The sequence below is a fragment of the Citrobacter sedlakii genome, from assembly GCF_018128425.1.
GTDB lineage: Bacteria > Pseudomonadota > Gammaproteobacteria > Enterobacterales > Enterobacteriaceae > Citrobacter_A > Citrobacter_A sedlakii.
In genome coordinates, this window is the sequence record NZ_CP071070.1 from 3,849,055 (window position 1) to 3,964,397 (window position 115,343).

A 115,343-nucleotide genomic window follows, 5' to 3' on the forward strand; every position below is an offset into this window, starting at 1 on the left:
CAACCTGGTGATCATGGATATCAACCTGCCAGGGAAAAACGGCCTTCTGCTGGCGCGTGAACTGCGCGAACAGGCGAACGTTGCGCTGATGTTCCTGACGGGCCGCGATAACGAAGTCGACAAAATCCTCGGCCTCGAAATCGGTGCGGACGATTACATCACCAAACCGTTTAACCCGCGCGAACTGACTATCCGTGCCCGTAACCTGCTGTCCCGTACCATGAACCTGGGTACTGTCAGCGAAGAACGTCGTAGCGTTGAAAGCTATAAGTTCAACGGTTGGGAACTGGACATCAACAGCCGTTCTCTGATCGGCCCTGATGGCGAGCAGTACAAACTGCCGCGCAGCGAGTTCCGCGCGATGCTGCACTTCTGTGAGAATCCAGGCAAGATCCAGTCTCGCGCAGAACTGCTGAAAAAAATGACCGGTCGCGAGCTGAAGCCGCATGACCGTACCGTTGACGTGACTATCCGCCGTATTCGTAAGCATTTCGAATCCACGCCGGACACCCCTGAAATCATCGCCACCATTCACGGTGAAGGTTACCGTTTCTGCGGCGATCTGCAGGACTAAACGGGTTACCACCGTCATTGAAAAACGGCGCTTTGTGCGCCGTTTTTTATAGCGGGAAGAAAAACTCTTTATTTCCAGAGACGCAATGCGTCGTCCTGATTATCTGGCGTCACCGGCGGCACAGGCTTTGCACGGGAAAACGTATACCAGTCCAGATGGCGTGTCAGGAACATCACCCCGCCCAGCGCCAAAAGCAGTACCGCCGTCCCCAACAGCAGCGCGCTATCCTCGGAGCGCAGCAGCACCCACATCACCCCATCAAGCAACAGTAAAGCCAGCGTGAAAACGATACTGATACGCCAGCCTTTCAACACCGCCTGCAAATAGACGCCATTCATCATCGCCCCGACCAGACTCGCCGCTATCCACGCTGGCGTAAAGCCAATGTGTTCGGACAGCGCCAACAGCAGCAGGTAAAACATGACCAACGAAAGCCCCACCAGCAGATACTGCATGGGATGAAGCCGTTTTCCGGTCAGCGTTTCGAAGACAAAGAACGCCATGAACGTGAGACTGATCAGCAAAAGCGCATATTTTGTCGCTCTGTCCGTTAACTGATATTGATCGGCGGGTGTCGCAACGGCGACGCTGAACGAAGGCAAACTGTACCAACCGTCTTTTTGCGTAGCGACAAACTCTTCGCCGAGATTGTTGGCAAACCAGCTGCTTTGCCACTGGGCCTGAAACCCGGACGGGCTGATTTCACGTTTACCCGGCAGGAAATCACCGAGGAAATTCGGATGCGGCCAGTTGCTGGTGAGCGTCATTTCACTGCTGCGCCCGATGGGCACCACTGAAAAAGAGCCGGTTCCGCTTAAGTTTAGCGACATCGCCAGGTTCAGGTCGCGCGTCGCCCACTGTTCATCCGGCAGGGGAATGTGGATCCCCGCCCCACTCCCGGTTAACCCCGTCCCCGGCTCGACGGCGAGTGGGATGCCATTGACCGTCGGCGCTTTCACTGCACCAATCCCCCGCGCGTCGCCGACGCCCATCACAATAAACGGTTTCCCCAGGCTAATCGAGGGCTTGTTCAGCGCATTCAGGCGCGCAACGTCAAACTTCGCGTTGATCGCCAGGTCGGTATGCCAGACCTGCCCCTGGTAAATGCCTACCTTGCGTGCTTCGACATTCTGATTGCCTTCCACCATCAGCGACTCCGGTAGCCAGAAGTGGATAAAACTGCGGGTGCGCTCTACTTTTTTGTCATCTTCCATCACCGTGTACAGTTCGCTGACGGGTACTGCAATCAATGGCCCCACCACTTTTTGCGGGCCACTGGTGCTCTGCCGAATGGCATCCTCCACCGTATCGCGATAATCAGCGCGTTCAACAATAATCTGCCGGACCATCATCAGCGGGATCAGCAGTAACACGATCGCGCCACCTAAGGTGACGACTTTCCAGAACAGGGGGGATTTCAACATAGCGTTCTCCTTTTGCAATACCCGCAAGAGTAAGTCCGCTATGTGGGGAGATGTTGAAGTTATGTGAAGTGACGGTGAAGTGTGAGCGAGGCCTCCACACCGCCTTGCGGACGGTTACGCAGTTCAACATTCCCTTTTAACAAACGCGCGACCTCGCTGACGAACGCCAGCCCCAGGCCACTGCTTTTATGCCCGTTTTCGCGCGGCAGCGAATAAAACCGCTCGAAGATACGCGGCAGCGCAAAGTCCGGGATCCCCGTCCCGGTATCGGTAACCGTCAGCGTGACCCGATCAGCCTGCGCCCGCGCGCTCAGGGTAATGGTTCCCCCCTCGGGAGTAAAATCAATGGCGTTATCGAGCAAATTGCCCAGCGCCTGCTCCAGCAAAGCGGGCTCCGCCGCAACGGTCAATGTCGATGGCATCATCTCCAGTGCGATCTTCTTTGTGGCGAGCTGGATGGCGCGCGCCTCGCTGACGTGCGCAAACAGCGCGTCAACCGCCACCGGCGAGAGTGTAATTTCCTGACGGTTCTCCAGCCGCGCCTGGCGCAGCAGCGTTTCAACCAGCACCTGCATCCGCGCATTCTGGCTGAGAATGTTGTCGGTGAAACGCTGCACGATGTCCGGAGGCGGGCCTTCGCGCAGGATTTCCGCCGCGCCGCGGATCGCCGCCAGCGGACTTTTTAGCTCATGGGTCAACGCGTAGACATACTGTTCGATGTAATTCTTCCCTTCCAGCTTCAGACGCATACTCTCCAGCGCCTGCGCCAGCTTGCGCAACTCACTGCTTCCCAACGCCGGCAGCGGCATTGGCTGATTTTCCGTCACCGAATCCGCATAGCGTGTCAGGCGGGCGATCGAGCGGTTAATCCACCAGACCATACCCGCGCCAATCACCAACGCAATACCGAGCAGGATCGCGCTCGCCCAGAGGATCCGCCGTTCACTGCGTTTAATGACCGGCGCCATCGCCGCATTTGGCTTACCCACGCTCAGTACGCCAATGATTTTACCGTCGTCCAGCACCGGCGCCGCGACATACATAACCGAACTTTCCGGGTCCGCGGGATCCTGTGGGGTACTGCGCGCGCCGTATTGTCCGCGCAGGGTTAACCAGACGTCGTTCCAGCGCGAATAGTCCTGCCCAACGGCCTTATTCGCAGAGTCGAACACCACTTTGCCCTGCGCATCGGTCATGTAGACGTGGTACTCGTTACGCACTTTATAGATACCGCTGATATTGGCGCGAAAGGGGCGATCGTGCAGCAGCGTGAACGCCTGCGCCAGCTGGCCGCGCGCCGGATCGCCAGACAGAAGATCGTCGCGCGCCAGCGCCGCCAACAGCGTCGCGGTGTCAATCAACGTTCCCTCGGTTGCGCGTCGGACGCCCGGTTTGATTTCCTGCACGAAAATCGACAGTACAAACCAGGCGGCAACGGCGACAATCAGGAAGTAACCGAGCAGCAGACGCATGCCAATGCGCATCAGAGGCTCCTCAGGCTGTAGCCCATCCCGCGATGCGTATTGATAGGCGAAAGATCCGGATTAATCGCGCGTAATTTAGCGCGCAGCGTTTTGATATGCGTATCGACCGTGCGGTCAAAAGTATCCTGCGCATCGGCCCAAACGATATCCATCAGTTGCTGGCGCGAGTAAACCCGTCCGGGTGACTGTAGCAACGTTTTCAGCAGTAAAAACTCATAGCGCGTGAGCGTCAGCGGCGTGCCAAACCAGGCAATCCCGGCGGCCAGTTCATTCAGTTCAAAATGACCAATAGTGACGACGGGAGATGGCGTGGAGAATTTTTTCACCCGGCGTAGCAGCGTTCGCACCCGGGCGCACACTTCCCGCGGCGAGAAAGGTTTCGCCACATAGTCATCCGCGCCGATTTCCAGGCCTAACAGGCGATCGACTTCATCACTGCGCGCCGTCAGAAAGAGAACCGGTAAGGCCGGATACCGTTCCAGCAGGCGTCGGCACAGTTCAAAGCCGCTGATATCCGGTAGGCCGACGTCAAGAATCGCGACATCCGGACAACGCTGCCGCGATTTTTCCAGCGCGGGCAAGCCGCGCTCAAAGGCTTCAACGCGAAAACCTTCCTGCTGGAGCATGTAAATCAGGGTATCCGCAATGCCCTGTTCATCTTCCACCAGCCAGACCGAAACCTGCTGCATAATGCTTCCTTGTTACTGTCGCCACGGCATGATCGGCACCGCGCTAATGGCGTTTTTTGGCGACCCCTCGACCACCTTGTCCGAGTAGGCCAGATACGCCAACGCGTTGCGTTTGGCGTCATAAAAGCGCACAACCTGTAAAGACTTGAAGACCAGAGAAGTGCGTTTTTTAAATACCACTTCGCCCTGCGCTTTGCCGTTTTTGATTCTTTCGCCAAGCTCAATCGGCCCCACCTGCTGACAGGATATCGCCGCGTCGGAGGTATCTTCGGCCAGCCCTAACCCGCCTTTAATTCCCCCGGTTTTGGCGCGACTGACGTAGCAGGTCACATTTTTCACGTCGGGATCGTCAAAGGCCTCCACGACAATTTTATGATCCGGGCCAAATATTTTGAATACCGTATCGACAGAACCAATCTGCTCGGCCTGCGCCGTTTGCCCCAACAGCAGCAGAAGTGAGGAAAGTACTAAGCTCTTATATTTCATATTGTTACCATTATTAAACATTACGCTGCGTAATTATTCGGCATTGTAGAATAAACTGTTTGTAGATCACAGGATTACAATAATCCCGCGTTAATAAGTCCGGAAAAAGCATTTATACGCAAAAAAAACACTGAATGCTAAAACAGCAAAAAATGCTATTATCCAGGTACCTGATGTCAGGTGCTCGTAGTTGAAAGGATGAGGAAATTTTATGGATCAGGCCGGCATTATTCGCGACCTTTTAGTCTGGCTGGAAGGTCACCTGGACCAACCTCTGTCGCTTGACAATGTGGCGGCAAAAGCAGGGTATTCCAAGTGGCATCTGCAAAGAATGTTTAAGGACGTCACGGGCCACGCCATTGGCGCGTACATCCGCGCGCGGCGTTTGTCGAAATCCGCTGTGGCCCTTCGCCTGACGGCGCGCCCGATCCTGGATATTGCCCTGCAATACCGCTTCGACTCTCAACAAACGTTCACCCGCGCCTTTAAAAAACAATTTTCCCAGACGCCTGCGCTGTACCGCCGTTCGCCGGAATGGAGCGCGTTCGGTATTCGCCCGCCTTTGCGCCTGGGCGAGTTTGCCCTACCTGAGCATAAGTTCGTCACTCTGGAAGAGACGCAGCTGGTTGGCGTCACCCAGAGTTATTCCTGCTCGCTTGAACAAATTTCTGACTTCCGCCATGAAATGCGCGTCCAGTTCTGGCGCGATTTCCTCGGCCACGCCCCAGCGATTCCCCCGGTGCTGTACGGCCTGAACGAAACGCGTCCGAGCCTGGAAAAAGACGACGAGCAGGAGGTGTTTTATACCACCGCGCTCACGCCTGAGCAGGCGAACGGCTACGTGCAGTCGGCGCAGCCAGTGCAGTTACACGGCGGCGAATATGTGATGTTTACCTATGAAGGTCTGGGCACTGGCGTTCAGGAATTTATTCTGACAGTTTACGGCACCTGTATGCCGATGCTGAATCTGACGCGCCGCAAAGGTCAGGATATCGAGCGGTACTACCCGGCCGAAGATGCCAAAGCCGGTGACCGCCCCATCAATCTGCGCTGCGAATTCCTGATTCCGATTCGCCGTTAACGCTGCAGTTCATCCAGCGCAGGGGCGTCCAGATGTGACACGTCCCCTGCCGTTTCCACGACCCAGCCCGGCGCCAGCCACAGGCTTTCCTGATAATCCACCCGCGAAATCGAACAGTTGCGCAGGCGCAGACGACGCTCCGCCCAGGCGGGCAGACCGAGAATGGTGCTCACCAGGCAACCCAGCGCGATACCGTGACTCACCAGCAGTGGACGGCTCCCCTGCGGCAGCTCAAGGCACGATGCGAGCGCGGCATTCACCCGGACGCCCAGTTCCTGCATCGATTCGCCATCGGGGATACGTCCATCCACCGTCCCGTTGACCAACTGGCGACGCCAGTTTTCTTCTTCTTCGGTCAGGGAATCAATATGACGTTTTTCCAGCACGCCCATGTCCAGTTCGCGCAGCCGGGCGTCAAAGCGGATATCGCAGCCACATGCCTGGGCGATAATTTCTGCGGTGCGGCGGGTGCGCCCTAAATCGCTACTGATAATGTGGGTGATGCCGAGGGTTTTCGCGCGCTCACCGACCTGCATGGCCTGCTGTTCACCTTTAGCGGTCAGTGGACTGTCTGACTGGCCTTGAATGCGTCGCTCGGCGTTCCACTGCGTTTCACCGTGGCGAACAAGGTATACCTGTAACATGCTTTTTTTCCGTTATATACTCAAAATAATTTGAGCAGACTGCGATAAATTTTTTAAACCGAGCTTAATTATGCACCATGTCGTCTCAGCAACAACCAATCCTGCCAAAATTCAGGCAATTCTAAAGGCATTTGAGGAGATCTTCGGCGAAGGATCCTGCCATATCGAGTCCGTTGCCGTCGAGAGCGGCGTGCCGGAACAACCCTTCGGAAGTGCTGAAACGCGTGCTGGCGCACGAAATCGAGTAGACAATGCGCGTCGCGCGCGGCCAGACGCCGACTTCTGGGTGGCGATTGAAGCGGGTATTGATGACGACGCCACCTTTAGCTGGGTCGTGATTGATAACGGCAGCCAGCGCGGTGAAGCGCGTTCCGCTACGCTGCCCCTGCCTGCCGCGATCCTCGAAAAAGTGCGTCAGGGAGAAGCGCTCGGTCCGGTGATGTCGCTTTATACCGGCATCGATGAAATAGGCCGAAAAGAAGGCGCAATTGGTGTGTTTACCGCCGGCAAACTGACCCGCGCCAGCGTCTATCATCAGGCGGTGATTCTGGCGCTCAGCCCGTTTCACAACGCAGTGTATTGATAGTCTCTGGGCCGGTTCAGGCGTCTTTCAGCAGCACCTGCTCCAGCCACTGGCGCAGTTCGACCGGAGCGGATTTCAGGCTGTTTGAGCCGCGGGTGATCGTCGCAATGCCCGCTCCCAGCTCGTTTTTCAGTTCACGCTGGCTCATCTCGCCGCGTAAAAGTTCTTCAATAATTCGCACGCGGGTGCCCAGCGCTTCGCGCTCGTCCGGCGTCAGCATCAGCTGCAGCAGCGGCAGATGCAAATCTTCTGTATAAGACTGGCGGAGCAACTCCACAAAACGAAGCCACTCCTGATGACGTTGTTCGGCCATCGCCGATGAATAAGGGGAATGCTGGGTCATGTTATGCCGCCATTTGTACTCTTACACGAGTACAAATCATAACATAACCCGGCTGATTAATAACGTCTCTGCCACTCAGAATCGCTCATCAGCGTCTCTTTCTGCCCCATGAAATGGCGGTAGTACGCGTCGTAAGCCAGCACGTTCTTCACGTAACCGCGGGTTTCCGAAAACGGAATGCTTTCGACAAACGCCACGGCATCAATACGTCCGGCGCTGTTGCCAAGCCAGGTCCGCACGCGGCCCGGTCCGGCATTGTAAGCTGCCGAAGCGAAGATGCGGTTATTGCCAAACTGCTCGTACACATACTGGAGATAGTGCGTGCCGATATTGATATTGGTTTCCGGTTCGAGCAACTGGCTCTGGCTGTTGTAGCCGGGAATCGAGAACATCTTCACCGTATGCGTCGCCGTGCCCGGCATGATCTGCATCAGGCCACTAGCGCCCACCGGCGATTTCACCTTCGGGTTCCAGGCGCTCTCCTGGCGCGCTATCGCCATCGCATAGCTCTGCGGGATGTCTTTACCACGGGTATAGCGGGCAAACAGATCGTTGTAAGCCAGCGGGAAACGTTCTTCCAGATGATCCCACAGCTTGCCGGCGATCGTCGCCTGCACGCTCAGATCCCACCAGTGATTGTTAAAGGCGTAGCGTGCCAGCTGCGCCTGTTCGGTTTTGCTCCGACTGGTTACCAGATTCGCCCACTCGCTGCGCGCCGTGTTATCCAGATTCCAGTACATCAGCTCGCGCACCCGCGCCATTTCGGGTCCACGGGTCAGGTCGTTGTCGACATTCGCCGGGGCTTTGTCGATTTTCAGAACATACTCTTCCCCCAGACGTTGGGCGGCCACCATCGGGTAGAAGCCACGCTGCTGCATCAGCGCATGGAGGATCTCTTTGGCTTCAGCTTCACGCCCACGCTCCAGCAGTAAATCCGCCTGCCAGTAGCGCCACTCATCTTTCTCTTTCGCGTCCATCGGCAGCCGCGCAAGCCAGGTATTCAGCCCGCGACGATCGCCGGTTCCCAGCGCCATCCGCACACGCCGCTCCACAAGCGTAGTGGACTGCGAGCGCATGATCGCATCGTCGCGCCATTTTGCCTGCTCGTCAGTGACGTCATTCCCCATCAGTCGCCAGGCGACGATGTCACGCAGTTCCTGGGTTTGTTCTTCATTAAGCTGCTGCGCCTGCGCCAGCGACGGGATCATCAGCCGCGCGTTCTCGGCGTCCTGGCGAGCGACGCTGGCAAAGGCGACGGCAGCCATCTGACGGGTGAAATCCGTCGCGCCGGTGGTACGGGCGAAGGTCAGTACAGTATTGGGATCGTTAGCCAGCGAGATAATGGATGAGGCGATAGTCTGGTAGTCAGCGGGCATCTGCCCCGCCAGTACCGTCACCAGCCCGGTATTGCCCGCTTTCATCGCCAGGCGGATCCGCTCCAGGTAAGCCAGCGGATCCTGGGTTCCCGATGCGCGCCAGACGCTGAACAATTTATCGCAGGCGTTCGGCTGGCTTTTTCCCGTCAGCCAGAGTTCTTTCGCCCCCTGCCAGGCCTCTTCCGTTTGCCCGGTGCTCCACCTGGCGTAATAGTAATTACACTGAGCTTCAGTGGTTCTCGGTTTATCAGGGCTGAAGGCTAACAGCCCGCGCCAGTCTTCACGTCGCGCCAGTTCATTGACAAAGCGCGACTGCAGCGTGCGGGCCGGGGGCAGCGTTGGGTTGGCGCGCACAAAACGGGTCACCGTGATGGTCGGCTGGTTCATGAGATCGTCTGTAATCTGGCGGTATTCCAGGTAGGGGTACAGCGGATAATTCTTCAGGCCCGGCATCATCTGTTCCACCACGTCCATTTGCCGGTTATCCCAGGCCTGCTTAATCTGCGCATAAAGGATACGCTGTTCGTCCAGGGAGTCGGCTCGCGCCGCCTGGCTTACCGCAAGCAGGCATACGCTGGCGGCAATAAAACGCCAGGTGAATGATTTGGCTTTGTCCACAAGCTCGTCCTCTGTTTGTCATTATTTCTGTGCAGCATCATGCCGCCTGATGGTTTTATGCTAACCAGTCATTGCCGTTTACGCCACGTCACGAACACTTTTTTACTTTTACTGAGAGTACGATCTGCTGGCTGGGCTTAGGGAGGGAAAAAGGCTACACTTCGCCTTTAACTACGATTACTCATCACGACAGAGAAAGAGGCGAGTCCAAAGTGGCCCAATTCGTTTATACCATGCATCGTGTCGGCAAAGTTGTTCCGCCGAAACGTCACATTCTTAAGAACATCTCTCTGAGCTTCTTCCCCGGAGCAAAAATCGGCGTGCTGGGTCTTAATGGCGCCGGTAAGTCCACTCTGCTACGCATCATGGCGGGCATTGATACCGACATTGAGGGTGAAGCACGCCCGCAGCCGGGCATTAAAATCGGCTATCTGCCGCAGGAACCGCAGTTGAATCCTGAGCATACCGTCCGTGAATCCATCGAAGAAGCCGTGGCCGAAGTGGTCGGCGCGCTGAAACGTCTGGACGAAGTGTATGCGCTGTATGCCGATCCGGATGCCGACTTTGACAAACTGGCCGCTGAACAGGGCAAGCTGGAAGAGATTATCCAGGCGCATGACGGGCATAACCTGAACGTCCAACTTGAACGCGCCGCAGACGCCCTGCGCCTGCCGGACTGGGACGCCAAAGTCGCGAACCTTTCCGGTGGTGAACGCCGCCGCGTCGCGCTGTGCCGCCTGCTGCTGGAAAAACCAGACATGCTGCTGCTCGACGAACCGACGAACCACCTGGACGCCGAGTCCGTAGCCTGGCTGGAGCGCTTCCTGCACGACTTTGAAGGCACCGTGGTGGCGATTACCCACGACCGTTACTTCCTCGATAACGTCGCGGGCTGGATCCTTGAGCTGGACCGCGGTGAAGGTATTCCGTGGGAAGGCAACTACTCCTCCTGGCTGGAGCAGAAAGATCAGCGTCTGGCGCAGGAAGCCTCTCAGGAAGCGGCCCGTCGCAAGTCAATTGAGAAAGAGCTGGAGTGGGTGCGTCAGGGCGCGAAAGGCCGTCAGTCTAAAGGCAAAGCCCGTCTTGCGCGCTTTGAAGAGCTGAACAATACCGAATACCAGAAACGTAACGAAACCAACGAACTGTTCATTCCACCGGGACCGCGCCTGGGCGATAAGGTCGTGGAAGTGAGCAACCTGCGTAAATCCTACGGCGATCGCGTCCTGATCGACGATCTGAGCTTCTCCGTACCGAAAGGCGCTATTGTCGGGATCATCGGTCCGAACGGCGCGGGGAAATCCACCCTGTTCCGCATGATGTCCGGTCAGGAACAGCCTGACAGCGGCACCATCACGCTGGGTGAAACCGTCAAGCTGGCGTCCGTTGACCAGTTCCGTGACGCAATGGATAACAGCAAAACCGTGTGGGAAGAAGTGTCCGGCGGACTGGATATCATGCGTATCGGCAACACCGAGATGCCAAGCCGCGCCTACGTAGGTCGCTTTAACTTCAAGGGCGTCGATCAGGGCAAACGCGTGGGCGAACTGTCCGGCGGTGAGCGCGGTCGTCTGCACCTGGCGAAGCTGCTGCAGGTTGGCGGCAACATGCTGCTGCTCGATGAACCGACCAACGACCTGGACATCGAAACCCTGCGTGCATTAGAAAACGCCCTGCTGGAGTTCCCGGGCTGCGCCATGGTTATCTCGCACGACCGTTGGTTCCTGGACCGTATCGCGACCCATATTCTGGATTATCAGGATGAAGGGAAAGTGGAGTTCTTCGAAGGGAACTTCACCGAATACGAAGAGTACAAGAAACGCACGCTGGGCGCCGATGCGCTGGAGCCGAAGCGTATCAAGTATAAACGTATTGCGAAGTAATCAGTCAGTGTGCCGGATAAGACGCCGCAAGGCCTTATCCGGCTACAGGGATTAGTGCGCTTTCGCCGCCGTTGCCTGCTGTTGTCCTGCCGCAGGTTCCAGTTGGAACACCACATCAACCTGATCGTCAAACTGAATGGTCGCCTGCTCGTAGGTCTCCTGCGCGGAAGCCGGCGCCGCATCGGCTTTCATCATCCGTACCATCGGGCTTGGCTGATAGTTTGATACATGGTAACGCACGCTGTAAACCGGCCCCAGCTTGCTGTTAAAGCCTGCCGCCAGCGCCTGCGCCTGATGGATCGCATCGTCAATCGCCGCTTTACGCGCTTTATCTTTATATGCATTCGGCTGCGCCACGCCTAACGACACGGAGCGAATTTCGTTCAGTCCCGCTTTCAACGCGCCATCCAGCAGCGAGTTAAGTTTGTCTAACTGACGCAAAGTGACTTCCACGGTACGCACCGCGCGGTAGCCTTTCAGAATGCTTTTGCCGTTCTGATAGTCGTAGTCGGGCTGGGTACGCAGATTGGCGGAACTGATGTCTTTTTTCGCAATCTGGTTTTGCTCCAGGAAAGAGAGATACTGCGCAACACGCTCATCGGCCTGCTTCTTCGCCGTCGCCGCGTCTTTCGCCGCCACGTTAACCTCGATGGCCAGAGTGGCGATATCAGGCACTGCATCCACGCTTGCCGTTCCGGAAGTCACGATGTGCGGTCCGTCAGGCAATTCGCTCGCCTGCGCCGACAGTGCACTTAAACCAACTAATGCCGCCAGGGCCATCACTTTGAACTTCACAGTCGTTCCTCCTTGTTACGTAGGTTGCCCTGGGTTTCAGGGCGCATGCAGGCAAGCTTAGCGCGAAACGCCCCAATGTCCATCAGACAACGCTTAGATGAACAAAGCGTGCACGTGTGCGACCCCTTCCTTTGCTAACTGGAAAGCGATAAACCACATTATCAGGCCGACCAACGTGTTGATAATTCGCTGCGCTTTCGCCGTACGCAGACGCGGCGCGAGCCACGCCGCCAGCAATGCGAGACCAAAGAACCATAAGAAGGAAGCGCTAACGGTGCCAAGCGCGAACCAACGTTTTGGCTCTACCGCCAGCTGCCCGCCGAGGCTGCCCAACACCACAAAGGTATCCAGATACACATGCGGATTCAGCCAGGTTACCGCCAGCATTGTGGCGATGATTTTCCAGCGCCCCTGTTTCATCACCTCCGCGCTGGCCAGCGCCAGATTGCTGCTCATGGCCGTCCTTAAGGCGCCAAAGCCATACCACAGCAGGAAGGCCACACCGCCCCAGGTCACCAGCGCCAGCAGCCATGGCGACTGCATCAGCAGCGCGCTTCCGCCGAAGATCCCGGCACAAATCAGCAGCAGATCGCTCACCGCGCACAGGAACGCAATCATGATGTGATACTGGCGGCGAATCCCCTGATTCATGACAAAAGCATTTTGCGGGCCCAGGGGTAAGATCATGGCCGCGCCCAGAGCAAGCCCTTGAAAATAATACGATATCACGTCAAATATTCCTGAAGAAAGTCGCTATGGCAAAACTATAGCGCGGGAAGATTATTAGCGATAATTGAAAATTTTAATCGGGTATAAGAAAGGGTAATAGCAAGAGGGGAAATTGCCGAATGGCGGCTAACGCCTGCGCCGGCCTGGAGACTGACAGGCCCGGTAAGCGTTAGCGCCACCGGGCACGTTTTACTCTGCCGTATGTTCTTTTACACGTTTAAAATTAACGTCCATTTGCGGATACGGGAAGCTGATACCCGCGGCGTCAAACTCGCGCTTAATCCGCTCCAGTACGTCCCAGTAGACATTTTGCAGGTCGCCGCTTTTACTCCACACGCGCACCACAAAATTAATCGAGGACGCGCCCAGTTCGTTCAGTCGCACCGTCATTTCGCGGTCTTTCAGAATACGCTCATCGGATTCGATAATCCCGGTCAGGATTTTCTTCACCTGATCGATATCCGAATCGTAAGCCACGCCAATAATAAATTCATTCCGGCGGACCGGCTCGCGGGAGAAGTTAATAATATTGCCCGCGATGATTTTGCCGTTCGGGATCACCACGATTTTGCCGTCGATGGTGCGCATAGTGGTAGAGAAAATCTGCACGTTCAGCACTGTCCCCGCCACGCCGCCAAGATCGACATATTCACCCGCACGGAATGGACGGAACATCACCAGCAGCACGCCTGCGGCAAGGTTTGACAACGAGCCCTGCAGCGCCAGACCGACAGCTAAACCGGCGGCGCCGAGAACGGCGATAACCGAGGCGGTTTGTACGCCAACGCGCCCCAGCGCAGCAATCAGCGTGAAGGCGATAATGCCATAACGCACCAGCGCAGAGAGGAAGTCGGCAACGGTGGCGTCAATATGGCGCGCCAGCATCAGACGGTTTACCGTGTTCGAGACGATACGCGCCACAATCATCCCGATGATGATAATGGCGATAGCCGCAACGATGTTGACGGCATAGCTCAGCAGCAACGCCTGATTACGGACCAGCCAGGTCCCCGCGCCGTTAATGCTGTCGACAACATTCAAATCTTCCATTCGATGTTCCTTGGTCATGACAAAAAAGAGCAAATGAGATCAATCTCACGAAATAACCTCTTAAAGGTAAACAAAAACAAGTCAATATTCCATTTTCGTTACGTTCTGGTTTGAGGTAAGGCTATTTCTGGCGCTCTGCGGGGCGATCGACCATACGTAAATAGCCCCCAACCAGGGGCTGACGCTGTTTAAAAATATTGGCGATTTCGCTGACCACCTTTCCACTACCCGCATTTTTCCACGCCAGAGAAAGCGGAGAGGGCTGGCGAGGATTTGCGACGGATCGCGCCACCAGCGCTCCGGACTCCACGTACGGGCGGCATAAACGTTCAGGCAGAAAACCGACGCCCAGTCCGCTTAAATGACAGGCCAGCTTGGTGCTGAGATCCGGCACTTTGATCTCTTTTTGCCCGCTTAACAGCCAGGCCACGCGCCGGGTGAGCGTCCGCGAGGTGTCTTCAATATTGATAGCCGGGTAGCGCCGCAGCACATCATCCGATAATACCGCCGTCGGATGGCTGGCTAACGGATGTTGCTGCGCCACCACAAACTGCCAGGTGATATCCCCCAGCGGCAACAGCGAAATGTTGTTCGACAACGACTCAGAGCCAGTGACGCCAATCGCCAGTTGATAGTCGTCATACAGCAGCGAGTCCCAGACGCCCATATAGACCTGACGGGAAATCTGGAAGCGGGTAAAAGGAAAGTGTTGATGCAGCCAGGTCAGCAAATCGGCGGTGGTTTGCGGTTGATAAAGGAGATTATTGATGACGATATTGACCTGCCGCTCTACGCCCGCGTTAATTTGCTGCAACTCATCGGGCATCGCGTCAAGCCAGTTAAGCCACTGGCGACAATGTTCCAGCAAATGCTGACCCGCCAGCGTCAGGCTGACAGAACGCGTGGTGCGCAAAAACAACTGTGTTCCCACCTGCTCTTCCAGCGTTTTAATGCGATAGCTGATCGCTGCTGGCGTTTTATGCAGCGAGCTGGCCGCACGGGAAAAACTCTCCGTTTCAGCAACGCGAATAAAGGTGCGAATGGTTTCCTGATCGAGCATGTTTTCCCCTTAAATCAACGGCCTGTAACCAGCGCTGCGCAATGGCTATCCCTAACATCATGTCGGCGCCAGAGGTGTGTCCCGTCGCCAGCAACCGACCAATCGCACGCTGTGGCGAACGCCCGGACTGTAAACGGCGCATAACCCGCAGTACGGGGGTAGAAAATTCCCCTACCCTGGCGCTGTTCAGATAGCTACAGCTTACCGAAGTTGTCAGCGAAGCGAGTTGATCGTTCGGGGGTAAAAAAAGCCGAACCGGCAGCGCGACGGCGTGAAAAACCGCCAACATGCCGGTTAACATATCATCTCCGCTGGGCGTTAACCCCGGCCCACAGCCAATCAGCCAGCGCCAGTCAGGCGCAACACCGGCCTGCCAGCGCGACAGCTGCGCGGCTATTTGCGGGAAAACAGACAGTGACGCGACGGCGCGATTAAGCGGGCCGCCAAGACCGGTTGGCGAGGTAAAAGGTGAGAGATCCGCTGGCTGTAAGCTCCCGGGCGTCAGGCGCAGCGTCAGTTGCCGCAGTGGTCGTAGGGTCAGTCTCCGTCCATAAAGCTGTGCGTCCCGCTTGATCATTGTTGCATGCTGCGCGCACCGGGAGAAGACATCATCAGCCAGCAAGACGCCCGACGGCCCCATGCCTTTACCGTAGCGATACAATGTCAGCAGTTCGCCTCCGGCATGGATGAAATTGATCGCCTGCGAAAAACGGCTATGCAGCAGCCATTCGCCGTCAGGAAGTCGATTAAGCCCGGCACTGGCCAGCGCATTGAAGGTGACCATAACTTTACTCCGCTATGCCGGATGGCGGCTACGCCTTGTCCGGCCTCCAACAGCATTGCCATGCAGGCCCGGTAAGCACTGCGCCACCGGGCCATGACACTACGCGGTGATGTGATGTGCTTCCGCCAGCGCTTCCAGCGCTTTTTCAAAACAGAGCAGCGGCGCACGTACAGTGCCCGCGCCGACCTGACCAATCCCCGCCTCACGGTGCGCAATCCCGGTATTGATCAGCGGCGTAATCCCCGTTTCCACCACCCGACGAATATCCAACCCCAGACACGCGCCTTTGAAATCCCAGGATGGGATCTGGAACAGCGGGTTGTGATCCAGATAAATTTCCGCCATCTCTTCAGAGGTTTCCAGCGCCGCGCCCATACCGCCCGCGCCGACAAAGCGCGTCACGCCGGGGGCGGCAATCATCGCCGCGCCGCCAATGCCCAGCGTTTCGGTAATGGCGCTGTCGCCGATATCCGGGTTGGCGTCAGCCTGGCTGTAGCCGGTAAAAAACAAGCCCTGCGGCGTGTTCACCGGCGCAGTAAACCACCGGTCACCCGTGCCGCTAACGCGAATGCCAAATTCGCGACCATTACGCGTCATCGCCGTGACAACGGAACCGGCCTTAATCTCTGCTGCCGCGTCCATGACCGCTTTGCTGTAAGCCATCGCCAGATTAAGGAAGAACTGATCGGTGACGCTGAGGAACTGCATCACGTCGACAATCCCGGCCTTTGGTCGGTCCAGTCCGGCGATCGCCGGTGACAACGTGCGAAGCAGCAGCGAAGAAGCGGCGATATTGCGCTGATGGAATTCGTCGCCCATGGTGATCGCCTGAGCCATCAACGCGGTCAGATCAACGCCGTTTTCCATGCGTGATAACGCCTCCTGCAGCACTGGCGCCAGCGTATCGCGCATCCAGCGAAGGCGGGTCTGGACGTCGTCGCCGTAAGCGCCAAAGCGCATCACTTTACCGATCCCTTCGTTCAGATTGCAGTACGACTGATTGCCGTGTACCGTGTCGCGCACCACCAGGACGGGCATATTTGCAGAGGTGATCCCTCCCATCGGCCCGACCGCGCCAACGTGATGACAGGGAATGAATGCCACTTCGCCCTTGTTTAACAGCGCCAGCGCCTCTGCTTCACTGGCCGCCCATCCTTCAAACAGCGACGCGCCAATACACGCGCCACGCATCGGGCCGGTCATCTCTTCCCAGGCGATCGGTGGCCCCGCGTGAAGCAGTTTTCGGCCTGTCGCCAGCGTCTCTATGACCTCTTTCGCCGGACGGACGGCAATCCAGTGCGGACGAGCAGCTTTAATGCGTTCAATAATGGCGTCGTTGGCCTGAGCAATAGATGAATACATATCGGTACCTCTGAAATTAATGTAACTGCTTGAGTAAACTGGCGAGACGGGCGTTGCCACCGGCAACGGGCGCCCACTGATAATGCACAACCGGCGTGCCGCTGCTTTGCAGATCCAGCGCGAAGCTGCGTAGCCCGGCGTTAATCACCTGAATGCCGTCCAGCAGAGCGCTATGACGGGTTGCAGAACCGACGTCCTGATGGCGCGTCAGGCTAACGGCAAGCAGAACGGCTTCTTCGAGGGTTTCCACCACCGCGATACCGGCAGCGCGCAAGATGTCGGTTTGAGCACTACGTCCCTGCGGATCGCCGTCGGTACCGGTCAGGGTGGCAATGGTGACCAAAGGCGCGTCGCGTTTCGCGCGGACTTGCTCAACGGCCTCAACAACCGCGCCAGCCGGGTCAGCACAGGCGCCATAGCCCAACACCACGTCCAGTAGCAGCACGCCGACCTCTGGCATTGCGGCCAGTTTTTCGATCTCAATACTGCGGGTGGTCGGGTCGATCATGGGATGTGGCCGGCCCAGGGTGTAGCTGTCATCGCCAAGATCGACAATGCGATGCCCTTCGGCTTCCAGCATGACGCCGTCGGCGTGCGTTTCGCTCACCGGGACGCCAAGCCCGGCAGACAGCAACATTGCGGCCTCTGCGGCAAGGGTGCCGCCGGCATACAGACCATAAATGGTTTTGCCCACCACCGCGGGCTGGCTGACGCGCTGTTGCGCAACGCGCATCAACAGCACCGCCAACTGCGCGGCATCTGACAGCGAATTTGCCAACCAGACGTTTCCTTCCCTGCGCCGTTCCGGCTTACTGCCGAGAAACAGCGCAACCACCGGTTTTCCAACCTTTTGCATCGCAGTAATAATGCGTGTTCTGACCTGCGGCGACGGCGGCTTGGAGACAAAAGCGATGACTCGTGTGGCGTCGTCACCAGCCAGCATCTCAAGAGCGGTTAAGGCGCTGATCCCGCCGACTTCCGCGCTGAGATCGCGCCCCCCCAGACCAATGGCGTGGCTGATCCCCTGATGGCGCAGCGCAATCTGCGACGTCACTTCCTGAATACCGGTGCCTGACGCGCCAATAACCCCGATTCCGCCTTCCGGCAGGACGTTGGCAAACGCCAGCGGACTACCGGCAATCATCGCCGTCCCGCAGTCCGGTCCCATCACGATCAGCCCACGCTCGCGCGCCAGCGTTTTCAGTTCGACCTCCTGCGCCAACGGCACGTTGTCCGAAAACAGCATAACGTTCTTACCTGCCAGCAGCCCTTCTCTGGCAACTGACGCCGCGTACTCGCCGGCGACTGAAACCAGCAGCAGATTGGCCTGCGGCAGCTTCTGACAGGCGCTTTCCCAACGGCGCGCTTTCAGCAATTGTTGCGAACTGCCTGACGCGTTAACGATCGCGCTGAGTTCTTTTTCCAGTTGCTCACGAACGAGGTCAAGGATCCCCGGACGCGCCTCCTGAGTTCGCACCGCCACGCAAATATCGTTCGGCGTGGCGTCGGCAAAATCGTCGTGCCAGAAACCGGTGGAGTCCAGCATGGCTTTATTGGCTGGCGTTCCCATCATGACCGATACCTGATCCACTTCCGGCCGTTCGCTCAATTTGCGGGAAATAATCATCAGGCTGACCGAGTCCTGAAAACTTCCCTTTTTAATAAAGGCGTAAATCATTACCGCTACCTCTTATGTGCGTTTTTCTTTCAAAAACAGCATGGCAATCAGACCAATGCCCAACAGAATGGCTGAAACATAAAAACTGGAGGCCAGGCTCCCGGTAATATCGCGCGCGGCCCCGGCAATAATCGGTGCAAGGATCGATGAACTCATGCCGATAAAATTAAATAAGCCAAACGCGGTGCTGTAATTATTTTCATCGACGCTGTCAGCAACCAGTGCCACCAGTACCGGATCCAGCGCCAGTTTGCCGACAAGGCCGTAAACGCACAGCGCGATCACTACCCCGGTCATATTGGGCATCCAGATAATTGACAGCATGCTGATAATCGCAACCGGCACGAGGAACATAATTAACGGTTTGCGCTTACCTAATTTGTCAGACAGGCTGGAGAATAACAGCGCGCCAGGAATTGAAATCCACGCCACCAGCGACGAAATAAAACCCGTTTCGCTACCGGCGATACCACGTTCACTTTGCAGATAATACGGAAGCCAGGTCAGGATAACGAAGAATCCAAACAGGCTGCAAAACACCATAATATACGTCAACAGCAGATTACGGTTTTTCAGCAGGTCGCTGAATTTGCCTTTTTTAGCCTGTGTGCCATCGGTATCGGCGGTGCGTTTTTTCTCTTTGACCAAAAACCAGATCGCCAGGCCCACCAACACCGAGGGGATTGCCATCGCATAAAACGGCATCCGCCATGAATATCCCTGATCGTACACCAGCCAGCTCGACGTCATCAGCCCCAGCGCAATACCAAACGCCATGCCGCTGTTGATAATGGCGCTCCCCAGTGAGCGGTATTTTTTCGGGATCTGCTCGGAAGATAAGCCATACTGCGGACCATAATAAGTGCCTTCTCCGGCGCCTGTTACCACGCGGGCAAACAGCAAGGTGTACCAGCTTTTCGCCCAGCCGGTAACGGCCGTAAAAACGCCAAACAGAATAAATCCGGGCACCAGCACTTTTTTCTTGCCGATTTTGTCACCGAGAATACCGGCCGGAACCTGTAATAACGCATAAGAAAAATAGAACACCGAGTTGAGAATACCTAATTGCGTTCCGCTCAGGCCAAACTCTTTTTCCAGCTCGCCCATAACCGGATTCAATATTGTCCGGTCGGCATACATAAAAATCCATCCCAGCCAGAACAGGAAAATAGTGACCCACCAGGCCGGTATTCCTTTTTTATTTGTGACATCAGTCACTTCACATGAACCAGACATAAACTGTCTCCCGGTATTAAATTCCCCAAACGATGAGGATTGATGTTTAAACTGTCATTACCTTATCGGGCAAATCCCCCTTTTCTTTTGAACAAAGTCACACAAAACTCATTGTTATAAATTACTGGGGACTGGCGTCTTAATTATTAAAAAATATCTAATAATCATTTTTAAAGGATTTTAAATAAACACGTGATGCATTAATCAGATATTTTTTGGGGTAACAGCTTTGTCGACGCAATCACAATATCCGTTCTCAATACCGCTATTTTTGCCGCGAGATAATTTATTTATTGAGGCTAAAATGAAAAAGAAACTGGTTATTGCTCTGGGCGGCAATGCGCTTTTGCAGCGCGGAGAGGTTTTGAGCGCGGAGAATCAGCAGCGGAGCATTGAGCTTTTTGCACAAACCGTGACAAGCCTGGCGCGTGACTATCAGCTGGTGATTGTTCATGGCAACGGACCGCAGGTGGGTTTACTGGCGCTGCAAAATGCGGCGTACACCGGCTCTCCCGCCTGGCCGCTGGATATTCTGGTGGCTGAAAGCCAGGGCATGATCGGCGTCGCTATTGCCCAGGCATTAACGCAATGTGCAGGCGGAACGCCCGTAACGACGCTGATGACGCGCGTGGAAGTCGATCCTGATGACGCGGCGTTCGCCACGCCCGGCAAATACATTGGGCCGGTATATCCTCCCGAACAGCAGACCGAACTGGAGAAGCGTTATGGCTGGACGATAAAAGCCGACGGTCAGCACATTCGTCGGGTTGTACCTTCCCCAGCGCCAAAAAACATTGTCGACGGTGATGCTATTCAAACGCTGCTGGCGGCAGGCCATACGGTAATCTGCTGCGGCGGAGGCGGCGTCCCGGTTGTGGCGCAGGGGGATAGCTATCGGGGAACCGAAGCGGTGATCGACAAAGATTTAACGGCAGCGGTGCTGGCATGTACTCTCGACGCCGATCATTTGCTGATCCTCACCGATGCCGACGCGGTGTATGAGCACTGGGGCACGCCGCAAGCGCGGGCATTGCGTCACGTCACGCCAGAGGAACTGGCTCCCTTCGCTGCGCCGGACGGCGCGATGGGCCCGAAAGCCGCCGCCGTGATCCAGTTTGTCAAGCAGAGCGGGAATGCGGCCTTTATTGGCGCGCTCAAAGATGCGCCGCAGATCCTGGCTGGCGAAAAAGGAACCTGCGTGACGCGATAATGTCTGTGTGCAGGATGCACGCTATCACCTCACGGGACGGATGAGGTGATAGCCCCCTCCGGCTGACGGACAAAAAAATGGCTTCCCGAAGGAAGCCATTTCAACAATCTGCGAGGCTGAAATTACAGAACGTCTACCGCGTTCAGTTCTTTGAAAGCCTGTTCCAGACGGGTGATCATGGAAGTCTGGCCTGCACGCAGCCATACGCGCGGATCGTAGTATTTCTTGTTCGGCTGATCTTCGCCTTTCGGGTTACCCAGCTGACCCTGCAGATACGCTTCGTTATCTTTGTAGTACTTCAGAACACCTTCCCAGGTTGCCCATTGGGTATCGGTATCGATGTTCATTTTGATAACACCGTAGCTTACGGAATCTTTGATTTCCTGAGCAGTAGAACCGGAACCGCCGTGGAAAACGAAGTTCAGGCTGTTGTGCGGCAGGTTGTGTTTCTTAGAAACGTATTCCTGAGAGTCGCGCAGGATGGTCGGGGTCAGAACCACGTTACCCGGCTTGTAAACGCCGTGTACGTTACCGAAGGAAGCCGCGATGGTGAAACGCGGGCTGATTTTGCTCAGTTCGGTGTACGCGTAATCAACGTCTTCCGGCTGGGTATACAGAGCGGAAGCGTCCATGTGGCTGTTATCCACGCCGTCTTCTTCGCCGCCGGTGCAGCCCAGTTCGATTTCCAGGGTCATGCCGATTTTGGACATGCGCGCCAGGTATTTGGAGCAGATTTCGATGTTCTCTTCCAGAGACTCTTCAGACAGGTCGATCATGTGAGACGAGAACAGCGGTTTACCGGTCTCCGCGAAGTGTTTCTCACCCGCGTCCAGCAGACCGTCGATCCACGGCAGCAGTTTCTTCGCGCAGTGGTCGGTGTGCAGAATAACCGGAACACCGTAGTGTTCAGCCATCTGGTGAACGTGATGCGCACCGGAGATCGCACCCAGGATAGCAGCGCCCTGAGGAACGTCAGTTTTTACGCCTTTGCCCGCGATGAAAGAAGCGCCACCGTTGGAGAACTGAACGATAACCGGCGCTTTCACTTTTGCAGCGGTTTCCAGAACGGCGTTGATGGAGTCGGTGCCGACGCAGTTTACTGCTGGCAGAGCAAAGTTGTTTTCTTTAGCTACCTGGAAAACTTTCTGTACGTCATCGCCAGTGATAACGCCAGGTTTTACGAAATCAAAAATTTTAGACATGTTGCGAGTCCTGTTTCTGTATCTTCGACCGTTAAAACGGGGGAGCGGGCCTTTCAGCGCGCTGAAAAACAGGCGGGTTTCCCCGCCTGAACAAATTTACTGCTTCGCGCGCTCCTCGAGCATCGCTACGGCTGGCAGAACTTTGCCTTCCACGAATTCGAGGAATGCGCCGCCGCCAGTGGAGATGTAGGAGATTTTGTCTGCAATACCGAACAGATCGATAGCCGCCAGAGTGTCACCGCCGCCAGCGATAGAGAACGCTTCGCTGTCTGCAATAGCGTTAGCCACGATTTCAGTCCCTTTACGGAAGTTCGGGAATTCAAATACGCCGACCGGACCGTTCCACAGAATGGTTTTCGCATTCTTCAGGATCTCAGCCAGTTGCTGTGCAGACGCGTCGCCGATGTCCAGGATCTGCTCGTCTTCTTTCACGTCAGAGACAGATTTCAGCGTAGCCGCGGCGGTTTCAGAGAACTCGGTGGCAACGCGAACGTCAGTCGGCACCGGGATATCACAGGTGGTCAGCAGACGTTTTGCTTCGTCAACCAGGTCAGCTTCGTACAGGGATTTCCCTACGCTGTGGCCCTGAGCGGCAACGAAGGTGTTGGCGATACCGCCGCCCACGATCAGCTGGTCAGCGATTTTGGACAGGGAGTCCAGTACCGTCAGTTTGGTAGAGACTTTAGAACCGCCGACGATAGCGACCATCGGACGAGCCGGTTCTTTCAACGCTTTACCCAGCGCGTCCAGTTCAGCCGCCAGCAGCGGGCCGGCACAGGCTACGTCAGCAAATTTGCCGATACCGTGAGTAGACGCCTGCGCACGGTGAGCCGTACCAAATGCGTCCATGACGAACACGTCGCACAGCGCCGCGTATTTTTTGGACAGCGCTTCGTCGTCTTTCTTCTCGCCCTTGTTAAAGCGAACGTTTTCCAGAACCACCAGCTCACCGGCCGCCACTTCAACGCCGTCCAGGTAATCTTTAACCAGACGAACCGGGTTGGACAGTTTGTCTTTCAGGTAGTTAACAACCGGCAGCAGAGAGAATTCTTCGTTGTACTCGCCTTCGGTAGGACGACCCAGGTGGGAAGTGACCATCACTTTCGCACCCTGTTTCAGCGCCAGTTCGATAGTCGGCAGGGAAGCACGGATACGCGCGTCGCTGGTTACTTTCCCTTCTTTAACTGGCACGTTCAGATCCGCACGGATGAAAACGCGTTTACCAGCAAGATCCAGATCGGTCATCTTGATTACAGACATGGTGAATCCTCTCGTTGATTCTTAAAGTTTTGCAAGCGCTTACGCGCTTTACCTGAAACCAATAGCGGCCATGGCTAACGTGGTGTCGAGCATTCTGTTAGCAAAGCCCCATTCATTATCGCACCAGACCAGCGTCTTTATCAGGTGCCCACCACTGACTCGCGTTTGTGTGCCATCGACGATGGCGCTGTGCGGGTCATGGTTAAAATCTACTGAGACCAACGGTAATTCCGTATAGTCAACTATATCATGAAATGCACCTTGTGCCGCTTTTTGCAGCAACTGGTTGACTTCATTGGCTTTTACCGGTTTCTTCACCGTGACGCTTAAGTCGATTGCCGTGACGTTTATCGTGGGAACACGCACCGCAATGGCCTCAAAACGATCGTTAAACTGCGGAAAAATACGGGTAATGCCTGCCGCCAGTTTGGTATCGACCGGAATGATCGACTGACTCGCCGCACGCGTACGCCGCAGGTCAGGATGGTATGCATCGATAACCTGCTGATCGTGCATGGCGGAGTGTATTGTGGTCACCGTACCAGACTCGATGCCATAGGCATCATCTAATAATTTGATGACGGGAATGATGCAGTTCGTCGTGCAGGACGCGTTTGACACAATGCGGTCTTGTGCCCGCAGGCGATCCTGATTGACGCCAAACACAACGGTGGCGTCGAGATCGTGGCTGCCAGGATGTGAAAAGAGCACTTTCTTCGCGCCTGCGGCGATATGCGCTTCGCCGTGTTCGCGGCTGCCGTATACGCCCGTGCAGTCGAGGACAATATCAACGCCCAGTTCACGCCAGGGCAACGCGGCAAGCGAAGGCTGATGCAGGATGCGGATCGAATCGTCGCCGACAATGAGCTGCTCGCGCTCATGGCGAACGTCCCATGCAAAACGTCCATGGCTGGTGTCATATTTCAACAAATGCGCCATGCCTGCGGCATCCGCCAGTTCGTTGATGGCCACCACGGTGATTTCCGCCCGACGTCCGGATTCGTATAAAGCGCGAACCACGTTACGTCCGATGCGACCGAAGCCATTAATCGCTACGCGTACGGTCATAGATCTCCTGCAAGGCTATCCTGATTCAGATGTGGCTGACAGAGTAATCCAGCGCATCGTTCAGGGAAACCTTACCTGTCGCAAACTGCGACTGATTGATTATTTGTCGAACATTTAATCGACTGAAACGCTTCAGCTAGAATAAGCGAAACGAGGAATAAAAGGAATGATTGTCCAGTTGATTAAGCCAGCTATATGACTTACATCACATTTCACGCCCCTGGTTCGCAGAAATTATTCCACCCAGGAGTAATAGCGGTTGCCCCGGCGCCGATTCCAGGAATCGTACGCCAGGCGGCCCTCTTAGCAGAGCCGATACTCACCTGTCGGCGTCATGACTAACGTAAGGTCGGCCGATCGACTGTTTTGCAGAACCCGACGCACGTTCGGCCCATCAGTGCGTTCATAGAATGCTTCGGCATCACCCTGAGACGATCCTCCCGCCAGTTTACGGGCGATCAGGCGCGATCGAAGCGCCTCTTCCGGTGCGCGTATAAAGATCGAATAATCGCAAAACTCCGCCAGTGCCTGCCAACGCGGTTCCTTCAGCAAAAGCCAGTTTCCTTCAACAATCACCAACGGCGCGGTTACCGGGATGGCATTTTCAACCGGCTCATGGGTTTGCCGATCGTACTGCGGCCAGGCGCCTTCCGCTTCCCTGATCTGACGCAGATTGCGCGCCAGTTTATCCACGTCAAAGGTGTCCGGCGCGCCTTTACTGGCTCGCAAGTTATGCGCCTCCAGCCACGCGTTGTAATGATGAAAGCCATCCATCGGCAGAGTCTGGATCGTTGGCAGACTGGCGTCCTGTTGACAGAGATACTCCCAAAATGTGGTTAGCGTGGATTTGCCGGTCCCGGGAGGGGCGCAGAGAAAAATAAGGGTTCGTTGTCCAGTATGCGCAGCGTTTATTTTCGCCAGCTGTCGCAACAGGGGTTTATGGACGATTTCAATTTCATCGTCGTGGTAATGCGCGGTAACGTCCAGCCCATTAACCGTCAGTCCGATTTTCACGGCATTAATTCCTTTAAAATTGTCGTTACCGCCAGCGTCATCGCCGTCTTGATCATGCCGGTAAAGCGAACCTCGGACCAGGTGGCGAAGTCGGCAAACTTCATCGACTCAAGCGCGCCATATAAGGTTGCATTACGGGTAATACTGTTTACGTTACTGACGAAATCCCAGGTGATGTCATCCGTAAAGCCCGGGATCGTGTCCTGTTCCTTAAGGTAGCGATAAAACTGGGAAAAATGGGTGATGTCGGCATACAGCCATTTTTCCATTTTTCCCAACGCATAAATCAGGCGTAACGCAACGTCGATATCATCAAGCGGCCCACTCTGCGCGAGTAACGGCTTCACTGCATACTCCACGATCTCTTCATCATTATCGACAAACAGCGACGGCAGAAAGCGTTTAATGCCCTGAAGCAAAATGTCATGTGCCGTCGTCATAAACGAAAGTAAATTGGTCTGAGCGTCCAGTTGCTCAAGCACATCGTCTTCTGTCAGCGTCGTCATTTGTGTCCCGATAAATCACCATGAATGCAGAGAGTCTATTATATTACACGTTCGATCCGCGCCGCCGATCAGTAAAGTTTGCGTGCGCACACCCTTCGCAACCTGTTGGATCCCCTTCAGAAGGTCGCCCCCCGTCACGCCCGTTGCACTAAAGAGAATGTCATTTCCCTTTACTAACGTGTCGATCGCATAGACGCGGTTAATCTCGACGCCCATCTCCGCACAGCGTTGTCGTTCACGGACAGCAATCACGCGATTATCTGCGGTATCGCCTTTCGCTTCACAAAAGTCGATCAGCTCTGCCTGCATATCGCCCCCGAGCGCTTTGACCGCACAAGCGGAAATCACCCCTTCCGGCGCACCGCCGAGCGTATACATCAGGTCATACGGATTGTCCTGCAGACAGGTCAGAACGCTGGCCGCCACATCGCCATCGGGCAGGGCAAAAACCTTTACGCCGAGCTGTGTTGCCTCGGCAATCGCCGGATGAAGCCGGGGTTTGTCCAGCGTGACCATGCGTAAGCGATCCAGCGGTTTTCCCAGCGCCGCCGCCACATTGCGTAAATTGTCGGCTAACGGAAGCGCCAGATCGATCGCGCCTTTTGCCTGGGCATTAACAACCAGCTTTTTCATATACATGTCAGGTGCGTGAAGCAAACTGCCGCGCGGGGCGAAAGCCATGACCGCCAGCGCATTGCTCTGCCCCATTGCGACCATACGGGTTCCTTCAATAGGATCGACAGCGATATCCACCTCCGGCCCGCTGCCTGTTCCGACCTCCTCACCGATCCATAACATCGGCGCACAATCGATTTCCCCCTCGCCAATGACAATTCTCCCACGGATAGCCACCTCGTTCAGAGCCTGTCGCATCGCGCTGACCGCGAGACCATCGATCCGGTTTTTGTCGCCGCATCCGGTTTGCGGCCAGGCTGCCAGCGCCGCCCGTTCCGTTGTGCGAAATAGCGGCCATGTCAGAGAGATCATGCAGCAGCCTCCCCTACGTCCACGCCAAATTGCGCCAGCAGGAATCTCTCAGCCTTTTCGTTCCAGATACCGTGCGTCTCTTCAACCAGACGCGCCAGTTCACGAAACAACGGATCGGTTTTGCCTTTTTCCGCGAAATCAGCGATCGCCGTCAGCGGCATCGTGACGCCGTTATAAATCAGCTTCTTGCCGCCCGGAATATCGGGAAGATTGAGGACCGTATCCGGCACCGCATCCAGCCCGCCGATATGGGTGACCATAAAAGACGGTTGCAGTTGTCCCGTAGCGCTTAATGCAATCGCCTCTTTCATATCGTCGGTGGAACCGCCGGATGTTCCGACCACATGTGTACTGTTGTAATGCACGTTGTAAAAGTTGAACGGCACCCTGAAGCGACTGTCCGTCGGCCCGGCAAAAAAGTTCAGGCAACCGTCTTCCGCGAGAAGCTCATCCGCCAGTTCGACAAGGGCCGGAACAGCGGCATAGACAAATACGTCATCAAAACCGCTACCGTCCGTAAGATCGCGAAGCATGGCTGCGGGCTCTTTTATTCCGGCGGTATTCACATAAATAAGCTCGATGCCTTTACTGGCCGCGTGCTCAACCGTTAGCAAGCGGCTGGCCTGGGCCAGTCGCGTTTCATCGATATCCACCACCACGACCCGCGACGGCTGGATCCCGCCATTAATGGCATAGTCAATGGCGCCTATCCCCATCGGCCCGGCACAGGCTAATAGCGCGATATTGCCGCCAGGTTTAATGCCCATCCGGTGATCGTAAACGTAAGGCGTAGTGTGATAATTGGCGTTATAAGCGCCAATTATGCAGCACATCGGTTCCGCCAGCGATGCGGCGGCGAAATAAGAGCCGTGATAGGGTAAAACGCAGCCCAACTTAATCGCGATCTCCGGGATAATCATATACGTCGCATTACCGCCAAAATATTCATAGCTGTATCCGGCAGAATAACCACTCGGCAAGCCCATTGCGGGTTGTAAAACGAAGCGCTCGCCCTTTTTATATTTATCGGTTAGATTTTTCCCGACTTCGACAATGATCCCGGCACATTCATGACCGGTAATCACCGGATGATTCTCCAGATCATCTGGCACACGTTTATGTTCGCTGCCTAATGTTGCCGCTTTCCAGGTAGACAAACAGACGCTGTCAGAAATAACGCTGACTAATAATTCATTATCCGTAATGTCAGGTAGTTCAAATTCACGGATACGGACATCCCGCTTGCCATAGATGGCTGCCACTTTCGTTTTCATATTTACTCCAGAAACCAGAAATATTACTTCGTCGTAAGGTGATGAAATAAATCGTCGAGCAACGGGTCGCCAATATAGTTTTTAATCAGAACGACGGGTTTGTCGCTAACCCGTTTAACGCGCCCCTCCAGGCTGGCATGCGTCACGATAATATCGGCATCCTCGGGGACATTTTCGATTGCATAATGTTTGACATCGACCGTTAATCCCGCTTTTTCCAGGCGTTTACGAAACGTCGTTGCTCCCATCGCGCTCGACCCCATTCCCGCATCGCAAACAAATGCTATTCGTTTCACATCACGGTAAGAGAATTTACCCTCCTGCTTCATTGCCTTGACGGCTTTCGTGGAATCACTGAAGGTATCTTCACTTTCGCCAGCGCTATTTTTTTCCATTTTTAATATGAAAGAGGTCACCACAAAGGTCACCAGCGTTCCCGCCGTAACACCGGCAATCGTCGCCAGGAAAGCCCCCTTCGGCGTCAGCGCCAGGTAAGCAAAAATCGACCCAGGGCTCGGCCCGGCGACCAGCCCGCCGCCTAATACATTAAAGACCCACGTTCCGCTCATCCCGCCCGCAATCATGCCGATCAGCGTCAACGGTTTCATCAGCACATACGGGAAATACAGTTCATGGATACCGCCCAGGAAATGGATGATCATGGCGCCGGGTGCAGACTTCTTCGCCATCCCTTTACCAAACAAGGTGAACGCAAGCAGTAAACCCAGACCCGGACCCGGGTTAGACGCCACCATAAAGAAAATGGATTTTCCTGTCTCCGAGGCTTGCTGCATACCCAGTGGATAATAAACGCCCTGGTCAATCGCATTGTTTAAAAAAAGGATTTTTGCTGGTTCATTAATTAACGACAGTAGCGGCAGGTAGCCCGCATGTACCAACGATTCAATACACTCCTTCACAAAGTTATTGGCAACCAGTACCGCCGGGCCAATGACCTCAAACCCCAGCAGACACAAGATCATCCCGGCGATACCCAGGGAGAAGTTATTAATCACCATTTCAAAACCGGCAGGAATGCGCCTGTCCAGCAGTCGGTCAATATATTTAATCACCAGCCCGCCTAGCGGTCCCATGATCATTGAACCGAGGAACATTGGGATATCCGCGCCAATAATGACGCCAATCGTACCAATGCCTCCCATCACCGCTCCCCGTTTGCCCCCCACCAGATGTCCACCGGTCGAACCAATCATCACCGGCAGTAAATAGGTAATCATCGGGCCGACAATTTTGGCGAAATGTTCATTCGGCAACCATCCGGTTGGAATAAATAATGCGGTAATAAAGCCCCAGGCAATAAAGGCGCCGATATTCGGGATGACCATTGCAGTCAAAAACCCGCCAAAAGCCTGGACCTTAGCACGAGCAGACTTGTGTTCCATATTAATATCCTGTCAAGGAGAGAATAATTATGCGTGAGCGATAATATCCGCTAACTGTTTTTCTGACTTTGCCGCTAACAGCGCGTTTATCGTTTGTTCTTCACATAACAGCTCGCTTAATGCCTGGATAGCTTCAATATGTGAATCGGCATTTGCTGCCGATAAACCTATTAATAACCTGATACCTTCTTCACCTTCACTGAACTGCACTTCCTGTTTGAGTAACGTTAACGACATTCCTGTTTTTAACGCTCCACACTCTGGTCGCGCATGAGGCATAGCCACGCCGGGAGCCAGAATATAATAAGGGCCGTTGCTGAGAGTCGAATCTTTAATAGCCTGAATATAATTTGAATTAATATAATGATGAGTCAGCAGGGAAGACATGCAAAAATCAATGGCCTGCTGCCAGTTTTCTACCGATGACTTTATCGAGATAGATGCTTCAGGAAAATAATCAATCAACCGCATACGTAATCCTTATTTTATTTTTAGGGTACAATTTTGCGCTGAAAATAAAATACGCGCGCGATAAAATGAAAGCAACAGGGGTCAACGTCAGGGCGAGAAAGAAGCGTGTTTTATAAAAGCAAATAAAAACAATGATATAAAAACAAAAAATTAAAAAGCAACTGTAATTACGTGACATGAACTGCATTTTTTGAATATGAATTAATGTTCATTTTGCAATGGTGATCACAAATACGCTATTGCCATCATTAAAAATTATCACCTCCCCCTGAAGCCGTTACGCATTAATCGCGTAAAAAAAAGGCCATCTGTGAATACAGACGGCCTAAGGGGGTAATGTGTAAATTCCCGCCAGACGATATGGCGGGGAAAGGGACGACTTAGCTCAAGAGCGAGTTATCAAATTGAATGATGACAGTTGCGTAGGCGTCGATGGTGGTTTCACGCATCAGAGGTACCCAGTGCGGCATGTCGCTATGGCGCGTGACGCCGGACATGCTCATGTCGCCATTCCACTGCTTGTGTTCCGGCGTTTTCGGCATGTCCATACCCGTCTGACCGGTTGCAGACCCAGGAGAAAGCTTCACGTCACTGCCATCACCGGAAGACGGCGCCACGCCGTTGGTCATGTCACCGTTCGCCTGCTTGTGCTCCGGTGTTTTCGGCATGTCCATACCGGTCTGACCGGTAGACGATCCCGGTGATAGCTTCGCGCTGTCGCCGTTGCCGGAAGACGGCGCCACGCCGTTGGTCATGTCACCGTTCCACTGCTTGTGCTCCGGTGTTTTCGGCATGTCCATCCCGGTCTGACCGGTAGACGATCCCGGTGATAGCTTCGCGCTGTCGCCGTTGCCGGAAGACGGCGCCACGCCGTTGGTCATGTCACCGTTCCACTGCTTGTGCTCCGGCGTTTTCGGCATATCCATTCCGGTCTGACCGGTAGACGATCCTGGGGACAGCTTGGCACTGTCGCCGTTGCCGGAAGATGGCGCCACGCCGTTGGTCATGTCACCGTTCCACTGCTTGTGCTTCGGCGTCTTCGGCGTGTCCATTCCGGTCTGACCGGTAGACGATCCCGGGGACAGCTTGGCACTGTCGCCGTTGCCGGAAGATGGCGCCACGCCGTTGGTCATGTCACCGTTCCACTGCTTGTGCTTCGGCGTCTTCGGCGTGTCCATTCCGGTTTTGCCGGTTGCGGAACCTGGAGACAGCGTCGGGTAGTTCGTATTCGGAACAGGCCATTTCTTAGTCGGCGTCGTAGTATCAGCCGCGGCTGGCGTCGGCGTGGTGTCCGATTTCGTTTCGCTGTCTGCCGGTTTCGGCGCCGGTTTCAGATCGTCTGCTTTCTGCGGCGTGACGGCCGGAACGTCTTCACTGTGCGCGGTCTGCGACGGCGTGGTATCCGTCTTCGTTTCGCTGTCTGCCGGTTTCGGCGCCGGTTTCAGATCGTCTGCCTTCTGCGGCGTGACGGCCGGAACGTCTTCACTGTGCGCGGTCTGCGACGGCGTGGTATCCGTCTTCGTTTCGCTGTCTGCCGGTTTCGGCGCCGGTTTCAGATCCTCTGACTTCTGCGGCGTGACGGCCGGAACGTCTTCGCTACGCGGCGGTTTGCCCGGAGTGAAATCTGTCTTTTTCTCGCCGGTGCTACCGTTGCCTTTGTTCTTAGGCGCATCTGGCGTATCAAGGTCATAGCTGCCTTTATTTTTCTTACCGATGCCCGGATCGGCCAGCGTAAAGGAGATATTGTTGCCTGCTTCCTTCTCATCACGCGTGACGACAGACATTTCGTCTTTATTGGTATTGATCTCGCCGGTCGTGCCTTTACTGGTGATATCACCAACGGAAATGGTCGATTTTTGCGTTTCATCACGATGAATTTCATCAACCGTATCAACATAAAGGTTTGCCGATGGCACGCCGCCTTTCTTGCCCGGCACGCCACCGATACCCACACCACCGCCACCGTACAGACCATCCTGTTCCACACTGTCTTCAAGGGTCCGGGCGTTAATGTCGCCAGCCACGTTCACGGAACCGGTACCCTCTTCAGAGACAATATTCGCCCCTGTCATGTTCAGGTCGCCGCCGGTTTTCACGTTCACTTCGCCATTCGTGTGAATGCCAGATTGTTTTGCCGTGGTCGCTGCGTCATGCGCTTCGGAGCCACCACCCGCGTTTACCGCAGCGGTAGGCGTAACCCCTTTACCCGATACGGCGACACCCACCGACGCCCCCCAGTTCTGTCGGGCATTTTCGGTATGAACCGTATCCTGGACGGAGGTAATATCCAGATCCCCTGCCACGTCGACATCCGCGGTATTGGCCTCGATATTTGCCCCAGTCATGGACATATCGCCGCCGGTTTTGATCTTCACGTTATCGGCGGTAATAGTACTGTTGGTGTAGGTGGTAGAGTCACCGGAACCATTTTCTTTATTACCGCTGTAGTCAACGGACGCACCGCCGCTGATTCCGGTCAGATCCACACCAACGCCTGCCGTGACCCCTCCAGAATGTTCTTCGCTGGAGTTGGAATAGCTGGAAGTCGATTTCGCCGCATTCATCGACACGTCGCCACCGGCGTTAATTTCTACCTCCTCGCCCTTAATATCGACACCATTGAGGGTGGTGTCTTTTTTAGTATTGATAGAGATATTTTTCGCATTAATGTTGGTGATATTTTCCGACGTCGTTTCGGTAGTGGATGTCGATTTCTTCGAACCGCCGCCAATCGTTATGGACGCGCCCGCAATATCGTTAAGTAACAAATTCGACGCATCGCCAAGCACTTCTGCGGCTGTGGTCCCCGCATTAAGCTCCTGGCCATCCTGCGATTTCTCGACCAGGTTACCGGCCTTATCGGCGGAATCGGCAAGGGTACTGTGCGCTTCGCCAGAAATACCGAAATTCATCTCTTTATGCGTGGTGGTGGTCTTCTCTTCATCGAGGTATTTAGTGCTGGTGACATCTTCTGCATTAATACTCAGAGAGTCGCCCGCGCTCAGGTCAGCCCCACCGATATCCACGGTTTTATTGGCGTTGATCGATCCCGACTCGGCAAAACTGATTGAGGCATTCGTATTCTTTTTACTGTCAGTAACGGTAGAATCACTTTGAGAATTAAATTCGAGACTGAAACCCGCGGTATCGTTTACCGGCGCGCGTCCAGGCTTTTTACCGATAGCCGACGTATCGGATTGTGAACCGGCACTAACGTAATCGCCTGTCGTGGTTGTATTAGACCCACCCGACATCGTGCCATAGTCCGTTTCCACTGTCTGACCACCACCGCTGACCCCAGCCCCCATACGGAATTCGCGGCTGGAGGTGTGCTCTTCCGAATGAGAGACATCCTCTGAGGTTTTAATCGTGACATTGTTTTCTGCCGAGATCGAGCCGGTCTGCGCAGAATAGGTGCCGCCTTCCATCACAACATCATTTTTAGCCTCAATGTTCATATTCCCGCCAGCCGACACATTACTGCCAATAGCGGTGCCCGTCGTGGTGGAGGTATCCGATAACGAGAAATTAAAGGCATTTTGCACATCGTTATCAATGGTGCGGGTCGCATCAATTTCATGCAGGTCGTTGAAGGTCACGTCCCCCTCTGTGGCCTTCATATTGACATCCTGACCCGCGGTAATATCTGACGCGTTTGAGGTGATTGATTTCGCTTCCATGCTGATGCTACCGCCAGCAGTCACGCCATCGTCGTAGGCATGAATAATCTGCTTGCCATCTTCACCCCGACCCACGCTTGCCGTCATGGTGATATCGCCATTTTCAGCGCTCATCGCAATATCACCGTCGGCACTGATAGCCGCGCCATTATTGTTGATATCGCCATTGGTGGTCGTCATGCTCATATCGCCACCCGCGGAAATACCGGAGTTCATACCGTTACTGACGTTATTAATATCGCCGTCAGAGACCAACGTCATGTCGCCGCCAGACGAAATTGAGCCATTCATATTGTTGATTTCACTGGCATCAACGTTCATGTCATTACCAGCATGGATTGTCGCGCTGCCGCCGTTAACGTCGCCGCTTTCCATCTGACGCAGCGTTTCCGGGCACAGATAAACAACCGGAACCAATACATCCACACCGTTTACATTTTGGTTAACAAACCAGACGATATCTTTATCCAGATTGCTACGCTGCTCCTGAGACAACGGTTCGCCAACCACCAGGCCAAGCTCACTATCCTTCGCCGCTTCACCTGCGTTATCCATTAATGCCTGGACAAGCGCATCGCCCTCCAGGCCGTCGCGAATTGAGAAGAAGCTGCCAACCGAGGCGGAAATTTCGCGGCGAATCAGCTCAGAGGTAAAATAATTATCGCCGATCACATTGACCGGCTGTTGCGGATCGTACCCCACCTGATCAAAGAAATAGTCCGATCCGGTATAACCGCTCTGGTCTATCATCGATGGACGGGTTTCAAAAATCGGCACGATATTGTTAGCGGGTCCCGGATAATCCTCGCCATTTTTCGCCGCTTCTGTGGTTTTCTTGAAATCGGTGGAGATTTCAAACATTCCCGGGATCGAGATCATATCTTTGATGGTCGGCATGGGGCTGATACCCATGGACAGCTCATCAATAGTTTTGGTATTGACGTTGACATCATAGCCCGCAATAACGGTGTCAACGGTATAATCACCTACATCAACATCGCTGATATTGGCGTTGGCGTTAATCACCCCTGCCCCGGCAATACCATTATCCAGCACCCCACCATTCTGCGTGAAGTTGCCGCCAGCGGTAATTTCGCCTTTTTCCTGCGGCACATAATAGGTTTTATTGGCCTTCAACCCTGCATTGTCTGATGCGGTTTGTTGCGCCCAAATATTACACAATTTGTTATAATTAGACGTTTGCCAGTTTTCGCCGAAAATTCGGATCATCATGCTGTTAAATAATGTTGATTGATTACCTAACATCACTACTGCATTAAACCAGAGCTCTTTTTCCGCATCAGTGCCGCCCCCTTTTGTGTCAATTTTGTTTGCCGCACTGCCCCCGCCAAATTCAAAGTCAAGGAATTGATAAAGCGTATCGAATTCCCAGCTCGACTGGTGCTCTGATGCAAGCTCCCAGCGATAGGTAATGGAGCCTTCCTTGCTGAGCGGAAGTTGCAAGTAATCGTAAAGCGTAAGTTCGCCATAGCGCGGCGAGTTATAGACGTTACCTGTGATGGTGATATCTTTCGCCGCCTGTATCAGACCACCGGTATTAATCACATCGTGGGTATCGTAAATATCACGCTGGTTGATATTGATATTGCCACCTGCGCTGATCTCCGCCTGGTTTTCCAGTTGCAGACCGGATGTGACGGTCGGCATATATAACCCAATATGCGTATAAGATTTCGTCATTGCATGTTCGATCGTCTCATACGATACAGTTGCAATCTGCGAGCCAGTGATTGAAATTTCATCACCGCTGTAGGTGCTTTCATTGGTAATGACTTCAGCATCAAGATTAATATTTTTTTCTGACCGGATTATCCCCGCCTGGTTCCAGATTTCTTTCGCGATAATCGACAAATCACCCATGCTAAGCACATTACCGCCAACGGCATTGATAAACTGTCCGTTGCGCGCTTCAAGACTCAAATCGCCCATTGTCCACAGCAGACTTTGCGCGCCATTAGTCACATTCTTCGCATTAATATCTAAATCACCGCCGGTGACGATAGACATGTTATTGACGAAGTCGCCTTCGGCGTCCACGTTCATATCGCCGATGATTTCCAGCATGGCATTGTTCGTAAAATCACCCTGCGTCGAAATGTTCAGCTCACTTCCTGCCCGAATGTTTTTACTGAGATTGTCAAGAGTCAAACTGGCGTCGAGATCAAGAGACAAAATCCGCCCGGCTTCCAGAATACCAGAGGTATTATTCAGGCTGGCCAGTTTGAGCGTCAGATCGCGATCGGCAACAATAGACGAGTTGTCTTCATTCGCCATAGCCCTGGCGTTGACGGTAATATCATAACCGGCGATAAGCGAATCAGCGCTGTTGTTAATATCACCGTTCGTCACGTTCAGCGTGGTGGTTCGGCCACCGACGATTACCGCCGAATTTGTGTTATTTAAACCCTGCGCAATATTCAGCGTCAGGTTATTATCAGACGAGACAATAGCGCCGCCATCATCATTCGTCAGATTATTAGCATCGATAGTCAGGTCGCCGCCCGCGACCAGAGTTGATGCGTATTCCCCCGTGCCGCCGCTGTTGGTCAAGGTATCCGCGGCGATAGTCAGCGTACCGTCAACCGCCTGAATCAAGGAACCTGACAGGTTCGTCAGCAGACCGATCGCATTGAGTACAGTATGCATACTTGCTGTAATCACGGCCTGGTCGGCGTTGGTCAGGGCATCCACATCTTCAATCGTCAGGTTACGCAAGGCCATTAACACATGGTCGCTCCCCTGGTTAATCAGGTTTCTGATATTGCGGATAATCAGATCGGTTCCGGCCTGTACAACACCTTCATTTTTAAGCGTATCGCCATTTTGCAGGGTGATCGCACTGTTGCTAAGGATGACAGCCTGGTTAGTCAGTTCCCGAACGCCGTCAAACGTCATATCGCCTGACGCCACAATGGAAGCGTCGGAAACGTTATTCAGCGTATCAACGGAAGTTATATTGAGCGCGCCACCTGCCTGAATCACCGCGCCACCGCTGTTGGTTAATGAATCAACATTGTTAATGGCAAGCTGTGTGCCACTGACCACCACCGCGCCATTCTGGTTTGAAATGTCGGACAGATGGCTGAGTGAAAGAGCGCCTTCGGCAATCAGCTGGGAATTATCGTTTTTAAGGGATTCAATATTCGACAATTGCAGGCTATCACCGCTGTAGATTGTCCCGGTATTGACGTTATTAAGCGTATCAATCTGATCGAGCAGGAGTGTCGTCGCCTGAATTGTCGATGCGTCATTCGTCAGCGTATTAATACCGGTAAGCGTAAGATCTTCCGTGGCTAAGATAACCCCATCCTGGGTATTAGAAAGCGACGCAAGATTGGTCAACGAAACGGACTTGCCCTGGATCCAACCGGCATTGTCATTCACCACTGTCGTCACGTTTTCGCCATCCAGTGACAGTTTACCCGCCGCCAGAATTTCACCGCCGCTGGTGTTGGCGAGCTGCTTGCTCACCTTCAATTCCATATCGCCCGACGAACTGAGCGTACCGCCAGCATTGCTTAGCTTCGCGGTCTTCACCTGAACTTTCTGTTTAGCATTCACGGTGCCGCCGTTTTCAAGAGTGGCATCTGCATCAGAAGTCGTTAGCGCGATGCTGCGGCCTTCAATGGTGCCGGTATTTTTCAGCGACTTGCCTTTCGCAGTGACGGTAACGTCATTTTTATTGCTGATGATATTGCCGCTGTTGTCGATATCGCCTTCAGCACTTACATCGATGGTTGCATCGTCGCTACTGATCGTACCGCTATTGATAAGGTTTCCGCGGCTGGCAAGCTGCATTTCCCCTTGCGTGACGCCGATTACCCCTTTGTTATTGAGGGCGCTGGCATTCATCACCAGTTTTTTATCGGCAAAGATTCGGCCGCTGTTATCCAGGTCGCCAACGGTGAGCGTCTGGGTGCCAGACGCATAGATCACGCCATTATTTTTCGCCGTTCCGGAAGCGATAACGATATTGCCGCTGGCGTTAACGGCACCGCTGCTTTCAAACGCGCCAGTCAGATTAACCTGCAAAGTGCCTTTTTTCGCCAGTACAGAGCCGCCGTTATTGGTCATACTGCCAGCGGTAATCTGAATATCTCCGCTGTGGCTGATAACCTGAACATCCGATACCAGTGAGCTGAACGCGACTTCCTTGCCGTCCACCAGGACGACGAAGTCACCCTTTTTCAGCGTCACAACGCCATTGCTGATGATATTGCCATTTGCATCCAGCGCCTGGAGTTTGCCATTCAGCGTATATTGTCCGGCAACGTTGATCTGGATGGCTGGTACAGAGGTCGTCGCCGTCGCGTTGGTGATCAGCGAGGCGGCATTTTGCACCAGCGAACTGGCGTCAATACGGATCTTACCCGCAGAGGAAATCACATCGTTATTGAGGGTAACGCCAGCAAGCGCATTAAACACAATGTCATTTTGCGCTTCAACGCCCATCGCGCTATTGCTGGATTTGGTGGTCGCAATATTGTTGCCGTTTAGCGTAATATTTTTATCGCTGTGCAGACTGGCCAGCGTGATATCCCCGTCGGCGCTAATCTCTAAATCACCGCTGGAAATAATACCACCTGCGTGGCGCACACCCGCGCCAGATTCGGTGCTGATTAACTGAATTTTACCGCCGTACATGGAACCCAGCGCGCTACCATCGATAGCAACAGCAGGCCCCTGCCCATCGCCCTGGCTACGAACGGTATGGCTACGGCTGGCAAGCTCATAGTCGTTCTGTCCGGCCAAAACCTTCAGGTCTGCCTTACCGGCGATTTCGCCTTCAAGCTGGGCGCTGCGGCTGACGATATCAAAATAGCTTAAGCCTTCAGTGTTAATACCCTGCCCGGTGACGGTGATGTTTCCCTTATCGACGGCAAGTTTATAAGTACCGTCCTGATTTGCCTGTACTTTACCGGTGCTGAGGGTCAGACTATTGGCGTTAATGGTCGTCGCGCCGTTGACGCTAATACCATTTTCGTTCGCAATAATAATGTCGGCTTTTTTACCGAAAACTTCCATCGTGCCATTAATATACGAGGCCTTCGCACCTGTGACTTCGCTGATAATCGCACTGGCTTCCTGCTGCAGTTGACCATTTTTAACCGCGTAACCTCCAATTTTGGTCACGCCTTCTTGCATGCTGTTATTAAAGACAACGCCTTTCTGGTCAACGTTAAATTCAGTGAATTTATTTAATGAAACGCCCTTCGCATTAGGGTTAGCGATATTAATCAACGGCGTGCCATTCGCCGTCTGGCCCATCGTGGGACCGTTCGATTGACGATTGTCCGGTGTGGTGGCTGCTTCAACGGCAGGCGATAAAATACTCGCCAATGACAGATATAATGGGCCAAGTTTTTTATGCAAATTGCTGGCATTCAACTTCTCAGCTTTAACATTTTGTCGATTCATAATGTGTCCCTAAATTAAAAAGTAATTTCCGTTTTGTAATAAACAACTGCATCATCTACAGTCTGTTCATCCATTGAATCTGGTTTTCTGATGGGCCAACCTGCCATAACATAGGAGGAGAAATATTTACCGCTTGCTTTGATACCTACTGACGCGCCCATCATGAACTGCCCATCACACGCATCGACACCCTCAGGACAATTATCTTTAGTGAATCCGAGATCGTAGCCCATATAAGGCGTCAACTGATAAACACCAGCCACACCCACATCAAAAGGGAATTGCAGAGTATTTGCGATCCATGCTCCGCTATCGCTCATTACATTATCGTCTTTGAAGCCCCGAACCGTATATTCATCGCCAATTGTGACTTTTGCGTCACTCACCAGCACATCTGGCGAATACTGGAAGCCACTGTTTAATTCATACGTAACCCCCAGCCTTCCCACTTTATAAAGAGGGCGAGTCCAGCTGACAATGCCGTTATATTTAATATAATTGAGGTCAAAACCCTCCAGGTCCGGATCGCCTTTCCAGGCCGAACCAAACCATGGAACCCCAGCCGTTACGCCAATATCACCATAGACCCAACCACCGCCCAGCGCGCCGACGTACGTCAGGCCAGAAGCAAGCGAGGTGTATTTTTTTGAACTGACATCGATTTGCGAATGTTCAATTCCATTGTAGTTATCCCGGCGCTCAACTTTCATCCACGCGCTTGTTTTACCGGTTGCACCACGCATAAGCATACGGCTTATACGCAGTGACGCGCGTTCTGAGTTTCCGTCTGACTCATAAATGTCGTACCCACCATCAATGCTTTTAGTGTATTGAGATTTATAGTAATTCGCATCAAATCCCCAGTATCCCAATGGGACACCATAGCTAAAAGACCAGGAGTCCTGTTTGTCATCCGGATTATTAAGGTTGTTCCAGGAGTAATAAGCATTAAAAATATCATTTAGCCCGGCAATATTTTTACCGGTAAAACTGCCATAGTATTGCTGCCAGCCCTCCGCCTGAGTGCCCGAGTTATTGAGACCTGCGGTGAGAGATACCGGAAATGATGGCTGATGCAGTAAATTGAGATCGGAATAGCCATTAATCACCGAGGGCTGAACATGAATATTGTCAGCATCCGATACGCGTAATAAATTTTCCACGCTCTGGTCAATGTCCTGCATATTGAGGATCTTCCCTTTGGCAAAGGGATAGGCGGTAAATAAACGCGTGTGTTCACGAAATGAAGGTTCTTGACCGTTCACTTTAAAATCGTTAATCTTTCCCCACAGTACACGAAGCGTTAACGAGCCGCTTTTAATATTACCAGGTTCAATACTTATAAGGGTTGTAGCATAGCCACGAGCAATATAAAAATCCGTCAGTTCTTTGACCAACGAAAAAATTTCGGCTTTTCCCAGTTCCTTTCCCACATAGCGCTGAACGATTTCTTCTCGTTGCGGCGAGCTGTCGAACCGATCGTCATCCAGAATGACAATTTTATCGACTTTAAATTTCCACTGTGAATCAGCCGGCAGCCCGCCTTCTTCTTCGCTACCGCGCAGCGCTCTTTGTTTTTGCAAAAGCGCTTCTGTACGTTTCGCCTCTTCAATTAAAAACTGATTACTTTGTCTTTCGAGTCTGTCCAGTTCTTGCTTATTTTGCTGACCGGGAAGCATAGCGGCATGTGCCACTTGTAAAAGTGGCACAATTAAAACCATCTGTTTTAATAAAAAGCGTGAATATATCATCACATCATTCCCTGATATTTATATTTAATTAATCATTGTGTATACAACAACGCCCACAACTTTTCCGGCTGTCAGCTGCGAATCGCGCTGGATGTCGGCCGGCACATATATTTGTGCCTGATAGGTATTGGTCCGCATTGATGTGACCGGGTACTCTTTAGCTTGTCCAAGCGTTAGCGCAGTAGAGCTGTAACGGCTTTTTTCATAAAGACGTATCGCAAAATTTTTCGCGTATCCCTCGCCTGTCTCAACACCCAGTACCCCCGTGAGAGAAGCGAACTGTGGGTTAATCACTGTGTCAAACTGCAGCTTGACGTTTGCGGGTTCGGGGCAGGTCACAGTAATAGTGAACTCTTTTTTATCCCCTTGCTTCGAATTATCTTTAACAAAATCAGCCAGACTATAGGTTCCCAAATCGATATAATTTGTTGATGGATAAAGAGTGCACGAATAGGGTTTAACTTTAATCGCCGTGCCAAAATTAATTGATAAGATGGATAATTTATCGCTGGAATCTGCTGTCGGAATAACCGAGGCCTCTGCAACGCTTCCTACCGGAATATAACTCTCCCCAGCATTGAGCGTCCCCGTCTGAACAAACTCGACCAGCACCGTGCTATTTTTTATCGAACATCCGGCAGCACACGTCACCGCAGCTCCTGAGTTACCGGGTAACCAGGCGTCAGCGGCCTGAGTAGGCCACTTCATGCGGATACCGATACCCGGAATTTCCGTGACATAGACATTATCGATCTGCGAGGTAATGTAATTGCGCGTATAAGAGGAATGCCAGGTTGACTGCGTAGCGCTATTACACTTATAGCTAATATCCGGCACCGAAAAGGTTTTACTCCAGAGTACAGTACCTGCAGCCCCCTTCTCTGCAGGCTTAAGTGTAATATCATCTGTGATATTCAACATCGCCAACGGTGACGTTAATTCACAAAGCGCAGCATAAGCTTGATTACTACTGACCGAAAACAGTATGCCCGCCGCTAACATCAATAGCCCTGATAAAATCCGTTTCATTTTGTTAATTCTTCCTTTTCGCAATGAATATCGACAGCTTTAAAAGCGCTCTCTGATTCATCAGCATTATGTTCTTTTTCAGTCACGTCATAACTTGACCGGCACTGGAATGACTGCTTTTGTTTTTTCCATTTAATTAAAAGCGTATTTTTCCCTTTTTGCAGTGAAACCATAGCAAGACCATTCTGGCCAACCATGCCAATATTATCCCCCTCGCCATTGAGTATGGGCGCGCCAAAAGGAATAATCTCCCCCGTATTCAATACGAAATGGACAAAAGTTTGCTTATCCTTTTGCGCATCCATTTTTATGAGGACGGCTGCCCCGGCGGTAGGAACAATTGTACGGCGCGTATCATCGACTTCTACGTCAAAGCGAGTACCTTTAGGATCGGCGTACACTTCATTGTATCTGTAGGGTGACAGATAACTGATAATCCCATATCCATTATCTTTAATGATTGCATTCGAGTCCGGATACACATGCGATCCTTCAGCCCCTTTCGCTTCAACAATACCAATGGTATCAGCGAGCATTGGCACAAAGTTAACCCCGCCCTGGTGCACTACCATTCCGCCGTTGAAGTTCACGCCTGCCATGAAACTGTCTCTGGACTGGCTGTAGGTCACGCCGCCGGAAGCGCTTTCTCCCGTATAGGACAGGTTCATACCGAAGTTGGTTTCTGGCTGGTTTGACTGGCTGAAGTAACCGCCAAAACCGAACTGCGAACGCTCGCCGGCAGAGCCATTTAGGGACGTACGGAAATTCGCGTCGTCGCTGTTATAGCTAAAGTTAGCGCCGAGGCGCACGTTTCTGTCGTACTGGTTGCCAAGCGGCAGACTGACGTTTAGATAAACCGTGTCTTCACGTTCGCCATCTTCGCTATGCGTGCGGCCAAACGAGATACCCCAAGTCGTTCTGCCAAACTGGTTGTTATACCCAACGACAAAGTTGGACTTTTCATTCTGTCCTAACTCATCATTCCAGACGTTGCCAACAAATCCGCTCACATAAAAACTTCCCCAACCGGGAGGTAATGTCTGATTGATGTTGGCTTCAAGACGCTCGCGATAGCGTGATGGATAGTAATCCGTATCGCCCGTATCAAGGCTGCGTTTAAGGCTTATCGCATCGGACAAGGAGTAGTAATTTTTGCTCGAATAACGGTAGCCGACCAAACTGAAGTTGGTGCCGATATCCGGCAGGCTCTTCGCCAGGCTTATCCGCAGACTCATATCGCAAAACGTACCGCAATCCTGAGTCTCCGGCTGATCGTCGAAGTGAGTAAAAGAACGAGTTACATCAAGACCCAGCGCGCCGAGGCGGGTATTCACCGCTAAACCTGTCATTAATGAAGCGTAGTCGCCGTCGAAAGCGCTTTGCCCACCGAGATAACCCGTGAGGTTATTGAGCAGACCATATTGGATGGTCCCTTCCAGCAGTTGCGGATCCTCGGAAAGCCACGTGTCGCGGATCTCGCCGGCAGATACGGAGTAGCGTGAATAGCCTTCTCGCAGCAACTGCGGGACGCTGGAATACGGTACGGAGAAATGCGTTTCATCGCCATTGGTTTCCTTGACGGTGACCTCCAGGTCGCCGTTGTAACCGGTGGCATACAGATCGCTTATCACAAACTCGCCCGGTGGGACGACTTTTTCGAAAATCGTATTCCCCGCCTGCGTGATAGTAACCGTGGCGTTGCTGTTCGCAATCCCACGCACCACAGGCGCGTAATTACGCACGGAATCCGGTAACATCCGATCGTCCGTCGCCAGGCGCGCACCCCGTAGCGCCGTGGTATCGAAAAAATCACCAGTGGTGTTGAGATCGCCCAACACAATTGTCGACTTAATCGGCGCAATGGCGCGTTCGGCATAAGCCTGAATATGTTGTATACCAGACTCACTCGTATCACTGCCGGACATCATGCTGTCATAGGTTGTAAAACGCCACGCCCCTAAAGACAACGAGTTGTGCATGTTACCGTAGAGGTAATTCGAGTTATCCTCCCCCGGACGATAGCGCGCGCTGGTTGCGCTAAAGGTGTAGGAAGACATTAACGCAGGCACACCGTCATCCCATAATTCCGGGCTGATATACCCTACCGGCGTATTTAACAGCATCGCCTGAGGAATGGTGACGTCAAGCTGTTCATCGTCCTGGTTGTATTTTACGGTAGCGCCAGGAATTAACGCTGGCAGGATAATGCAGTCTGCGTTCTTCCAGTTCTCCGGCAGCTTTGAGGTATCAACGTCAAAGCGGATGATCATCTCGGGTTTCAGACAGGCGTTGATCCCCTGTTCGTTTTGCGCCGCAACGAATGTGATCATCCATGCGTCAATTTTTGTACGATTGCTGTAGACCTCCAGCTTATAGTTGCCGGGCAGGATTTTGTCTTTGCCGTCGAACTGCGTGAGGTCAATTCCGCTATCATAAAACTTCATAAACCCACGAGAAAAATTTATGGTCTGGCCTTCACTCGCCGCCGATGCGGAAAATGAGGACAGTACCGCAACAGCAACCCAGGTCGTCATAAGTCGCTTGATTTGATGTTGTGTTATATCTTTTTTAATAAAAGGGAACATGCAGCAACCATCCTGGCAACAATATCCTTAACGTTTAGAACGTATAAGTACGTTTGATATAAGCACCTAAATCGGTAATGTAGTTGTATTTAAATACGCCTTTCCCCTGTACGGCATTAACCTGCGGAAAGTGGTAAGTCAGTTGGCTGTAAGGCGCAAGTATCTGTCCTTCAACTTCACTCTCTTTACCCTGGGCATTGAGCAGCCAGGCGTTTGTCATACTGACGTAATAAGGCGATCTATTCGTACCCGTAACGGCATAGCCTTTCGCGGTTTTTTGTAATTCCCATGTTAAATTATCCGCCGCTTCCATTGGGTTTCCTTTCAAACCTGCCGGACGGTAGAAGAATTTAATCAGCGTCCTGAATGCCATTTTTATCTGATTCTTGTTCGCATCCTCAGGTAATTCAGGTGGGATATCTAATACGTTCAACCAGAGCATGGTTTCACGATCTTTAGGGTATTTATTAATGGCCTCGTCGGTCTGGAAGATACGGAATACTTTCCCTTTTTGGCTGTTAATGCGGGCTACCGGCGGGTTAATAAAGAAGGGTAACTGCTCCTTCTCGGCACCGATGTTTTTCTCTGTGGTAGATAGCCACACTTGCGTTAATGTGGGCTGGGCCCCCACGTTGTTAATACGCACGCTTTGTTCTTTTTCTGCCGCATTAAGCACAACGCGCGTCGTCATAATTTGAATCGTCGACATGGCCTGAAACGAGCAAGCCAGACTTAACACCGCCGCGATACCTACACTCAACTTCCTTATCATTCAACCTGCTCCTTCAGATGAATTTAATGGCGGATGTTCTCCGCCATTTGGCTAATACTTGATTAATTTATTAGGGGATCACTGATATTTGATGGAATAAACCACTTCAGTACTGACCTCACCAGCGGTAGCCGCGCCGCCGGTAGCAACATACTGCGCCCAGTAGTCAAACTGCGCAGTATTACCGCTCACCGTTTTGGTGATCGCTGATTCGTTGGCCGTCGTCAGATTCAGAATCGCTTTATTAGCATCAAGCAAACCCACCTGCACTTTATTCGCGCCGCCGCTATCTGCAGCAACGGTGTTTTTCAGGTTACCGGTAGCATTGTCGATATTTGTACTTTGCGCGAGTTCAAAGAAGACGCTGGCAACCTTTCCGTTCGCACAGTTTGCGCCGCTGAGTTTAATAAAGAATGGTGTGTCCCCTGCACGCTCACCATCCGCCGCTAATGCCGTGATGCTGATGGGAGGCAGATGTACAGTAAAGTCCGGGGTCGTGGAGGTGCCGGTAGCATCGCCCCCCGTTATTGTACAGGTCGCATCGCTAATCGTCCCTTCAAAGGTAATTCTTCCATCTTCCGCAGCGGCAACATTCCCGGCGCAAATGAGAACCGTCAGTAATGCACTTTTCGCAATATAATTCATACTATATCCATATATAAAATAATAGTGAAATGAGGATGCATTCTAGTTTTTTTTGCTTGTGTCAACTACATTCCGGTCCTAAATATAATCCTAAAATGGACCAATATTTATTTTATGAATGATTATTGCACTGTTTAATTTTGAACATAGTTGATATATAAGGAATTATTTCTTTTATTACTTGAATTTATATTTATTAAGTAAATATATAGCACGTGCAGTGTCCAAATATGGAGTTGCTTTTTTTCAAGAAATTCATGGAGTAAAATAATTTTTTATGATGTTTTTTGCGCGGGTAAGGGGAGAAAAAGAGAAAAAAATCCGGAAATGCGTGTCATTTCCGGATTCAGATTTTAGCGCGAATGAACTCGCGTTATGTTGCTATGCAGTCCATTTCAAGCAAGTACGCCATTATCGCAGCAGTTCTTTCGCTTTAGCCACCACGTTGTCCACGGTGAAGCCAAATTCTTCGAACAGTTGCTCAGCAGGCGCGGATTCGCCGAAGGTCGTCATGCCCACAATAGCGCCGTTGAGGCCTACGTATTTGAACCAGTAGTCAGCGATGCCGGCTTCAACTGCCACGCGTGCGGTAACGGCTTTTGGCAGTACCGCTTCACGGTAGGCGGCATCCTGCTTGTCAAACGCGTCGGTAGACGGCATGGAAACCACACGCGCCTTCACGCCTTCTGCGGTCAGTTTGTCCCAGGCGGCCACCGCCAGCTCAACTTCTGAACCGGTAGCGATGAAGATCAGCTCAGGCTGACCAGCACAGTCTTTCAGCACGTAACCACCGCGCGCGATGTTCGCCAGTTGCTCTTCGGTACGTTCCTGCTGCGCCAGATTCTGACGGGAAAGAATCAGTGCGGTCGGACCGTCCTGACGCTCAACGCCGTATTTCCACGCCACGGCGGATTCCACCTGGTCGCACGGGCGCCATGTGCTCATGTTCGGGGTCACGCGCAGGGAAGCCACCTGTTCAACCGGCTGGTGAGTCGGACCGTCTTCACCCAGACCGATGGAGTCGTGGGTGTAAACCATCACCTGACGCTGTTTCATCAGCGCAGCCATACGCACCGCGTTACGGGCGTATTCGACAAACATCAGGAAGGTGGAGGTATACGGCAAGAATCCACCGTGCAGAGAGATACCGTTCGCGATGGCGGTCATACCGAATTCACGCACGCCGTAATGGATGTAGTTACCGGCAGTGTCTTCGTTGATCGGCTTAGAACCAGACCACAGGGTCAGGTTAGAAGGCGCCAGGTCAGCGGAGCCGCCGAGGAATTCAGGCAGCAGAGGACCAAAGGCTTCGATCGCATTCTGAGACGCTTTACGGCTGGCGATTTTAGACGGATTCGCCTGCAGCTTCGCGATAAACTCGTTCGCTTTCGCGTCGAAGTCAGCCGGCATTTCACCTTTCATACGGCGAGTGAATTCTGCCGCTTCCTGTGGAAAAGCCTTCGCGTAGGCAGCGAATTTCTCGTTCCAGGCCGCTTCTTTCGCCTGGCCGGCTTCTTTCGCATCCCATTGAGCATAGATTTCAGACGGGATTTCAAACGGCGCGTATTTCCAGCCCAGTTGTTCGCGGGTCAGCGCGATTTCGGCATCGCCCAGCGGCGCACCGTGGGAGTCGTGGGTACCCGCTTTATTCGGAGAACCGAAACCAATGATGGTTTTGCACATCAGCAGGGACGGTTTGTCGGTGACAGCGCGCGCTTCTTCTACCGCACGTTTGATTGCGTCAGCGTCGTGACCGTCTACGCCGCGCACCACGTGCCAGCCGTAGGCTTCGAAACGCTTCGCGGTATCGTCAGTGAACCAGCCTTCAACGTGACCATCGATGGAGATCCCGTTGTCATCGTAGAACGCCACCAGTTTACCGAGTTTCAGGGTACCAGCCAGCGAGCAGACCTCGTGAGAGATGCCTTCCATCATGCAGCCGTCGCCCATAAACGCGTAGGTGTAATGGTTAACAATGTCATGACCCGGGCGGTTAAACTGGGCGGCCAGCGTTTTTTCCGCAATCGCCATGCCCACTGCGTTAGCAATACCCTGTCCCAGCGGGCCGGTCGTGGTTTCAACACCGGCGGTGTAGCCCACTTCCGGGTGGCCCGGGGTTTTGGAATGCAGCTGACGGAAGTTCTGCAGTTCAGACATTGGCAGATCGTAGCCAGTGAGGTGCAGCAGGCTGTAAATCAGCATGGAGCCGTGGCCGTTAGACAGCACAAAGCGGTCACGGTCAGCCCAGGACGGGTTGCTCGGGTTGTGGTTCAGGAAATCACGCCACAGGACTTCGGCAATGTCAGCCATACCCATAGGGGCGCCCGGGTGACCGGATTTGGCTTTCTGTACTGCGTCCATGCTCAGCGCACGAATAGCATTAGCAAGCTCTTTACGTGAGGACATTTTGACTCCAGATCGGATGATGAAGGCCATGCCCGTAACGACTTGACGACAGCGCGTTTTGGGCTACGCCGGAAAAAAGTGCGAACAATGTAACCCAAGCCGCCTGCCATGTACATGGAGCATCCTTTTGCCGCTTCAGAAATCTCCGGATCGTGCTCGCATGTTGCGCAATCTGCTCGCCCGCTTGTTGTTCTTTTCTTTATACTTAGTCATAAGCGCCGGTTCATCTGCTCAGGCGCACTTTTAGAACAATCCTCATTTCATGCGGAAGAAAAAAACATGAAGATTCGCGCTTTACTGCTTGCTATGGGCATGGCGACGGTGTTGACCGGCTGCCAGAATATGGACTCCAACGGACTGCTTTCATCGGGCGCCGAAGCGTTTCAGGCCTATAGCCTGAGCGATGCGCAGGTGAAAGCGCTAAGCGACCAGGCTTGCGCAGAGATGGACGGGAAAGCCACTCTCGCCCCTGCCAGCAGCGAGTACGCGAAACGCCTGAGTAAAATCGCCGCCGCGCTGGGCGATAACATCAACGGACAGGCGGTTAACTATAAGGTTTACATGGCGAAAGACGTGAACGCTTTTGCTATGGCGAACGGCTGTATCCGCGTTTACAGCGGCCTGATGGACATGATGACGGATAACGAAGTGGAAGCGGTTATCGGTCACGAAATGGGTCACGTGGCGCTCGGTCACGTGAAGAAAGGGATGCAAGTTGCGCTGGGCACCAATGCCGTACGCGCGGCGGCGGCATCCGCGGGCGGAATTGTCGGCAGTCTGTCCCAGTCACAGCTCGGGGATCTGGGTGAAAAACTGGTGAACTCGCAGTTCTCCCAGCGCCAGGAATCAGAAGCCGATGACTACTCTTACGACTTATTGCGCAAACGCGGCCTCAGTCCGGCGGGTCTGGCGACCAGTTTCGAGAAACTGGCGAAGCTGGAAGAAGGCCGTCAAAGCTCTATGTTTGACGATCACCCGGCATCGGCTGAACGTGCGCAGCATATTCGCGATCGCATGAAAGCGGACGGTATCAAGTAACGATTTTTCACCCCGGCAACGCCGGTTATGACACGGGCAGCGCGCTGCCCGCTTTCAAAATGGCGAGATTACTCGCCTTTCTTCGCCGCCTGGATATAAAGCATCTCTAATGCCAGCGTCGCGGCAGCCAGTGCGGTAATTTCCGACTGGTCATAAGCTGGCGCGACTTCCACCACGTCCATACCGACGATATTCAGATCCTTCAGGCCACGAACCAGCTTAATAGCGCGATCGGAAGTCAGACCGCCAATAACCGGCGTACCGGTTCCCGGAGCAAACGCCGGATCCAGGCAGTCGATGTCAAACGTCAGGTAAACCGGCATGTCGCCGACGATCTGCTTCACCTGCGCGAGGATATCGTCCACGCCGCGATCGTTGACCTGGCAGGCGTCCAGCACGGTAAAGCCGTTGTCTTTGTCAAACTCGGTACGAATACCGATCTGTACAGAATGATTCGGGTCGATCAAGCCTTCGTTCGGCGCGGTGTAGAACATGGTGCCATGGTCAAATTCACAGCCGTTCGCGTAGGTGTCGGTATGCGCATCAAAGTGCACCAGCGCCATTTTGCCGAAGTGCTTCGCGTGGGCGCGCAGCAGCGGCAGAGTTACGAAGTGGTCGCCACCGAAGGAGAGCATCCGCTTGCCAGCAGCCAGCAATTTCTCTGCGTGCGCCTGCAGCTTTTCGCTCATTTCACGGGCATCGCCGAACGCATACACCAGATCGCCGCAGTCCACCACGTTCAGGCGCTCGCGCATATCGAAGTTCCACGGGAAGCGGTTGTGCTCCCAGGCGAGGTTAGTCGAAACCTGACGAATCGCCGCCGGGCCATGACGCCCGCCTGCGCGCCCCGACGTCGCCATATCAAACGGAACGCCGGTGATCACCCAATCAGCGTCGCTGTCGTACGGCTGGAAGTTCAGTGGAAGGCGTAAAAAACCAAACGCGTTAGATACCAGAGAGTTATCGTACTGATGACCTAAAGTGCTCATGACCAGACCTCATTTAAAGTCGATACATTAAAAACAGATGAAAAAAAATCCCTTCCGCGTCGTTAAACCCGACGAGGAAGGGATTGATTCGTAAATCGCTTATTGGGACGAATTATCGCCGTTAATTCATACGGGTTCAAGTGAGTATAGCATCCTGCCGGTTGACGGATTCACCCTATCCGGCGCGGAATTGTCGGCCCGGACAGCGCAGCGCCGCCGGGCATCAACCGCTACTCGTCTTCCAGATACGTGTACCCGTAAAGACCGGCTTCAAACTCTTCAAGGAACTGCTGCTGTAGCGCATCGTCCAGTCCGGTCTGTTTCACCTGATCGCGGAAGTGGGTCAGCAGCGTTTTCGGATCTAATTGCACATATTGCAACATGTCCGCCACGGTATCCCCTTCGTCTGACAGCTCAACCTCGACGCTGCCATCAGGGAAGACAAACACGTCAACCGCTTCGGTGTCGCCAAACAGGTTATGCATGTTGCCAAGGATCTCCTGATACGCGCCGACCATAAAGAAGCCAAGCATTGGCGGGTTATCCGGATCGTATTCCGGCATCGGCATCGTGGTAGCGATACCGTCACCGTCGATGTAGTGATCGATAGCGCCGTCAGAATCGCAGGTGATGTCCAGCAGTACCGCGCGGCGCTCCGGCACCTGATCCAGTCCTTCCAGCGGCAATACCGGGAACAACTGATCGATCCCCCACGCATCCGGCATCGACTGGAACAGGGAAAAGTTGACGTACATTTTGTCCGCCATCCGCTCCTGCAGTTCGTCGATGATCGGGCGATGCGCGCGGTTGCTCGGGTCGAGCTGTTTCTGCACTTCATGACACATGTTCAGATACAGCTGCTCGGCCCAGGCGCGTTCCTGAAGGCTAAAGGTTCCGGACGAATAACCCACATGAATATCGTGCAGGTCCATCTGGCTATCGTGCAGCCATTCACGCAGCGAACGGCGGGTGCCTGGTTCATGCATTTCCTGCCAGGTTTCCCACATGCTTTGCAGCGCGCGCGGCGCGTCGTCCGCAGGCGGCGTTGCTTCCGTGTATTCGTTACGCTCTACGCCGATGATATTGGAAACCAGCACCGTATGGTGCGCGGTAACGGCGCGACCTGACTCGGTGATCACCGTCGGGTGCGGCAGGCCGTGCTCGTCGCAGGCATCGCCAATCGCCCAAATAATATTGTTAGCGTATTCATTAAGGCCGTAGTTTACCGAGCAGTCAGACTGCGAGCGGGTGCCTTCATAGTCCACACCAAGACCGCCACCAACGTCGAAACACTGGATGTTCACGCCCAGTTTGTGCAGCTCTACGTAGAAACGCGCCGACTCACGCACACCAGTGGCGATATCGCGAATGTTGGCCATTTGCGAACCGAGATGGAAGTGCAGCAGTTGAATGCTGTCGAGACGCCCGCGTTCGCGCAGAATCTCCACCAGTTGCAGCACCTGCGCCGCCGCCAGGCCGAATTTCGACTTTTCGCCGCCGGAAGACTGCCATTTACCCGAGCCTTGCGAGGCCAGACGGGCGCGCACGCCGAGGCGCGGCACGACGTTCAGACGCTCGGCCTCTTCCAGCACGATAGCGATTTCCGTCATCTTCTCGATAACCAGATAGACCTTATGGCCCATCTTTTCGCCAATCAGTGCCAGACGGATGTATTCACGGTCTTTATAACCGTTACACACGATCACGCTACGGGTCATGCCCGCGTGCGCCAGTACCGCCATCAGCTCAGCTTTTGACCCCGCCTCCAGCCCCAGCGGTTCGCCAGAGTGGATCAAGGATTCAATGACGCGACGGTGCTGGTTTACTTTGATCGGGTAAACGAGGAAATAGTCGCCGTTATAGCCATACGATTCCCGCGCGCGTTTAAACGCGGCGTTAATGGAACGCAGACGGTGTTGCAGGATCTGCGGAAAGCAGAAGAGTGCGGGCAGACGCTGCCCCTGCGCTTCGCGAGCCTTCACCAGTTTGGCGAGGTCGACGCGCGCTTGCGGAACGTCAGGATCCGGGCACACGCTGATGTGGCCCAGCTCGTTGACGTCATAGTAATTATTGCCCCACCAGGCAATATTGTAAGTACGCAGCATCTTGCTGGCTTCCTGGGAGCTCATTGCAACCTCCTGCATGGAGCGTAGTACACCCTGTTCGCCCGCTGACGAAGGCGAACCCATAGACATATCGTCAGACATAGCGAACCTCAACTCTTTGTATTAAGTGTAAAACAGTTGACTACTATCGCAGCGTAACACTGCGATAACAACCCATAAACGGCGCTAAGTTTCAGCACATCGTACTGAAAGCGAGGCCGTGCGACCGGTTTCTTATTCATATCATTGTAAAACACGTAACCGAACTTAAGTATGACAAGGTTCGGCGAAACCACGAGAAACCTCCTGAGATTCAGGAGTGCCCTTGTTCAGAAATCACAAAGCGATCAACCGGCCCTGGAGTCCTGAGAAGCGCCGAGATGGGTATAACATCGGCAGGTATGCAAAACAGAGATGCAGAATGCGGGGGACATGCGCACACCAGAACGGTGCGTCAGATTCAGCAGTAAACAACGGTTCATTATTTCGTATCACCTCCACGGCCGCCCCGCAGGACAAGCCAAAAGCCAAAGCATTCGTTTTAACCCGGCTGGAAGTGGCGACACGATGAATCCATCGAGCGCTTTTTTGTGTGAGCCGCGCGCCGCGATTTATACCGATAAGCGATTTAAAAAGCAAAACATAAATGCGCAGATTGCCATCAGTGTTTGTAAAAATTTCCACACACGTTTACAACGCAGTGAGAGATGATTCAAAAAAAACTGGAAATCGGATGAAGAAGTAACCTAAAATAGCCGTCCAGATGTTAATCCATCCATACTGATTAACACTCAGACTGCCAGTGTCACTAACCTGCAAGCCCTGGTGGAATCTTCTACCCTGGCTTTTCCGCACAGCAGTTTGAGCTAACCAAATTCTCCTTAGGTGAAACAAAAAATGGCTAAACACCTTTTTACGTCCGAGTCCGTATCAGAAGGGCATCCTGACAAAATCGCTGACCAAATCTCTGATGCCGTGCTGGATGCGATCCTGGAACAGGATCCGAAAGCGCGCGTCGCCTGTGAAACCTACGTCAAAACCGGTATGGTTTTAGTGGGTGGTGAAATCACCACCAGCGCATGGGTCGATATCGAAGAGATCACCCGTAACACCGTGCGCGAAATTGGCTATGTGCATTCCGACATGGGCTTTGACGCCAACTCTTGTGCGGTTCTGAGCGCCATTGGCAAACAGTCGCCAGACATCAACCAGGGTGTAGACCGTGCCGATCCGCTGGAGCAAGGCGCGGGCGACCAGGGTCTGATGTTCGGCTATGCCACCAACGAAACCGACGTGCTGATGCCTGCGCCGGTCACCTACGCGCACCGTCTGGTACAACGTCAGGCTGAAGTCCGTAAAAACGGCACCCTGCCGTGGCTGCGTCCGGATGCGAAAAGCCAGGTCACCTTCCAGTACGATGACGGTAAAATTGTCGGCATCGACGCGGTCGTGCTGTCCACCCAGCATGCTGAAGATATCGAGCAGAAAACGCTGCAGGAAGCGGTGATGGAAGAGATCATCAAGCCGATTCTGCCAACCGAATGGCTGTCTTCCGCCACCAAATTCTTCATCAACCCGACCGGTCGTTTCGTTATCGGCGGCCCGATGGGCGACTGTGGTCTGACTGGCCGTAAAATCATCGTCGATACCTACGGCGGTATGGCGCGTCACGGCGGCGGCGCATTCTCCGGTAAAGATCCATCAAAAGTGGACCGTTCCGCAGCCTACGCGGCGCGTTACGTGGCGAAAAACATCGTTGCAGCGGGTCTGGCTGACCGTTGTGAAATCCAGGTGTCTTATGCCATCGGGGTGGCTGAACCGACTTCCATCATGGTGGAAACCTTCGGTACGGAAAAAGTGCCGACTGAACAGTTAACCCTGCTGGTGCGTGAATTCTTTGATCTTCGCCCTTACGGCCTGATTCAGATGCTGGATCTGCTGCACCCGATCTACAAAGAAACCGCTGCGTATGGTCACTTTGGCCGCGAACACTTCCCGTGGGAAAAAACCGACAAAGCGCAGGTACTGCGCGACGCTGCCGGTCTGAAATAATCCCTTCTCTGCGTATCCGGCCCGCATCCTACAACGCAGGCCGGATACGCGTTGCCCTTCCGGCAAAACCTCCCTGCGTCATCTACACTTTACACGACCTCATAACGTATTCATGAAAGCGGTTACATTCGCTTTTCTCCCCCTCTGACCGCCATTTCCCTTCGCCATGATCCCGCTCGCAGAGTTGTTACATTGTTTTTCAGCTTTGTCTTAAATTCAGACAAACGCTCCCGTACTAAGGTTAGTAAAAGGTTTTAATTTCAGAAAGTTAAAACATTAATGGGATAAATGATAGTGTAACCGATTACACCAACGTGATAACAATCACATATTTTTACGGTGCACTGACCTACCCTTACCATCATCAAAACTGATAACCCAATCGGAGGGCATCATGCCTGACAATAAAAAACAGGGGCGTTCAAATAAGGCGATGACATTTTTTGTCTGCTTCCTTGCAGCCCTGGCAGGATTACTTTTTGGCCTGGATATCGGCGTTATTGCCGGCGCGTTACCGTTTATTACTGACGAGTTCCAGATTTCCGCCCACACCCAGGAGTGGGTTGTCAGCTCCATGATGTTCGGTGCGGCAGTGGGCGCCGTCGGCAGCGGCTGGCTCTCCTTCAAGCTCGGGCGTAAGAAAAGCCTGATGATTGGCGCGATCCTGTTTGTTGCCGGTTCGCTGTTTTCCGCCGCTGCGCCTAACGTCGAGGTGCTGATTCTTTCCCGCGTGCTGCTGGGGCTGGCCGTCGGCGTCGCCTCTTACACCGCCCCGCTGTATCTGTCTGAGATTGCGCCGGAGAAAATTCGCGGCAGTATGATTTCCATGTATCAGTTGATGATCACCATTGGTATTCTCGGCGCCTATCTTTCAGATACCGCCTTTAGCTACAGCGGCGCATGGCGCTGGATGCTGGGCATTATCATCATTCCGGCTATCCTGCTGCTGATCGGCGTTTTCTTCCTCCCCGACAGCCCGCGCTGGTTTGCCGCGAAACGCCGCTTCCACGACGCGGAACGGGTGCTGCTGCGCCTGCGTGACACCAGCGCCGAAGCGAAGCGCGAGCTGGACGAAATCCGTGAAAGTTTGCAGGTAAAACAAAGCGGCTGGGCGCTGTTTAAAGAGAACAGCAACTTCCGCCGCGCGGTATTCCTCGGCGTGCTGTTACAGGTGATGCAGCAGTTCACCGGGATGAACGTCATCATGTATTACGCGCCGAAAATCTTCGAACTGGCGGGTTACACGAACACAACCGAACAGATGTGGGGTACCGTTATTGTCGGTCTGACTAACGTACTGGCCACCTTTATCGCTATCGGCCTGGTTGACCGCTGGGGCCGTAAGCCGACGTTGACGCTGGGCTTCCTGGTCATGGCGGCAGGTATGGGAATTATGGGGACGATGATGCACGTTGGCATCCACTCGCCGGCAGCCCAGTACTTCGCCATCGCCATGCTGTTGATGTTTATCATCGGGTTTGCCATGAGCGCCGGTCCGCTGATCTGGGTCCTGTGTTCTGAAATTCAGCCGCTGAAAGGTCGCGATTTCGGTATCACCTGCTCTACCGCCACCAACTGGATCGCCAACATGATCGTCGGGGCAACATTCCTGACCATGCTCAACAACCTGGGCAGCGCTAACACCTTCTGGGTGTACGCCGCGCTGAACGTGCTGTTCATTCTGCTCACGCTGTGGCTGGTGCCGGAAACCAAACATGTGTCGCTGGAACACATCGAGCGTAACCTGATGAAAGGCCGCAAGCTGCGCGAAATCGGCGCGCACGACTAATCTTCCCTTCGCGTCCTCTCGTCTGAGAGGACGCCCGTTTCTCTTAACCCTTAGCTTCCCCGATAGGTTGAGTAACCGTATTGACTCAGCAGTAAGGGAACGTGGTAGTGTTCGCTGGTATTGCTGATATGAAATTCAACGGGAACTTCAGGGAAAAAACTCGCCTGCTGTTTGCTGTCGAAGTACGGTTTGGTTTTAAACGTTACGCGATAATCCCCAGGTTTTGCCGCCTGTTCAGGCCATAGCGCCTTAATTCTGCCGTCCCGATCGGTGCGGCCGCTGTTTAACTGCTGCCAGCCGTCCTGACGTTTTTGCTCAAGGATAACCTCAACATTCGCCGCAGGCTTGCCGGTTTGTTGATCGAGAATATGTACGCTCAGCAGGTTAGTGGCTGCCGCCATCGCCATGGCGGGTACAGACATTGCGCTGAGTAACGCTACGGTCAAAATAGTTTTTTTCATGTGTCGCTCCGTATGGGGTGAGTGTGACAAATGTAGATGAACCGCCCGCTGCTAACCTGACATTCGCATTACATTTTCGTCATCTTTGGTGTTATTTTTAGCCGTGACCCGCCGCGTGTGACATAGTGAATTCCATGAAGATTTTGCTGATTGAAGATAACCAGAAAACCCGCGACTGGGTAAGCCAGGGGCTGACGGAAGCAGGCTATGTCGTCGACCAGGCCAGCGATGGCAAAATGGGACTCCGTCTCGCGCTGCATGAACCTTATAGCCTGATCGTTCTGGATATCATGCTGCCAGAACTGGACGGCTGGCAGGTGTTGAAAGCGATCAGAACCGCACAGCAAACGCCGGTCATTTGTCTGACCGCTCGCGACGCCATTGAGGACCGGGTAAAAGGGCTGGAGTCCGGCGCCAATGATTATCTGGTGAAGCCTTTTTCTTTCGCCGAACTGCTGGCGCGGGTGCGCGCGCTGTTGAGAAATCACAGTCGCGGCCAGACCCGAATAAAAATCAGCGGGCTGGAAATGGACTCCGTCAGGCAAAGCGTTTCCCGCGAAGGAAAGGCCATTGTCTTAACCCGGAAAGAGTTTCTGCTGCTCTGGCTGCTGGCGTCCAGAGCCGGAGAAATCATCCCCAGAGCGGTCATCGCCAGCGAGGTATGGGGAATCAATTTCGACAGTGAGACCAACACGGTAGACGTCGCCATCCGCCGCCTGCGGGCAAAAATCGACGATCCGTTTGAGGTGAAGCTGATCGGCACTGTCAGAGGGATGGGTTACCGCCTGTGCGCCGGAGAAAACAATGAAGCGTGAACTCTCCATGACGCTGCGCCTGACGATGTTATTTGTGCTGGTGCTGACTCTCGCCTGCGCTGGCGTCAGCTGGACGCTGTATCGCGCGCTGAGTAAAGAGCTGACCTGGCGTGATGACATCACTCTGATTAACCGCGCGGAGCAAATCCGACAACTGCTTGTTGACGGCGCGAAAGCGGAAAATCTTCCCCTTTATTTCAACCGGATGATGGACACCCGCCAGGATATTCTGCTCATCCACTCCCCCACGTCGAAAAATATTGCCGTTAATCATACCGGGGTCAATCCAGCGGTTCTGGATGCCCTTCCGGCGCAGCAAAAACCGACGCTGGCGTCCCTCGCCAAAAGGGATATTGCCGGTACGCAACTTTCAGCGGTGCGCATCATCGCGAGTAGCGACGCCCGCCCTGTCACCATTACCGTCGCCAGACTGGCATCGGAACGCCAGGACATGCTTGAGCAGTACCGGAATAACAGCCTGGCGATCGGCATTCTCGCCATCCTGGTGTGCTCAGCACTCACCCCCTTTCTGGTTAGGCGAGGACTAAAAGCGATAACATCGCTCAGTCAGCAGACGGCTAATATCGACAGTCGCGGGCTGAGCCAGCCGCTGGACGAAAATGCGCTCCCCGTCGAGTTGAAGCCGTTAGGCAGCGCGCTGAACTTAATGCGCCAGAAGCTCTGTGATGACTTTACGCGCCTGAATCAGTTTGCTGACGATCTGGCGCACGAGCTGCGTACCCCGGTCAATATTCTGTTGGGCCATAACCAGGTGGCGTTAAGCAAAGCACGCACGGCAGAACAATATCAACACACGCTGGCGAGCAATATTGAGGAGCTTGAGGGACTGTCGCGTCTAACGGAAAACATCCTTTTCCTCGCCAGGGCGGAGCATCATACTATTTTGCTCGCCAAAGAAGCGGTGGCTTACTCCGTGGTCATCAACAACCTTGTCGAGTTTCTTGAGTACGAAGCCGAAGAAAAGAACATCCGCTTTTTCGTATCAGGCGATGCAACGATTCAGGCGGACCGGACGTTGCTGCAAAGGGTATTAATGAACCTGCTCAGTAATGCGATCCGCTATTCGCCGGCGCAGGCGACCGTGGAGATTGAGGCCAGTGGCAAACCTGACCAAACGGTTATCGAGATCCGTAATCCAGGCACCGCCGCCCTGAACGCCGATAAGCTGTTTCATCGCTTCTGGCGAGGAGACAATGCCCGTCAGTCTGCGGGTTATGGGCTGGGATTATCGCTGGTTAAAGCCATTATGACTCTGCATTCCGCCACAGTGAGCTACCGCTTTCGCGACGGAAAACATATTTTCGCCCTGCACTTTCCTGCCTGACAGGTAAGCGCTGGTTGCAGTCGCCTTTTTTAGCCATTATTCTCTGCCGTTATGAAAACAGCCCGTCTCCCCATCGCCGTCCAGCAGGCCGTTATGCGCAGCCTGCGGGAAAATCTCGCCAGGGCAAACCTGAAACTGGCGCGCAGCTATCCTGAACCTAAGCTGGTTTATCAGCAGCGTGGCACCTCCGCCGGCACCGCCTGGCTGGAAAGCTACGAAATTCGCCTGAACCCGGTCTTGCTGATGGAGAACACTGACGCATTTATCAGCGAAGTGGTTCCCCACGAGCTGGCGCATTTGCTGGTCTGGAAGCACTTTGGCCGCGTGGCGCCGCACGGTAAAGAGTGGAAATGGATGATGGAAAGCGTACTTGGCGTGCCTGCACGGCGCACCCATGAGTTTGCGCTCCAGTCAGTGCGCCGCAATACCTATCCTTATCGCTGTCAGTGTCAGGAACATCAATTGACCGTCCGCCGCCATAATCGCGTGGTACGCGGTGAGGCAACCTACCGCTGCGTTCACTGCGGCGAACCTTTAATGCCACTGAAATAATCAGAACTATCAGGAACTTTCCTGATCTGACTGATTGCATCCCAAATCATCTTTCGCTACGTTGCGGGCTCGTTTTGACACGGAGTGTGTGATGTACCGTCATTTGAGTGTTACCGCTGCGCTGCTGGCAACGGTATTTTCAGGCCCGGCCCTTGCTGCCGGAATCAACAGCTTTTCACAAGCCAAAGCCGCTGGCGTCAAGATCTACGCCGACGTACCTGGCGACTTCTACTGCGGATGTAAAATCAACTGGCAGGGGAAAAAAGGGGTCGTTGATCTCGCATCCTGCGGCTATAAAGTGCGTAAAAATGAAAACCGCGCCAGCCGAATTGAATGGGAACACGTGGTTCCTGCATGGCAGTTTGGCCACCAGCGTCAGTGCTGGCAGGACGGTGGGCGTAAAAACTGCGCCAAAGACCCGGTCTATCGCAAAATGGAAAGCGACATGCATAACCTGCAGCCCGCCGTTGGCGAGGTCAACGGCGATCGCGGCAACTTTATGTACAGCCAATGGAACGGCGGCGACGGTCAATACGGGCAGTGTGCAATGAAGGTCGACTTTAAAGCGAAGGCCGCCGAGCCGCCCGCCCGCGCTCGCGGCGCCATCGCCCGAACGTACTTTTACATGCGCGACCAGTACGATCTGACCCTTTCCCGCCAGCAAACCCAACTTTTCAACGCGTGGAATAAGATGTACCCGGTCAGCGACTGGGAGTGCGAGCGCGACGAACGTATCGCGAAGGTGCAAGGCAACCACAACCCGTATGTGCAACGCGCTTGCCAGGCGCAAAAGAGCTAACCTACACTAGCGGGATTCATATTAAACCTCCCCGCGCCAACGGGCGTGGGGCAAGACGCGGACTGTTAACCATGCGTATTCCCCGCATTTATCACCCTGAACCCATTACCGCTAACACGCAGTTTTCATTGTGCGAAGATGCCGCGAATCATATCGGGCGCGTACTGCGGATGGGGCCGGGTCAGGCGCTGCAGCTGTTTGACGGCAGCAATCAGGTTTTTGACGCCGAAATTACCCATGCCAGTAAAAAGAGCGTGGAGGTAAAGGTTCTGCGCGGTGAAACAGACGATCGCGAATCGCCGTTACATATTCACCTTGGACAGGTGATGTCTCGCGGTGAAAAAATGGAATTCACCATCCAGAAATCGATCGAGCTTGGTGTAAGCCTCATTACGCCACTTTTTTCTGAGCGCTGCGGCGTTAAACTGGATAATGAACGTCTGAACAAGAAGCTGCAGCAGTGGCAGAAAATCGCCATCGCCGCCTGCGAACAGTGTGGCCGCAACCGGGTGCCGGAAATCCGCCCGGCGATGGACCTGGAAGCCTGGTGCGCGGAACAGGAAGAAGGGTTAAAACTGAACCTTCATCCCCGCGCCAGCAACAGTATTAATACGCTGCCGTTGCCGGTTGAACGCGTTCGTCTGCTGATTGGCCCGGAAGGCGGGCTGTCGGCAGATGAAATCGCCATGACCGCACGCTACCAGTTTACTGATATTCTGTTAGGACCTCGCGTTCTGCGTACTGAGACAACTGCGCTCACCGCCATCACCGCGCTGCAGGTGCGTTTTGGCGATCTGGGCTAACGGAGAAGAATAATGATCAAGCTCGGCATCGTGATGGACCCCATCGCAAGCATCAACATCAAGAAAGACTCCAGCTTCGCTATGCTGCTGGAAGCGCAACGTCGTGGTTACGAACTTCATTATATGGAGATGGCCGATCTTTATTTGATCAATGGTGAAGCCCGCGCGCATACGCGCACGCTGAGCGTCGAGCAGAACTACGACAAATGGTATGACTTTACCGGCGAGCAGGATCTGGCGCTGGCGGATCTCGACGTGATTCTGATGCGTAAAGATCCGCCGTTTGATACCGAATTTATTTACGCCACCTACATTCTGGAGCGCGCCGAAGAGAAAGGTACGCTGATCGTGAACAAACCGCAGAGTCTGCGCGACTGTAATGAAAAACTGTTCACCGCCTGGTTCTCTGACCTGACGCCGGAAACGCTGGTCACCCGCAACAAAGCACAGTTGAAAGCCTTCTGGCAAAAACACAGCGACATTATTCTTAAGCCGCTTGACGGTATGGGCGGCGCGTCCATTTTCCGGGTGAAAGAGGGAGATCCGAACCTCGGAGTGATTGCCGAGACCCTGACCGAACATGGCACCCGTTACTGCATGGCGCAGAACTATCTGCCGGCGATTGTCGATGGCGATAAGCGCGTGCTGGTGGTGGATGGCGAGCCGGTGCCGTACTGCCTGGCGCGTATCCCGCAGGGCGGCGAAACCCGTGGCAACCTCGCCGCGGGCGGTCGTGGCGAACCGCGTCCATTAACCGACAGCGACTGGGAAATCGCGCGCCGCATTGGGCCAACGCTGAAAGCTAAAGGGCTGATTTTTGTCGGTCTGGACATCATTGGCGATCGCCTGACCGAGATTAACGTCACCAGCCCGACCTGTATTCGCGAGATTGAAGCGGAGTTCCCCGTCTCCATTACCGGCATGCTGATGGACGCCATCGAAGCGCGCCTTGCCAGGTAAAATCTGACGCCGGACGCGACGCCCATGCGTCGTGTCCGGCTGACATTTTGCGTCCCTGTTCGCCAGATAAAGCGAAGCCCCATCCGGCAACGCGTTTCTAAGAGTGACAATTTAACGCTTTCCACACATACTGACCCCTGTTGATTTTTTAAACCAGGACACAGAACCTCTGACAATGAATTTACAGCATCACTTTCTTATTGCCATGCCTGCTCTCCAGGATCCGATTTTCCGCCGCTCTGTGGTCTATATTTGCGAACATAATGAAGATGGCGCAATGGGGATTATTGTTAACAAACCGCTGGAAAACTTGCAGATTGAAGGAATTCTGGAAAAGCTGAAAATCACCCCGGAACCGCGCGATCCGGCTATTCGCCTGGATAAAGCGGTGATGCTCGGCGGCCCGCTGGCGGAAGATCGCGGGTTTATCCTGCACACCCCTCCGTCGCGTTTTTCTTCAAGCATTCGCATTTCCGATAACACGGTCATTACCACCTCCCGTGACGTACTAGAAACCTTAGGCACCCGCGAACAACCCTCTGAAGTGCTGGTCGCGCTGGGCTACGCGTCGTGGGATAAAGGCCAACTGGAGCAAGAGTTGCTGGATAACGCCTGGCTGACCGCACCCGCCGATCTCAATATTCTGTTCAAAACGCCGATAGCCGACCGCTGGCGCGACGCTGCCAGACTGATTGGCATCGACATTCAGACCATGCCCGGCGTGGCGGGGCATGCCTGATGAGCGGAACGTTACTGGCCTTTGATTTTGGCACCAAAAGTATCGGCGTGGCGATTGGTCAACGCGTCACCGGCACCGCCCGCCCGCTTCCGGCCATTAAAGCGCAGGATGGCACGCCGGACTGGCTACTCGTCGAACGCCTGCTCAAAGAGTGGCAGCCGGATGAAATCATCGTTGGCTTGCCGCTAAACATGGACGGCACCGAGCAACCGCTCACTGCCCGCGCGCGCAAATTTGCTAACCGCATCCATGGTCGATTTGGCGTGACGGTAACGCTGCATGACGAACGCCTGAGCACCGTTGAAGCACGGTCTGGCCTGTTTGAGCAAGGCGGCTATCGCGCGCTCAACAAAGGTAAGATTGACTCCGCTTCTGCAGTCATCATTCTCGAAAGCTATTTCGAGCAGGGTTATTGAGGCGCCCTCCGCGTCGACACGCCGCTTAGCTGGCTACACTCGCCCCTGCGCCTGACGCTGCTGCCAACTCTGGGCAAAGGTCATCATTCCAGCCTGCTGTCCGGTCTGAATGACATGGGGTAGTTGGTGCGTTTTGCCCTCACGAATTAAATTTCCCGTCGCTGGGGTGTTGATCAGCAATTCAAACAGCGCAACGCGCCCTTCCTGCTTGTCGGGCTCCAGCTTTTGCGACAGAACGGCGCGCAGACTGCCCGCCAGTTGGCTGCGCACCGGCTCTTTTTCCTGCGCCGGAAAGGTATCCACCAGCCGCTCGACGGCCTGCGCCGCGCCGCGGGTATGTAGCGTCGCCAATACCAGATGCCCGGTTTCCGCCGCCGTCAGCGCCAGGCGGATGGTCTCGCTGTCCCGCAGTTCCCCGAGCAGAATAACGTCTGGGTCTTCCCGCAGCGCCGCGCGTAATCCCGCGGCAAACGATGAGCAATGCATACCGATCTCACGCTGTTGAATCAGGCAGCGTTGGCTGGCGTAAATGTACTCAATGGGATCTTCCAGCGTCAGAATATGTCCGTCGGTATGGCGGTTGAGCCAGTCCACCATTGCCGCCAGGGTGGTGGATTTACCGCTGCCCGTCGCTCCGGTCACCAGTATCAGACCGTTCTCGCTGGCAAGCAGTTCAGGCAGTGCCGCAGGCGTCGCCAGCGCTTCCAGGGTGGCGCAACGGGAGGGCAACAAGCGCAGCGCCAGCGATATCCCCCGCTGTTGACGAAAGGCGCTGGCCCGCAAGCGCTGGTTACCCGTAAGCGTGACGGCGAAATCAAGCTGCCCTTCCTGCTGAAACACCGCCTGCTGTCGCGCATCAAGCCATTGCGCCAACAGGCTGTCCATATCCGGTATAGGGAATGGCGCCGCCTCAAGCCGTCCTCGCTTGCGCCATCGCGCCGGCCACGCATTGCTTAGGTGTAGATCCGAGACATTATGCTTTACACTAAGGGCCACAATTTCTTCCATATTCATAGATGCATCCTCGGAAAATGAACGATATCGCGCATAACCTGGCACAGGTCCGGGACAAAATCTCAGCCGCCGCATCGCGTTGCGGTCGCGCTTCAGAAGAAGTTACGTTGCTTGCAGTCAGTAAAACCAAACCTGCGAGCGCCATCGAAGAAGCCATCGCTGCCGGACAGCGTGCATTTGGCGAAAATTACGTGCAGGAAGGGGTGGAGAAAATCCGCCATTTTCAGGCGCAAGGCGTTGAAGGTCTGCAATGGCACTTTATCGGCCCGCTACAGTCCAATAAAAGCCGTCTGGTGGCGGAGCATTTTGACTGGTGCCATACCATTGACCGTCTGCGCATCGCCGCGCGTCTGAGCGAGCAACGTCCGGCTGAACTTCCTCCACTTAACGTGCTGATTCAAATCAATATTAGTGATGAGAACAGCAAGTCCGGGATTTCGCTGGAGGCCCTGGATGCGCTTGCTGCGGAGGTCGTTGAATTACCCCATCTTCGCCTGCGTGGTCTGATGGCGATTCCGGCGCCAGAGTCAGATTATGTAAGGCAGTTTGAAGTCGCACGCCAAATGGCTGTAGCATTTGCCGGGCTGCAAGCGCGCTATCCTGACGTCGACACGCTGTCACTGGGCATGTCGGACGATATGGATGCCGCTATCGCCGCCGGTAGTACGATGGTCCGTATCGGCACCGCCATCTTTGGCGCCCGGGATTACACAAAAAATTAAGGAAAACTGAGGAACGCGATGAATACGTTGACCTTCCTGCTCTCAACGGTAATTGAGCTGTACACCATGGTGCTGTTGTTACGCGTGTGGATGCAGTGGGCTCGCTGCGATTTTTACAACCCTTTCTCCCAGTTCGTGGTGAAAGTCACGCAGCCGATTATTGGCCCCTTGCGCCGCATCATTCCGCCGATGGGCCCTATCGACAGCGCCTCTTTGCTGGTGGCGTTTATCCTCAGCTTTATCAAAGCGATCGTGCTGTTTAAGGTGGTGACCTTCCTGCCGATTATCTGGATTGCCGCGCTGCTGATCGTGCTGAAGACTATCGGTCTGCTGATTTTCTGGGTGTTGCTGGTGATGGCGATTATGAGTTGGGTCAGCCAGGGCCGCAGCCCGATCGAATTCGTGCTGATGCAGTTGGCCGACCCGCTGCTGCGCCCGATACGCCGCATTTTGCCCGGTATGGGCGGTATTGATTTCTCCCCGATGATCCTTGTTCTGCTGCTGTATGTGATCAACATGGGGATTGGCGAGCTGTTACAGGCCACCGGAAACATGCTGCTGCCGGGGCTGTGGATGGCGTTATGAGTGCCGTAACGCGCTGCGAAGACGGTCTGGTTTTACGGTTGTATATTCAGCCGAAAGCCAGCCGTGACAGCATTGTTGGTTTACACGGCGACGAACTGAAAGTCGCCATTACCGCTCCGCCGGTAGACGGCCAGGCGAACAGCCATCTGGTGAAGTTTCTCGGCAAGCAGTTCCGCGTGGCGAAAAGCCAGGTCATTATTGAAAAGGGCGAACTTGGCCGCCATAAACAGGTTAAAATTCTTCATCCGCAACAGATCCCGCCCGAAGTCTCGGCGTTAACAGATTAGGTATCCTATGCAAAAAGTTGTCCTCGCTACCGGCAATGCCGGTAAAGTGCGTGAGCTTGCATCGCTGCTGAGCGATTTCGGGCTTGAAGTCGTGGCGCAAACGGCACTCGGCGTCGATTCCGCCGAAGAGACCGGCCTGACTTTCATTGAAAATGCGATCCTGAAAGCGCGCCATGCGGCTCAGGTTACCGGTTTACCGGCGATTGCCGACGACTCCGGTCTGGCGGTTGACGCGCTGGGCGGCGCGCCGGGGATCTACTCCGCGCGCTACGCCGGTGAGGACGCCACTGACCAGCAGAATCTGGAAAAGCTGTTGCACACCATGCAGGACATTCCGGACGATAAACGCCAGGCGCGTTTCCACTGTGTGCTGGTTTATCTGCGCCACGCGGACGATCCGACCCCACTGGTCTGCCACGGCAGTTGGCCGGGCGTTATCACACGCGAAGCGGCAGGTAGCGGCGGCTTTGGCTACGACCCCATCTTCTTTGTCCCTTCGGAAGGCAAAACCGCGGCTGAACTGACCCGCGAAGAAAAAATCGCGATTTCCCACCGTGGACAGGCGCTGAAGCTGTTACTGGAAGCCTTGCGTAATGGTTAAGCTACCGCCGCTGAGTCTTTATATTCACATTCCGTGGTGCGTACAGAAATGCCCGTACTGCGACTTTAATTCGCATGCGTTAAAGGGCGAAGTGCAGCACGACGATTACGTTCAGCACCTGCTGAGCGACCTGGATGCGGACGTTGCATACGCACAGGGGCGTGAAGTAAAGACCCTTTTCATTGGCGGCGGTACGCCGAGTTTGCTTTCCGGCCCGGCGATGCAAGCGCTGCTCGATGGCGTGCGAGCGCGCCTGAATCTGGCCGCCGATGCGGAAATCACCATGGAAGCGAACCCCGGAACGGTAGAGGCCGATCGCTTCGTCGACTATCAACGCGCTGGCGTTAACCGTATCTCCATCGGCGTACAGAGCTTTAGTGAGCCGAAGCTGAAACGGCTTGGGCGTATTCACGGCCCGGAAGAAGCGCTACGTGCGGCGAATCTGGCCTTCGGGCTGGGTCTGCGCAGTTTTAACCTTGATCTGATGCACGGCCTGCCGGACCAGACGCTGGAAGAGGCGCTTGGCGATCTGAAACAGGCGATTGCGCTTAATCCACCGCATCTTTCCTGGTATCAGCTGACCATTGAACCGAACACGCTGTTTGGCTCACGCCCACCGGTACTGCCGGATGACGATGCGCTGTGGGATATTTTCGAACAAGGACACCAGTTGCTGACCGCCGCCGGTTATCAGCAATATGAAACCTCTGCCTATGCCAGACCGGGCTATCAGTGCCAGCACAACCTGAACTACTGGCGCTTTGGCGACTATCTGGGGATTGGCTGCGGCGCACACGGCAAAGTCACCTTCCCGGACGGCAGGATCTTGCGCACCACGAAAACCCGTCATCCGCGCGGCTATATGCAAGGACGGTATCTGGAAAGCCAGCGTGATGTGGCGCAAGCGGACAAACCGTTCGAATTCTTTATGAACCGCTTCCGTTTGCTGGAAGCCGCGCCCCGTCGCGAATTCAGCGAATACACCGGCCTGAGCGAAACGACGATTCGCCGGCAAATCGACGACGCGAAAGCGCAGGGTTATCTGACCGAAAGCGAAGAATACTGGCAGATCACCCAGCACGGTAAACTGTTTCTCAACTCTCTCCTCGAACTATTTCTTGCCGAATAAATAGCGCGCGCCTTTTTAAAGGCGCCCATTCCCCCGACCAATAAATTCGATAAAACCGAACGGTAAGCGCGGCATTTCCACATAATATTCTTCTTCATTATTTTTATTGAAATAAAAAATTCCTGTACTGCGAAAAATATATCCAACATGGCGCACAAAACAGATACAAACTCCTTTCGGCTGACGCATTAGTGATTAAGATGGCGCACAGATGTACGACAACTATGTCAATCTATCATACAGAAATTAAATTACTGACAGCAGATATAAACCACTATCTTCCCTCTGGAGCATGGAGCCTACCTTATGAAGATCAGATCGTTTTCTCGTTCATTATTATGCGCTTCCCTTCTTGCACTATTGAGCGCCGGCGCCAGCGCGGCGGAAAAAGTGACGCTAAAACTGGCGCATAATCTCGAGCGTAGCCATGTCGTCCATCAGGCGTTTGAAGAGCTGGCAAAAGAGGTGAAACAACTTTCTGACGGTAAAATGACGGTGCGTATTTACCCCAGCAGCCAAATGGGCAATGCCCGCGAAACAATGGAACTGCTACAAAATGGCGCGCTGGATATGACAAAAGGTTCCGCCAGCGATCTGGAATCTTTTGATAACGTCTACGCAATTTATAATTTGCCTTTCTTATTTAAAGATCAGAATCATTTCAATAAAGTGGTATTTGGCGAAGTCGGTAAAGAAATTATGGATTCCACTAAAGACAAAGGATTCTTTGCCCTTTCCGCCTATGTTGCCGGTACGCGTAGCTTTTACGCCAAAAAACCCATTACCCGGCCTGAAGACCTGAAAGGTTTAAAAATCCGCGTTCAGGCCAGCCCGACGACCATTAAAATGATCGAGCTGATGGGCGGTTCGCCCACGCCCATCTCCTTTGGGGAAGTTTATACCGCCATGCAACAAGGGGTGGTAGATGGCGCGGAGAACAACGTGCCTTCCTGGGTACAGACGCGTCACATTGAAATCGCCAAAGTGTTTTCTGAGGACGAGCATGCCTCTATTCCTGATTTTCTGGTGATCTCAACGAAAACCTGGGAAAAGCTCACGCCTGAACAGCAGCAGATCCTGAGTACCGCAGCGAAAAACTCTGAAGCTCACCAGCAAAAACTGTGGGACAAGATCGACGCCGATACCCGCGCGCAAGCGAAAGCCATGGGCGGCGAAATCATAAAAGTCGAGAAAGCCCCGTTCCGTGCAGCGGTACAGCCCCTGTTTGATGACTTCAAGAAAGATTCCAGGCAAGCCGCGCTGCTGGAAAAATTTGAAAACGCCGCGCAATAACCACTCTTCCGGGCCAGCCGCTGGCCCGGCACACCGGGATTTTAATGATGATATTTAACCGCCTAAAACTTGCGGTAGACCGCCTCATTGCCGCATTTTCCGTCATCGTCATGATTGCGCTGGTGATCTGCGTGGTCTGGCAGGTTTTTAGCCGCTATGTGCTCAACCAGCCCAGCACGTTAACCGATGAACTGGCGCGCTTTTTAATGATTTGGGTTGGCCTGTTGGGCGCGGCCTATACGGTCGGCGCACAGCGCCACCTGTCAATTGACCTGCTGGCGATGTCGCTCGACAAACGCAAGCAGGCCCTGCTTAGCCTGCTGATCAACGTGATGATTTTCGGCTTCGCCGGATCCGTCATCGTTACCGGTGGCCTGAAGCTGATCGAGAAAACGCTGGCGACAGCGCAGGTGTCTGCGGCGATGCAGATCCCGATGGGCTACGTGTACTTTATCCTGCCGCTGTGCGGCGTGGTGATGATGTTCTATGCCCTGTGCTTTATTTATCAAAGCCTTCAACAACTGAAAAACGGTACGCAGGGAGTCGTCTGATGGACAGTTATATCGCTCTCACCCTCTTTGGCTGCTTCTTTATTCTGGTCTTTATTGGCGTTCCGATTTCCTTTTCCATCGGCATTGCCACCGTCGCCTCGATGCTGTTGATGTTCCCGTGGGATATCGCCGTTATCACTGTTTCACAGCGACTGGCAAACGGCCTGGATAACTTTGCGCTGCTGGCCATTCCCTTCTTTATTTTCGCCGGTACGCTGATGAACAGCGGTGGCATCGCCATCCGCCTGATCAATCTGGCGCAGGTGATGGTGGGCCGGGTGCCGGGATCGCTTGGCCATGTCAACGTACTGGCCAACATGATGTTTGGCTCCATTTCGGGTTCAGCGGTAGCCGCTGCCGCCGCAGTGGGCGGTACGCTTAACCCGATCCAGACAAAACAAGGTTACGATCCCACGTTTTCCACCGCGGTGAACGTCTCCTCCTGTATCACCGGACTGTTGATCCCACCTTCCAATGTGCTGATCGTCTTTTCACTTACCGCAGGCGGCGTTTCGGTGGCCTCGCTGTTTATGGCGGGTTATTTGCCGGGCATTCTGATGGGACTGGCGATCATGGTGGTCTGCGCGATCATCGCCAAACGCCGCCATTATCCGCTTTCAGAACGCCCAACCTGCGCTCAGGCCTTCAGGGCATTGATTGACGCTCTGCCCAGCCTACTGCTGGTGATTATCGTTATGGGCGGCATTCTCGGCGGGATTTTTACCGCGACGGAAGCCTCTGCCATTGCGGTGGTGTATACCTTTATCCTGTCGGTGCTGATTTATCGTGAAGTGAAATGGCGTGACCTGCCGAAGCTGATTCTGGAGTCAGTGGTGACGACCTCGATCGTCCTGCTCCTGATTGGCTTCTCGGTCGGGATGTCATGGGCGATGACCAACGCGGACATTCCGTACATGATCAGCGACACGCTGATGGGCATTTCGGACAATCCGATCATCATTCTGCTGTTAATCAATATCGTGTTGCTGATCGTCGGTATCTTTATGGATATGACGCCCGCCGTACTGATCTTCACGCCCATCTTCCTGCCTATCGCGCAGGAGCTGGGAATGGATCCGGTTCATTTCGGTATTATGATGGTTTCCAACCTCTGTATCGGGTTGCTTACGCCACCGGTGGGAAGCGCGCTGTTTGTCGGCTGTTCCATTTCCGGCGTGAAGATTCAGCAGCTGATTCGGCCACTGCTGCCGTTTTACGCCGCGCTGCTGATCGCGCTGATGATGATCGTCTACATCCCGCAAATTTCGCTGTTCGTGCCGCAACTGCTGGGTTTAATGTAAACACGAAAAGCCGGGTGAGGCAGGACCTTCACCCGGCAAGCGCCTGATGGCGCTACGCTTCTCTGGGCTACAACGACACGTAGCCGCCCTGCGCTATTAGTACTGATTAAACATCGTCTGGATTTGCTTCGGATCTTTAGTCTGGGTTAACGCCAGTTGCAGCAGCACGCGCGCTTTCTGCGGGTTCAGCGTACCGGAAGCCACAAAACCGTACTTCGCGTCGTCGATTTCTGCATCCTGAGTGGTAGAACCGGTCGGAACGCGAGAAGAACGCACCACTACCGTACCTTTATGCGCCGCCGTCGCCAGGGTATCGAAAACCGTTTTATACAGGTTGCCGTTACCCACGCCCGCGCTCACAATCCCTTCATAACCGGCATCCACCAGCGCTTTAGCCGGCAGGTCAGAAGCGTTGGCGTAGTTATACACAATGCCTACTTTCGGCAGTTCGCTCAGCTTAGAGACGTCGAATGGGGTAGATGTCGTGTGCTTACGCGCCGGGGTGCGCTGATAGTCAATTTTACCGTTGTGAATGTAGCCCAGCGGCCCGTAGTTAACGGACTTAAAGGTGGCGACATCGGTGGTGTTAGTCTTGGTCACGTCACGCCCGTCAAGCACAGTATCGTTCATCACCACCAGCACGCCGCGGTTAGCGGAGGCTTTGTCTGCCGCCGTTACGACCGCATTATAAAGGTTGAACGGACCGTCGGCGCTCATCGACGTGGATGGACGCATCGCCCCCACCAGCACCACCGGCTTGTTGCATTTCACGGTAAGATCGAGGAAATAGGCCGTTTCTTCCATGGTGTCGGTACCGTGGGTGATCACGAAACCATCGGTGCTGTCGCATTCGTTATTGATTTTCTTCGCCAGGGTTAACCAGACCTCGTCGTTCATATCCTGCGAGCCGATATTCACCACCTGTTCGCCTTTGACGTTCGCGATCTCCTTCAACTGAGGTACCGCGTTCACCAGGTTTTCCACACCGACTTTGCCCGCTGTGTAGTTAGATTTGGTGGCGGAATCACCGCCGCCAGCAATGGTGCCACCGGTCGCTAAAATAGTGACGTTCGGTAAGGCCAGCGCCGCGCCGCTAAAGCCCATCACCAGTGCGGCAAGTGCCGTTTTCCTAAAAAACTCCATGTTATTTCTCCAGTTACGTGAATTTGCCGCATTATCCCAATGCCACAGATGAATAATGTGATTTCATCCAATTAACCAGATAAATATATTTTTCAGATTGTTAAATTTAGAGGTGGCTATCAAAACGAAGCGGAAAGGGAAGATAAAACGGCACAGAGACGATCTGTGCCATTGTTTTTTAAGAAAGAATTATTTCAGGCTGCTGACCAGCGCCTTGCGGTTGTCTTCCAGGGTGACCACACGGCTACAAACATCTTTGCCGAACTGCTGGAAGTCTTTTTCCTGATTCTTCCATTCATTCTGGATGGCGGTTTGCAAACCACCGAGGCTGCCGAGTACGCCCTGGAGCGGATTACCGCCGCCTTTGAGCACGGCTTTCGCCCCCATCTCGTTAATGCTGTCCTGCAAAATGCCGCCCATCGCCTGGTTCACCAGTTGCTGGCCGTCGGCGCGCACTTGATCGATCGCTTTATAGTGGAACGTCAGACCGTCGGTACGGTGCTCAATGATCCGGTTCATTTGCTCTTTAAGCTGAGCATCAAGTTTGGTCAGGCGACCGCGCATGTTGCTGCTCTCGCCGACTTCTTTAGCAATAATGTTGTCCAGCGCGACGCGGCCTTTTTCCACGCGTGAGCGGGCGCCTTCATCAATCCACGGCAGGGTGCTGCGCAGCGCCGCCTGATAATCTTTCGCCTGTTCGCGTTGCGCCGCGCTCAGGGAGTATTGCTTGCCGTTGTACATCACATTGCCGTCCGGCGTGATGACCAGATTGCCGTTTTCGCCCTTCACTTGCACAGTTTGCGGGCTAAGAATCACATCGTCACGCGGCGTGACGCTGCACTGGTAATCTGCATGGGCGGACATCGCAGTAACAGAAAGCGCTGCCGCCAGCAGCATTTTGCGCATCATAACTTTCCCTCAAGACAAATCGGGCCGGCATTTGCCGACCCTTTGCTTTATTAGTCCCACCAAACGTCAAAAAGTTCGCTGGTGCGCACTTCTTCAAGTTTGTGATCTTCTAACCATTTACGCACGATGGTCTGGTGCTCTTCCGTGCATTTGCCGATTTCCTGCATGCAGATCAGACCTTCCCAGGCCAGATAACCGCTGCCGTCAAAGGCCAGTTTGTTCGGTTCGATCACGTCGTTGATAAAGTCATCAACGGTTTTATCAATCTGATCTTCAGAAGTGCCTTCCGGGAAACGCCATGCAACCGAAAACCCTAATTCCTGGAATTCGTCGATGTGCATTTTTTTACGCAGACGACGGCTACGGTTCTTTGCCATTATTTCACCCTCTCGAACATTAAGTCCCATACGCCGTGACCAAGACGATGGCCACGTTGTTCAAATTTGGTTACCGGGCGCGAAGCCGGGCGCGGTACGTAATCGTGACTCTCCGACAGGTTTTTATAGCCGTCAATTGAAGACATCACTTCCAGCATATGTTCCGCATAGGCTTCCCAGTCGGTCGCCATGTGGAACACGCCGCCCAGCTTCAGCTTGCTTTTCACCAGTTCAGCAAACGGCACCTGAACGATACGGCGTTTATTATGACGTGCTTTATGCCACGGGTCAGGGAAAAAGAGTTGAACCATCGATAAAGAATTGTCAGGAATCATTTTGTGCAGTACTTCAACGGCGTCGTGACACATCACGCGCAGGTTTTCGACGCCTTCTTCATGGGCGGAAGCCAGACACGCCCCCACGCCCGGCGAATGCACTTCAATACCGAGGAAGTTTTGCTCCGGGCGCGCTTTCGCCATCGCCACCAGCGAAGCCCCCATGCCGAAACCAATCTCAAGCGTCACCGGCGCTTCGCGGCCAAACAGCGTCGCGAATTCCACGGGATCTTCGCTAAACTCAACGCCCATCACCGGCCAGTAGTTTTCCAGCGCGTGTTCCTGCCCTTTGGTCAGTCGCCCCTGGCGACGCACAAAACTGCGAATCCGGCGCAGCGGGCGGCCGTTTTCATCAAATTCCGGTGAAATGACGTCGTTTTTCATAAAAGTTAAGTCTGCTTGTGATTGAGTTCTGAAAACGGGCATTATCCAAAGTTAGTTGCCGGATGCAAGTAAAGGAAGATGACACGCTGCGGAAAGTTCCGGTTTACACCCTGTTGCCGCTGTGCTGCAATCTGGCCCCCGACAATAATGATTTTGGTGACCATGCAAGCGTCTCAATTTTCAGCCCAGGTTCTGGACTGGTACGACAAATACGGGCGAAAAACCCTGCCCTGGCAAATTGACAAGACGCCTTACAAAGTATGGCTCTCGGAAGTGATGTTGCAACAAACGCAGGTTGCGACGGTTATTCCCTATTTTGAACGGTTTATGCGTCATTTCCCGACTGTGACCGATCTCGCTAACGCGCCGCTGGACGAAGTGTTGCATCTGTGGACCGGACTGGGCTACTACGCCCGCGCGCGCAACCTGCACAAAGCCGCTCAGCAGGTCGCCACGCTGCACCGCGGCGTCTTTCCGGAAACGTTTGATGAGGTCGCGGCGCTGCCCGGCGTTGGCCGTTCCACCGCCGGAGCGGTACTTTCTCTGTCACTGGATAAACCTTTTCCGATTCTCGACGGCAACGTCAAACGCGTGCTGGCACGCTGCTATGCTGTTAGCGGCTGGCCGGGGAAAAAAGAGGTCGAGAAAAAACTGTGGGATCTGAGCGAAGACGTGACGCCGGTCAACGGCGTGGCCCGTTTTAACCAGGCGATGATGGATTTAGGCGCGATGGTCTGCACGCGCTCAAAACCGAAATGTACGATTTGTCCGCTACAGCACGGTTGCGTAGCGGCGGCCACCGACAGTTGGTCGCGTTATCCCGGGAAAAAACCGAAACAAACGCTGCCCGAGCGTACCGGCTATTTTTTACTGATGCAGCATCAAGATGAAGTCTTACTCACCCAGCGTCCACCCAGCGGACTGTGGGGTGGGCTGTACTGCTTCCCGCAGTTTGCCAACGAAACAGAATTACGCGAGTGGCTGGCGCAACGGCAGGTTAACGCGGATACTTTGACCCAGCTTAACGCGTTTCGCCATACCTTCAGCCATTTCCACTTAGATATTGTGCCTATGTGGCTGAGCGTGTCCTCAACGGGTTCCTGCATGGATGAAGGCAGCGCGCTCTGGTATAACTTAGCGCAACCGCCGTCCGTTGGTCTGGCGGCTCCCGTGGAGCGTTTATTACAGCAGTTACGCACCGGCGCGCCGGTTTGACGCATCGGTCGATAAAGAGGATTTGTTATGAGCAGAACGATTTTTTGCACTTTCCTGCAGCGTGAAGCAGAAGGCCAGGATTTCCAGCTGTACCCGGGCGAACTGGGGAAACGCATTTATAACGAGATTTCAAAAGAGGCATGGGCGCAGTGGCAACACAAGCAGACCATGCTGATCAACGAAAAGAAACTCAACATGATGAACGTCGAGCACCGCAAACTGCTGGAGCAGGAAATGGTCAACTTCCTGTTTGAAGGCAAAGACGTGCATATCGAAGGGTATACGCCGGAAGACGGTAAATAATGCGTTGCCGGATAGCGCCGCGCTTATCCGGCCCGGACATCATGCCGTCTCCAGGACGAGAATCCTGCGGCGAAATGGCATAACGACAAACACAACACGCACTCCCGGAATGATGAAAAAATTACTCGCGCTTGCCGTTATTGCGCCGTTGCTCATCTCCTGTTCCAGCTCGACCAAAAAAGGCGATTCTTATAACGAAGCCTGGGTCAAGGATACCAACGGTTTTGACATTTTGATGGGGCAGTTTGCCCATAACATTGAAAACTTGTGGGGCTATCAGGAAGTGCTGATTGCCGGTCCGAAGGACTATGTAAAGTATACCGATCAGTATCAGACCCGCAGCCATATTAACTTCGACGCCGGTACGATTACCGTTGAAACCATTGCCGGAACAGATCCCGCCGCGCATTTGCGTCGCGCAATCATAAAAACGCTGCTGATGGGCGACGATCCGAGTTCGGTCGATCTGTACTCGGATGTGGATGACATCCAGATCTCCCGTGAGCCGTTCCTGTATGGCCAGGTACTGGATAACACGGGTCAACCGATCCGCTGGGAAGGCCGCGCCACCCAATTCGCCGATTACCTGTTACAAACGCGCCTGCAAAGCCGCAGCAATGGGATCCGCAAAATCTTCAGCGTAACGATCAATCTGGTGCCGAATCACCTGGATAAACGTGCGCACAAATACCTTGGTATGGTGCGCAAAGCGTCGCACAAATATGGCGTTGACGAGTCGCTGATTCTGGCGATTATGCAGACTGAGTCGTCATTTAACCCTTATGCAGTGAGCCGCTCCGACGCCCTGGGCCTGATGCAGGTTGTGCAGCACACCGCAGGCAAAGATGTCTTCCGCTCCCAGGGGCGTTCCGGAACGCCAAGCCGCAGCTATCTGTTTGATCCGGCAAGTAACATTGATACCGGGACGGCCTATCTGGCAATGCTCAGCAATGTTTACCTGGGCGGCATCGACAACCCGACTTCCCGACGCTATGCGGTGATCACCGCCTATAACGGCGGCGCGGGTAGCGTCCTGCGCGTCTTCTCAAACGATAAAGTTCAGGCGGCGAATATTATTAACAGTATGACGCCAGGAGATGTCTACCAGACCCTGACCACCCGCCACCCGTCGTCGGAATCGCGTCGCTACCTTTATAAAGTGAACTCCGCGCAGAAATCCTACCGTCGTCAGTAATCCCCTCTGCCCGCCCGGCAAATTTGCCGGGCGGGCAGCTTCAGAATGTTAACTTCGTCACTCTTTTGCATTGCAAAAAGATATTGTTTGCAATTATTTGTCACAGCTAACAAAAAACCAGCCGTAGTCGTTGATAGAATTACATCATATTGAAACGGCAAATGTGCCAATTGGAACATTCAATCGCCTTTTGGTGTGAGGAAATTAACATGAATCTTAAGCTGCAGCTGAAAATACTCTCTTTTCTGCAGTTCTGCCTGTGGGGTAGCTGGCTGACGACGCTCGGTTCCTATATGTTTGTCACCCTCAAATTTGACGGTGCTTCCATTGGCGCGGTGTATAGCTCGCTGGGGATCGCGGCAGTCTTTATGCCGACGCTACTGGGGATCGTTGCCGACAAATGGCTGAGCGCGAAATGGGTTTACGCCCTCTGTCATATCGTCGGGGCGGCAACGCTATTTATGGCCGCGGAAGTTACCACGCCGGGCGCGATGTTCTTTGTGATCCTGCTGAACTCGCTGGCCTACATGCCGACGCTCGGTCTGATCAACACCATTTCCTATTATCGTCTCCAGTCTGCGGGGATGGACATCGTCACCGACTTCCCGCCAATCCGCATCTGGGGCACCATCGGGTTTATCATGGCGATGTGGGGCGTGAGCTTCTCCGGCTTTGAACTGAGCCATATGCAGCTGTACATTGGCGCAGCGCTGTCGGTACTGCTGGTGCTGTTCACCCTGACGCTGCCGCATATTCCGGTTGCAAATCAGCAGAAGAACCAGAGCTGGTCCTCCATGCTGGGTCTGGACGCGTTTGCGCTGTTCAAAAACAAGCGTATGGCGATCTTCTTTATCTTCTCCATGATGCTGGGCGCGGAGCTGCAAATTACCAATATGTTCGGGAATACCTTCCTGCACAGCTTTGATAACAACCCGCTGTTCTCCGGAAGCTTTATCGTTGAACACGCGTCGGTGATGATGTCGATTTCGCAGATCTCCGAAACGTTGTTCATCCTGACCATTCCGTTCTTCCTTAGCCGCTACGGCATCAAAAACGTTATGCTGATCAGTATTGTAGCGTGGATGCTGCGCTTCGGTCTGTTCGCCTACGGTGACCCGACGCCGTTCGGTACCGTGCTGCTGGTTCTGTCGATGATTGTGTACGGCTGCGCCTTCGACTTTTTCAACATCTCCGGTTCGGTGTTTGTGGAAAAAGAGGTTCGCCCGGAAATCCGCGCCAGCGCGCAGGGCATGTTCCTGATGATGACCAACGGCTTCGGTTGTATTCTCGGCGGCGTGGTAAGCGGAAAAGTGGTGGAGCATTACACCCTGAACGGCATTACCGACTGGCAAACCGTGTGGCTGATCTTCGCGGGCTACTCACTGGTGCTGGCCTTCGCCTTCGTGGCGCTGTTTAAGTACAAGCACGTTCGCGTACCGACGGGTACGCAGTCTGTGGCGCATTAATCCGATTGCCGGATGGCGTTCGCCATCCGGCCTGGACGCGGCGTTACTTCAACACGTAGCCATACAGCCGCTTAATGCCATCGGCGTCTTTTTCACTGTAAACTCCCTGTAATTCCGGCGAGAAGCCCGGCAGCATATTCACCCCTTCTTCCAGCGCCAGGAAATAGCGCTGTACCGCGCCGCCCCACACTTCACCGGGCACCACGCACAGCACGCCCGGCGGATACGGCAGTGCGCCTTCTGCGGCAATACGCCCTTCGGCATCGCTAATGCGTACCAACTCAACGTCGCCGCGAATAAAGGCGCTGTTGGCATCCTGTGGGTTCATTGCCACTTTCGGCAGGCTTTCCTGACGGAACATTGCCTTTTGCAACTCTTTGACGTTAAAGCTGACATACACATCGTGCATTTCCTGACACAACTCGCGCAGCGTGTAATCGCGGTAGCGCACGGGATATTTGTTGAAGATGGTCGGCAGTACGTCCGCAAGCGGCGTGTCGTCTTCGATATGCTGTTCAAACTGGGCCAGCATCGCCACCAGGTGGGCCATTTTCTCTGCGCTTTCGGCAGGCGTCAGCAGAAACAGGATGGAGTTGAGATCGCATTTTTCCGGCACAATGCCGTTTTCCCGCAGGTAGTGGGCGAGTATCGTCGCCGGAATGCCAAAGTCGGTATAGCGTCCGGTTTCGGCATCAATGCCCGGCGTTGTGAGCAGCAGCTTACACGGATCGACAAAATACTGGTCATCGGCATAGCCTGTAAATCCGTGCCATTTGGCGCCCGGCTCAAAGCTGAAGAAACGTCGCTCGCGGGCAATCCGTTCCGTCGGATAATCCTGCCAGGCTTTGCCGTCCACCACGGGCGGGATAAACGGCTGGAGCAGTTTACAGCTGGCGAGGATGGCTTTACGCGCTTCAATTCCCAGTTCTACGCACTCCGCCCACAGTCGTCGGCCGCTCTCCCCTTCATGGATTTTGGCGTTCACATCCAGGGCGGCAAACAGTGGATAAAACGGGCTGGTGGACGCATGCAGCATAAACGCGTTGTTTAGTCGCTTATGCGGACAAAAACGCGCCTGACCACGAAGGTGGTTATCTTTTTTATGGATTTGTGAAGTCTGCGAGAACCCGGCCTGCTGCTTGTGTACCGACTGGGTGACGAAAATACCCGGATCGTTTTCATTCAGTTCCAGCAGCAGCGGTGAACCGTCCGCCATCATCGGGATAAACTGCTCGTAGCCCACCCAGGCGGAATCAAACAAAATGTAGTCGCACAGATGGCCGATGTTGTCGATCACCTGTCGGGCGTTATAGATGGTGCCGTCATAGGTGCCAAGCTGGATAATCGCCAGGCGAAACGGACGCGGCGCCCCGGCTTTGTGCGGCGCTACGCGACGAATCTGCGCACGCAGGTAGTCTTCATTAAAACAGTGATTATCGATCCCGCCGATAAAACCAAACGGATTGCGCGCCGCTTCCAGATACACCGGCGTCGCCCCGGCCTGGATCAGCGCCCCATGATGGTTTGACTTGTGGTTATTACGGTCGAACAGCACCAGATCGCCACGGGTCAACAGCGCATTCGTTACCACTTTATTGGCCGCCGACGTGCCGTTCAGCACAAAGTAGGTTTTATCGGCGTGAAACACTTTTGCCGCAAACTTTTGCGCATGTTTTGCCGATCCTTCGTGGATCAGCAGATCGCCGAGCTTAACGTCGGCGTTACACATGTCCGCGCGGAAAACGTTCTCGCCAAAGAAGTCATAAAAATGCCGCCCGGCCGGATGCTTTTTAAAAAACGCGCCATGCTGATGACCCGGACAGGCAAAGGTGCTGTTGCCCATTTCCACATACTGCGTCAGGGTGTCGTAAAAGGGCGGCAGGAGATTTTCTTCATACTGGCAGGCAGCGGCTTCCAGCTCAAGCCACTCCTGCGCATTGCCGCTGATGATTGCCTGCACGCCTGCTGGCGTATCGGTTTTCTCATCACTCAGGATAAATACCGGCAGATGGAATCCCGTACGCTTAAGCAGCGCCAGAATGCCGCTACGGCTGTCGGCGATAGTCAGCACGACGGCGGCCACATCGGTAAAGTCGGTGCTGTCCAGCGCGACTACGCCACGGTGAGTAGATAAACGCGAAACCAGTTCACTACTGGCGGCAATGTTCATAGATTTCATAAGCGCAAAAACCCGTTTCGGGAGAAAAAAGTCCCGGACAAGGCGTATCGCCCTGTCCCACGAGATGTTGGGTCAAACTGGTCACCAGCTCCGACCGCCAGACATCAGTAAAAGCAGACCGTTTCTGATCTTACTGTTGTCCCGCGTGAGCATGCGCTACCCTCACCGCATGGTGAGTAAAGGAAAGGGAGTAACGAGAAGGGGCACGCATCGCACCAGACGGCGATGATGATAAAGGCGATGTGAAGACGCGACATTCATCCCATGCGGCCCCAACAGACTGGAGAAAATTCGCGCAATGATGGCACCTTTACCCGGCAGGCGCAAGATCAAATCTCTATGCACACAGGCCACGGATAAACAAGCATTAAAGGTGAGAACCAGGTCATAATAATGCACTCTGACAAAATATTTAGCAGGAGCTAACGTGGTAATCGGACCTTTCATTAACGCCAGCGCAGTGTTGCTCGGCGGCGTTATCGGTGCCCTTCTCAGCCAACGTTTACCGGAACGGATTCGTGTCTCAATGACGTCGATTTTCGGCCTGGCGTCGCTTGGCATTGGTATTTTACTGGTGGTCAAATGCGCCAATCTGCCGGTCATGGTTCTGGCAACGCTGATCGGCGCACTGATAGGCGAGTTTTGCTATCTGGAAAAAGGCATCAACAATGCGGTGGCGAAAGCGCAGGCGCTCTTTTCAAGGCCGGGGAAAAAACAACCACATGAGTCGTTTATTCAGAACTTTGTCGCCATTATTGTTCTGTTTTGCGCCAGCGGCACCGGCATTTTCGGTGCGATGCGCGAAGGGATGACCGGCGATCCCAGTATCCTGATTGCCAAATCTTTTCTCGATTTTTTTACGGCGATGATTTTCGCCTGCTCGCTCGGTATTGCCGTGTCGGCCATTTCGGCGCCAATGCTGTTAATCCAGCTGTCGCTGGCAGCCTGCGCGGCGCTGATCCTGCCGCTCACCACGCCAGCGATGATGGCAGACTTCAGTGCCGTTGGCGGATTACTGCTGGTCGCCACCGGTTTGCGCATCTGCGGCATCAAGATGTTCGCAGTGGTCAATATGCTCCCTGCCCTACTGCTGGCAATGCCGCTTTCCGCCGCCTGGACGGCATTTTTCGCCTGAGAATGCGTGCAATAACAGCAAAGTGGTGATAGATTGTGCAGTCTGCGTTGATTTGAAGAAATTTCGTTGACGAAACGAGGCGGATCGGTTTTAATGCGCCCCGTTGCCCGGATAGCTCAGTCGGTAGAGCAGGGGATTGAAAATCCCCGTGTCCTTGGTTCGATTCCGAGTCCGGGCACCACCTTTCCTTTTTTATGCTTCCTTATAAATCCCCATGTGTTTGTGATTCAATGAGTTAGCGTAAAAATCTTTCCAGATGCGTTTTGATTTATCCCTACGTATCCGGAAAATTGTGGGTCAGATTGAGGGTTCATTCAGTTCGATGAATGGAGAGACCCTCATGTTGACTGACAGTAAAATCCGCGCCGCGAAACCCCTCGCAAAATCCTATAAACTCACCGATGCACAAGGTCTGTACCTGACGGTATCCACCAGTGGCTCTAAGCTGTGGTATTTCCGCTACCGTTTTGAAGGTAAGGAAAATCGTCTGGCCTTCGGCCCCTATCCACAGGTTACGCTGGCGGAAGCTCGCGAAAAGCGCGATGCGGCGCGTAAGCTGCTGGTATCCGGTATTTGCCCTTCCCTGCCCCGCAAAGCGGAAAAAGCCGCCGTTGACGGCACACGCACCTTTCAGTACATCGCCACCGCGTGGCACACCAGTTGCCTTAAGCTGTGGTCAGAAGACCACGCGGACAAGATCCTGACCTGCCTGAAACGCTACGTCTTCCCCGATATTGGCGCAATGGACATTACGAAGGTTGAAACCCGCCATCTGGCACAGCTTGTAAAATCCATCGATGATAAGGGCGTGCATGACGTTGCCGGGCGGGTGCGCCAGCACCTGACCAAAATCATGCGTCACGCCGTACAACAGGGAACGATTAAATATAATCCGGCTTACGATCTGGATGGCGTCGTGACCCCTGTTGTGACCCAACATCACCCCGCCCTGCCCCTGAAACGCCTGCCAGAGCTGCTGGACAAGATCAATGGCTACAAAGGGCGGGAACTGACCCGTCTGGCGCTGGAACTGAATCTGCACGTTTTCCTGCGCTCCAGTGAGCTACGCCTCGCCCGCTGGGATGAGTTCAACCTGAAAGCCCGTATCTGGACGGTGCCAGATATCGCCGTATATATATCGATCTGCGCCAGCTTAAGCCTTTTAAGCCCTTTGGCCTTTTCCGGTCTGGCGCTGTTACCCTTAACCGCCCTTTACCATTATCCGGCCTTTTTCCTTTTGTTGGCACAATCATCAGCAAAAAAGCCGTAATGTGCAGCAGAAACTTATTAATAGGCTAACCCGTTCATAAGGGGAGTTATTAAGAGGAAAGCGTATTAATAATTTTGGCCCCAAAATTATTTGTATGAAAACCTATCAATACCCGAGATTAATAGGAAATCACCCAAAATTATTTGAGGGCAAATAATTTTGTACGAAAACCGATGGATAACTCGATCTTTTCAAGGCAACGGCTATCAGTCAGTAGCCCTTCGCCCATAAACCTGCGCCACATACCGCCCGCGCCCGTCACCGTGACCCAAATCCATCGCCGTCATTGCCAGCGTTTCTTTCTCACAAAATCCCTGTGCCAAGTAATAACGAATGGCATCCTGTGCCCACGCATAGCGCAGCGAATGTGGGGAATATGCGCCAGTTAAGCCGAGACGCGACGCCTGACTGTGCCAGTATTTCATTGCGCTTTTCAGATCCGGCTTATCTATCAGCCTGCCGTGGCGATCTTCTGCCACAGCCAGCGCATTATCCAGCGCTTTTTTGACAGCGACGGCATCAAGAATCATCGCCTCTCGAGGCCGCCCGCCTTTGGTGCCGAACACCACGGTTAAGCGAGTGTCACCACGATCCAGCGCCTGCTTCCACGTTCTTAATGACTGCGCACTTTGCACCGCCTCCTGCGAACGCAGTCCCATCAGTCTTGAGAGTTCCAGCGCTGCCGCCATCCCCGGATCTTTTACGCGGGCGTTCTCCAGTACGTCACGATAGTGCTCCGGCGTAATAGCCAGCTTCGTACCGTTACGGGATGCGCCAGACAGACCAAGAGAACGGTTGTTCAGTCGCTCACTCTGCGCCAGCCTGTCACGCCCGGCCTGTTTCAGAATGCAGCGCATCGCCGCCATCTCGTTTTGCAGGGAACGCTTCGTAATACCCTGCGCCAGTCGTTCACGAATATAGCCCTCAATATGCCTTGCTTTTAACTGCTCCACCCGGCGGATCTGCACATTCTGCGCCAGAACCAGACGCTCACAAAACCGCTGCGCCAGCTTAATGCGATCGTGAACGGTTTTATGACTACCGCCTGCCTGCTGCGCAAGCCGCTTCATTTCCTGCTCCAGAATCCCCATATTTTCCCTTTTTCATTATTGCCGCAAAATCATCCCAAAAACCCAACACTGATACAGCTTTCCCCGGCGCGTAGGCCGATAGCCCCTGTTTTTTTGTCGGGGCTGCGAACGATACCTGAGCGCCGGGGCGGCAGCCGTTGAGGTGTGGTGGGGCTTCGGTTGTGCTCTCTGAGCAGCCGCCCGCGTTAGCGGGTTATCCCCCGGATCGTCCTGATCCCCCTCCGGTATCGGTTCATGTTCTCCTTATTGGTCAAATGGCCTGAAAAGGCGGTGTCAGGATCCAGCCGTGGGCTGGCGCAGTTGAGTTTTCTGCTGCAGGTCGAAAAGGCTGAGTGCGTCACTTTCCCGCTCTGCGCGGTTAAAGTGACGCACTGGTCTGGTGCAGTGTTGAAACGTTGCGTTTCTGGTGCAGTTTTACGGCCACGCAGCAGCAAAGCCTGCTGTCTTTGCAGACCGCAGCCCGTAAAGGTAAAAGGCGCTGAGGGTGTCAGCAGAACAGGTTAGCCGGGAGAATTCCGGCGCGGTGCAGATTCAGACCAGCAGGCTGGCGCAGTAAAAGACGTATCGTGTTAAAACTCGGGCCTCCGTCGCGATGTTCTGCGACCCGGTGTTTGCAGAGGTCTGCACCGGTAAACGGACCAACCATCCTGATAACAGGCGCTTCTTGCAGGTTGTGAAGCGTGGCGCTGTCAACGACAGCATAGGGCAAGGGGGAGACTAGGCCAGTACCGCTGGCGCAGAAAGGAAAAACTGTTTTTGCGTCAAAAAGATTATTTGCGAGCCTGCACTGTCGCGCTTCGCTTGCCTTCTCCCGATCTTCTGACAGCAAAGCCATCAGAAGATCGGGAGAGATGATTTAGCAATTTTCAGGCTTACGGTAGCGGGAAGGCCAGATTTGCTCTGGCGCAGTACCCAACGCATCGGCGATCAGCCTTTCACCTTTGGGCCAGCGGCGGGTAAGGGCGTTTGCAAGCGTGGAGGAGGCCAGCCCGGATTTGCGGGAAACGGCGGACAGCGACGTCCCCTGCTTTTTCAGCGCCGCGATAATATCAGCGGAATGCCAGTCCGGTTGCTTCATGCCGTCACCTCGTCGATAAACGTCACGCCGTCAGCGGTGCGCAGCCAGCGCGGGGCCTTCATCTCTGCCGCGAAGTAGTTGATCAGGTCGTACAGCAGATAACTCAGCTGTTTCTCCTTTTCAGAAGAAAATCCCTGCTCCGCCAGCGTCTGCGTCAGGGCGAGGCAGTAGCGACAAAGCTCGGTGCATTCCGGCCCAAACTCGGGGGAATTCGCCGGGAGGGTATCGACGGTCAGGCTTTCAATAAGATGAGGCGGGACGGGTTCTAGCAGCGTGGGCTGGAGGAGCGCCAGAGCGGCGTTGAGTCTGCCGCAGAGCGCCATTTTCAGCGTGGGATCGTCGTTTTCAATCAGGGTTTCGGCGAAGTTTTCGCAGTGGCTGGCAAGGACGGTAAAGTCCGTGGCGGCATTGAAAGGAACAGCAAGTAACGGATGTGTCTGGATTGGGGTAGTAGCCATAATGGCAGCCTCGTTGATTGGGTTTTGCAAACCTCACCAGACCGCTGTCAAACGGGGTGGTGAGACGTAACAGGGTTGACAGACCGGCATCAACGAAACCGGCGAGCGCGAACGCTCCCCCGCTACGCCCCACCATAATATGGGCGTATGAAGGACACAAAAAAAACCGCACTACGGAAAATGGCGGCTGTCCGCGTTGATAGTCAGGCTGTCAAACCCGGCACCTGAACTGGCAGGTACGGGTAAAAGATACCGCGTTTGGCGGTTAACAGCAAGTGAGGTTATGGAAGGCAGATCGCAAACAGAAAAACTGTCTTTAAATTATACGACCATCTCAAAATAGATGATTATCAATAAATTAGCGTGGCATCAAATTATGCTTCTCAATTCGTTATTAACATAAACCCTCCTTTGCATGTTAATAATTCCGGAGTAAATGATGTCTGTAGAAAACCGTTCGAAGCTGCTTCGTATGACCATCCGCAACATAGGATGTATAGGCAATGAAGGTGTCGATATTGCGCTTGATAATATTGTTTGTTTGGTAGGAAAAAACAATGCCGGTAAGTCTACTGTTCTCAGAGCCTATGAGTTAGCCAAAGGAAGCGTGTCATTTGATCCCGCGCATGACCGACACCAACACGCTCAACCAGATCAGCCCTCTGAAGTACTTCTCGAAGTACATATTCCCCAGAGCATTGGGAACGTTGATGAAAAATGGAAACAGGAGAGAGGCGGGTTTCTTGTTGTAAAAAGCCGCTGGCAATGGTGCGCGCCTGATTTTCAGAAAGTCCGTACCACATGGGATCCCACCGGAGGCGATGGAGAACAGGGCTGCTGGGCCGAGGATACTAAAGCTGGCGGTGCCGATCCGGTATTTACCTCCAGACTTCCCAGACCACTACGGATTGGCTCACTCGAAGATGCGGCAAAAACGGAAGAACTATTACTTAAACTTGCGCTGTCTCCTCTGTTCACGGAACTGGAAAAAGCCCGGAGCAATCCGGCATCCGATCTGGCAAAAGCGATTGAGAGTGTTTCCTCCAGTATGAATGCTCTCAGCGAGCAGCATCAGGAACATTTCAATGGTATTGCGGGTAAGGTCTCGACGGGATTCAAAAGTATTTTTCCCCGACTGGATGTTAGCCTTAACGTGTGTGCGGCACCGCTTGTTCCAAAAGTTGACGAACTTATTAAAAATGGTTCGAGTTTAAGAATTTCGGATGGAAGAGCTGATACCGATTTGGTTCAGCAGGGAACAGGGGCTCGCAGAGCGTTATTCTGGGCAATGCTTCAGGTCCATAATGAGCTTAATCGCGATAAAGAGGTACGGAGCGACTATCGCAAATGCCTCGAAAAAGAGATAAAAGATCTCACAAAAAAGATCGCACAACTTAAGGGAAAAGAACCGGGGCCATTGGCAGAAAAGCTGGCTCAGGCCAAGGCATTACTCGAAGCACATGATAGTGGCGCGCCAATCCCGGACAGCCCGGAAGATCCTGCCTTTCCTGGCTACCTGCTATTAATCGATGAACCAGAAAATGCTTTACACCCTATGGCTGCCCGAGCGGCTCAGCGCCATTTATACCAACTGGCAAAAAACCCGGACTGGCAGGTCATTCTGACTACCCATTCGCCTTATTTTATCAATCCGTTTGAAGACCACACCACCATTGTGCGCTTAGATAGGGAAAGAGATGATGACCAGTCTCCGGTAACGCCGAGAACCTATCGCTCAGACCTGATTGAATTTGAAGGCGATGATAAACAGCGGCTTCAGGCATTGCAGCATATCGACCCCAGCTTTTCTGAGGTCTTTTTTGGTTCACATCCTGTATTGGTTGAAGGCGATACGGAACATGCTGCGTTTATGGCGTCCATTATAGAGCGCAATCATGCGCTGATGGATCAGGTAGCTATCATTCGCGCTCGGGGAAAAGCCATACTGGTGCCGCTGATAAAAGTGCTTACGCATTTCAAAATTGATTTCAGTCTGGTGCATGACGCCGATTCACCGCAGAAATCGAACGGTACCAAAAATGGTATGTGGACAGAAAACGAAAAAATCAAAAATGCCATTCGACAGGCCAGAAGTGAAGGGCTTACGGTTCGCCACCGCGTCAGTGTTCCTGACTTTGAACGTTTTCTGGGCGGAGACGAAGCGTCGAAAGATAAACCACTAAATGCTTATCTGCAAATTACTCAGGACGAAGGCCTAGCTACTGGCGTACAGGGCTTATTAACTGCACTCCTATCATCCGAACAGCATTCTCCTTTTGAAACCATCAGGGATACCGATGACTACATGCGACAATTAGTGGAGCAAGTTACCAGTTGGGCAGAGCAGCACGGTAGACAAGAAGATCCCAGATTCAGACGCAATGCTGAACCGCTAAACGCTGAAGCCTGATACAGAAACCGACAGGGTCGTTCTTCATAGAGACCCTGTCATTAATTATACTAATGTAGACATATTTTTGCTGACATCAATAAGCTTGTATACCTTGATAAATATGGTTTAAAATAAAATCACATCAATTAAAAATATCAGTCCAGGAGAATCAATGTCTGTTGCCGCACTGGCCCGCCAGCGGGTTCACCGCATGAAGCGGGGCATTCCCTTTTCCATCAGCGGATTTTACTCGCTGGGAAGTCGTGCGTCGGTACAACAGGCAATGAGTCGTCTGGTCAAAGAAGGTCTGCTGGTACGGGTTGAACGCGGTTTCTACTCCCGACCAAAACCATTGAAAAATCTTCCATCCGTAAACGTCGTCGCCAGCGCCAACGATGTTGCCACGGCTTGGGCAAAAGAGCGTGGTTACAAAATCACCCTTCAGGGGCTGGAAGCCGCTTACAGGCTGGGGCTGCAAACGCAGGCGCCGGTTAAACGCATCTACTGGTCAAACGGCCCTACGCGAGAATTCCGCGTCGGCAATGAGCGGGTACGGATCCAGCATAAATCAGCAAGTCGGTTACGTTGGCTGAACCGGCCCGAAGGAGAGCTGATGCGCGGTTTGCTAAGTTTGGATCAGGAACATACCCCGCCGGAAATGCTGAAGAATGCTTTTCATCGGCTGAGCGTCCCGTCCGCTAAAGCGCGGCAGATTGCCGGAAAGTTGATGAATGAGCCTGCGCTTCACGCGTGGCGCTCGCAGCTTATGACGTTACAAAAGGCGCTCGATGAACATTTTTGATTACTATCGGAGCGCATCGCAACGCCGCGAGCTTCAGGAAATCCTCTCTTACGCGGCACAGCAGCATCCCTCCGGGCTGGAAGCCAGCTTTCTGGAAAAGGATCTCTGGGTAACAGAGATCCTTCGGTTACTTTTTAATGAGGAGTTGCTGGGAGATTTATCTGTCGCGTTTAAAGGTGGAACGGCGTTAAGCAAATGCTGGAACGTGATTGAGCGTTTTTCTGAAGATATCGATCTCTCTGTTCACTGGGCCGATCTGGCGGGTCACTCAGAACAGGAAGAACAGCAAGCGTGGGAGCAAAGCACGCTGAATAACAGCCAGAATCGCCGGTTCAGAGATCAGCAGCAAGAGCGTTTAATCGCGTGGACAAGCGCGTTGGTAGAACGGTTAAACCAACGCTTTCAGGCTTATAAAATTCCGGGCCTTGAAGCGAAAATGGAACCCGACAGCGGTGGCGAGAAAATAGACATCAGTTTCCCACGGGTGAAAGCAGACAGCATGGCCTATCAACGCGATCATATTTTGCTGGAGTTTGGCGGACGAAATCGTGGCAAGCCAACCAATCTGATACCAGTTGTGAGCTATCTGTCCGGGATTGCAGGCATGGATGCACTCCAGTTACCCGCTGCGACCGTAAACGCTTATGACACCGGTTATATTCTTTGGGAAAAACTGACGGCGCTACACCAGTTCTGTACGCAAACCAAAGCGCCAAATCCGGCCCGACTGGCACGCCACTGGTATGATGTGGATTGTCTGCTGCGTAATCATTTCGCCAGCCCCTATGAAACGCTGGAAGCCGTGCGCAATGTGGTTGAGATGAAGCAACGCCGCTGGCCCGTGCCGGGCGTGGATTTTACTCAGGCCATTATCGGAAACCTGCAACTGTTGCCTGACGATGCTGAACGGTTCGCCGCGATCGCCGGGGATCATCAAACGGCGGTGGAAGGGGGAATGTTCTTTCGTGAGCCTGACGGATTTGCTGACATTGCCGATCGTCTTCGCCATGCACAAGATGAAATCAATCGTTTTATGCGTGGTTCACAGGTATAACCTAGTCCTGCCATTTGATCCCCCCAGCCATATGGCATAATCCTTTTGAATAACAGGGTTTTTATGCTTGTACTCCAGCCCATTCGCGGTATCATTTTACGATCTCTCTTCCAGTTTTATGCTTACCGCCTTTGCCGATAGTTGAACAATGCCGGGAAGCGTTATCAGCGATTAAGGACACGGAATGGGTTTCTGGTTATTCGTTATTGCACTGGCTGTTATCTGGCTTCTTTTTTCCAAAAAGAAAAAATCCCCCTCCCCCAAAACAAACAGCAAAAACAACACCTCAATAAATAACACGCCCCAACAAAAATCTCTCAATAAACCAATCAATAGCGCAGCAAGTATTCATTCTCAGGTCCCCGATGATGATGAACTGGCAACCTTTACTTTTGTGAATGGGCAAACGGTTGAATATAGCACCAGTCGTGAACAGCCGCGAGAAACCGCCGCCCGGCGTAATACTACGCCAGCGCGATGGGTCAAACCGGGAGAAAGCGTCACCCTTCAAAACGTCGTCATTAATCACGGTAATTTTTATTTCGGCGGGCGGTTAAAAACACATTCATCAGGAGAATATGGCTATCTTTATAACGATGGCTCCGACGCTTCGCTGGTTAATGACGCTTTCCCCATCGAACCCATTTCACGGCATTATTATGATGAGTCGCTGGGATACTGGCCCAGCTTCGCCACACTCTCCCCTCGCTGCCGTGGCGCCTATCTTGACTGGCTGGCAAGCGATCGCAGCGATGCGAGTTGCCCTGTTGGCTATGTTTTTATCTATTTTTATGGTATTGAACGCCGCGTACTGGCCGATGGCACACAAGAAGCCATTTCTGACGATGAATTCAAAGCATTATTCGAAGAGATATCGCGCCTGAGAACCATATTTCAGGCAAGCGGCTCCTTCCGGCATTATGCAACACAGTTGCTGGAAATGATGATCATTCTCAGACCGAAGTTACTTTCTATACATACCGAAAACGAATATTTCTCATCGAGGAGTTCATTACTTTTCAGATTAAATCTGGCGACGGTGGTCGATAAAGGACAACCTGTTTGTGCCGATCTGGCACTGGCATGGATACACTATTTTCCTGATTATACCCTGCGCACGCCTGCCCGTCGATGTCATTCTGAATTTTCCGCGTTATTCAAACAGCGTTATACCCAAAAATATGGTGACGGTATTGTCGTCAAACCCAATAAAACACGGTTGTATTTAAGTTATACCCCCGCCAGTGGTACGCTTCGGGAACTTCAGGTAAAAAAACAGATGGATCTTCCCGATCCCAGCGTTTTAAAAGCCCCAGTTCAGAAATTAATTCCTGTTGCAGAATCCTGTATCAATGCGCTGGATGCCTACAGTCGCTATCTCGGTAAAAAAGATGCCTCACCAAGTGATGTCGCCGCCATCATGTTGCTTCCCGATGAAATACTGACCGAAGATGCAGAACGTCTATTTGTTGAATTTAAACACTGGGCAGATGAGAAAATCCGTGCACATTCAGGACTGGCGACAGTAGCTGATTTCTGGGCCAGACTAGGTATGCCTGTACCGGATAAGATTAATAAGAAAGAAGCCGAGCTGATGCAAAATTTCGCCAGGCGAGCAGGCTACGGCATTGCGCCGGATATGCGCTATCACCTTGTCCGGCCAGAACCAGAAGGACATATTGTTTTATTTCCCGAAGGACATGCGGAATTCTACGTACCGTCGGCGAAATTTACATCAGTCTCTGTGGCGCTTCGGCTGGGCGCCATGATTGCACAAATGGACAAGAGCGTGGACGTTGCTGAACAGGCTGCGCTGGAGAGAACGATTAATCATAACGATGCGTTGTCACCAACAGAAAAACGTTCGCTGCACGCCTACCTCACCTGGCGGCTCAATACGCCTGCAAATCAGGCTGGCTTGAAAGGTAAAATTGAGCAACTCAGCGATAAAGATAAGTCCACTATTGGCAACGTGATTATTAGCGTCGCCTGCGCGGATGGAAAAATCGATCCGGCTGAAATTAAGCAACTGGAAAAAATCTACGCCAGCCTTGGTCTGGACAGCAGTACCGTCACCAGCGATATCCACCGTCTGTCAATCGCAGAAACAACGCCGACGGCTACGTTACAAACCCCATCAGCGACGAGCGGCGCGTTTTCTCTTGATGAACGGATCCTTGCCCGTCATGAGTCTGATACCACGGACGTACGCCAGTTACTGAACACCATCTTTACCGGAGATGAACCCGCAGATGAATCCCCGGCGGAGATCCCGCCACACGCTGGCGCAGGTCTTGATGAAGCACATCACCAGCTTTACCAACGTTTGCTGGAAAAAGAGCGCTGGGCGCGAAACGAAGTCGCTGAGCTATGCCAGCAATTTAATTTGATGCTAAGCGGCGCGATTGAAGCAATTAATGACTGGTCTTTCGAACAGGTTGACGCCCCGGTGCTTGATGATGACGATGATATTTACGTTGACCTGGAAATTGCACAAGAACTCAAAGGATAATTTATGTCTGGCATTCGTATTCGTCTCAAAGAAAGAGACGCTATTATTCAGTCACTGAAGTCAGGCGTGACGCCTAAAATTGGTATTCAGCATATTCAGGTTGGCCGGGTCAACGAGATAAAAGCGCTGTATCAGGATATTGAACGTATCGCGGATGGCGGTGCAGGATTCCGGCTGATTATCGGGGAATACGGCTCAGGTAAGACATTCTTTTTAAGCGTTGTGCGCTCAATTGCACTAGAGAAAAAACTGGTGACAATCAGTGCCGATTTATCCCCGGACAGGCGTATCCACGCGACGGGTGGGCAGGCGCGTAACCTTTATTCCGAACTGATGAAAAATCTATCTACGCGAAATAAGCCGGATGGAAACGCATTATTAAGCGTGGTTGAGCGCTTCATCACGGAAGCCAGAAAAGAAGCAGAAAGTACAAATGTGCCGGTTCCGACGATTATTCACCAAAAGCTCGCTGACCTGTCTGATATGGTTGGCGGTTACGATTTCGCCAAAGTTATTGAATGTTACTGGCAGGGCCACGAGCAAGACAATGAGACATTGAAATCAAATGCCATCCGCTGGCTGAGAGGTGAATACACCACGAAAACCGACGCCCGTAACGATCTGGGTGTGCGCACCATTATTTCTGATGCCTCTTTCTACGATTCGCTAAAGCTGATGAGCCTGTTTGTCCGTCAGGCCGGTTACGCCGGTCTGCTGGTAAATCTGGATGAAATGGTCAATCTTTATAAGCTCAGTAATACGCAGGCGAGGGTTGCGAACTATGAACAAATACTGCGTATTCTGAATGACTGCCTGCAAGGGACGGCTGAATATATCGGCTTTTTACTCGGCGGTACGCCAGAGTTCCTGTTTGATCCGCGCAAGGGGCTATACAGCTACGAAGCGCTCCAGTCACGGCTGGCGGAAAACAGCTTCGCCCAGCGTGCCGGGGTGATTGATTATTCGTCCCCTTCCCTGCATTTAGCCAGCCTGACGCCGGAAGAGCTCTATATTCTGTTGAAAAACCTTCGTCACGTTTATTCCGGCGGCGATGCGGATAACTATCTGGTTCCTGATGATGCGCTGACGGCATTTTTACGCCACTGTAGCAACACTATTGGCGATGCCTATTTCCGTACGCCACGAAACACGATTAAAGCCTTCCTAGATATGCTGGCCGTGCTGGAACAAAACCCGTCCATTCAGTGGTCGCAGTTAATTGCCGGTGTTGCGATCGCGGAAGAAAAACCCAGCGATATGGATGAAATAACGTCGGCAGAAGATACTGACGAGGACGGTCTGGCTGATTTCCGATTATGACGAACGAATACCAGCGGCTGGATCCACGCATACAGAAGTGGATATATCGGCAGGGATGGGCCGATCTCCGGGAACTGCAAAAAAAAGCCGTTCCACCGATATTAGCGGGCGATCGGGATGTCCTGATCAGCGCCGCGACTGCTGCGGGTAAAACGGAAGCTTTTTTCCTGCCCGCCTGTTCTACCATTGCGGATATTCAGGGCGGTTTTGGCATTTTATACATTAGCCCACTTAAGGCCCTGATTAACGATCAGTATCGACGGCTGGAAAGCCTCGGCGATGCGCTGGAGATGCCGGTCACACCCTGGCATGGCGACGTTGCGCAGAGCAAAAAGCTGAAAGCGAAGAAAAACCCTGCCGGTATTCTGCTTATCACCCCGGAGTCGCTGGAAGCGATGCTGATCCGCAACGCGGGATGGTTAAAGGAGGCTTTCGCTCCACTGGCATATATCGCCATTGATGAATTCCACGCCTTCATCGGTTCTGAGCGGGGTATGCAGCTTCTCTCTCTGTTAAATCGAATCGATCACCTGCTGGGAAGAACCAACAATCCAGTTCCCCGAGTCGCACTCAGCGCAACGCTGGGAGAACTGGAACGGGTGCCGTTATCTCTGCGGCCAAATCAATGTCTGCCCTGCGACATTATTACCGACAGCCAAACTCACGCCACGCTAAAAGTACAGGTGAAAGGTTATCTGGAACCGCTGACCACCTCGGGCCAGCAACCTCCACCGTCGGCAGAAACGCAAATCTGCCATGATATATTTCGCCTTTGTCGCGGTGATTCCCATCTGGTGTTCGCTAATAGCCGCAAACAGACCGAAAGCATTGCCGCTACGCTAGGGGATCTCAGTGAAGCGAACATCGTTCCCAATGAATTCTTCCCCCATCACGGATCGCTGTCCCGAGATCTGCGTGAAACGCTGGAACAGAGGCTTCAACAAGGCAACTTACCTACCACCGCCATCTGTACGATGACGCTGGAACTTGGCATCGACATCGGCAAAGTCAGCTCCGTCGTGCAGGTTACCGCACCTCATTCCGTCGCCAGCCTGCGCCAGCGTATGGGGCGTTCTGGTCGGCGCGACTCGCCTGCCGTATTGAGGATGCTGATTGCCGAACATGAACTGACGCCGACATCAGGCATTGTCGACCAGCTCAGGCTTCAGCTCGTTCAGTCGCTGGCCATGATCCGCTTACTTATCAGCAGCAAATGGTTTGAGCCCGCCGATACCCGGCAGATGCACTATTCCACCCTGTTCCATCAGATTCTGGCGATCGTGGCGCAGTGGGGAGGCGTGCGTGCCGATCAGATCTGGTCACAGCTATGTCAACAAGGACCATTTCAGAAAGTCCGAATCGACGACTTCAAAACGTTATTGAAGCATATGGGGGAGCACCACTTTCTGACCCAGCTATCAAGCGGCGAACTGGTTCTGGGCGTCGAGGGTGAGCGCCAAGTGAATCAGTATACCTTCTACGCCGTATTCAGCACACCGGAAGAGTTTCGCATTGTGGCGGGAAGTAAGACACTCGGCTCCATCCCTGTAGATTCTCCACTGATGCCTGACCAACACATTATTTTCGGCGGTCGACGCTGGAAGGTAACCGATATCGATAGTGATAAAAAAGTCATCTATGTCGAGGCGACAAAGGGTGGGCAGCCGCCGTTATTTGGCGGACAAGGGATGTCCATTCATGATGTTGTCCGTCAGGAAATGCTCACCATTTATCGGGAAGGCGACTACCGTATCACCGTTGGCGAGCGCAAAGCCGATTTTGCCGATACCACGGCCAGATACCTGTTTGATGAAGGGCTACACTGTTTTCGCAACAATAATCTGGCTTCGGAATGTTTTATTCAGCAGGGGCAGCATGTCTACATTCTTCCCTGGCTGGGCGATCAAACCGTAAACACGCTATCAGCATTGCTTATCCAGCGCGGTTTCAAGGCGGGCTCATTTGCTGGTGTGGTTGAAGTGGAAAAAACCACGGTAGCGGAAGTTAAGCAGACGTTAGCCAGCGCACTTCAGGACGGTTTGCCCTCCGAATCCCGTCTTGCCGAAAGCATCGCTGAAAAGTGCCTCGAAAAATATGATGAGTATTTACCGGAGGTGTTGCTGACGCTGGAGTATGGGTTACGTGCTTTTAATGTTGAGAGCGTGGCGCAGTGGCTACGGGGACATTTGTAGGCGAGCAAAGCCAATACTCACCGACAAAATCAACGAACGATAAATGAATCAAAAAGCAACTGATAATAAGACCAGAATATTCGACTAAACGCTCTGGCTCCCAGAACATAAGGACAAGGTAAAATACAATGTCAAAAAGAGAAATTTTACGATTGCCTGATGCTATACATCAGGAAATTACGAAAGCAAGGAGCAATGCAGGTAAGTTCTATGCTTTTAGCGAATCCGAAACCCCATTATTAATTCAGTCGCAAGATGGTACATCCAGCGGAAAAACCTATAATGTTTTTTATCAATACATACAAGGTGTAAATGCCGCAACGTTACCCGGAAATGGGCATCGTAACCTGGTTTTTATCACCCCTTTAAAATCGCAAATTGATATTCCCTCAGAACTTGTCGAATTGGCCAGCTCGAAGCAAATTTTGATACTCCCCTATCTCTCGCTACGCGATGTTGCGGACTTAAGTTTTACCACTTGGGTGAAACAAACGGATGGAGACGAAAAAGATAACCAGCAACGTTATCTCGACTGGATACACACTGGATGTAACATACTGAAAGACAATACTAAGTTGATTTTTGAACGTCTGAGATCCGATGTACAGGCAAGAGTTACACTTGAACTACGGCTTAAAGCGGAAGTAAGAGCCGGAGCCACCGACGAACAGGTTAAAATAGAAGACGAATTACTCACCAGCGGCTATAAGCTCACAGGACGCCTACAGGAAGCGGCCATCGCATTACTTAATATCCTCAATACCGATTTCGAAACACTGCTGGAGAGAGCTGGCCAAGACAAACTCGCTGGTTTAGCAGTAGAAATGGTGAAACATCTTTTCCCATTTCATATCGCACTGTACAGGCGATGTATTCTGTTAGCGACAACTAAAAAATTTGACGGTAGCGTACTCCTTCTGAAACGAAATAATAAAGGAATTTATCATAAAAGCAGCCAGTCACTTGATCATGTTCTTGGGCAAAAAAAACGCCAGGATAAAAATCCTCTGGAAGAATTGACCTCAGTTACATCGACAGAACGTCTTGAAAAATTAAAACAGGAATACTGGGTTCATGATAGCGATTCGCCTTATGCACAGCGAGATATTCGGTTTACTTTAGTACTTGATGAAGAACACGAAGCCTACAAAATTTTCCAACAAACAGTATGCAAAATATTACTTAATGACGATCTGCAATTACCATCAATTCTTGCAACATTACATCGCGTTCTCGAATATATAGACGAGTGTAGAGGGAATGAGCGAGCACCTGGGTATGAGCCATTAGATGAATATGTTTGTGAAATAAATAACGCACTCTTGCGGTGTGATTTACGCCCCGGTTTTGATCTAAAAAAAATGACTCAATTGTTTAGCAATAATATGCTTGATGTCGTTGTTGATAGCCGGAATACAGAACAAGTGATTGCGCTTATAGGTAATGTTTTCAGCTATCAAATCCAACGCTTCTACAGAGAAGACGATCTTCGCCATATACGGCTTCGTAGCCACGGACGACAATCCTATACGGAAATTTACGTAAGTGCCGAGGACGATGAAGATGCTGGAAATGATTTTAGTCTCTATGAATTATACCAAACAATCACCGCAATCCTTGCAGCTTCGGCAAAGCTTAACAACCCATCGCGAGTTCAGCAAATGCTGTCGCAACAAGATCAGGCTAACCAAAACAATCCATTATCATTATTTATAGGTAAAGCACAGCAAATTAAGGGGGAAGCTTCATATCTTTTATCAGGAAGCTCAACGGACGAACAATTAATTGATGATTTTTTTACTTATTTTCAACCTAAGACGCTTTTTTCATTAGCCCCTCGGGAAAAGGTTATTATTGAATCCAGCCAACTAAAGGGTTGGGTTTTACTCAAATTCCGTATGGAACTTATCAAGGAACTTCCTGAAGTCGCTCTGCTTCGTGTTCTGTATCAAACACATAATACGGTGATCCTGCTATCAGCTACCGCAGGCTTCCCTGGTACTTACAATGGGCAATATAGCCGCCCCTTTCTTGCCGACTATGCACGCCATCTCGACTACCAGATTAAGTGCAGAGATGTGGAGTCTGCCGCTCCGTTAGCAACTATCCGTGAATTAAGAAATATTCATCGTCCCGTTAATATTGAGATATTCGACGATCAAAAAAGTGAGCTTTCTCCATTAATTAATGACCCCATATTCAAAAAAGTGCTAAAGATATGGGAAGGTCATCTTGAACACTATTTAACGTATATACAACGTCATCGCTATCGTAAACGCGAATTTCATCGCGAGCTACAAGCAATGTTACTCGCAGCCTATACCACCCGGCATACTTTGTGTATTGGCCTCAGCGCTCGCTTTTCTACAATTTTAGGTAAATTTCTGCAAGCGACGCTCAATAGCTCTACTCCTCTAAATGGGTTGAAAATTTTAGACACTGATAATCGGCGTGGAAATGATACACCTCGTGTATTTGAAATAACACCTTTCGACAACCTGCATACCCTACGAGTCGTCATGTTCGACTCAAAACTTAACCGTGAGGATCCCGTCCGGGACTACTTGCGAATTGATCAGCCTAATTTAACTCTTTTTATGATTTCACACTTCAAAGGGGCAGGAACCGGGCTCAACTACTACATTGCCTATCCGGAAACGGATGCTGGAGGAAAATCGCTAGAAGTTGATTTTGATGAACTTGCGATGGTATGCGATAGCTTCTGGAGTCAGGTTAACGCCGCAGGCACACGCAACACACTAGAAAACTATGTAACATTACTTAAGCACTACGCTCACGGAAGTATGCTTCGTCGCGCAAATGACTTTGAAACCGACCTGGTAGATTCAGATGCAGCACGAATGCTTGATGATGAACATATAGTAGAACTTCATAAAGTAGCCATGCAGACCATTGGCCGGACTGAACGTCGCGATGCAAAAATGCAGGGGACTATTAGGTTACCTTCTGGTGTACATTTGAATGCGATACGCGTCTTCCGCGATCTGGCGCGGCATCCCGATGCCAGATCTCTGCTCGCATCACTCAGCCTCCATAACAATCGTTGGTTTAAAGAAGCGCGAAACGATTTAGAAAAAGCCAGTTTCAATACGGATAAACAGCGTACTGATTTCGAACAACGCGTGCTAAATGCCAACGCAATGTATAAAGATTTTGAAATCGAGTTTGTCGAAGTAATTTTAAAAAACGCCAGAACCGGTGACAAAAATGCTATCCAACTTAACGAAGACTTACGCCATTCTGATAGTTTTAAAAACCCTCAAAAATATATCAACCGATTAAAACGCAATCCTATAATTAAAAACAGCGATTATATGAAATTATGCGTTGAAAATTTCTTTCTGGAGCGCACCGCCGATTTGGAAAATATTATTTTAGCAAGAACAATGCAATCAGATGGCCTTACAGATATTTCTGCGGGTAGTTCACCTTATGAGCCTGAACACTGTTTACCCCAATATCATGAGGGTATGAGTGAAGAATGTGATGAACTCGAAAAACGCGTATTTCCAAGCCTATTGAGATTAGAATCCGAGCCATTAAAGAGGTTTATTCCTATCCCAGCATTAATCCCATTGCTTATTGGAAATATTGGAGAGTGGCAATTTCATCAAGTATTAAAAGCGGCAGGAATAAAACCCTTAACACCTGAGCAGATAATTTTGCAGTTAGGTAGCGAGTGCTATGAAATTTTTGATATCTACTTAATAAAAAAAGATCATCTATTTGCTATAGACGTTAAAAACTGGATGATGGGAAAGAATAACCGTAATATTTCGAAAAAATTGCACTCCAGTGCCTTAAACAAAGTAGAAACATTAAATAAGATTATCAGCGCCAGCACTTCTCTGAATAAAGTTTCTGCTGTCTACCTTAATACACGCTATGGACTCAACTGTCTGAATGATCGCGCGGAGAAATTTAAATCCACACAAATCTTTTACTTTAATCTTTTAAAAGTTGTTTCTTATTATGAAAAAGATATTAGTTCAAATCGGTACGAATCAAAAATAAATAGAAAGATACTAATTAACCGTACACTTATGAATATGTTAGGATATGAAAATGAGTGAAACAATGGAATTAAATCAAACCAGAAATGCAGTTATAACAATGTCCTCTGAATGGGATATTCACCCTTCTCCCTATGCACCGCTAGCCAGAACACAATTATTCGATATTGCCGAGCAGGTAGAGAGTGTATTGGAAAAAGTTCTTAGGTTACCTTCATCGGATGGATGGGGTATCGATGTAGCATATATTAGGAAACCTAAACCACTTGAAATTAGCTATGATGAATACATCAGCGGGGTTCATCGAGACATTAAGAAACTCTTAAACGAAAAATTACATTTAGACGCCCCTAAAAAATTACGCTATCACTCTTTTTCATTGAAAGATTACCATCTGGCTTTATTTCTCACCCCCAATCCAAGACCTTACAGCCAATGGGCTACTGAAATAATAAAGTTAGGATTAGATCACCATAGAATAGCCCAAGAGGTTATTGCATTACGTCTTAAGTTAATACTACTAAAGAATGCCGCCCAACACTTCTCTTTATCATCGATTTCTTATAATAGTGATTTATATTTTTCAGCAAGTTTACAAAGCGACAAACCGAACAAGAATAATGAATATTACGTCGATGCTTTGAAATTTTCCATTTTTTATTCAAAGTATAATGATCTGACATTTGAACTGAAGGCTGTTTGCTTTCGAGCTCAACCAGAAGCATCAGGAATTAATACAGAGCTTGGCCGATTGCTCATCAATGATAACAAAAATATTGACCTTATAGAAATAGTGAATGCTAAGCAATTTGGCAATTTGCCTTATATGCGTTTTGCAAACAAGCCCTACTCTGGATGCCAGAACCACGCAGAAAACCTAATACAAAAACTAATTACTGAAATTCTGTCTTCAGCAAATATTGCATTTACTCCGCGTATTTTTCAAGCATCCCATCGCCAATTAGAGTTTTTAGAAACGCCACATACTGCGCTTCACCGTCCTCTTATTATCATTGATAATCTGAAAAACGATGAAGATGAAAAAATACACCAAAATTATCTACATTACCTCCAACAAGAATTAAATGCGGAGTCCGTAGTTGATGCACAGGATATAAGCCATCTTAATAAGGATAAAAACTATTTAGTTCTCAATAGTTCACAGCAGAAGAATGGCTCAAGTATTACATTAGAAATCATTGATGATGATGGTGAGGTTAGAAATAATAGTTTCAACACTACCTGGCAGGCTCTCGACCTTGCAAAACAGGGTAAATATGAACAACTGGATTATTACTCTAAGCTTAAAGTCGACTTCATATTAGATTTTAATAAAAATTATCAACGCGTCATTCAAGGATGTAATGTTGATTCAATACAACGCTTCCAAAAAGATCCTGAAACAGGAATTACTCGGAAAATATTAAAAAAGATAGAGCCGTCCAAGTTAGCAATGCTCCGCAGCGAACTTTGGCTCAAAGAAGCAATACGAGGAGTGGGTAAAATATCGGGACTCCGAGTAGCTGATGGCTATTTTACGTTAGTAGCAACCCGTTGTCCGTGGGAAAAACGGCGTAGACAAAAAGCCTTTTATGGTGCTGTTACGCCCATAGAAATTAAAAATGACACACTGACGATCCAAATGCCTAAGCTTTATGAACGGGAACAGGAACTACGCCACGCCGTCTCTGGTATGACACAGGCATGTGTAGAGCAAATCAGAGACAACGATTTTTTTCTTATCGATCATCAGCGTAATGTTGTCCTGTGGCGCTATAACACAAGCCGCGTTCCACGCTTAATAGGTGCAGCGGATCGCTGTTCCCTACAGGCAGCAGAGTTCAATAATGGTGTGTTAAATAAGCGAGGCGCCGCTGATGAGACATACTTTCCTTACTACCTTACTCCCAAGCCAAAAGGTCACCGCCCAAATCAGTACCAGCAACTGTTTATTGAAGATAATGGCTATAGTGCAAATTTGTTTTGTACTCGGAGCAATCAGCCAAATCAAAACATGGACAAAGCAGTACTAGTGTATAATCTGATAGCAAAAGATTTTGAAGGGCATGCCATAGAAGTCATGGCAGAACCTGCTACAGAATTATTGTTGCGCACTTTTACTTATGACCTGATACGCCACCATGAAGTCAGTCAAAGCTCTCTGCTAGAGAAAATCGCTCGTATGATGTTACACAATTAAGATTATGTAATCAGGAGCAAAACCTTCCAACATGGATTGTATTTACTCAATTTAAGTTGGACAGGTTTTCCCCTGATAAATATGAATACAGAGAATAAACATACTGCATCCTTAATTCGCAGCATAATCAGCATCACAATGCGACTGAAGGAATCGAACCGGAGTATCGAACCAAACGTTTTTTATACTCGGCAATCCACCTTTTTGATTTACAAACAAAAATATGGGTCAAACTCAGGGTCTTGACAATTTGGTAAAAGTAGATTTATGATGAAAATCAATTTAATAGAGTACTGAATGTTCCCGAGTCCGGGCACCAAATTCATAAGGCCTCGCTGCAAAGCGAGGCTTTTCCTTTTCTGGCTACGGTAGATTTTTGGTTGTTACGATACGCTATCAACTTACTTTCTTAAATGCCTGTTGCCGTTACGACCTCCATCACCTCAAATGGTCTCTACTTACCTGCTACAGCCTATACCATTTCTCTCTTCTCAAATTAACTATTATAATCTGGTAATTAATGAAGGATTCCCCCAACGACTATACCGGGCAGTCATATTTATATAAGGTTGCGTATATTAAGTATCATAAATTTCTGATTACCAAACATGCAAAGGAAACAGGTCTATCCCATTTATTACTGGCTGGTGTTGCATGGCAAGAAGTCGGTGGGAACCCTGATCGGCTAAAGCCATTTGCTTAACGTTCAGGCAAGCGGTTGATTATTTTATTCGATATTTTTCCCTCGTGGCTATGGATTCGTTTCAGAACTAAAACGCCCCGTCCCACTGATAATGTTTCAGATCGTCGCCATAATTCAACGTCTGATGTAGAGTTGATTTACTGATACCGACTCACCAAATCTTTAACCGCTGTTGCATAGCTTTTTTGTTTAAGCTGAGTAATTTGTTGCTCCGTGGTAGCTGTGCCGCTTTTACTCGTCAGCAAGGGAAGAACAGCCTCTTCATAGTTGACTGGCGTCCAGGTGGACCAGCCTCCTGTCGCCACATCCACGAGCGTAAAACGCACCAGGTAACGCAGCGAAGCCGCATCCGTCAGCTTCTCATTTTTATAGTCCGACCACGTCGTCGTTTTGGTTGTGGGATCGTATTTACCGGACTGCAATGTATCCTGATAAACAACGATCGCTTTCTGATGCCCCTTCGCGCCGACGTAACGCAGTGCCTGCATCCAGTTCATATTCTCACTGGCAACCACATCGCCGTTCTCATTTTTATTGCAGGAAATCACTTTTTGCCTGTCCGGAATCCCGGAAAAGGTCGCGACAGTATAATATTTCCGCATTTCTTGCTGCATCGCCGTTTCTGGCGCGCGGCTACCGGACTGTACGAGAATAACAGGGGAATTCAGCGGTACACGAAACTCATCCTCTTCCAGCGCCGCCTGGATATCCTCTTCGGACACCGCCAATGTGGTTTCGTTACCAAAAATATCCTTGTCCGACAGCAGCTGTGCTGAAGCATTTTTATTGACGCCGCTCTCCGCCCGCAGCCCCGTTTTCTTCGCATCGATGGAGGAGCGTGGCGCACAACCCGCCAGCAGGAATGCGACCACACATAAAAATATTGCTGACCGGGTATTCATAGTGCATGCTCCCTCATCTGGATCTGAATTCGTGTATTATTTCCCTGAAAAATCCCAATAATTATATACCTACAAAAGAAGCTGGCAAAAGAGAATTATTTCCGCAGATGAAACATTTATTGCATAAATAATAAATCAAAATTTAAAACGATGATGAATATACCAGCAAGACACGATTAAGAACTATTTCCCCCGTATAGGTTTAAAAAATTGATGAAGAAGTCTCTTTTTAAAAATAGTCTTAACTCTCTCTGATATTCCTGCCTCTGGGGAACGCCTCTTTATCCTGGCTGTTGCGGAATAGCGCCGCGCCGGCGGCGGCATCACGATGTAAAAAGCCCGCCCGAAGGCGGGTTTGGATTTATGTAGCGCTTACCGTATTGAGGCCTGCCGTCACGTCGCAGGTCTGTAAGCGTCTATTCTTTCACGACAATCAGCGGTTCAATATCGCTCTCTTTTTTAATGACCAACGACTCGTCGCCGCGCAGGCAGGTGCCGCCGTAGTTGCCGCCAACAGTAAACGTGCAGACCTGAATGTACTTCCCGTCGACGTTTGGCAGACACCACAGTTGCTGATAAATGTTCTTCTGCTCGGCGAATTTCCCGCTGGTTTTATCCAGCAGTTCTTCCTGATGACTGACCAGATCGATATTGCTGCCGCAGCGTCCGGCAATCGGTTTCACCGCATAACCGGTTTGCGCCAGTTCGTCGTTCACTGTGAAATCGGTGTCCAGCAGATAACGATGATGCGGGAACAGTTGCCACAGAATCGGCAGGATCGCTTTGTTTCCGGGGATCACTGTCCACAGTGGTTCAAACACCAGCACCTCCGGGCGCAGCAGGACGTCTATCAGGCGGACGTCCTGATTGGTGTGCCCGGTGCGGATCGGCACAGCGGCGTATTCGGTTTCACTGACTTCGCGAATCTGCTCAATCGCTGTTTCCCAGGCCCACGTTTTCCAGACGCAGTTCACCAGGCGATCGTCACCGTCAATCAGTTGCCCCGCGTCGTCCCAGCGCAACTCATCCAGCCCGCGCAGGATTTTGCTTTCAAACCCGGCCTGGCGCAGCGCCTGCTGCATAAACTGGGCGTGGTAATTTTCCTCAATGTCTTTATCCTGCATGATATGCACGAAAGGCCGCGCATGGCTGTGTTTCCACGCCCCGGCCAGTTCATTGATCAGCCCTTCGGCGGGGTTATGGCCCTGTCCCGTATAGCCCTGTTCAGCCCAACGTTCAAGAATCAGCCCCGCCTCGGTATGGCAGGAGGCGGAATCCGCGTTGTACTCGTAAACCTTCAGCCCGCGTTCATCCATGCAAAAATCCATACGACCGGTGATCATATGATGACGGCGACGCTGCCAGGACAAACGTAAACGCGGCCAAAGAATTTTGGGAATATCGAACAGCGCCAGCAGATTGTCATCTTTCAGCACCTTGTCGGTGGCATGAAGATACATCAGATGCAGTTCGTTGGTCGCTTTAATCAGCTCCTGCTCGGCGCTCTCGGTGATGGTGAAATACTGGTACGGATCCTGATTTATCACGTGCCCGTTAGCGGCCACATACGCCTTTTGCAGCGGATCGCGTTCATCCAGCCATTTGCCGGCGAACTGGCCTTTCTCCGCCAGACGCGCGCCGCGGATCTTCAGTGAGTCATTGGCGTTCCCCGGCTGCGGCAGGCTGTGCTGCGTGTCGTCAGTCTGGATCATCCACCCCAGAATCGTAGTATCGTCAAAGGTATCTTTCAGCGTGTAATGACCCTTTTCTACCACCATCTCCAGCTCGCGCGTCCACTGCTGGCCGGGAGGGAGCGGCGTGTGGATGACGTTCTGCTCGGCGATACGGATCTTATCCTCCAGCAACTGGGTGATAATCGCCACATGACCGGTCTCGTTAAATTCACCGCCCTTTTGCCAGATTAATAGCGCCCCGGCGACCGGCGCGCGAGGCGAACCGTTAGGAAAGGCCTGCAGCGGCAGGATATTGTCGTTTACCACTTCGCGCAGGAAACGCAGTGAGAAGATCTCCCACGCCATACCGACATCGGTAAACACAACACCATAGTTAAGAAACAAAAAACGGCGGGCGAACTCTACGCACTGCCATTTATGCCCCATATACTCGTTGTCGATGTAGCTGCGAAACGCGGCGTCGTCGGCATAGTCCCGTGGGTCAAGGGAGCTGTAATCTGAAGAATAGATGGCTACACCACCGGGGGCATAGCCCAATAATGTCCCAAAGGGGGCATCCTGACTGCTCGTTCCTGTGCTCATCCAACTTACCTCAATCTGTACAGCCTGAGCGGCATCTGCTTGCCTGCCCAACAACATTCATCATCATACACCTCCGCGCAGCGGCCAGACGCCCGAAGGCAAAAAATAGCAAGGCGTAAATGTGCCAATCTGTTAAATGCCTCAATGGCGACCTGCTACACTGCTTCAACACAACCCATCAGAAGGCAGGTCAACATGTCAGATAACACTTATCAGCCCGCAAACGTCTGGACGTGGGATAAATCCGGCGGCGGCGCATTCGCCAACATCAACCGTCCGATCTCCGGCCCAACCCATGACAAGACATTGCCCGTCGGTAAACACCCGTTGCAGCTCTACTCGCTGGGCACGCCGAACGGTCAGAAAGTGACGATCATGCTGGAAGAACTGCTCGCACTGGGCGTCACCGGTGCAGAGTATGACGCCTGGTTGATCCGCATCGGCGAAGGCGATCAGTTCTCCAGCGGCTTTGTTGAGGTCAACCCTAACTCGAAGATCCCGGCCCTGCGCGATCATTCGCAAAATCCGCCGGTGCGCGTGTTTGAGTCGGGATCGATCCTGCTGTATCTGGCGGAAAAATTTGGCTATTTCCTGCCGCAGGATCTGGCAAAACGCACGGAAACCCTGAACTGGCTGTTCTGGCTACAGGGCGCAGCACCGTTTCTTGGCGGCGGCTTCGGCCATTTTTATCACTATGCGCCGGTGAAGATCGAATACGCCATTAACCGTTTCACCATGGAAGCGAAACGTCTGCTGGACGTGCTGGATAAACAGTTAGCGAATCACCCCTATGTCGCGGGCGACGACTATACGATTGCCGATATGGCAATCTGGCCGTGGTTCGGCAATGTGGTGCTCGGCAACGTGTACGACGCCGCGGAATTTCTCGACGCAGGCAGCTACAAGAACGTGCAGCGCTGGGCGAAAGAGATTGCCGCACGTCCGGCGGTGAAACGGGGAAGAATAGTGAACAAGACCAACGGTCCGCTGAACGAACAGCTGCATGAGCGGCACGACGCCAGCGACGTTGAAAACAAGACGGAAGATAAGCGACAGGGGTAAGTTCCTGGCCGGATGACGGCGCGCAGTGCGCCTTATCCGGCCAGGAAGGTCGCGAAATGAAAGCGGTATTACGCGCTGGTCACGTCGTAATCCATACGGCGCAGCGCGTCTAATGTAGCGTTGGCCTCATGCTCATCAATTATGCTCATCGCAAAGCCAACGTGAACCAGCACCCACTGCCCAACCAGTTCCGCAGGGTTGCCTTCGCAGATCAGGGCGATATTGACATCGCGCTTGATACCACACACTTCCACCTGCGCCAGTTGATGAATATCTTCACCCACCGCCAGAACCTGACCCGGAACGCCAATACACATAATTAACCACCCAGAGGTTTATTCAACTTCAATACTCTTCACTTTTAGCGAGTCGCCGGTGTCCACGCGCAGACGATCGCCATGGCAGCGCGGACATTGCGCATCGTGCCGGGCGATCTCAACCACCTGACTGCAATCCCAACACCATGCCTGCGCTGGCGTGTAGTCGATGTGCAGCACGCAGCCCTGCGCCACTGTCCCCTGGCAGACAATGTCAAAGCTAAAACGGACGGCGCTCTCCTCGACGCAGGAAAGCGCGCCGATCTCCAGCCACACGCCAGTGACTCGCTTAACGCCGTGCTGTTCTGCCTGCTGTTGAATGATCTCAACCGCGCTCTGGCAAAGAGACAGCTCATGCATTTTCACTACTCCGGCGGCCAAACAGCAATGCACGGCGGCTGGTTTGCGGCGCATCAGGATTACTGACCGGCAGCGACAGCAGCATCCGCGCGCAGTCGTCTGCCAGACGGACGCCCTCTTCCGCCGACATCCCGTGATTCAGCGGCGACATCAACGAGCAGGAGAGATATTGCGATACACCGTCAAGCTCGCCAACGGTAAACGTCATATCGCCATACGGCAGACGCAGCCCGAGTTTTTCGCTCACCTTGCGTACCGGCCAGAGTTGATCCGGCCCGGGGAAAATCAGCGCGCTCAGCATCCACGGCGTGATGACACATCCCGTCCACTGTCCTTCATACAGCGTAAAGTCAGAGACATACACCGGCATATCAGGATGCAAAAAAGAGAGATCGTGCATTGAACGCTGCGCGATGGCGTCAAACGCGGCCTGAACCTGCGCCTTCGGGGCGGTCTGGAACCCTGAAATCTCCTCAGGCATGCGCAACCTCCCGTGGGACGGCATCCACACCAGACTCGCGCAGCGCGGCAAGAACCTGCGCAAGCGCAGGTTCAATCATCGCTTCCACCGTCGGCGTTAAGCCAATGTGCGGCTCCAGCGACTCAGGAATGACGCCCACCAGGGTCAGCTTCTTCGGGAACTCGCCGGTAAAACGCAGGGCCGACAGAACGTCGGCCAGGCCAAGCTGGTGCGGGGAAATTTTATTGGTAAACAGCGCAGGCACTTCATCGTCCCGCAGGACCATGATCGTACCCGGCGTGTTTTTTCTGGACACAATGGCGTCCGCGATGATCAGATGATCGCGGTTCGCCATGTCACCCAGCAATTCCATTCCCGCCGTGCCGCCATCGAGGACCTCTACGTAATCCGGCAGTACGTATCGCTGCGCTAACGCTTCAACGATCCGCACACCGATGGCTTCATCGGTCAGCAAAATATTGCCGACCCCTAAGACTAAAATCCGCATTACAGAACCTTCACAGAGACCACTTCGTTCCCGTCAGCGTCGACAACATGCACCGCGCACGCCATACAGGGGTCGAAAGAGTGAATAGTACGTACCACTTCCAGCGGTTTTTCCGGATCGGCAATCGGCGTACCCACCAGCGACTGTTCATACGGGCCGACATCGTCGTTAAAGTTACGCGGGCCTGAGTTCCACGTTGACGGTACGACCGCCTGGTAGTTGCTGATAATGCCGTCTTTGATCACCATCCAGTGAGAAAGCATCCCGCGCGGCGCTTCAAGGAAGCCGACGCCTTTGAACTCGCCAGTGGACGGAATATCCGGCTTCACAAACGTAGTGTGATCGCCTTTACCAATATTGGCGATCAGCGCGCTGTACTGATTCTGCAAAATACCCTGCAGTTCGCAGCAGTGAACGGTACGGCCAATAATGCGCCCCAGCGTGGAGTGCAGTTGCGCCACTTCCAGCGTTTTACCGGTCAGCTTCTGGTAGATAGCGACAATTTCATTCAGCTTCGCCTGCGTGGACTCGCGTCCCGCCGCCAGTTTAACCAGCATATTCGCCAGCGGTCCCACTTCGACGGTTTTGCCGTAGAAGGTCGGCGATTTCACCCACGAATATTTACCGTCATCCGCCCAGCCGTTGTATTCCGGGATGGTGGTGCCTTCCCACGGCGCCTGCGGCGCTTCGTCTTTATACCAGGCGTGCTTCGCGCTCTCCTGGATACCCTTGATCAGGTATTCATCGGAGTGAGAGCTGATTGGACGGTAGGTCGACAGATCGGCGTTTTCAATGTAGCCGCCAGGGAACAGGAAGCTGCCGTTTTTGCCGTCGGTCGGGAATTCCGGCGCGCTCAGGTAGTTCACCGCGCCTTTACCCCGTTCCAGCCATTCCGGATAAAACGCGGCGATCACCGCGGTATCGACCTTATAAACTTGTTCAACGAAGTCGCTCAGCTTGTCGATGAATGACTTAATGTACATCAGGCGTTCAAGGTTCAGCACGCCCAGACCGTCGAGGTTGATCGGGTTGGCTACCCCTCCCACCGCCAGGTTCTGAATGTGCGGCGTTTTACCGCCCAACAGCGCCACCACACGGTTGGCGTCACGCTGGCATTCCAGCGCCTGCAGGTAGTGCGCGACCGCGATCAGGTTCACTTCCGGCGGCAGTTTCATCGCCGGATGTCCCCAGTAGCCGTTAGCGAAAATGCCCAACTGACCGCTGGCAACCAGATCTTTGATCTTGTTCTGCACTTTCGTGAACTCTTCCGCGCTGTTCAGGTGCCAGCTGGAAACGCCTTTCAGCAGCGCTTCGGCTTTTGCCGGGTCGGCATTCAGCGCGGAGGTGATGTCCACCCAGTCCAGCGCGGACAGCTGGTAAAAGTGAACGATGTGGTCATGCGTGGTATGCGCCGCCAGAATAATGTTGCGGATATACTGCGCGTTCACCGGCACGTCGATGTTCAGCGCGCTTTCCGCCGCACGCACCGAAGAGATGGCATGCGTGGTCGTACAGACGCCGCAAATGCGCTGCACAATCATCCACGCGTCGCGCGGATCGCGGTTCTTCACGATCTCTTCCATGCCGCGCCACATGGTGCCGGACGCCCATGCTTTCGATACAACACCATTTTCGATTTCGCAATCGATGCGTAAATGCCCCTCGATACGGGTTACCGGATCAATAGTAATTCTCTGGCTCATGCTTTGCTCGCCTCATGACGATTATGATCGTTTTGTTTTAAAGGAGGAAGTATCGGCAGTAGACGAATGAGAACGATGTAAGCGCAAATCTCAATAGCCACAAAACCAATAGAAATCAACAGTTCTTCCCAGGTTGGGAAGTAGTGGTAGCCGCCGCCTGGATTGAAGGCCACCAGCGAATAGGAGAGTCGCCAGGTCGCGCAGCCCAGCAGCGCGCTCAGCGCAGACAGGTACAACATCCGCGAATCGTTGCGTAGTTTCGCCACGCGCAGCACCACCAGCGGGAAGACCATCAGCACGACTTCAATCCAGAACATCAGGGAATAGAGGTCGCCTGCGAACGCGTACGATAACTTGTCGCGATAGATCAGCTCGCCAAAGCGCAGCACGACGAATATCGCCAGCAGTACGCTGATGGTGTTCGTCAGCTTGATAAACAAGCTCTTTTCATCCGGGCCGTTGCCTTTCAGACCCGCCTGAACCAGCGAACCTTCAAAGATAACGATTGAGAAGCCCATGATAAAGGCGGTTAGCACCGAAAACAGCGGCAGCATTTCGTAGCTTTGCCACAACGGATGCACCTTGTAGCCGGCCGAAATCATCAGCGATCCCATTGAGGACTGGTGCATGGTCGGCAGCAGCGCGCCGAGGGCGATGATAAAGAACATCACCTTGTTCAGACGCTTCAGCGACACTTTCCAGCCCAGGCGTTCGAACACCGCCGGGGCAAACTCCAGCGCCATCACGCCGATATAGATGGTCATACAGACCGCCGTCTCAAACAGCACCGAGTTCACATTGAAGTGACCCGGAATGTAGAAGTACGGCAGGTTCCAGTAACGCCCCACGTCAATCGTGATAGACAGACCGCCCAGCGAATATCCAAACAGACTGGCCAGCAGCGCCGGACGCACCAGCGGGTGATATTGTCCCCGGTTGAAAACATACACCGCCCATGCCAGCGCCCAGCCGCCACAGGCAAAGCCAGTGCCGATCAGCAGGTCGAAGGCGATCCAGACGCCCCATGGGAAGCCGCCGTTCAGATCGGAGACGGACCCCAATCCAAACACCAGACGCTTCACGATAAGAAGCATACAAAGGATGATTAGCGGCCCGAAAATAATGACCGGTTTACTGATAATTTTGCCGCCCAGCGGTTTAGGATCATGACTCATGATCGTCTCCTCCGTCGTGATGGTCGTTTTTAGTGTTACGACGAACCAGCACGGATAAGCCCGCCAGCGCAGCCAGGGGTAATATCATGCCTTTATACAGCGTGTGTTGAACGTGTTCGGATCGCGCGCCGGTAGAGAGGTCGTCCAGCTTCGGTAGATCCAGATTTTCGTAAGGTACCCCGGTCAGCACCAGCACCTGCGTACCGCCGCCCTCTTTTTCGCCATACAGATGCGGGTAATACTTCGGCACGGTATGCACGTAGGTGTCGCCGGTTTTCAGGGTCTGACGCGGATAGTGATACTGACTGCCCGGTTCAAGCGAAAGACGCTTTTTCGCCTCGGCCATCAGCTCTTCGCGAGTGCCGAAGATCACCGCGCCCGCCGGACACACTTCCACACAGCCTGGAAGACCGCCCTTATCGAGCCGCTCAACACCTTTCTGGTTACACAGTTCACACTTGTGTAGCGCGCCAAACGGGTTGTTGTAGTCGTACTTCGGCACGTTGTACGGACACGCGACCATGCAATAGCGGCAACCGGTACAGACGTCTTTGTTGTAATGGACGATGCCGGTTTTCGGATCTTTTTTCAGCGCGGAAACCGGGCAGACAGAGACGCAGTTAGGGTCGACGCAGTGCATACACTGTTTCTTGATGTACGCATAGCCGTTATCGACCTGGTCTTTGTTCACGCCGTCGCCGCTACGCCACACCTGAATAATGTTATTGGTGTAGGGCGACAGTTTGTCGTTGTTTGACCAGGTCTGTTCCCCTTCGGGGTTGCGCGCCGGAAAGTTGATGTCCTGACATTTAGTCACGCAGGCCTGACAGCCGACGCACAGCGTCGAGTCATACAACATACCGAGTGAACCGGGGATCGGCGGGCGGTTTTGCGCAGCCGCATGGCTGACAGACGGCGCGGCGCCTAACAGCAATGCCCCGCTGGAGGCTGCTTTAATAAAGTTACGTCTGTTCACGGTTATTCTCCCCGTGAGTCAGCGTTATCTTTCTTTTGCTGACGACCCAGTTCACGCACCGCCATCACGCTGACGCCTGCCACAAGTCCGACGACGCCGCCGAGTAAGCCAATGGCGCCGGCAGAGACGTTGCCGCCTTCTTTCATATTTACGTCTGGTTTTTCGGAACGCGGTGTCTGGTTTTCCACGTGAGCAAGCTGGTGAATGCCCTTATGGAATCCCACGCCCTCTTCGTTACAGCCGTAGCAAGGATGCCCGATCGCCACCGGCCACACGCCGCCCACGTCGCAGAACTGCAGCGTGGAGCAGTTGCCCCAGGTTTCCGGTCCTTTACAGCCAAGATGATAGAGGCACCATCCTTCACGGTGACCTTCATCGCCGAACTCTTTGGCAAAGCGACCGGCGTCGAAGTGCGGACGGCGCTCACAGTGCTCGTGGATCAGGCGGCCATAGGCGAAGGTGGGACGATTTTTCGCATCCAGCTTCGGCGGCTTACCGTAAGTGATGATATGCGCGACCGTCGCCAGGAAGTTATGCGGGTTCGGCGGACAGCCTGGAATGTTGATCACGGTTTTGCCTGGCAGTACTTCCTGCAGACCCACCGCGCCGGTTGGGTTCACGCCCGCAGCGGCGACGCCGCCCCAGGCGGAACAGGAGCCAATAGCGATAATCGCCGCCGCGCCTTCCGCCGCTTTGCGGATATGGTCCACAATCGGCTCACCGGCAACCATGCAGTAAATACCGTTATCTTTTAAGGGAATGGAACCATCGACGACCAACACATACTGCCCTTTATACTTCTCAAGCGCGTTGTGTTTATTCTCTTCAACCTGATGGCCGAACGCGGCGGAAAGCACCTCGTGATACTCCAGAGAGATGGTCTCCAGAACAAGGTTTTCTACCGTGGGGTGGGTCGCACGAAGGAGGGATTCGGTACACCCCGTACACTCCTGAGCGCCAATCCAGATAACTGGCGGGCGCTGCGGACGGGATACCGATTCGGCCATTTCTGCGGCGGCTTTGCTGCTGAGCCCCATGGTGGCGGCGAGTGCTGCACAAAGCTTCATGAAATCACGACGGTTAACGCCGTGAGAATTAATGAGAGTATTATCTCCAGTCATTTTATAGTTATTCCGTTGCGAAGACCTGGCTTTTATTTTGCATCAATCGCGCAAACGTTATTGCGATCGGTGCGCCATTTACCACATTTTTATTATGGTTATGTAGTCTATGATACTGCGCAGGAATACTAAAACGAAGGGAGTAGCCGGTAGTGTAATTAATAAAACCGGCCCAATACCCCTTTCGGATCAATGTTCGGTTCGAAAGTCAGCGTTATCGCTTTGCGAAAGACGGAATTTTTGCACCGAACGCTGCAGTTCTTCGGTTTGACGCTCCAGCGCGGCGGCGGCGGCAGAAACCTGTTCCACCAACGCGGCATTTTGCTGCGTGACGCCATCCATCTGCGTAATGGCGACGCCAACCTGCGAAATGCCTTTACTCTGCTCTTCTGAAGCCGAAGCGATTTGCTTCATTATGGCCTCCACTTCTGACACCCCGCGCAGAATCGCCTCCATGGTCGAACCGGTGTCTTTCACCAGTTGCGCCCCCTGATCGACACGGCGAACGGATTCAGCGATCAGCGTTTCGATCTCTTTCGCGGCATTCGCGCTGCGACTTGCCAGGTTACGCACTTCACCGGCAACCACCGCGAATCCACGCCCCTGTTCACCGGCACGCGCGGCTTCGACCGCCGCATTGAGGGCGAGAATATTGGTCTGAAAGGCAATGCTGTTAATCACGGTGGTAATTTCGGCAATCTGCTTCGAGCTGGCGGAAATGCCGTTCATGGTGTCCACCACGTCTGACACCAGCGAACCACCCTGGCTGGCGGTACGGGAGGCCGAGTCCGCAAGCTGGCTGGCCTGACGCGCGTTATCCGCGTTCAGTTTTACCGTCGCGGTTAGCTGTTCCATGCTGGCGGCGGTCTCTTCCAGCGCGGCGGCCTGCTCCTCGGTACGCGATGAGAGATCGTTGTTGCCGCTGGAAATTTCGGTCGCTCCCCGCCAGATATTATCGCTGCCTGCGCGAATCGCGCTGACCGCCTCGCGTAAACTGTCCTGCATCGCTCGCAGTAGGGGCACCAACTGGCCCACACAGTTACGCCCGATATCGTCAATCGGCTGGCTGAGATCGCCCTGGGCTATCTGGCGAAACTGCTGACGGATCCGCCCCAACGGTTTCACCAGCATCGCCACAAGATAGCGGTCGGTAAAAAACAGGATCGCAATTCCCAGGATTACCGCGCTGACGATCAGCGTGCGGATCACCGCCGTTTTGCCATCGACCATAACCCGGGTTTGATCGAGCATGACCGCAGCGGCGGTATTGAACCGCTCTGCGCTTGCGCCGAAGGCGCGGCTCAATGCTGGCGTCACGTTATTCGCCTGCGCATTCCACGCGGTCAGCGTGCCCTGCTGCGCAAGTTGCATTTGCGGCGTGACGCCTTTATCGAGCAGATCCTGCCATTTAGCCAGCACATCGGCGGCAACCTGGGGATCCATCGGGCCTGGAGAAAGGGTTTTCATCTCCTGTAACTTTTTACTCATGTTATCCAGCGCCTGTTGTACGGGCGCAAAATCGGGCGTCCCTCCGCCGATTTTAACGTCCATGGCGCGACTGAGACGGGTCACGAAGCGAAAATACTGATCGTTGCCCTGGCTGAGCACCGTCATCTGGCGAACAAGATGGCGATCCACCTCGTTGCCCTCCGCGACGCGAGAAAGAGACCAGGTGCTGTAAAGCCCCACACCGACCCACATTAAACAGAAAATGCCGAGGATCGTCAGCATGACAACCCGGATAGTGAAATTACGAAGCATGTACATATGTTTTCCTTGCCATGAGGGAGAAGTCGCCCAGAGGCGCGTCTA

At 52.8% G+C, this 115,343-nt stretch carries 94 protein-coding genes, 1 tRNA gene and 1 pseudogene (1 of these 96 running past the window's edge); 40 read left to right on the forward strand and 56 right to left on the reverse strand.

Translation table 11 applies throughout. From position 1 onward, the window contains the following. On the forward strand, positions 1-574 hold the 3' portion of the coding sequence (arcA, locus tag JY391_RS18330) for a two-component system response regulator ArcA (RefSeq protein WP_001194359.1). Its footprint begins 143 nt before the window's first position; only the last 574 of its 717 coding nucleotides appear in the window; the start codon falls outside the window, past its left edge; it ends in the stop codon at positions 572-574. Between the two features lie 68 nt (positions 575-642). Here the strand turns inward: arcA and creD are convergent, their stop codons facing one another. Genes creD through creA form a run of 4 tightly spaced genes read right to left on the reverse strand, consistent with a single transcriptional unit; the run spans position 643 to position 4,657 of the window. Beyond that, positions 643-1,998, reverse strand: a complete 1,356-nt coding sequence (gene creD / locus JY391_RS18335; RefSeq protein WP_211934789.1) for a cell envelope integrity protein CreD — start codon at positions 1,996-1,998, stop codon at positions 643-645. Between the two features lie 59 nt (positions 1,999-2,057). Continuing rightward, complete coding sequence (gene creC / locus JY391_RS18340; RefSeq protein ID WP_211934790.1) at positions 2,058-3,482, reverse strand: two-component system sensor histidine kinase CreC; 1,425 nt, start codon at positions 3,480-3,482, stop codon at positions 2,058-2,060. Next, positions 3,482-4,171, reverse strand: coding sequence for a two-component system response regulator CreB (gene creB, locus JY391_RS18345; protein WP_042290262.1), 690 nt, complete (start codon positions 4,169-4,171; stop codon positions 3,482-3,484). Before creB ends, creC begins: the two co-directional genes overlap by 1 nt. A 12-nt stretch (positions 4,172-4,183) precedes the next feature. After that, positions 4,184-4,657, reverse strand: coding sequence for a protein CreA (gene creA / locus JY391_RS18350; RefSeq protein WP_211934791.1), 474 nt, complete (start codon positions 4,655-4,657; stop codon positions 4,184-4,186). Positions 4,658-4,868: 211 nt separating this feature from the next. Between creA and robA the strand changes: the two genes are divergently transcribed. Then, positions 4,869-5,738 carry an MDR efflux pump AcrAB transcriptional activator RobA gene (gene robA / locus JY391_RS18355; RefSeq protein ID WP_211934792.1) on the forward strand — a complete coding sequence of 290 codons (870 nt, stop codon included), beginning with the start codon at positions 4,869-4,871 and terminating at the stop codon, positions 5,736-5,738. Here robA and gpmB read toward each other — a convergent pair. Next, positions 5,735-6,382, reverse strand: a complete 648-nt coding sequence (gene gpmB, locus JY391_RS18360) for a 2,3-diphosphoglycerate-dependent phosphoglycerate mutase GpmB (protein WP_042290266.1) — start codon at positions 6,380-6,382, stop codon at positions 5,735-5,737. The genes robA and gpmB overlap by 4 nt on opposite strands. 70 nt (positions 6,383-6,452) lie before the next feature. On the opposite strand from gpmB, the gene yjjX reads away from it, so the two are divergent. Further along, positions 6,453-6,965: an inosine/xanthosine triphosphatase gene (yjjX, locus tag JY391_RS18365; protein ID WP_042290268.1), complete on the forward strand. Its 513-nt coding sequence runs from the start codon at positions 6,453-6,455 to the stop codon at positions 6,963-6,965. Positions 6,966-6,981: 16 nt separating this feature from the next. On the opposite strand, the gene trpR is transcribed toward yjjX, so the two are convergent. Together trpR and sltY are read right to left on the reverse strand one after the other, a co-directional pair. After that, positions 6,982-7,308, reverse strand: coding sequence for a trp operon repressor (trpR, locus tag JY391_RS18370; RefSeq protein ID WP_042290272.1), 327 nt, complete (start codon positions 7,306-7,308; stop codon positions 6,982-6,984). 56 nt (positions 7,309-7,364) lie between these two features. Continuing rightward, positions 7,365-9,302: a murein transglycosylase gene (sltY, locus tag JY391_RS18375; RefSeq protein ID WP_211934793.1), complete on the reverse strand. Its 1,938-nt coding sequence runs from the start codon at positions 9,300-9,302 to the stop codon at positions 7,365-7,367. 212 nt (positions 9,303-9,514) lie between these two features. On the opposite strand from sltY, the gene ettA reads away from it, so the two are divergent. After that, entirely contained in the window at positions 9,515-11,182 is a 1,668-nt protein-coding gene (gene ettA, locus JY391_RS18380) for an energy-dependent translational throttle protein EttA (protein WP_042290279.1), read from the forward strand. A 51-nt stretch (positions 11,183-11,233) separates the two neighbouring features. Here the strand turns inward: ettA and JY391_RS18385 are convergent, their stop codons facing one another. The 8 genes from JY391_RS18385 to JY391_RS18420 all read right to left on the reverse strand — a co-directional run bounded on the left by JY391_RS18385 (position 11,234) and on the right by JY391_RS18420 (position 19,876). Continuing rightward, a complete protein-coding gene (locus tag JY391_RS18385) occupies positions 11,234-11,977 on the reverse strand; it encodes an oxidative stress defense protein (protein ID WP_042290281.1) in 744 nt (247 codons plus the stop codon). A 93-nt stretch (positions 11,978-12,070) separates the two neighbouring features. Next, positions 12,071-12,706, reverse strand: a complete 636-nt coding sequence (gene argO, locus JY391_RS18390; RefSeq protein ID WP_060570776.1) for an arginine exporter ArgO — start codon at positions 12,704-12,706, stop codon at positions 12,071-12,073. A 189-nt stretch (positions 12,707-12,895) separates the two neighbouring features. Then, the gene (locus JY391_RS18395; protein WP_042290286.1) at positions 12,896-13,756 is read right to left on the reverse strand and encodes a small-conductance mechanosensitive channel MscS; all 861 of its coding nucleotides are present in this window, start codon (positions 13,754-13,756) and stop codon (positions 12,896-12,898) included. 121 nt (positions 13,757-13,877) lie between these two features. Then, the gene (gene allS / locus JY391_RS18400; RefSeq protein ID WP_211934794.1) at positions 13,878-14,816 is read right to left on the reverse strand and encodes an HTH-type transcriptional activator AllS; all 939 of its coding nucleotides are present in this window, start codon (positions 14,814-14,816) and stop codon (positions 13,878-13,880) included. Continuing rightward, positions 14,773-15,600 carry an oxamate carbamoyltransferase subunit AllH family protein gene (locus JY391_RS18405; protein WP_181822022.1) on the reverse strand — a complete coding sequence of 276 codons (828 nt, stop codon included), beginning with the start codon at positions 15,598-15,600 and terminating at the stop codon, positions 14,773-14,775. Before JY391_RS18405 ends, allS begins: the two co-directional genes overlap by 44 nt. Before the next feature lie 99 nt (positions 15,601-15,699). Continuing rightward, positions 15,700-16,962 (reverse strand): YlbE family protein, encoded by a 1,263-nt coding sequence (locus JY391_RS18410; RefSeq protein WP_042290295.1) that lies wholly within the window; start codon positions 16,960-16,962, stop codon positions 15,700-15,702. A 16-nt stretch (positions 16,963-16,978) separates the two neighbouring features. Further along, on the reverse strand, positions 16,979-18,640 hold the full coding sequence (locus JY391_RS18415) for an acyl-CoA synthetase FdrA (protein WP_211934795.1): 1,662 nt from the start codon (positions 18,638-18,640) through the stop codon (positions 16,979-16,981). Between the two features lie 12 nt (positions 18,641-18,652). Next, on the reverse strand, positions 18,653-19,876 hold the full coding sequence (locus JY391_RS18420; protein ID WP_042290298.1) for an MFS transporter: 1,224 nt from the start codon (positions 19,874-19,876) through the stop codon (positions 18,653-18,655). A 304-nt stretch (positions 19,877-20,180) separates the two neighbouring features. Between JY391_RS18420 and JY391_RS18425 the strand changes: the two genes are divergently transcribed. Next, the gene (locus JY391_RS18425; RefSeq protein WP_199956957.1) at positions 20,181-21,086 is read left to right on the forward strand and encodes a carbamate kinase; all 906 of its coding nucleotides are present in this window, start codon (positions 20,181-20,183) and stop codon (positions 21,084-21,086) included. Between the two features lie 122 nt (positions 21,087-21,208). Here JY391_RS18425 and fbaA read toward each other — a convergent pair whose 3' ends face one another. The 16 genes from fbaA to tkt form a co-directional block, all read right to left on the reverse strand. After that, a complete protein-coding gene (fbaA, locus tag JY391_RS18430) occupies positions 21,209-22,288 on the reverse strand; it encodes a class II fructose-bisphosphate aldolase (protein ID WP_042290302.1) in 1,080 nt (359 codons plus the stop codon). A gap of 96 nt (positions 22,289-22,384) precedes the next feature. Next, positions 22,385-23,548, reverse strand: coding sequence for a phosphoglycerate kinase (pgk, locus tag JY391_RS18435; protein ID WP_042290304.1), 1,164 nt, complete (start codon positions 23,546-23,548; stop codon positions 22,385-22,387). A gap of 48 nt (positions 23,549-23,596) precedes the next feature. Continuing rightward, positions 23,597-24,616: an erythrose-4-phosphate dehydrogenase gene (gene epd, locus JY391_RS18440; RefSeq protein WP_042290307.1), complete on the reverse strand. Its 1,020-nt coding sequence runs from the start codon at positions 24,614-24,616 to the stop codon at positions 23,597-23,599. 303 nt (positions 24,617-24,919) lie between these two features. Then, positions 24,920-25,630: a nucleoside/nucleotide kinase family protein gene (locus tag JY391_RS18445; protein ID WP_211934796.1), complete on the reverse strand. Its 711-nt coding sequence runs from the start codon at positions 25,628-25,630 to the stop codon at positions 24,920-24,922. Further along, positions 25,627-26,136, reverse strand: a complete 510-nt coding sequence (locus JY391_RS18450; protein ID WP_211934797.1) for an MltR family transcriptional regulator — start codon at positions 26,134-26,136, stop codon at positions 25,627-25,629. The genes JY391_RS18445 and JY391_RS18450 overlap by 4 nt, the downstream gene beginning before the upstream one ends. 15 nt (positions 26,137-26,151) lie before the next feature. Further along, entirely contained in the window at positions 26,152-27,123 is a 972-nt protein-coding gene (gene glpX, locus JY391_RS18455) for a class II fructose-bisphosphatase (protein ID WP_181822027.1), read from the reverse strand. Beyond that, a complete protein-coding gene (locus JY391_RS18460; protein ID WP_211934798.1) occupies positions 27,120-28,397 on the reverse strand; it encodes a zinc-binding dehydrogenase in 1,278 nt (425 codons plus the stop codon). The genes glpX and JY391_RS18460 overlap by 4 nt, the downstream gene beginning before the upstream one ends. A 23-nt stretch (positions 28,398-28,420) precedes the next feature. Then, positions 28,421-29,800: a PTS mannitol transporter subunit IIBC gene (locus tag JY391_RS18465; RefSeq protein WP_181822029.1), complete on the reverse strand. Its 1,380-nt coding sequence runs from the start codon at positions 29,798-29,800 to the stop codon at positions 28,421-28,423. 27 nt (positions 29,801-29,827) lie between these two features. Continuing rightward, entirely contained in the window at positions 29,828-30,271 is a 444-nt protein-coding gene (cmtB, locus tag JY391_RS18470; protein ID WP_042290323.1) for a PTS mannitol transporter subunit IIA, read from the reverse strand. Between the two features lie 380 nt (positions 30,272-30,651). Continuing rightward, positions 30,652-39,390 (reverse strand): two-partner secretion domain-containing protein, encoded by an 8,739-nt coding sequence (locus tag JY391_RS18475; RefSeq protein ID WP_211934799.1) that lies wholly within the window; start codon positions 39,388-39,390, stop codon positions 30,652-30,654. A gap of 14 nt (positions 39,391-39,404) precedes the next feature. Continuing rightward, positions 39,405-41,141 (reverse strand): ShlB/FhaC/HecB family hemolysin secretion/activation protein, encoded by a 1,737-nt coding sequence (locus JY391_RS18480; RefSeq protein WP_211934800.1) that lies wholly within the window; start codon positions 41,139-41,141, stop codon positions 39,405-39,407. A gap of 24 nt (positions 41,142-41,165) precedes the next feature. Then, positions 41,166-42,170: a fimbrial protein gene (locus JY391_RS18485; protein ID WP_060570787.1), complete on the reverse strand. Its 1,005-nt coding sequence runs from the start codon at positions 42,168-42,170 to the stop codon at positions 41,166-41,168. Next, positions 42,167-44,614: a fimbria/pilus outer membrane usher protein gene (locus JY391_RS18490; protein ID WP_229264070.1), complete on the reverse strand. Its 2,448-nt coding sequence runs from the start codon at positions 44,612-44,614 to the stop codon at positions 42,167-42,169. Before JY391_RS18490 ends, JY391_RS18485 begins: the two co-directional genes overlap by 4 nt. Positions 44,615-44,789: 175 nt before the next feature. After that, entirely contained in the window at positions 44,790-45,527 is a 738-nt protein-coding gene (locus JY391_RS18495; protein ID WP_211934802.1) for a fimbrial biogenesis chaperone, read from the reverse strand. A gap of 78 nt (positions 45,528-45,605) precedes the next feature. Further along, positions 45,606-46,172: a fimbrial protein gene (locus JY391_RS18500; protein ID WP_211934803.1), complete on the reverse strand. Its 567-nt coding sequence runs from the start codon at positions 46,170-46,172 to the stop codon at positions 45,606-45,608. A 411-nt stretch (positions 46,173-46,583) separates the two neighbouring features. Next, positions 46,584-48,578: a transketolase gene (gene tkt / locus JY391_RS18505; protein WP_211934804.1), complete on the reverse strand. Its 1,995-nt coding sequence runs from the start codon at positions 48,576-48,578 to the stop codon at positions 46,584-46,586. 279 nt (positions 48,579-48,857) lie between these two features. Between tkt and loiP the strand changes: the two genes are divergently transcribed. Further along, the gene (gene loiP, locus JY391_RS18510) at positions 48,858-49,616 is read left to right on the forward strand and encodes a metalloprotease LoiP (RefSeq protein ID WP_042290370.1); all 759 of its coding nucleotides are present in this window, start codon (positions 48,858-48,860) and stop codon (positions 49,614-49,616) included. 68 nt (positions 49,617-49,684) lie between these two features. Here the strand turns inward: loiP and speB are convergent, their stop codons facing one another. The 4 genes from speB to yqgG all read right to left on the reverse strand — a co-directional run bounded on the left by speB (position 49,685) and on the right by yqgG (position 53,192). Further along, a complete protein-coding gene (gene speB / locus JY391_RS18515; protein ID WP_199956968.1) occupies positions 49,685-50,605 on the reverse strand; it encodes an agmatinase in 921 nt (306 codons plus the stop codon). A gap of 230 nt (positions 50,606-50,835) precedes the next feature. Next, entirely contained in the window at positions 50,836-52,812 is a 1,977-nt protein-coding gene (gene speA, locus JY391_RS18520; protein ID WP_042290374.1) for a biosynthetic arginine decarboxylase, read from the reverse strand. Between the two features lie 8 nt (positions 52,813-52,820). Continuing rightward, a complete protein-coding gene (yqgB, locus tag JY391_RS18525; RefSeq protein ID WP_211935819.1) occupies positions 52,821-52,952 on the reverse strand; it encodes an acid stress response protein YqgB in 132 nt (43 codons plus the stop codon). A 105-nt stretch (positions 52,953-53,057) separates the two neighbouring features. Then, on the reverse strand, positions 53,058-53,192 hold the full coding sequence (gene yqgG, locus JY391_RS23920; protein WP_269468262.1) for a small protein YqgG: 135 nt from the start codon (positions 53,190-53,192) through the stop codon (positions 53,058-53,060). A gap of 415 nt (positions 53,193-53,607) precedes the next feature. On the opposite strand from yqgG, the gene metK reads away from it, so the two are divergent. Both metK and galP read left to right on the forward strand, forming a co-directional pair. Next, the gene (gene metK, locus JY391_RS18540) at positions 53,608-54,762 is read left to right on the forward strand and encodes a methionine adenosyltransferase (RefSeq protein ID WP_042290376.1); all 1,155 of its coding nucleotides are present in this window, start codon (positions 53,608-53,610) and stop codon (positions 54,760-54,762) included. Positions 54,763-55,156: 394 nt separating this feature from the next. After that, a complete protein-coding gene (gene galP, locus JY391_RS18545) occupies positions 55,157-56,551 on the forward strand; it encodes a galactose/proton symporter (protein ID WP_042290379.1) in 1,395 nt (464 codons plus the stop codon). 50 nt (positions 56,552-56,601) lie between these two features. Here galP and hiuH read toward each other — a convergent pair whose 3' ends face one another. Beyond that, complete coding sequence (gene hiuH / locus JY391_RS18550; RefSeq protein ID WP_042290381.1) at positions 56,602-57,012, reverse strand: hydroxyisourate hydrolase; 411 nt, start codon at positions 57,010-57,012, stop codon at positions 56,602-56,604. Positions 57,013-57,146: 134 nt separating this feature from the next. On the opposite strand from hiuH, the gene hprR reads away from it, so the two are divergent. The 8 genes from hprR to ruvX all read left to right on the forward strand — a co-directional run bounded on the left by hprR (position 57,147) and on the right by ruvX (position 63,441). Next, on the forward strand, positions 57,147-57,827 hold the full coding sequence (gene hprR / locus JY391_RS18555; RefSeq protein WP_042290384.1) for a response regulator transcription factor HprR: 681 nt from the start codon (positions 57,147-57,149) through the stop codon (positions 57,825-57,827). Further along, positions 57,817-59,172, forward strand: a complete 1,356-nt coding sequence (locus JY391_RS18560; protein ID WP_211934805.1) for a heavy metal sensor histidine kinase — start codon at positions 57,817-57,819, stop codon at positions 59,170-59,172. Before hprR ends, JY391_RS18560 begins: the two co-directional genes overlap by 11 nt. 51 nt (positions 59,173-59,223) lie before the next feature. Next, on the forward strand, positions 59,224-59,724 hold the full coding sequence (locus JY391_RS18565; protein WP_211934806.1) for a SprT family zinc-dependent metalloprotease: 501 nt from the start codon (positions 59,224-59,226) through the stop codon (positions 59,722-59,724). A gap of 91 nt (positions 59,725-59,815) precedes the next feature. After that, a complete protein-coding gene (gene endA / locus JY391_RS18570; RefSeq protein ID WP_042290392.1) occupies positions 59,816-60,523 on the forward strand; it encodes a deoxyribonuclease I in 708 nt (235 codons plus the stop codon). Positions 60,524-60,594: 71 nt separating this feature from the next. Further along, entirely contained in the window at positions 60,595-61,326 is a 732-nt protein-coding gene (rsmE, locus tag JY391_RS18575) for a 16S rRNA (uracil(1498)-N(3))-methyltransferase (RefSeq protein ID WP_060570792.1), read from the forward strand. Positions 61,327-61,338: 12 nt separating this feature from the next. After that, positions 61,339-62,286 (forward strand): glutathione synthase, encoded by a 948-nt coding sequence (gshB, locus tag JY391_RS18580; RefSeq protein ID WP_042290397.1) that lies wholly within the window; start codon positions 61,339-61,341, stop codon positions 62,284-62,286. A 175-nt stretch (positions 62,287-62,461) separates the two neighbouring features. Beyond that, entirely contained in the window at positions 62,462-63,025 is a 564-nt protein-coding gene (locus JY391_RS18585) for a YqgE/AlgH family protein (RefSeq protein WP_042290400.1), read from the forward strand. Beyond that, positions 63,025-63,441 (forward strand): Holliday junction resolvase RuvX, encoded by a 417-nt coding sequence (gene ruvX / locus JY391_RS18590; protein WP_042290401.1) that lies wholly within the window; start codon positions 63,025-63,027, stop codon positions 63,439-63,441. The genes JY391_RS18585 and ruvX overlap by 1 nt, the downstream gene beginning before the upstream one ends. Before the next feature lie 33 nt (positions 63,442-63,474). Here ruvX and JY391_RS18595 read toward each other — a convergent pair whose 3' ends face one another. Next, positions 63,475-64,455, reverse strand: a complete 981-nt coding sequence (locus JY391_RS18595) for a type IV pilus twitching motility protein PilT (RefSeq protein ID WP_199956972.1) — start codon at positions 64,453-64,455, stop codon at positions 63,475-63,477. Between the two features lie 17 nt (positions 64,456-64,472). On the opposite strand from JY391_RS18595, the gene JY391_RS18600 reads away from it, so the two are divergent. From JY391_RS18600 to JY391_RS18635, 8 genes are all read left to right on the forward strand, one after another. Next, on the forward strand, positions 64,473-65,177 hold the full coding sequence (locus tag JY391_RS18600; protein ID WP_042290467.1) for a YggS family pyridoxal phosphate-dependent enzyme: 705 nt from the start codon (positions 64,473-64,475) through the stop codon (positions 65,175-65,177). An 18-nt stretch (positions 65,178-65,195) separates the two neighbouring features. Further along, entirely contained in the window at positions 65,196-65,762 is a 567-nt protein-coding gene (locus tag JY391_RS18605; protein WP_042290404.1) for a YggT family protein, read from the forward strand. Beyond that, positions 65,759-66,049: a DUF167 family protein YggU gene (gene yggU / locus JY391_RS18610; protein WP_042290406.1), complete on the forward strand. Its 291-nt coding sequence runs from the start codon at positions 65,759-65,761 to the stop codon at positions 66,047-66,049. Before JY391_RS18605 ends, yggU begins: the two co-directional genes overlap by 4 nt. A gap of 7 nt (positions 66,050-66,056) precedes the next feature. Next, positions 66,057-66,650: an XTP/dITP diphosphatase gene (locus JY391_RS18615; protein WP_211934807.1), complete on the forward strand. Its 594-nt coding sequence runs from the start codon at positions 66,057-66,059 to the stop codon at positions 66,648-66,650. Continuing rightward, positions 66,643-67,779: a radical SAM family heme chaperone HemW gene (hemW, locus tag JY391_RS18620; protein WP_211934808.1), complete on the forward strand. Its 1,137-nt coding sequence runs from the start codon at positions 66,643-66,645 to the stop codon at positions 67,777-67,779. Before JY391_RS18615 ends, hemW begins: the two co-directional genes overlap by 8 nt. A gap of 306 nt (positions 67,780-68,085) precedes the next feature. Next, complete coding sequence (locus tag JY391_RS18625) at positions 68,086-69,072, forward strand: TRAP transporter substrate-binding protein (RefSeq protein ID WP_211934809.1); 987 nt, start codon at positions 68,086-68,088, stop codon at positions 69,070-69,072. A 47-nt stretch (positions 69,073-69,119) separates the two neighbouring features. Further along, complete coding sequence (locus JY391_RS18630) at positions 69,120-69,623, forward strand: TRAP transporter small permease (RefSeq protein ID WP_211935820.1); 504 nt, start codon at positions 69,120-69,122, stop codon at positions 69,621-69,623. Next, on the forward strand, positions 69,623-70,924 hold the full coding sequence (locus tag JY391_RS18635) for a TRAP transporter large permease (protein ID WP_042290417.1): 1,302 nt from the start codon (positions 69,623-69,625) through the stop codon (positions 70,922-70,924). Before JY391_RS18630 ends, JY391_RS18635 begins: the two co-directional genes overlap by 1 nt. 96 nt (positions 70,925-71,020) lie before the next feature. Here JY391_RS18635 and ansB read toward each other — a convergent pair whose 3' ends face one another. The 4 genes from ansB to trmB all read right to left on the reverse strand — a co-directional run bounded on the left by ansB (position 71,021) and on the right by trmB (position 74,072). After that, entirely contained in the window at positions 71,021-72,067 is a 1,047-nt protein-coding gene (gene ansB, locus JY391_RS18640) for an L-asparaginase 2 (RefSeq protein ID WP_042290419.1), read from the reverse strand. Positions 72,068-72,256: 189 nt separating this feature from the next. Continuing rightward, a complete protein-coding gene (locus tag JY391_RS18645) occupies positions 72,257-72,976 on the reverse strand; it encodes a YggN family protein (protein WP_042290421.1) in 720 nt (239 codons plus the stop codon). A 50-nt stretch (positions 72,977-73,026) separates the two neighbouring features. Then, positions 73,027-73,353, reverse strand: coding sequence for a YggL family protein (locus JY391_RS18650; RefSeq protein ID WP_042290424.1), 327 nt, complete (start codon positions 73,351-73,353; stop codon positions 73,027-73,029). Further along, entirely contained in the window at positions 73,353-74,072 is a 720-nt protein-coding gene (gene trmB, locus JY391_RS18655) for a tRNA (guanosine(46)-N7)-methyltransferase TrmB (RefSeq protein ID WP_042290426.1), read from the reverse strand. The genes JY391_RS18650 and trmB overlap by 1 nt, the downstream gene beginning before the upstream one ends. A 162-nt stretch (positions 74,073-74,234) precedes the next feature. Between trmB and mutY the strand changes: the two genes are divergently transcribed. The 4 genes from mutY to JY391_RS18675 all read left to right on the forward strand — a co-directional run bounded on the left by mutY (position 74,235) and on the right by JY391_RS18675 (position 78,251). Beyond that, positions 74,235-75,287, forward strand: a complete 1,053-nt coding sequence (gene mutY, locus JY391_RS18660; RefSeq protein WP_042290473.1) for an A/G-specific adenine glycosylase — start codon at positions 74,235-74,237, stop codon at positions 75,285-75,287. A gap of 27 nt (positions 75,288-75,314) precedes the next feature. Next, positions 75,315-75,590, forward strand: a complete 276-nt coding sequence (locus JY391_RS18665; RefSeq protein ID WP_060570797.1) for an oxidative damage protection protein — start codon at positions 75,315-75,317, stop codon at positions 75,588-75,590. A gap of 112 nt (positions 75,591-75,702) precedes the next feature. Next, positions 75,703-76,785 (forward strand): membrane-bound lytic murein transglycosylase MltC, encoded by a 1,083-nt coding sequence (gene mltC, locus JY391_RS18670; protein WP_072015011.1) that lies wholly within the window; start codon positions 75,703-75,705, stop codon positions 76,783-76,785. Between the two features lie 209 nt (positions 76,786-76,994). Continuing rightward, positions 76,995-78,251 carry a nucleoside permease gene (locus tag JY391_RS18675; RefSeq protein ID WP_042290435.1) on the forward strand — a complete coding sequence of 419 codons (1,257 nt, stop codon included), beginning with the start codon at positions 76,995-76,997 and terminating at the stop codon, positions 78,249-78,251. 43 nt (positions 78,252-78,294) lie between these two features. Here JY391_RS18675 and JY391_RS18680 read toward each other — a convergent pair whose 3' ends face one another. Next, positions 78,295-80,430 carry an ornithine decarboxylase gene (locus JY391_RS18680; protein WP_211934810.1) on the reverse strand — a complete coding sequence of 712 codons (2,136 nt, stop codon included), beginning with the start codon at positions 80,428-80,430 and terminating at the stop codon, positions 78,295-78,297. Positions 80,431-80,857: 427 nt separating this feature from the next. Between JY391_RS18680 and JY391_RS18685 the strand changes: the two genes are divergently transcribed. From JY391_RS18685 to JY391_RS18695, 3 genes and pseudogenes are all read left to right on the forward strand, one after another. After that, on the forward strand, positions 80,858-81,565 hold the full coding sequence (locus JY391_RS18685; RefSeq protein WP_042290438.1) for a DUF554 domain-containing protein: 708 nt from the start codon (positions 80,858-80,860) through the stop codon (positions 81,563-81,565). A 105-nt stretch (positions 81,566-81,670) separates the two neighbouring features. Continuing rightward, positions 81,671-81,746, forward strand: a tRNA-Phe gene (locus tag JY391_RS18690). A gap of 159 nt (positions 81,747-81,905) precedes the next feature. Then, a pseudogene (locus JY391_RS18695) lies at positions 81,906-82,685 on the forward strand (tyrosine-type recombinase/integrase); the annotation flags it as partial. Positions 82,686-83,041: 356 nt separating this feature from the next. Here the strand turns inward: JY391_RS18695 and JY391_RS18700 are convergent. The 3 genes from JY391_RS18700 to JY391_RS18710 all read right to left on the reverse strand — a co-directional run bounded on the left by JY391_RS18700 (position 83,042) and on the right by JY391_RS18710 (position 85,462). After that, entirely contained in the window at positions 83,042-83,926 is an 885-nt protein-coding gene (locus JY391_RS18700; protein ID WP_211934811.1) for an integrase domain-containing protein, read from the reverse strand. A gap of 856 nt (positions 83,927-84,782) precedes the next feature. Next, the gene (locus JY391_RS18705; protein WP_211934812.1) at positions 84,783-85,004 is read right to left on the reverse strand and encodes a helix-turn-helix domain-containing protein; all 222 of its coding nucleotides are present in this window, start codon (positions 85,002-85,004) and stop codon (positions 84,783-84,785) included. Next, the gene (locus tag JY391_RS18710; protein ID WP_211934813.1) at positions 85,001-85,462 is read right to left on the reverse strand and encodes a hypothetical protein; all 462 of its coding nucleotides are present in this window, start codon (positions 85,460-85,462) and stop codon (positions 85,001-85,003) included. Before JY391_RS18710 ends, JY391_RS18705 begins: the two co-directional genes overlap by 4 nt. A gap of 436 nt (positions 85,463-85,898) precedes the next feature. Here JY391_RS18710 and JY391_RS18715 point away from each other — a divergent pair, with 436 nt between their 5' ends. The 8 genes from JY391_RS18715 (at position 85,899) to JY391_RS18750 (ending at position 101,968) form a co-directional block, all read left to right on the forward strand. Beyond that, positions 85,899-87,872 (forward strand): ATP-dependent nuclease, encoded by a 1,974-nt coding sequence (locus JY391_RS18715; protein WP_229264071.1) that lies wholly within the window; start codon positions 85,899-85,901, stop codon positions 87,870-87,872. 154 nt (positions 87,873-88,026) lie between these two features. Next, complete coding sequence (locus JY391_RS18720; protein ID WP_211934814.1) at positions 88,027-88,656, forward strand: DUF6088 family protein; 630 nt, start codon at positions 88,027-88,029, stop codon at positions 88,654-88,656. After that, entirely contained in the window at positions 88,643-89,710 is a 1,068-nt protein-coding gene (locus JY391_RS18725) for a nucleotidyl transferase AbiEii/AbiGii toxin family protein (protein WP_211934815.1), read from the forward strand. Before JY391_RS18720 ends, JY391_RS18725 begins: the two co-directional genes overlap by 14 nt. Before the next feature lie 184 nt (positions 89,711-89,894). Then, positions 89,895-92,222 carry a tellurite resistance TerB family protein gene (locus JY391_RS18730; protein ID WP_211934816.1) on the forward strand — a complete coding sequence of 776 codons (2,328 nt, stop codon included), beginning with the start codon at positions 89,895-89,897 and terminating at the stop codon, positions 92,220-92,222. 3 nt (positions 92,223-92,225) lie between these two features. Beyond that, the gene (locus JY391_RS18735) at positions 92,226-93,542 is read left to right on the forward strand and encodes an ATP-binding protein (protein WP_211934817.1); all 1,317 of its coding nucleotides are present in this window, start codon (positions 92,226-92,228) and stop codon (positions 93,540-93,542) included. Next, on the forward strand, positions 93,539-95,734 hold the full coding sequence (locus tag JY391_RS18740) for a DEAD/DEAH box helicase (RefSeq protein WP_211934818.1): 2,196 nt from the start codon (positions 93,539-93,541) through the stop codon (positions 95,732-95,734). Before JY391_RS18735 ends, JY391_RS18740 begins: the two co-directional genes overlap by 4 nt. A 128-nt stretch (positions 95,735-95,862) precedes the next feature. Next, positions 95,863-99,828 (forward strand): hypothetical protein, encoded by a 3,966-nt coding sequence (locus JY391_RS18745; protein WP_211934819.1) that lies wholly within the window; start codon positions 95,863-95,865, stop codon positions 99,826-99,828. After that, positions 99,821-101,968 carry a hypothetical protein gene (locus tag JY391_RS18750; RefSeq protein ID WP_229264072.1) on the forward strand — a complete coding sequence of 716 codons (2,148 nt, stop codon included), beginning with the start codon at positions 99,821-99,823 and terminating at the stop codon, positions 101,966-101,968. Before JY391_RS18745 ends, JY391_RS18750 begins: the two co-directional genes overlap by 8 nt. 840 nt (positions 101,969-102,808) lie before the next feature. Here the strand turns inward: JY391_RS18750 and JY391_RS18755 are convergent. Continuing rightward, complete coding sequence (locus JY391_RS18755) at positions 102,809-103,573, reverse strand: lipoprotein YafT (protein WP_211934820.1); 765 nt, start codon at positions 103,571-103,573, stop codon at positions 102,809-102,811. Between the two features lie 416 nt (positions 103,574-103,989). Continuing rightward, positions 103,990-105,849, reverse strand: coding sequence for a bifunctional glutathionylspermidine amidase/synthase (gene gss, locus JY391_RS18760; RefSeq protein WP_211934821.1), 1,860 nt, complete (start codon positions 105,847-105,849; stop codon positions 103,990-103,992). A gap of 195 nt (positions 105,850-106,044) precedes the next feature. Here gss and yghU point away from each other — a divergent pair, with 195 nt between their 5' ends. Beyond that, positions 106,045-106,911 (forward strand): glutathione-dependent disulfide-bond oxidoreductase, encoded by an 867-nt coding sequence (gene yghU / locus JY391_RS18765; RefSeq protein WP_042289168.1) that lies wholly within the window; start codon positions 106,045-106,047, stop codon positions 106,909-106,911. 68 nt (positions 106,912-106,979) lie between these two features. Here the strand turns inward: yghU and hybG are convergent, their stop codons facing one another. From hybG to JY391_RS18810, 9 genes are all read right to left on the reverse strand, one after another. Continuing rightward, positions 106,980-107,228 carry a hydrogenase maturation factor HybG gene (hybG, locus tag JY391_RS18770; protein WP_042289171.1) on the reverse strand — a complete coding sequence of 83 codons (249 nt, stop codon included), beginning with the start codon at positions 107,226-107,228 and terminating at the stop codon, positions 106,980-106,982. A gap of 18 nt (positions 107,229-107,246) precedes the next feature. Then, the gene (gene hypA / locus JY391_RS18775; protein WP_042289173.1) at positions 107,247-107,588 is read right to left on the reverse strand and encodes a hydrogenase maturation nickel metallochaperone HypA; all 342 of its coding nucleotides are present in this window, start codon (positions 107,586-107,588) and stop codon (positions 107,247-107,249) included. Next, entirely contained in the window at positions 107,581-108,069 is a 489-nt protein-coding gene (hybE, locus tag JY391_RS18780; RefSeq protein WP_211934822.1) for a hydrogenase-2 assembly chaperone, read from the reverse strand. Before hybE ends, hypA begins: the two co-directional genes overlap by 8 nt. After that, on the reverse strand, positions 108,062-108,556 hold the full coding sequence (locus JY391_RS18785) for a HyaD/HybD family hydrogenase maturation endopeptidase (RefSeq protein ID WP_200035193.1): 495 nt from the start codon (positions 108,554-108,556) through the stop codon (positions 108,062-108,064). The genes hybE and JY391_RS18785 overlap by 8 nt, the downstream gene beginning before the upstream one ends. Next, on the reverse strand, positions 108,556-110,259 hold the full coding sequence (hybC, locus tag JY391_RS18790) for a hydrogenase 2 large subunit (protein ID WP_060570825.1): 1,704 nt from the start codon (positions 110,257-110,259) through the stop codon (positions 108,556-108,558). The genes JY391_RS18785 and hybC overlap by 1 nt, the downstream gene beginning before the upstream one ends. Then, the gene (gene hybB, locus JY391_RS18795) at positions 110,256-111,434 is read right to left on the reverse strand and encodes a Ni/Fe-hydrogenase cytochrome b subunit (RefSeq protein WP_042289182.1); all 1,179 of its coding nucleotides are present in this window, start codon (positions 111,432-111,434) and stop codon (positions 110,256-110,258) included. The genes hybC and hybB overlap by 4 nt, the downstream gene beginning before the upstream one ends. Beyond that, positions 111,424-112,410, reverse strand: a complete 987-nt coding sequence (gene hybA, locus JY391_RS18800) for a hydrogenase 2 operon protein HybA (RefSeq protein WP_042289184.1) — start codon at positions 112,408-112,410, stop codon at positions 111,424-111,426. Before hybA ends, hybB begins: the two co-directional genes overlap by 11 nt. A 2-nt stretch (positions 112,411-112,412) precedes the next feature. After that, a complete protein-coding gene (gene hybO, locus JY391_RS18805; RefSeq protein WP_042289187.1) occupies positions 112,413-113,531 on the reverse strand; it encodes a hydrogenase 2 small subunit in 1,119 nt (372 codons plus the stop codon). Between the two features lie 189 nt (positions 113,532-113,720). Then, positions 113,721-115,298 carry a methyl-accepting chemotaxis protein gene (locus JY391_RS18810; protein ID WP_211934823.1) on the reverse strand — a complete coding sequence of 526 codons (1,578 nt, stop codon included), beginning with the start codon at positions 115,296-115,298 and terminating at the stop codon, positions 113,721-113,723. Positions 115,299-115,343 lie beyond the last annotated feature (45 nt).

What these genes read in the sequence shown, in the direction of transcription:
- metK (WP_042290376.1), top strand. Translation starts at nt 53,608, where the DNA reads ATGGCTAAACACCTTTTTACGTCCGAGTCCGTATCAGAAGGGCATCCT.
- JY391_RS18425 (WP_199956957.1), top strand. Translation starts at nt 20,181, where the DNA reads ATGAAAAAGAAACTGGTTATTGCTCTGGGCGGCAATGCGCTTTTGCAG.
- JY391_RS18635 (WP_042290417.1), top strand. Translation starts at nt 69,623, where the DNA reads ATGGACAGTTATATCGCTCTCACCCTCTTTGGCTGCTTCTTTATTCTG.
- gshB (WP_042290397.1), top strand. Translation starts at nt 61,339, where the DNA reads ATGATCAAGCTCGGCATCGTGATGGACCCCATCGCAAGCATCAACATC.
- JY391_RS18615 (WP_211934807.1), top strand. Translation starts at nt 66,057, where the DNA reads ATGCAAAAAGTTGTCCTCGCTACCGGCAATGCCGGTAAAGTGCGTGAG.
- endA (WP_042290392.1), top strand. Translation starts at nt 59,816, where the DNA reads ATGTACCGTCATTTGAGTGTTACCGCTGCGCTGCTGGCAACGGTATTT.
- JY391_RS18705 (WP_211934812.1), bottom strand. Translation starts at nt 85,004, where the DNA reads ATGAAGCAACCGGACTGGCATTCCGCTGATATTATCGCGGCGCTGAAA.
- JY391_RS18410 (WP_042290295.1), bottom strand. Translation starts at nt 16,962, where the DNA reads ATGTATTCATCTATTGCTCAGGCCAACGACGCCATTATTGAACGCATT.
- JY391_RS18680 (WP_211934810.1), bottom strand. Translation starts at nt 80,430, where the DNA reads ATGAAATCTATGAACATTGCCGCCAGTAGTGAACTGGTTTCGCGTTTA.
- pgk (WP_042290304.1), bottom strand. Translation starts at nt 23,548, where the DNA reads ATGTCTGTAATCAAGATGACCGATCTGGATCTTGCTGGTAAACGCGTT.
- mutY (WP_042290473.1), top strand. Translation starts at nt 74,235, where the DNA reads ATGCAAGCGTCTCAATTTTCAGCCCAGGTTCTGGACTGGTACGACAAA.
- JY391_RS18740 (WP_211934818.1), top strand. Translation starts at nt 93,539, where the DNA reads ATGACGAACGAATACCAGCGGCTGGATCCACGCATACAGAAGTGGATA.
- yqgB (WP_211935819.1), bottom strand. Translation starts at nt 52,952, where the DNA reads ATGAATAAGAAACCGGTCGCACGGCCTCGCTTTCAGTACGATGTGCTG.
- gpmB (WP_042290266.1), bottom strand. Translation starts at nt 6,382, where the DNA reads ATGTTACAGGTATACCTTGTTCGCCACGGTGAAACGCAGTGGAACGCC.
- JY391_RS18675 (WP_042290435.1), top strand. Translation starts at nt 76,995, where the DNA reads ATGAATCTTAAGCTGCAGCTGAAAATACTCTCTTTTCTGCAGTTCTGC.
- JY391_RS18735 (WP_211934817.1), top strand. Translation starts at nt 92,226, where the DNA reads ATGTCTGGCATTCGTATTCGTCTCAAAGAAAGAGACGCTATTATTCAG.
- glpX (WP_181822027.1), bottom strand. Translation starts at nt 27,123, where the DNA reads ATGATCTCTCTGACATGGCCGCTATTTCGCACAACGGAACGGGCGGCG.
- JY391_RS18630 (WP_211935820.1), top strand. Translation starts at nt 69,120, where the DNA reads ATGATATTTAACCGCCTAAAACTTGCGGTAGACCGCCTCATTGCCGCA.
- JY391_RS18710 (WP_211934813.1), bottom strand. Translation starts at nt 85,462, where the DNA reads ATGGCTACTACCCCAATCCAGACACATCCGTTACTTGCTGTTCCTTTC.
- JY391_RS18480 (WP_211934800.1), bottom strand. Translation starts at nt 41,141, where the DNA reads ATGATATATTCACGCTTTTTATTAAAACAGATGGTTTTAATTGTGCCA.
- JY391_RS18650 (WP_042290424.1), bottom strand. Translation starts at nt 73,353, where the DNA reads ATGGCAAAGAACCGTAGCCGTCGTCTGCGTAAAAAAATGCACATCGAC.
- JY391_RS18405 (WP_181822022.1), bottom strand. Translation starts at nt 15,600, where the DNA reads ATGGTCACCTTCAATGCGCTGGCCAGTGCCGGGCTTAATCGACTTCCT.
- creB (WP_042290262.1), bottom strand. Translation starts at nt 4,171, where the DNA reads ATGCAGCAGGTTTCGGTCTGGCTGGTGGAAGATGAACAGGGCATTGCG.
- JY391_RS18700 (WP_211934811.1), bottom strand. Translation starts at nt 83,926, where the DNA reads ATGGGGATTCTGGAGCAGGAAATGAAGCGGCTTGCGCAGCAGGCAGGC.
- epd (WP_042290307.1), bottom strand. Translation starts at nt 24,616, where the DNA reads ATGACCGTACGCGTAGCGATTAATGGCTTCGGTCGCATCGGACGTAAC.
- JY391_RS18605 (WP_042290404.1), top strand. Translation starts at nt 65,196, where the DNA reads ATGAATACGTTGACCTTCCTGCTCTCAACGGTAATTGAGCTGTACACC.
- speA (WP_042290374.1), bottom strand. Translation starts at nt 52,812, where the DNA reads ATGTCTGACGATATGTCTATGGGTTCGCCTTCGTCAGCGGGCGAACAG.
- allS (WP_211934794.1), bottom strand. Translation starts at nt 14,816, where the DNA reads ATGCTCGATCAGGAAACCATTCGCACCTTTATTCGCGTTGCTGAAACG.
- JY391_RS18560 (WP_211934805.1), top strand. Translation starts at nt 57,817, where the DNA reads ATGAAGCGTGAACTCTCCATGACGCTGCGCCTGACGATGTTATTTGTG.
- hprR (WP_042290384.1), top strand. Translation starts at nt 57,147, where the DNA reads ATGAAGATTTTGCTGATTGAAGATAACCAGAAAACCCGCGACTGGGTA.
- loiP (WP_042290370.1), top strand. Translation starts at nt 48,858, where the DNA reads ATGAAGATTCGCGCTTTACTGCTTGCTATGGGCATGGCGACGGTGTTG.
- yghU (WP_042289168.1), top strand. Translation starts at nt 106,045, where the DNA reads ATGTCAGATAACACTTATCAGCCCGCAAACGTCTGGACGTGGGATAAA.
- JY391_RS18500 (WP_211934803.1), bottom strand. Translation starts at nt 46,172, where the DNA reads ATGAATTATATTGCGAAAAGTGCATTACTGACGGTTCTCATTTGCGCC.
- JY391_RS18715 (WP_229264071.1), top strand. Translation starts at nt 85,899, where the DNA reads ATGATGTCTGTAGAAAACCGTTCGAAGCTGCTTCGTATGACCATCCGC.
- yqgG (WP_269468262.1), bottom strand. Translation starts at nt 53,192, where the DNA reads ATGAACCGTTGTTTACTGCTGAATCTGACGCACCGTTCTGGTGTGCGC.
- hemW (WP_211934808.1), top strand. Translation starts at nt 66,643, where the DNA reads ATGGTTAAGCTACCGCCGCTGAGTCTTTATATTCACATTCCGTGGTGC.
- JY391_RS18450 (WP_211934797.1), bottom strand. Translation starts at nt 26,136, where the DNA reads ATGACGACGCTGACAGAAGACGATGTGCTTGAGCAACTGGACGCTCAG.
- fbaA (WP_042290302.1), bottom strand. Translation starts at nt 22,288, where the DNA reads ATGTCTAAAATTTTTGATTTCGTAAAACCTGGCGTTATCACTGGCGAT.
- JY391_RS18460 (WP_211934798.1), bottom strand. Translation starts at nt 28,397, where the DNA reads ATGAAAACGAAAGTGGCAGCCATCTATGGCAAGCGGGATGTCCGTATC.
- speB (WP_199956968.1), bottom strand. Translation starts at nt 50,605, where the DNA reads ATGAGCACTTTAGGTCATCAGTACGATAACTCTCTGGTATCTAACGCG.
- hybE (WP_211934822.1), bottom strand. Translation starts at nt 108,069, where the DNA reads ATGCCTGAGGAGATTTCAGGGTTCCAGACCGCCCCGAAGGCGCAGGTT.
- galP (WP_042290379.1), top strand. Translation starts at nt 55,157, where the DNA reads ATGCCTGACAATAAAAAACAGGGGCGTTCAAATAAGGCGATGACATTT.
- hybC (WP_060570825.1), bottom strand. Translation starts at nt 110,259, where the DNA reads ATGAGCCAGAGAATTACTATTGATCCGGTAACCCGTATCGAGGGGCAT.
- JY391_RS18730 (WP_211934816.1), top strand. Translation starts at nt 89,895, where the DNA reads ATGGGTTTCTGGTTATTCGTTATTGCACTGGCTGTTATCTGGCTTCTT.
- JY391_RS18495 (WP_211934802.1), bottom strand. Translation starts at nt 45,527, where the DNA reads ATGATAAGGAAGTTGAGTGTAGGTATCGCGGCGGTGTTAAGTCTGGCT.
- cmtB (WP_042290323.1), bottom strand. Translation starts at nt 30,271, where the DNA reads ATGCGGTTGATTGATTATTTTCCTGAAGCATCTATCTCGATAAAGTCA.
- JY391_RS18465 (WP_181822029.1), bottom strand. Translation starts at nt 29,800, where the DNA reads ATGGAACACAAGTCTGCTCGTGCTAAGGTCCAGGCTTTTGGCGGGTTT.
- JY391_RS18750 (WP_229264072.1), top strand. Translation starts at nt 99,821, where the DNA reads ATGAGTGAAACAATGGAATTAAATCAAACCAGAAATGCAGTTATAACA.
- JY391_RS18725 (WP_211934815.1), top strand. Translation starts at nt 88,643, where the DNA reads ATGAACATTTTTGATTACTATCGGAGCGCATCGCAACGCCGCGAGCTT.
- hybB (WP_042289182.1), bottom strand. Translation starts at nt 111,434, where the DNA reads ATGAGTCATGATCCTAAACCGCTGGGCGGCAAAATTATCAGTAAACCG.
- JY391_RS18645 (WP_042290421.1), bottom strand. Translation starts at nt 72,976, where the DNA reads ATGATGCGCAAAATGCTGCTGGCGGCAGCGCTTTCTGTTACTGCGATG.
- JY391_RS18755 (WP_211934820.1), bottom strand. Translation starts at nt 103,573, where the DNA reads ATGAATACCCGGTCAGCAATATTTTTATGTGTGGTCGCATTCCTGCTG.
- ansB (WP_042290419.1), bottom strand. Translation starts at nt 72,067, where the DNA reads ATGGAGTTTTTTAGGAAAACGGCACTTGCCGCACTGGTGATGGGCTTT.
- hiuH (WP_042290381.1), bottom strand. Translation starts at nt 57,012, where the DNA reads ATGAAAAAAACTATTTTGACCGTAGCGTTACTCAGCGCAATGTCTGTA.
- trpR (WP_042290272.1), bottom strand. Translation starts at nt 7,308, where the DNA reads ATGACCCAGCATTCCCCTTATTCATCGGCGATGGCCGAACAACGTCAT.
- JY391_RS18490 (WP_229264070.1), bottom strand. Translation starts at nt 44,614, where the DNA reads ATGAAGTTTTATGATAGCGGAATTGACCTCACGCAGTTCGACGGCAAA.
- JY391_RS18485 (WP_060570787.1), bottom strand. Translation starts at nt 42,170, where the DNA reads ATGAAACGGATTTTATCAGGGCTATTGATGTTAGCGGCGGGCATACTG.
- hybO (WP_042289187.1), bottom strand. Translation starts at nt 113,531, where the DNA reads ATGACTGGAGATAATACTCTCATTAATTCTCACGGCGTTAACCGTCGT.
- trmB (WP_042290426.1), bottom strand. Translation starts at nt 74,072, where the DNA reads ATGAAAAACGACGTCATTTCACCGGAATTTGATGAAAACGGCCGCCCG.
- rsmE (WP_060570792.1), top strand. Translation starts at nt 60,595, where the DNA reads ATGCGTATTCCCCGCATTTATCACCCTGAACCCATTACCGCTAACACG.
- creA (WP_211934791.1), bottom strand. Translation starts at nt 4,657, where the DNA reads ATGAAATATAAGAGCTTAGTACTTTCCTCACTTCTGCTGCTGTTGGGG.
- JY391_RS18665 (WP_060570797.1), top strand. Translation starts at nt 75,315, where the DNA reads ATGAGCAGAACGATTTTTTGCACTTTCCTGCAGCGTGAAGCAGAAGGC.
- JY391_RS18720 (WP_211934814.1), top strand. Translation starts at nt 88,027, where the DNA reads ATGTCTGTTGCCGCACTGGCCCGCCAGCGGGTTCACCGCATGAAGCGG.
- hypA (WP_042289173.1), bottom strand. Translation starts at nt 107,588, where the DNA reads ATGCATGAGCTGTCTCTTTGCCAGAGCGCGGTTGAGATCATTCAACAG.
- JY391_RS18585 (WP_042290400.1), top strand. Translation starts at nt 62,462, where the DNA reads ATGAATTTACAGCATCACTTTCTTATTGCCATGCCTGCTCTCCAGGAT.
- JY391_RS18600 (WP_042290467.1), top strand. Translation starts at nt 64,473, where the DNA reads ATGAACGATATCGCGCATAACCTGGCACAGGTCCGGGACAAAATCTCA.
- mltC (WP_072015011.1), top strand. Translation starts at nt 75,703, where the DNA reads ATGAAAAAATTACTCGCGCTTGCCGTTATTGCGCCGTTGCTCATCTCC.
- creD (WP_211934789.1), bottom strand. Translation starts at nt 1,998, where the DNA reads ATGTTGAAATCCCCCCTGTTCTGGAAAGTCGTCACCTTAGGTGGCGCG.
- JY391_RS18565 (WP_211934806.1), top strand. Translation starts at nt 59,224, where the DNA reads ATGAAAACAGCCCGTCTCCCCATCGCCGTCCAGCAGGCCGTTATGCGC.
- hybG (WP_042289171.1), bottom strand. Translation starts at nt 107,228, where the DNA reads ATGTGTATTGGCGTTCCGGGTCAGGTTCTGGCGGTGGGTGAAGATATT.
- JY391_RS18395 (WP_042290286.1), bottom strand. Translation starts at nt 13,756, where the DNA reads ATGGAAGATTTGAATGTTGTCGACAGCATTAACGGCGCGGGGACCTGG.
- tkt (WP_211934804.1), bottom strand. Translation starts at nt 48,578, where the DNA reads ATGTCCTCACGTAAAGAGCTTGCTAATGCTATTCGTGCGCTGAGCATG.
- yggU (WP_042290406.1), top strand. Translation starts at nt 65,759, where the DNA reads ATGAGTGCCGTAACGCGCTGCGAAGACGGTCTGGTTTTACGGTTGTAT.
- JY391_RS18475 (WP_211934799.1), bottom strand. Translation starts at nt 39,390, where the DNA reads ATGAATCGACAAAATGTTAAAGCTGAGAAGTTGAATGCCAGCAATTTG.
- JY391_RS18595 (WP_199956972.1), bottom strand. Translation starts at nt 64,455, where the DNA reads ATGAATATGGAAGAAATTGTGGCCCTTAGTGTAAAGCATAATGTCTCG.
- JY391_RS18420 (WP_042290298.1), bottom strand. Translation starts at nt 19,876, where the DNA reads ATGTCTGGTTCATGTGAAGTGACTGATGTCACAAATAAAAAAGGAATA.
- robA (WP_211934792.1), top strand. Translation starts at nt 4,869, where the DNA reads ATGGATCAGGCCGGCATTATTCGCGACCTTTTAGTCTGGCTGGAAGGT.
- JY391_RS18415 (WP_211934795.1), bottom strand. Translation starts at nt 18,640, where the DNA reads ATGATTTACGCCTTTATTAAAAAGGGAAGTTTTCAGGACTCGGTCAGC.
- ruvX (WP_042290401.1), top strand. Translation starts at nt 63,025, where the DNA reads ATGAGCGGAACGTTACTGGCCTTTGATTTTGGCACCAAAAGTATCGGC.
- creC (WP_211934790.1), bottom strand. Translation starts at nt 3,482, where the DNA reads ATGCGCATTGGCATGCGTCTGCTGCTCGGTTACTTCCTGATTGTCGCC.
- JY391_RS18785 (WP_200035193.1), bottom strand. Translation starts at nt 108,556, where the DNA reads ATGCGGATTTTAGTCTTAGGGGTCGGCAATATTTTGCTGACCGATGAA.
- JY391_RS18625 (WP_211934809.1), top strand. Translation starts at nt 68,086, where the DNA reads ATGAAGATCAGATCGTTTTCTCGTTCATTATTATGCGCTTCCCTTCTT.
- gss (WP_211934821.1), bottom strand. Translation starts at nt 105,849, where the DNA reads ATGAGCACAGGAACGAGCAGTCAGGATGCCCCCTTTGGGACATTATTG.
- JY391_RS18810 (WP_211934823.1), bottom strand. Translation starts at nt 115,298, where the DNA reads ATGTACATGCTTCGTAATTTCACTATCCGGGTTGTCATGCTGACGATC.
- yjjX (WP_042290268.1), top strand. Translation starts at nt 6,453, where the DNA reads ATGCACCATGTCGTCTCAGCAACAACCAATCCTGCCAAAATTCAGGCA.
- JY391_RS18745 (WP_211934819.1), top strand. Translation starts at nt 95,863, where the DNA reads ATGTCAAAAAGAGAAATTTTACGATTGCCTGATGCTATACATCAGGAA.